Below are 113,541 nucleotides of genomic sequence, written 5' to 3' on the forward strand. Positions count from 1 at the left end.
TGGGGGGGGTGGGGCTCCCCCCCGTCACCCTCGCCGGGTTCATCATCTACGTGGGTTCGCCCGGCCCGGACTTGCGCGCCCTGTCCCCGGACCCGGCGGGCCGCGGCCGGGCCGTCGCTCTTTTTCCGGTGCGGGTTTCCGGCTGGTAGCGTTCGAACCATGCTTGAGATTCGCCCCTTCACCGCCGCCGACGGCTCCGAGGCGCTTGCCGCGCGCACCGAACTGGACGCCGAGGACTTTGATTTCCTGCTTGGCTACTCCTCCCGGCGGGGCTTTGATTCCTACCTGGAGCAATTGCAGGCGCACGAGGACGGACTGGGCCTGCCTCCGGGATGGGTGCGCTCGGCGCTGTGGGGCGCCTTCGTCGACGGGCACCTGGTGGGCCGCACCTCCATCCGGTTCGAACTCAATGAGAACCTGCGGGCCGTCGGCGGGAACATCGGCTACGCGGTGCGTCCCGCGCACCGGCGCCGCGGCTACGCCACACAAATCCTGAGCCTGTCGCTGGCGCAACTGGCCCAGCGCAACATCGAAACGGCGCTGGTGACCTGCCGGGAAGACAACCTCGCTTCGGCCCGCACCATCGAGGCCAACGGGGGAGTGCTGGAGAACATCATCGAGGCCTCCGACGGGCCGACCAAGCGGTACTGGGTTCCCACCTCCGCGACGCCCCGGGGCTGAACCGGGGAGGATGCACCACGGGGTCCGGGACCCGGGGCGGGGACCCGCATTGGCCGTTCGAAGCGGTGGTGGCCTAGGATGGGAAGGACGCCCCGACCCGGTGCGGCTTGCCCGGAAAACGGCGGCCGTCCAGGGAATTTCGGGCCCCGAGGACGGATGGAGGTGACCGCACGCATGGATGACGGACCTAGTCGATCTATCACGCCGCGCGAGCATCACCTGGGTGCTCGGGAAGCCCTGGCCCTCCAGCACTGATCCTCCCTTCCTCCGCCGGATGCCCATGCACCGGCCCTCCGGGGGAATGGATCCCGCACCCTTGCGCGCACCGCGCCGAGGCTGCAGATCCCGGTGAACGGATCACGGCCGGAGGCCACAGCGGGCCGTCCCGGGGATTCCGGCGCCTGCTGCGCGGTTGTGTTTTTGCGCAACACCCAGCCCACACCACCCATTCCTGGCACACGTCGCCAAGCACGCGCCTGCGCGATGCATGCGTGTGTTTTCACCGGAGGGAACCGGATCATGATCAAGACGCCCACCAGCTCGTTTGATTTCAGCGCGGAACAACTGGCCAAGGCCCTGGCCGCCAACGACATTGCCGCGACTTCAAGGGTGTTCCACCCCCTGGGGACCGCCGAGACGCTGGAACAACTTGAACGCCTGAACACCTTTGACCGGGCGCTGGCCTACCGCACGCTGCCCAAGGACCGGGCCATGGAGGTCTTCGAGCGACTTGACGCCTCCTTGCAGGCGGACCTGGTCGCGGGCCTGCAGGAGGCCGACGTTGCCGAGGTCTTTGCGGCGATGAGCCCCGATGACCGGGTGGCGCTGCTCGACGAGCTGCCGGCCGCGGTGGCGAACCGGTTGATCCTGGGACTGACCGAGAAGGAACGCGCGCTGACCAGCACCGTGCTGGGCTACCCGCAGGGCGCGGTCGGGCGCTACATGAGCCCGGAGTTCGTGATCACCCACCCGGAGATGAGTGCGGGGGAGACCCTGGGGCGGGTGCGCGCCCAGCTCGACGACGCCGAGTCCGTCTACACCATCCTCGTCACGGACACGGGCCGGCACCTGGTGGGCGTGGTGTCGTTGCGCGATGTGCTGCGCGCCGAACCGGCCGAGCGCGTGCAGGACATCATGAAGAAGCCGATCAGCGTGGGTGCGACGCTCGACGCGGAGGAAGCCGCCCGCTATTGCGCCGACGCCAAGATCCTGGTGCTGCCGATCGTTGACGCCGAGGAACGCCTCGTGGGGATCCTGACGGTCGATGACGCGCTGCGGATCCTGGAGGATGCCGAGTCCGAGGACGCGGCGCGGTCCGGTGGCACCGAGCCGCTGCGCCGCCCCTACCTGGCAACCCCGGTGCGCTCCATCGTGCGGGCCCGGGTGGTGTGGCTGCTGGTGCTGGCGCTCGGCGCCACCCTGACGGTCCAGGTCATCGGCGCGTTCGAGGCGACCCTCGAGGCGCAGGTGGTGCTCTCGCTGTTCATCCCGCTGCTCATCGGCACCGGCGGAAACACCGGCAACCAGGCGGCCACCACCATCACCCGCGCCCTGGCGCTGGGGGACGTGCGCCCGCGCGACGTGTTCAAGGTGCTTGTGCGCGAGGTGCGGGTCGGCGCGCTGCTGGGCCTGCTGCTCGGGTCCCTGGGCTTCGCCATCGCTGCGCTGGCCTTCGAGGTGCCCATCGGGCTGGTCATCGGGCTCACGCTGCTGGGGGTGTGCACCATGGCCGCGAGCATCGGCGGGCTGATGCCGTTGCTGGGCAAGGCGGTGCGCGCGGACCCGGCGGTGTTCTCCAACCCGTTCATCTCCACCTTCGTGGATGCGGCCGGGCTGATCATCTACTTCCTGATCGCCACCAGCGTGCTGGGGCTCTAGGAAAAGCCCGGCAAAGGGGCCCCGACGTGCCGTTTCATTCGTGCCCACGGTCCAGGGCCGCGGGGCACGGATGACATCATGGTACCGGCTGGGAGCCCTTCTGGGCAGACCCTTTCGGCGGGACCTCCAGCGGTGCTACGGTGAGCAGACGGTTCGAATCGGCACGCGGGCTTCCCCGCGTGGGAAGGAGCTCCCCCATGGCATCACGCGCAGGTTCCACAGGAATCGACGCCTCGCTCTACCGTCGAGAGGGCCAATGGTGTACCGCCCTCGTAGACGTTTCGCTTGGAACAACCGCCGCGCAGGAAGCGGTTGACGCACTGCCCGAGGTCGTGGGCAAGCTGCTCGCCTCGCAGCAGGCCTCGGAGGCCGACATTGCCGCCATGGCCGAAGCGCTGCTGCCGGCGCAGGGCCATGCATCCCCGGTGGCCCGCTTCGTCGCGGTGAACAACGGAGAGGTGGTTCTCGACGAGCTCATTGACGGACTGAAGGTCGAGGCCGCGGACGTCGACTGCGGCCCGTTCCCCAACCTGGTCGCCCTGGCCCGCGCCCGCGGCGGGCAATTCCCCTACCTGGTGGCCGAGGCCAGCAAGGACGGCGGCGAGGTGCGGCTCTACCATTCCTCGGTCCAAGGCGTCGGCGAGTCCCGCGGCGTCACCGGGGACCCCGAGGAGGCACACCACGCCCGGAAGGTTCCGGGCCGCTACGACGAACCCAAGAACCGCTCCAACACCGAGGAGATCTGGCGGCGCAACGCGGACGAGCTGGCCAAGCAGATCGACGAGCTGGCACGCGAGAACTACGTGAAGCTGATCGTGCTGGCCGGGGACATCAAGGCCCGCGAGCTGGTGGCCGGCAAGCTCGGTTCGGCGCACAAGCCGATCACCAGCATCCTCGAGCAGCACACGCGCACCGGTGGCGCGGACCAGGCGGCCTTCGCCGCCGCCGTGCAGGGACAGGTCGACGAGGTCCTGGGCCGGGACGTGGAGGAACTGTCCAAGCGCGTGGCCAATCGCACCGGAAACGACCGACCGGATTTGGCCCTGGGCTTCGACGAGGTCGTGGCCGCGCTGCAGCAGGCCCAGGCCGACACGGTGCTGGTGGGGCAGTACCAGGACGATGAGACGCTCATGGCCCTGGATGCCGACCCGTGGCTGTGCGGCGAGGACTCCGAGGAACATTCCGAATCGGTCATCGGGTCCTGGCCGGCCCCCGAGGTGCTCCTGCGTGCCACGGCGTTGACCGATGCCACCATCCGCTATGTGCCCGAGGGCGTGCTGCCCGAGGGCGTGGGCATTGCCGCGCTGCTGCGCTGGCCCAACACCGCCGAGCCGGCGAGCTGACGGCAGGAGGGAAACGGCAAGGTCCGTGGGGCGCGAACCATCGGTTCGCGCCCCACGGACCTTTTTCCTGCCCGGCGGGAGGCAATGCTACTTGGCCAGTGCCTCCAGGGCCCGGATGTTCGCGTCCATCCAGGAGACATAGTCGGTGCTCGGCGGCAGCGTCTCGGTGAAGTCGATGACCTCGACGTTGGCGGCGTCGGCCAGGGCGCGGATGCGTTCGGTCTGCGGGCTTTGGGTCTGGGTGTTGTAGGCCAGCACGTCGATGGCGCCGTTGTCGAACAACCTGCCCATCTCGTTGAAGGCCTGCGGTGAGACCTCGCTGCCGCCCTCGATGGATTCGCTCAGGCCCTCGGGGGTGGCGTCCTCCATCCCCAGGTCCTCAAGCAGGTGGAAGGGCACCGGTTCGGTCATGGCGAAGTGCTTGGCTTCCAGCGAGCCGCGCAGGGTTGCGACCTTGGCTTCCAGTCCCTGGAGCTCGGTGGCCAGTTCCGCCGCGTTCGCGGTGAAGGTCGAGGCCTTCGCCGGGTCGAGGGCGGACAGCCGTGCGGCGATCTCGTCGGAGAGCAGGCGCATGGATTCGAGGTCGTACCAGACGTGCTCGTTGAAGGCGGCGTGGTCGTGGCCGGCATGGTCCTCGGCGGTTTCGCCCGCGTGGTCAGCGTGTTCCTCGTCGGTTTCGCCCTCATCGGCCACCGGGGAGGTGTCCACCGCGCGGATGACGGTGGTGGCGGGAAGGTCCAGGTCCTTGGCCAGCACATCCATGAAGGCGTCGTATCCGCCGCCGTTGGCGACCACCAGCCGGGCCTTGGACATCGCGAGCTTGTCACGCGAGGTCGCCTCGTAGGAGTGCGGGTCCTGGGACACCGAGTCGATGAGGGCGGTGGCCTGCACCGCGTCGCCGCCGACCTTTTCCACGAGGTTGGCGTATACCGTGGTGCTGGTGACCACCTGGAGCTGCTCGCTGCCGGGGGCCGGCTCGTCGCCGGCGGCGTTGCCGCCACAGGCGGCAAGTGCGAGGGTTCCGGCAAGGGCCAGGGGAAGCAGGGTGCGGGCGCGGCGATTCATGGGGCGGGAAGGTCCTTGTGTCGGGTGAAGGGATATTGCGTTCGGTTTCCCACCCTACCTTAAACAAGAACGATTCGCATTAGGCGTCGAGGTGCCGGCCCGCATCCACCGGGACCCCGTCCGGCAGGGGCGAAACCGATGCCGACGGAACCAGGGCCCGCCGTCCGGTTGGCCGGGAGGCGGCTTCGGCGGGAGCTGCGCCCGAGCCGACCGCCTTGACGACAGCCACCGCTATTGCGGTGGTCACCGGGATGGCCAGGACCAGGCCGATCGAACCCACCAGGATGCGGATGACCTCCTCGGCCATCTGCCCCGTGGTGAGGGTGTCGACCAGGGGCCGGTCGTACAGGCTGACCAGCACCAGGATGGGCAGGGCCGCACCCGCGTAGGCGAAGGCGATGGTGTAGACCGTCGAGGCGATGTGGTCCCGGCCGATGCGCATGCCCGAGGCGAAAAGCTGCCGGGCGGTGGAGTGCGGTGCGATCTCCGCCAGCTCCCACACCGCGGAGGACTGGGTGATGGTCACGTCGTTGAGCACGCCCATGCCGGCAATGAGCAGTCCGCACAGCAACAGCCCGGAGAGGCTCAGCTGCGGCACCACGGTGCTCAGCGTCAGCGCCGCGTCGTCAGTGGCCCCGGTGAGCGCCGCCGCATCGGTGGCCCAGACGGCAATCGCCGCGGTGACTCCCAGCCCGAAAAGTGTCCCGAGCAGGGCCGTGGAGGTCCTGGCCGAGAAGCCGTGGGCAAAATACAGGGCGGCAAACATGACGACGGTGGAGGTGGTCAGCCCGACCAGCATCGGGGACTCGCCCTCCAGCAGCGCCGGAATCATGAAGCCGACGATAAAGGCCAGCCCGCCAACGAGCCCGGCCAGCGCACGCAGCCCGCGCCAACGCGCGACCAGGCAGACGACCACCGCGTAGATGATCCCCAGCAGGACCAGCGGGGTCGAGCGCACGAAGTCAACAAAGACGTAGGGTGCCGAGGAATCGGTGGTGTGCGACAAATCGAGGTACTTGATCTTGTCCCCTGCCACCAGGGGCCGGGACTGGGTGGTTTCCGGGGGCACCTCCAAGGCGAAGGATGCGCCGCCGGCTTCGGGTGCGACGTAGGAAACATCGCACGGCAGTTCCTTGCCGCCGACCTCGTCCAGGCCCTGGGTGGAGGGACAGGTCTCGCTCACGGTCCGCGTGACGGTGCCGGTGGAGAGCTCCACGCCGTTCGCGGTGTCAAAGACATCACCCAGGGGAGCCTGGGTGATGCCGCCGCTGGGCCAGAGGACCAGGGTGGCCACGAAGGCCAGCACCCCGACCGGGGCCAGCAGGATCCACAGGATGAGGTTGGCGCGGCGGCGCCTGGCCGGGTCGACGAGTACATCGCCGTGGTGGTGTCCACCCATGAAAGTTCAGCTCCAGATCGGTTGGAAGGCCTTGCGTCCCCAAGGATTGCCCAAGGGAACAGTGTAGCGATTCGAGAAGAACAACCGGCGTGTGTGCCAGCCGGCGGTCTCCGGGAAGCCGGTCCCGGAACGGGAAATTGGACCGCGCAGCACCAGGATGTGCCCGGCTGGAATCGATCCCATGTCGAAAATTCGCGTGCGCGATGCGTACTGCCGGCGTGCCGAAGAATACATCCAGGCCGTGGGCTCCATGGACCATGTCCATCGGGACGACCGCGAACTGGTGCTCAAGAAGGCGAAGCTTGCCGACGGGCTGGTCCTTGATGCCGGATGCGGTCCCGGCCACTGGACCAATTTCCTGCAGGAACATGGCGCCGAGGTCACGGGGGTGGATCTCGCCCCGGCATTCGTCGAGCGTGCGCGGCAACGGTTCCCGCGGGTGCCCTTCCGGGACGGCAGCCTCGAGGACCTCCAGGTGCCTGACGGATCGGTCGCCGGGATCCTGTCCTGGTACTCGATCATCCACACCGATCCCGGGGACGTGGGCAAGATCCTGGACGAATTCGCCCGCTGCCTCAAACCCGGCGGCTACCTCGTGGCCGGGTTCTTCGAGGGTCCGCGACTTGAGGCCTTCGACCACCAGATCGTGGGGGCCTACCGGTGGCCGGTGCATGAACTGTCCGGCGCACTCGAGGATGCCGGCTTCAGCGTGCGTGGGGTCCGCACGAGGACCGACCCGGGCAGACGGCCCCACGGTGCGATTCTTGCCCGGAAGGACCTTGGCGACAACCAGCTTGGGGACCAGGGTTTGGGGACCCGGTTTTCCGCCGCATCACCAGGCGTCGTGACCCGGTGCCCGGAATCAGCCCCGGTGCCCGGCGGTGTCCCCGGGAACGGCGACGACCTGGACGTCGTCCTCATGCGTGAGCGTCCCCGGGCCGGTTGAACGCAACTCGACCCACCCGACGCCGTACCGGTCCAGCAGCCGAAGGTATCCCTCGGTCATCTCCAGCAAGTGGGAGGCCGTGCCTTTGAACCAGGAACGGGCCCCGGGCGGCGAATAGCATTCCGGGGACGCAATGACGGGATCTGGATACAAGCCGTTGGCCGCATCGTTGGCGGCACGGTGCCAGGCCGCATCGACCGGGGTAAGCATTCCGGAGGCCGCCAGCCCGTTGCCCAGCGCAAACACACCCGGGAAGCGGCCATGCCGGTTGGGGGTGTTGCTCTGGTACCGGATGAATTCCATGCCTCGAGACTACGGCAACGGGCGGTGCCGGACCCCCCAATGGATCCCGCAATCGTCCGCAGGATTTCCGGGGACCTAGCGCTGCTTGAAGACGGTGTCCTGCCAGGCCTTGTGCACATCGGTGTCGTGGGAGATCAGCACGTGCTTGACGTTGGTGTATTCCTCAAAGGAGTAGGAGCTCATGTCCTTGCCGAAGCCCGAGGCCTTATACCCGCCATGCGGCATTTCCGAGACGATCGGGATGTGCTCGTTGATCCACACGCAGCCGGCCTGGATCTGGGCGGCGGCACGCATTGCCAGGTTCACGTTGCCGGTCCAGGCCGAGGCGGCCAGCCCGTAGGGGGTGTCGTTGGCCAGGGCGATGCCCTGTTCATCGGCCTCGAAGGGCAGCGCGACCAGCACGGGACCGAAGACCTCGTCCTGGACGATCTCGGAATCCTGTGCGGCGCCGGTGATGAGCGTGGGGCGGTAGAACGCCCCGGGCAGCTCCGGGGCCAGCCCGCCGGCCAGCACGCTGGCGCCGGAGTCCCGGGCGCGCTGGACCATGGAGGCGACCTTGTCGCGGTGGGCGAAGGAGATCAGCGAGCCCATGTCGGTGTCCGGGTCGGCGGGATCTCCCACGACCATGGCGTCCATGAGTTCGGCCACCCGTGCGGTGAACTTCCCGAACAGCGAGGAATGCACGTAGGCACGGGTCGCGGCGGTGCAGTCCTGGCCGGCATTGATGGTGGAACCGGCCACGGCGCCGTGGGCCGCGGCCTCCACGTCGGCGTCGGCAAAGACGACCAGCGGCGCCTTGCCGCCGAGTTCCAGGTGCACGCGCTTGCCGGTCTCGGCGGCCATTTCCATGATGCGCCGGCCCACGGCCGTGGAACCGGTGAAGGAGCTCATGGCCACCTGCGGGTGGCGGACCAGGGCCTCGCCGACCTCGCGGCCGGAACCCGTGACGATGTTGATGACCCCGTCGGGGATGCCTGCGGCGGTGGCCGCCTCGGCGAAGACGAGCGAGGTTGCCGGGGTCAGTTCGCTGGGCTTGAGCACGATGGTGTTGCCGGCCGCGATCGCCGGAAGGATCTTCCAGGCCGCCATCTGCAGCGGGTAGTTCCACGGGGCGATCGAGCCGATCACTCCGATCGCCTCGCGGCGGATCATCGAGGTGGAGTTTCCGGCGTAGTCCCCGGCGGCCTGGCCCTGCAGGTGGCGTGCGGCGCCGGCGAAGAAGTTCACGTTGTCGATGGTGCCGGGTACGTCGAACTCGGTGGACATGCGCGTGGACTTGCCGGTCTGGGCGGTTTCCAGCGCGGCGAGCTGCCCGGCGCGGGAGGCCAGCTCGGTGGCGAAGGCCAGCAGGAAGTCGGAGCGGGCACCGGGGGTCAGCCGCGACCAGGTGGTGAAGGCCGTAGCGGCGGCGGCCACCGCGTCCTCGACATCCCGGGGGCCTGCATAGTCGATGACCGAGTCGACCGCCCCGGTGGCGGGGTTGATGCGTTCGGCGGTCGGGCCCGAACCCACGCGGTAGGAGCCGTTGATGTACTGGTTGCCCTGGCCGGCGGTGCTCATGAATTGCTCCCGGTGGTATCCGTGGGGGTGAAGTAGATCTTGCGAAGCGGCTCGGTGACGGTCCAGGTGGTCTGCATGCCAGCGCTCAGGCGCATGATGGTTCCGGGCACCAGGTCGGCGGTGCGGGCGGGGTGGCCCTCGAAGGCGGCGATGACCACCGTGCCGTGCCCGGCGGTGACGACGAAGATTTCCTCGGCCTCCACGTCGTACAGGGAGCCGGCGGCCATCTCCCAGATCCCGAATTCGGTCCCGGCCAGGGTGCCGAGTTCCACCAGCGCGGTGGTGGTGGTTTCGTCGGCCGCCTGAGAGGGGGCCACCGGTTTGTGGTCCAGGGGCACGCGGTTCACGCGCAATGCCTGGCCGCCCAACAGGTGCGGGAAGTCGGGGGTGCTCACGAGTCGAACCCCATTCCGAGCCGGTCCATGGCCTTGAGGAACGGGCCGCGCCTGCCCTCGTTCCGGTCGGCCTTGACCAGGCCGTTGGTCATCAATTTGACGCCCAGCCAGGCCACCGGTTCCGGGGGGAAGGGCAACGGCTTCTTCCTGACCATTTCCAGTTCGGTCAGCTCGGTCGTGGCGCCCGAGAGCAGATCGAGCATGACCCGTGCCCCGAAGCGCGTGGCACCCACGCCCAGTCCGGTGTACCCGGCGCAGTAGGCGACGCGTCCGCCGTGGGAGGTGTCGAAGAAGGCGAAGAAGCGGCTGCAGGTGTCGATGGCCCCGCCCCAGGCATGGGAGAACCTGATGCCCTCCAGCTGCGGGAAGGTGCCCACGAAGTGCGCGGCGAGCTTCCGGAAGGTCTCGTGGTGGGTGTCGTATTGGTGCTTGACGCCCCGCCCGTAGTGGTAGACGGCGTCGTAGCCGCCAAAGAGGATGCGCCAGCCGCCGTTCGCATCCACGGTGGGGCGGGAGTAGTGGAAGCGGTTGTTCATGTCGGCCAGGCCCATGCCTTCCTCCCAGCCGATGGCCGCACGCTGCTGATCGGTCAGCGGCTCAGTCATCAGGGCGTAGTCGTACACCGGGATGGTGTGCATCCGGTGGCGCTTGAGCAGCGATGGGAACACATTGGTGGCCAGGGCGACCCGCGCGGCGGTGATGTGCCCCGCCCCGGTGCGCACCCCGATCGATTCGGGGGTGGAAGTCAGTTCCTCGCCCTTGGTGTGCTCGAAGATCTTCACGCCCAGCTCCAGGGCGACCCGGCGCAGGCCCCAGGCGAGCTTGGCCGGGTGCACCAGCACGGTGGTGTGCTTTTCCCAGTTTCCGCCCTCGAAGATCGGCGAGTTGATGTGGCTCCTGACCTCCTGTGCGTCCATGAAGGGCACTTCGGGGTTGGCCGCCGCCTCCTCCTTGAGCCAGGACACCTGGTGTTGTTCGGTGGCGACGTTCAGCACGCCGCTCGGTGCCAGGTCGCAGTCGATGTTGTACCTCTGGATGGTTTCGACGATGCCGGCGAGGTTTTCGGCGCCAAGCTCGGTGAGCCGCTTGTTTTCCCTGGGCAGGTGCTTTTCGCCGTTGGATGCCCCGTGCACCAGCGATGCCTCGCAGAAACCGCCGTTGCGCCCGGAGGCGGCCCAGCCGATGGTCTCAGATTCGATCAGGGTGACATCCCGGGCAGGGTCCGCTTCCTTGGCCAGCAACGCGGTCCACAACCCGGAGTAGCCGCCGCCGACGACCAGCAGGTCGGTGGACACGCTGCCTTCCAACGCCGGAAGCGGGGCCGGGCGGTCGGGGTGCTGCAGCCAGTAGGGGGAGTAGTCGGTGCCGGACAGCGCCGCGTCGATGGTGGACCCGGAAACGGCCGCCTCGATGCGGTCAAAGGAGACGTGGGTGCCGTTGGAGGTGGCAGGAATGCTGCTCATGGAGGTTCCTTGCATGGATAAAGTGAACGGGGGTTCGAGTAAAAGATGCCTGCGGGAGAACTGGAGCCGAAGCGGTGCCCCTAGACACCCGCGGTGGCCCGGGTGAAGACCGCGTGCCCGGAGGCGAGGGTGAGTTCCACCCCCACCCGGTGCAGGTCGCGGGAGGGGATGGAGAATGGATCGGCATCCAGCAGCGCCAGGTCGGCCCGTGCCCCGGGGCGGAGGTGTCCCCCTTCATGGTCGCGGTTCACCCAGGCGCTGCCGGCCGTGTATCCGCGCATGGCCTCCAGCACCGTGATGGCCTGCTCCGGGACCAGTGGCGTTCCCTGGGGGTGGCCGGGCTCGGTGCGGTTGACCGCGACGTGGATGGCCGCAAACGGGTCGGGCGTGGAAACCGGCCAGTCCGATCCCATCACCAGGTGCGCCCCGGCATCGATCAGGGAGCGGAAGGGGTACTGCCAGCCGGCGCGTTCCCCGCCCAGGATCGGGTTGGTCAGCTCCAGCATTTGCTCGTCGTTGCAGGCCCAGAGCGCCTGGGCGTTGATGCCCAAGCCCAGGGCCCCGAACCTTGCCACGTCGTCGGGGTGGATGACCTGTACGTGGGCGAGGTGGTGGCGCCCGCCGGTGGCGCCGTTGGCCGCGCGGGCGGCCTCGAGTGCATCCAGGCCCATGCGCGCGGCGCCGTCGCCGATGACGTGCAGGTGCAGGTCGAATCCCGCGGCGTCCAGCGCCACGGCGACCGCGGTGAGCACCTCGGCGGAGAGGTAGCGCAGCCCGGTCTCGTCCGGGGAGTCGGGGGCGCAATCGCAGGAGCGCGGGTAGGGATCGAGCATGGCGGCGGTCCGGTTCTCCGCGACCCCGTCGACCATGATCTTCGCGGTGGTGGTGCGGAATCCGGCGACGGCGTTTTCCTTCCGGCGGGCCAGGAAATTGTCGACCAGGGCGGGCACGGACTCGAGGGTGGTCTCGCGGGGAACCCAGAGTGCGCCTGCCGCCTTGCCGGTGAGCAGGCCCTCGGCCAGCAACCCGCGGTAGATGGGCGAGCCGTCAGCGTAGCCGGCGTAGTTGCCCAGGAGCGCTTCCTGCCATCCGGTGATCCCGAAGGAGTGCAGGTACCGCTGTCCGGCCAGCAGCCCCGCGCGCAGGGCGGCCGGATCGGGTGCGGGGATCAGGGCGTTGACCAGGTCCATGGCGCCCTCGTGCAGGGTTCCGGTGGGTTTCCGGTGTGCATCGCGTTCGATGCGGCCGTCGACCGGGTCCGGCGTCTGCGCGGTGATCCCGGCAAGCCGCAGGGCCGCGGAATTGACCCAGGCACCGTGGTAGTCGCGGTTGACCAGGTAGGTGGGGGTCTCGCCGGTGAGGGGGTCCAGCATTGCGGCGGTGGGCGTGCCGCCGGGGAAATCGCTCATGGACCAGCCGCCGCCGGTGATCCAGTCGCCGGTGTGGGTGGCGGCGAAGGAAGCGATGGCGGCCAGGGTGTCGTCGGGGCCGTCGGCGCCGGTGAGATCGCAGGCCAGGGATTCCACCCCGCCCATCAGGACATGGACATGCGCGTCGATGAAGCCGGGGGACAGTGCGCGGTCGGCCAGGGACACGTCGTTGCGCGGGTCCGGGAGCGCGCGGCGGACCTGTGCCTCGGGCCCCACTGCGAGGATGCGGCCGTTGCGCACGGCGAGCGCGCTGCCTGCGGGCAGGACGTTGCGGCCGTTGAAGATGGTGCCCGAATGAAATAGCCAGCTCGTGCTCACGGATGCCCTTTCGGCGTCGGTGCGGATGGTCCCGGAAGGGTCGTGTCCGCGCCATTGGGGACGTGACCCACTTCATAAAATCGCACCCATAACCTAAAGTCAACAGTGTTGACTTCAAGGCGAGGGCAAGGGAGCGCCACCACCGATGGACAACGACAAGCCAGTGGGCAAGGCACCTGCGAGGCGCCGCAGGGCCCAGGGGCTCGGTCGCGAGGTCATCCTCGAGGCCTGCCTGCGGCTCGCTGCCGGGACCGAATCCGATGCGCTGTCCTTCCGCAAGATCGGCAAGGAGCTTGGGGCGGACCCCACGGCGCTCTACCGCCACTTCGCCGGCAAGGACGAGTTGCTGCTGGCGCTCGCCGACCGCGTCATCGCGATGGGCATGGACGGCTATGTCCCGGGCCCCGGCTGGGAGGCCTCGGTACGGGACCTGATGCTGCGGTTCCGGGCCATCTTCCTGCATTACCCCCAGGTCGCCACGCTTGCCGCACTGCGCGTGACCCGCCAGGAGGGCGAGCGTGAATTCATCGAGGCGATGCTCGCGGCCCTGCGGCAGGCGGGCTTCGGCCGGCACGAGTCCGCGCTGGTGTACCGGGCGTGCGGCGACTTCGTGCTGGCGTGGACCGGTTTCAGTGCCGGGTTGGTGCTGCTGGGCGAGAAGTCCGCGCAGGACGACGAGGCCTGGGTGTCCAGCTACGCGGAGGTGGACACCGAGCGGTATCCGCTGGCGGCCGACTCGGTGGAAACAATGGCCGCGGTCCGAGACGAGGAGAACTACCGGTTCGCCCTGGAGCTGCTGCTGGGCGGGATCGCCGCGCGGCTGGTGCGCTGAGCGCCGTGCGGCCGCGGCAGGGAACCGGGAAGTATCCCGAAACTCCGCCGCGGCGGCGAAACGGCGACTTCAGGTCAGCGGCCGGTGCCCGCCGCGGAACGGTTGGCGGCCAGCCGCACGCCGATCCCGCAGAGCATGACCAGTACCAACTCGACGGCGGCGATGCCCAGCATTGCGCCGGAGCCGGCGGTCGCAACCGGTCCCTCGCCGCCGTGCCGGTGCCCGTGGACGCCCAAGGCCATGAAGGTGTGCGCCAGGGCCATGAGGGCGGACATGGCCAGCAATTCGAGAAGGGCCGCCGGGTTTCCCCAGGCTCGGTGTGCACACTTGAGGCACAGCAACACCATGGCACCCAGAACGGCGCCCACCCACGGCCCGTGGGGGAACTCCACCATGACCCACACATGGACCAGGGCCAGGCCCGCCGCCAGGACGGCAACGATCCGCGCGTAGACCACTGGCCCCGGCACCCGGGTCAGCACCGTCGCACCGATCCGCGGCACGGGCCACGTGGCTGGGGTGTCGGCAAGATTCGTGGTCATGGCATGCTGCCTAGGAGTGGCAGGACTTGCCGGTGGCAGGGGCCGGGACATCCAGGACCGGCGAGCGGTCGAAGAAGCCCTCGGGACGCAGCTTGAAGCCCACGGTGTCCACCGGCATGATGGGCCAGTCCTCCGGGCGCGGGAAGTGCGTGAGCCCGAAGGTGTGCCACAGGACGATCTCCTCGCCGTCAATGCTGCGGTCGGCCTTGACCCACTCGGGCAGACCGGCGCCACCGGCATGCTGGTTCACGAAGTCGCCGGTCGGGTAACGCTGGTCCTCGGTGGCCGGGGTGACCCACAAGGCCTTGGACGCGAAAGTGGCGCGACGGTGGATCGAGGATCCCTCGTCGGCCAGCAGCGTCGGGTTGCCCTGCGGGTGCAGCTTGTAGCCCACAGGATGGCCCAGGCGGTTTTTCGATTCAGGGTTGGAGACCACCCAGGTGCGCCCCCTGGAGTTGTCCGCTTCGCGGATCGCTTCGGACTCGCGGGCCAGTACCGTGCGCCGGCGCGAGAAGGCGTTGCCGCGCAGGTTCTCCGGACCGGTCGGCACGCGAACCACGTCCTCTTCCTCGACACGGCCCGGGCCTCCGTCCAGGGCAAAGTCCAGCCGGGCACCGAAGAGGTGCTGGTGGTAGGGGGCACCGAGGCCCGGGGCCAGTTCCGAGGCGTATGGTGTTTCCCCGTCCGGAAGTGCGCTGGTGAACACGATGCCGGTGGCCTTGGCCTCGAACTCAATGGTGCCGTCGAGGTAGAGGTACCAGTAGAAACCGTAGTCGTAGTTGCCCACGGTGGTGAAGAAGGAGATCACCAGGCGGCGGTTGCGTCGGGTGTAGTTGATGCCGCTCCACAGATCCGAGTGCTTGGCCAGGATCGACCAGTCCTCCTCGTGCATGCAGATGCCGTTGCGGATGGTGCGGGCCTCGCCGCGGGCATTGGAGACCACCGGGGAGATGTAGTGGATCTCGCCCAGGCAGTCGCAGCCCAGCTCCAGGGAGTTGGCAAACTGTCCCACCAGGTATTCGCCGGTGTCGAAATAGTTCTGCCAGCTGCGCACCGGTGAGGGATCGCCGTAGGGGACCACCATCTCGGCAATCGAGGCGCGGTTGAGGATGCGCCGGGGTGCACCCTTGTCCTCGAAGGAAATGTTGTGCAGGACCAGGCCCTCGCGCACGTCGAAGCCCACGTCCAGGCTCCATTTTTCCCACTCGACGTGGTTGCCGCCGGTGACGGAGAAGCTGGGGCCCTCGGGTTGGGTGATGGAGATCGGCTTCTGCGTGGTGCGCAGCGGGCCGGTCAATTCGGGGTCGGTGTAGTTGCCGTGCTCGGCGGGGATCGGGACGACGCCCAGGTCGATGACTTGGTCCACGCTGAGGTTTCCCACGTCCACGTAGCCGACGAGTCCGTCGACCGGGTGGGCCCAGGCCGAGTCCTCCGGGTGATCCTGCACGAAGGCCAGTCCGCGCAGGATGCGGCGGCCCGATTCCTCCGGGTACTCGAACACACCGGCAGAGAGCGGGGCGACGCGCACCTTGTCCACGTCGAGGTTCCGCTTGGCCAGGGCCTCGAGCCAGCGCGGGTCCTGTGCCAGCAATTGCTCGACGACTTCGAATTCCTCCTCCAGCACCGGCAGCTCGCCGCCGGAGGCGGTGTCCAGCTCGATGACGCTTTCCACCTCGCCGTGGGTCACGGAAACCACGACGTCCTTGGGGCGGTTGCCGCCGACATCGAGGAGGAAGACCCGGAAGCGGCGATCGGCCTCCGTCGCGTCCCGGCGTGGATCCTCGAGTCCCAGGTAGGCCACGCGGGCCGATTCCGGGAAGTGGCCGTTTTCGGCCAGGATGGTGCGCACCTGTGCGATTTCCGCTTCGGTGGCAAGCGCATAGGCGCCGAGGCGGGTGTCTTTGTCGATGGCGTTGCTGAGGTTCATGGCGTTGCCCTTTCGGGGATGGGGACGAACGAGACGTGCATTACCGGTGCCAGTGACCTGCACCACGTTTTTATTCTATGCTTGTAGAGAATAACCGTGTTTGTCGGGCATGGCAAGGGTGTGGTTCCCGGGCGGTGCGCCGTGCGGCAGGGGGTGGAGGAATCCGTAGGATGGGTGGCATGCCAAAGATTGTTGATCATGATGCCCGCCGCCTTGAGCTTGTCGAGGTCACGTGGAGGGTCATTGCCCACCGCGGCTTTGACGGGGTGACCCTGCGCGACGTGGCGGCCGAAGCCGGCTTTGCCAACGGGGCCCTGAAGCCGTACTTTCCCACCAGGGCCAGCTTGGTCCGTGCAACGTTTACCCACGTCTTCGGCCGCACCAATGCCCGGGTCGAATCTTCCATCCGGGGCCTGGCCGGGCTGGATGCACTGCATGCCTTTGCCCTGGAGGTCCTGCCCTTGGATGAGGACCGGCTCGACGAGGCCCGGGTTGTGATCCCGTTTTGGCAGGCTGCCATCCACGACCCCGATTTTTCCGCACTCAATGACGAGGCCATGCTCCAGTGGCGCCAATGGATTAAGGGGTGGCTCGCGCAGGCGCAGAACGAGGGCTCGCTGCGCGGGGGAGTCGTTGGCGAGGTCGCGACGGAAGCGCTGCTCACCTTCCTGTTGGGCGCCCAGGTGGCGGCCGTGCTGGATGCAGGTTACAACGATCCTGCTCACCTGCGTGCCCAGTTGGATCAATATCTGGAGCTGTTGAAGGCGGGCTGACCCGGCACCCGGATTTAAAACCTACAGTCAGAGAAAAAACGTGACTTTGGGGGCTGTTGCGCGTACATTGACTGGAATGTGATGTCGTTCACTTCCCTTGGGGCCGTTCATGCCGAGGGACGTCACCGCAATTGGGGAAAGGTCTCTCGCTCATGTATCAGATGCAACACGTTGATTCCTTCGAAGCATGGAAGTCGCTCGTGTCCAGTGCCTTCGTTCCGCTGCATTCGGAACCGGTGCGTGCGGGATCCTTTGCCGGCAGCATCGCCGGCAGCCAATTCGGCTCCGTGGGCGTCATGCAGGTCGAGGCCACTGCCCACGCGGTGCGCCGCACGGAAAACCTGCTGGCCGCAGGCGACCCGCCGCACTTCAAGCTCAACCTGCAGCTCAGCGGGCATGGAATGCTGCTGCAGGACGGCCGGGAAACCCTGCTGCGACCCGGCGAACTGGCGATCTACGACACGCAGCGCCCCTACACGTTGATGTTCGAGGAGGACTTCAAGACCCTCGTCCTCATGTTTCCCCAGCACCAGCTGGGACTGCCCGTGGCCCAAGTTCGTGAGATGACGGCCACCGCCATCGGAACTGAGCATCCCCTGGGCCGTGCCGTCACGCCATTCCTGAGGCAATTGGCGGGCCTGCTTCCGCAGCTTCGGGATCCCGTGGGCCATCGGCTGGCCGCCAATGCCATTGACCTGTTGGGCACCTTGCTCGCGGCCGAACTCCACGACCACGACGACTTGGCAACCGACGGTCAGCACCGACAGCTCCTGGCGATACAGGCCTACATCAACGAGCATCTCGCCGATCCCGAATTGTGCCCGGGATCCATAGCAGTGTCCCATTTCGTCTCCTTGCGCAGCCTGCACAAGGTTTTCGCCGAGTCGGGACACACCGTCGCCGAATGGATTCGCACCCGAAGGCTCGAACAATGCCGACGAGACCTGGGGGATCCCCTCCAACGCCACATCCCCGTGGGAGCAGTTGGCTCCCGCTGGGGTTTTCCCGATGCAGCGCATTTCAGCAGGGTCTTTCGCGCGGCGTACGGCATCTCTCCCTCGGCGTTCAGGGCCCAGGTCTAGTTTCGACACGACGGCCGGGTGGGGCCCAAAGGCAAGATTGCACTGTTTGCCAAGGACCGCTCACGCAAAGACAAGCCCCGACACCTGCCTGGAAAGCAAGCTGGTAGGAACGACTCTTCAAGGAGGAACTTCCCATGGCAACATCGATCGAATCAACGGGCACCCGGGCACCGGGCCTGGGCAAACGCACGCTCGGCGTGCCCGCGCTGGTGTTCATGATCATCGCGGCCTCCGCGCCGCTGACGGTGGTCGCCGGGGGAGTCACCAGCAACTACGCGGTCACCGGTGTGCTGGGCATCCCGCTGTCCTTCGTCGTGCTCGGCGTGGTCCTGCTGGTCTTCGCCGTGGGATACACGGCCATGAGCCAGCACGTGAGCAACGCCGGCGCGTTCTACGCGTATGTGGCCCGCGGCTTGGGCAAGCCCGCCGGTATCGGTGCCGCGTGGGTGGCGCTGGTCAGCTACAACGCCATGCAGATCGGCATCTACGGGATGTTCGGGTTCGCGCTCGCCGATTTCCTCGCCACCACGCTCGGGTTTGCAATCCCGTGGTGGGTGTGCGCCCTGGGCGGCTGGGCCGTGGTGGCGATCCTGGGCATGAACAAGGTCGATCTCTCCGCCAAGGTGCTGGGCATCGTGGTGGCCTGCGAATTCCTCGTCGTCATCGTCTACGACGTGCTGGCCTTCAAGGTCGCTCCCGAGGGCATCTCCACCGAGTCGCTGCAACCGGCCAACCTGTTCACCGCCGGCGCGGGCGCCGCACTGGCCTTCAGCATCGCCGCGTTCATGGGGTTTGAATCCGGCGCCATCTACGGTGAGGAAGTCAAGGACCCCAAGAACACCCCGCGGCGGGCCACCTTGATCGCGATCGGCATCATCGCCGTCTTCTACGCGCTCTCGGCGTGGGCCATGGCCGTGGGCGAGGGGCACGGCGCCGTCATCGAAAACTCCGCCGCGGGTCCTGGCCTGGTCTTCGGGTTCCTGGCCGCCCACACCCCCGGGTGGTTCGTCACCCTCGGAAACCTGCTGTTCATCACCAGCCTGCTCGCCGCACTGATCGCCTTCCACAACGTGGTGGCACGCTACGTGTTCTCGCTGGGCCGCGAGGGCGTGCTTCCCGCGGCCATGGCCAGGACCAACCCGCGCAGCCACGCCCCGGTGGCAGGCTCACTGGCCCAGTCGGCATTGGCGCTGCTGGTCCTGCTGGTCTTCGCGATCGCCGGGGCGGGCGCGGATGTCATGTTCCCCGTGTTCACGCTGTTCACCTGGCTCACCAACACCGGTGCGTTCGGGCTGGTCATGCTCATGGCGCTGACCAGCTTCGCGGTCATCGGCTACTTCCGCAGCGAACCGCACGGGCTGGGACGGTGGACCACCGTGGTGGCGCCGATGATCGCCGGGGTCACGCTGGTTGTCCTCTTCGGCGCGATCGTGGCGAACTTCGACGTGCTGATCGGACTTCAGGGCGCCAGCGTCCTGGGATGGCTGCTTCCGGCAATCGTGGTGGTCCCCGGCGTCCTCGGATTGCTCTGGGCCTTCAGGCTGCGTTCCACCCAACCGGCGATCTACGCGGGCGTTGGGCACGGCGGAGACCTTGAGGAAGCCGACGAGACCACGCTGCGCTGACCCCGCAGCCCTTCAACGACCCATTCAACAAACACGACATCCGGCAAACCCAGAGACAAGAAAAGGGAACGAACCATGAGCACCGAAACCAACACCGTCGCCACCTTCGCCACCGCGGACGAACTGCTCGCCGCCATCCAGCCCGCCACCGGCGGACGCGAAATCCTCGACCCGGCCACCGGCGAGCCGGTGGGTCGCGCCCCGGAACACGAGGTCGCGGACCTCGAAGCCGCCATCGCCGCGGCCCGTGCGGCACAACCGCAATGGGACGGGCTGGGCCACGCGGCACGCCGCGCCCTGATGAACCGGGCCGCCGACGCCATCGAGGCAAACGCCGAGGCGCTGGCCCACCTGCTCTCGCGCGAGCAGGGCAAGCCGCTGAACGGGCCCAACGCCCGCTTCGAGGTCGGTGCCTGCGCCGCCTGGTTGCGCGCCGCCGCATCCTTCGACCTCGAGGCCGAGGTGCTCGTCGACGACGGAACCACCTACGCGGAGATGCACTACCGCCCCTTCGGCGTCGTCGGTGCCATCGGCCCGTGGAACTGGCCGATGATGATCTCGGTCTGGCAGCTGGCCCCGGCGCTGCGCATGGGCAACACCGTGGTGATGAAGCCCAGCGAATACACCCCGCTGAGCGTGCTGGCCCTGGGCCACGTCATCAACCAGGTGCTCCCGGCCGGCGTGCTGCACGTGGTCGCCGGCGGCCGCGACGTCGGCCAGCTGCTGAGCACCCACGAGGACATCGACAAGGTCATGTTCACCGGCTCCACCGCCACCGGCAAGGCCATCATCCGGTCCTCCGCGGACACCGTGAAGCGACTGACCCTGGAATTGGGCGGCAACGATGCGGGCATCGTGCTGCCCGACGTGGACCCCAAGGCCATCGCCGAGAACCTGTTCTGGGGTGCGTTCATCAACACCGGCCAGACCTGTGCGGCCCTCAAGCGCCTCTACGTGCACAAGGACATCTATGAAGAGGTCTGTGCGGCATTGGTCGAGGTCGCGAGGAACATGCCGATGGGCGTGGGCCTGGACGAGGCCAACGTGCTGGGCCCGCTGCAGAACAAGGCCCAGTACGACATCGTCGCCGCACTGGTGGACAAGGCCACCGAATCCGGTGCGCGCGTGCTGCTCGGCGCCAACCCGCAGGCGGATCAGCCGGGCTACTTCTACCCGAGCACGCTGATCGCGGACATCGCCACCGACAACCCGCTGGTCGTCGAGGAGCAGTTCGGCCCGGTCCTGCCGATCGTCAAGGTCGACTCGATCGAGCAGGCCCTGGAACTCGCCAATGGACTTGATGTCGGCCTGGGTGCCTCCGTGTGGTCCGCCGACCGCGAGGCGGCTCGTGCCGTGGCAGCGCGCATGCAAGCCGGTACCGTGTGGATCAACAGCCACGGCGGCGTGGACCCGCGGATCCCGTTCGGCGGTGCCAAGTCCTCCGGCTACGGCGTGGAATTCGGCGTGGACGGGCTCAAGGCCCTGGGCCAGCCGCAGGTGATCAACGGCTAGGTCGGACCAGCACAGGGGTCGGGGCAGGGAGGTGCGTCAGCAGGCGGGAGCTCCACACCCCGGCCCCTTGTGCGCGCGCATCGCCACGACCGATGCGGCGTTGGCCGGTGGCTAGTCGACCTTGGCGCGCTGCGCCTTGGCCTGCTCGGCGATCACGTTTTCGGCGATGCCCTTGAGTTCCGGCGTGTAGGCGGTGAGGTGGCCGGCTTCCTGGGACACCCACCACTTCCCGCACAGGTGCGTGGTCTTTCCCTCTTGGCCGGTGGGCCACCAGTCCGCAGTCAGCAGGGGCGTTTGGTACTGGGATTCCACGCGTCCGGCGATCTCCTGGGCGGCTGCCGGATCCTCGGCGTCCAGCCCCGCCGACAGCTCGGCTTCACTGGGCTTGCCCGTCTCCGCGATCGCCGTGCAGCTTGGCGGCAGCGCGCCGCCGAACTCCATGCGCAGGATGCGCTCGTTGCCCGTGGTGCGCACAACCTCCTTGAGGTTCGTCGCCTCGTCGGGAACCCAGGATGGAACGATCTTCCTTTCCTTGCCCTCGGCCCCGGTGGCAAAATCATGGCTGGCGCTCTTGTCGTACGTGGACTCGATTCCCAGGGCGCTGCACCCGGTGAGCGCCAGGGCGGCCAGGACCGTGGCGGAGGCCAGGAAGATGGCCTTGGGGCTTAGGTATGTGGTGGGACGGGATGGCGTCGTCTGTGTCATGGCTTCGATCCTATGAAGCCGCAGGGCTTGCGCGCATCGGAGGACGGGCGCAGGTTTCGGGCATCCGACCAGGACCTGGGGTGGAGAGCCCCGGCCCCTGAAGGGACCAAGGCACCGATTCGCTCAGCCCTGGCGCAGCTCCAGGGCGTGTTCGACGGCATGCTTCGGGTCCAGCCCGAATGCCGCATCGCGCAGGACCGGTGAGCCCACGGCGTCGAAGGACACCTCGATCCCCGTGGCCGCAACGCCGTTCGCGTCCACCAAGTCGACCAAGGCAGTCGAGCCGTTCCAGCTGGTCATCACCACATCGGACACGACGTAGCGGGTTTCGACGTTGGCCTCGAGGTTCTTTTCGGATTGCTTCCACCCGACTCCGAACATCCCGGTGAACACCACGGCGGCGATGATTCCGAGGGCGGCGACGCCCGATTCGATGCCAATATCCCTGCGCCGCGCGTAGGTCTGCTGCTGGGCAGGGTCCTTGCGGAACTTGCGCCAGCGAACCAGTGCGTGGATGCCCATGGGTATGGCAAACACGACGATGATCCCGGCCACGGCGAGGTGGATCTGCGGGCTGGCGAAATCCACTGGCTGGTACATGGCCCCAGACTAACAAGGCATTTGCGCGTGCCGCATCGACCTTTAGGCGTATTACCCAGCCGTGTTGTGACTGGTCAGTCGACCTAAAACAGGGGAGCTAGACACCGGGCTCGGTGCTTGGGCGGAACCGTACCTGCCACATGGTGTTTGGATCGCCGCTCACGGCAGTGGCGGAGATTGAACCGGCCGGCAAATCCATGGTTGTTGTTGTGAACCCCGATTCGCCGCACGGGATGGTTCCTTCACCCAAGGTTGAATCTTCCTGGGAGATGGTGAAAGTTGCTTCCTTCTTGCCATTGCAGGCAAGGTCCACCGAATACCAGCCGCCGGGGATCTCGTTGGCTGTGTAGGCAGTTCCCAGGATTCCTCCGCCACGTGGGAACTGGTTGATATCGGTCTTGCCATCGTCAAAGACCGCATCAAACCATTGTTGGTCCAGTCCGTGAACCGGTGGATCTTGTGCGGCGGAACATCCGGCCAGGGCCAAGCCGGTCATGCAGAAGGCAACTGCCATCGCATGCCTTGAAATTATTTGCATGGCCCAATCTAAGCAGGTGAGCGTTGCTTTGCGGGGGTCTTGAGGCCGATTCGTCACTACGGCAAAGGCCAGATGCGAAGAAAATGAGTTTCTTGCGCATCCGGCCTTTGCAGATTCTGCTGTCTGGTTTTGCCCAGTGCCCAGTGCTCAGGCGTCGACGAATCCGTCGGCGACCGTCAGTGCCTCGTCCAGGACGGCAAGACCCGCACGCAGGTCCTCGTCGCTGATGTTCAGCGGCGGAACCACGTGGACGCGGTTGAAGTTCACGAACGGCAGCACGCCGCCGGACTTCAACGCCGCGGTCACCGCGGCCATGGCCGGGGAGGAACCGCCGTAGGGAGCCATGGGTTCGCGGGTTTCGCGGTTGGTGACCAGTTCGACGGCCCAGAAGCAGCCGGTGCCGCGCACGTCGCCCACCGACGGGTGCCTGGCCTTGAGTTCTTCCAGCACCGGGCCGATGATGTCCTCGCCCAGGCGTGCGGCGTTTTCCACCATCCCCTCGTCCTTCATGGCGTTGATGGTTGCCACGACGGCCGCGGAGGCCAGCGGGTGGCCCGAGTAGGTCAGGCCGCCCGGGTAGGCGCGTTCGCGGAAGGTCTCGAAGATCGCGTCGCTGATGGCCACCCCGCCCAGCGGAACGTAGCCGGAGTTCACGCCCTTGGCGAAGGTGAGCAGGTCCGGGATGACGTCCCAGTGGTTCACCGCGAACCACTTTCCGGCGCGGCCGAAGCCGGCCATGACCTCATCGGCAATGAAGACGATGCCGTACCTTTGGGTCAGTTCGCGCACCCCTTCCATGTAGCCGGCCGGCGGCACGTAGATGCCGCAGCTGCCCGGGATCGATTCGAGGATCAAGGCGGCAATGTTGCCCGGGCCCTCGAGCACAATGGTGTCTTCCAGGTGGCGCAGCGCGCGCTGCGTCTCCTCGGCCTCGGTGGTGGAGTTGAAGTAGGAGCGGTACGGGTAGGCCGGGAAGAAGTGCACGACGCCGTCGGTGGCGTTGTCCGAGGCCACGCGGCGCGGGTCGCCGGTGACGTTCACCGCCAGGTGCGTGCCGCCGTGGTAGCTGCGGTACGCCGAGAGGACCTTGTGCCTGCCGGTGTGCACGCGGGCCATGCGGATGGCGTGCTCGTTGGCATCGGCGCCGCCGTTGGTGAAGAAGATCTTGTTCAGGTCCCCGGGGGTCAGCTCCGCGATCAGCCGGGCCGCCTCGGAACGGGCGTCGTTGACGTATTGCGGGGCGATGGTGCAGATGTCTGCCGCCTGCGCCTGGATGGCCGCGACGACCTTGGGGTGCTGGTGGCCGATGTTGGTGTTGACCAGTTGCGAGGAAAGGTCAAGAAGCTTGTTGCCCTCCCCGTCCCAGATCCAGGAGCCCTCGGTCTTGATGATGGTCATCGGATCGAAGGGGCCCTGGGCCTGCCAGGAATGGAAGACATGCTCGCGGTCCAGGTCGTGGGCCACCTTGCCGGCGGCAATCTGCTCCGCGGTGATCTCGGTGTTCACGGAAGTGCTCATGGGAGTGGTCCCTTTCTGGATTCTGTGCTTATCGCTTAGGCGTTCTGCGGGAAGCCGAGGTTCAGGCCGCCGTGGCTCGGATCGAGCCAGCGGGAGGTGACGACCTTGCCGCGGGTGAAGAAGTTGATGCCCTCGGCGCCGTAGGCGTGGGTGTCGCCGAAGAGCGAGTTCTTCCAGCCGCCGAAGGAGTAGTAGGCCATCGGCACCGGGATGGGCACGTTGATGCCGACCATGCCGACCTGGATCTCGTTCTCGAAGCGGCGGGCGGCGCCTCCGTCGTTGGTGAAGATCGCGGTGCCGTTGCCGAACTCGTTGGCGTTGATGGTCTCGATGCCCTCGTCGAAGGAGTCTACGCGCACCACCGAGAGCACCGGCCCGAAGATCTCGTCGGTGTAGATGGACATGTCGGTGGTGACGTTGTCGAAGAGCGTCGGGTTCAGGAAGAAGCCCTCCCCGTCGGCATCCGGGGTGACCTTGCGCCCGTCCAGCACCATGGTGGCGCCGGCCGCCTCGCCGGCGTCGATGTAGCCGGCGACCTTGTCGCGGTGTGCGGCGGTGACCAGCGGGCCCATGTCGCAGCCGCGGGTGCCGTCGCCCACGCGCAGGGTGGCGGTGCGCTCGGCGATCTTGGCGACCAGCGCATCTGCGATCGAGTCGATGGCGACGATCGCGGAGATGGCCATGCAGCGCTCGCCGGCGGCGCCGAATCCGGCGTTGACGGCGGCGTCGGCCGCCAGGTCCAGGTCGGCATCCGGGAGCACCAGCATGTGGTTCTTGGCCCCGCCCAGGGCCTGGACGCGCTTGCCGTGCGCGGTGCCGGTGGCGTAGACGTACTGGGCGATCGGGGTGGATCCCACGAAGGAGACCGAGGAGACGCGCGGGTCGGTCAGCAGGACATCGACCGCTTCCTTGTCGCCGTTGACCACGTTGAACACGCCGTCCGGAAGTCCTGCTTCCTTCCAGAGCTCGGCCATCCAGATGGCGGCGGTCGGGTCCTTCTCGCTGGGCTTGAGCACCACGGTGTTGCCCGCGGCGATGGCGATGGGGAAGAACCACATCGGGACCATGGCCGGGAAGTTGAAGGGGGAGATGATGGCCGAGACGCCCAATGGCTGGCGGATCGAGTGGACATCGATCTTGGTGGAGGCGTTCTCCGTGTAGCCGCCCTTGACCAGGTGCGGGATGCCGCAGGCGTACTCGACGACTTCCTGGCCGCGGGCGATTTCCCCCATGGCATCGTCCAGCACCTTGCCGTGCTCGGCGGTGATGATCGCCGCGAGCTCGCCCTTGCGCTTGTTGAGCAGCTCGCGGTAGTTGAACAGGATGTTGGCGCGGCGGGTCAGCGAGGTGTCGCGCCAGGCCGGGAAGGCGGCGTGCGCCGCGGCGATGACCTCGGCGGTGGTGCCGGCACTGGCCAGCGCCACGCGGGAGGAGACCTCTCCGGTGGCGGGGTTCATGACGTCGGCGTAGCGGGAGTCTGCAGGTGCTTCGAGGGTGGTGCCGTTGGACCAGTGTGCGAGGGTTTCCACGGAGGTGGTGTCCTTTCAAGACGGGGAAGCTGTTGCCTCCATTGTGTCGTCCGGGACATACCCACAACACCGGCAACATGTAACCTCTTTGCGTAAAAGCAATACACTCTGTTCATGAGTCCCCTGAACACCCACCCGCAACCGGCCGTGGCCGGGACGCTGAGCATCGCCCGGATCCTTGAATTGCCCGCCGTCGCCGCGGGGGAGCCGGAGGTCCTGGGAGGATCCTCATTGCTTCAGAGCCCGGTGCGCTGGGTGCACGTGGCCGAGACCCCGCAGCTGGCGGACCTGCTGTCCGGCGGGGAACTGGTGTTGACCACCGGCATGACCTTCGGGGATACCGGCAGCGGGGTCGCCGAGTTCCTGGACCAGGTGCGCCGGGCCGGGGCCGCGGGGATCATCGTCGAACTGGTCGCCTCGCCGGCCGCCCAACGCTCCCCGGCCATCGAGGCCCTGCGCCAGGTGGCCGCGCAAAATGAATTCCCGGTGGTGCTGCTGCACCGGAGGGTCAGGTTCGTCGAGATCACCGAGGTGGTGCACCGGATGCTGGTTTCGGACCAGCTCGCCGCCCTGGAGCGCTCGCGGATGATCCACGAGGTCTTCACGGCACTGAGCCTGCAAAACGCCACCGAGGAAGGGATCGTGGCGCGCGCCGCGGAACTCATCGGAGCCCCCGTCGTCCTCGAGGATGTGGCCCACCTGGTCCTGGGCTTCGACCCCGGGCCGCGGCCGGATGCCGGGTTGCTGGCGCACTGGCCCGAGCGCTCGCGCCGGGTCGGCTACCTGGAATCCACCGGACGCGGCATGGGGGAGGAAAGCTGGCTGCAGACCCCGGTGGGGATCCAGGGCCAACGCTGGGGCCGGCTGGTGGTTCCCGGGGAACCGGGCAACGACCCGGACGCGGCCATGGTGCTCGAACGAGCCGGGCAGACCCTGTCGATTGCCCGGCTGGCCGGGCGGGACCAGAAGGAATTGCTGCACCAGGCCCGGGCCGGGCTGCTGCACGAACTGCGCCAGCCCCACGCCCTGGGTGTCGAGGAGGTGCTGATCCGGGCGCAGGCGCTCGGGCTGGCCGAATCCCCCCATTACGTCCCGGTGGTGTTCCGGCTCGACAAGCACCGCGGGCAGACGCCCACCGGCGTGCAGCTGCGCGAGCGGGCCCTGCTCGATGCGATCAACGCCGTGGTGGATTCCACCAGGTCCACCGCGCTGGCCGCCAGTCTGCAAAGCGGGCAGGTCGGCATGGTGCTGGGCGTCGGGGCCAAGCAGCTCGAGGAACCGCTGCTGGAGCGGCTCTGCCGGCAACTGGCCCAGGGCCAGCCCGCCATCGACTGGTCGGTGGGGGTGGGCCGGGGACGGCGCAGCGTGAAGGAGGCCGCGCACGGGCTGGAGGAAGCAATCCAAGTCGCCGAGACCGTGGCGACCTTCGACACCCGCGCGCGGCCCTTCTACCGCTTTGCCGACGTGCGCCTGCGTGGATTGCTGGCCTTGATGCGCGAGGATGCACGGCTGAAATCCTTCGCCGAGGCCGAGCTGGCCGGGATCCTGGACCCGCCCGACGAGCCCGCGCTCGAGCTGCTCGGCCTGTACCTGAAGCACGGCGGAAACAAGTCGGCACTGGCCCGCACCGGGTTCCTGAGCCGCCCGGCGCTCTATGCGCGGCTGGAGAAGCTTGAGGACAAGCTCGGGGTCAGCCTGGAGGATGCCGAGTCGCGCACCTCCCTGCACGTGGCATTGCTCTGGCTCGGGGTGGGCGTGAAGTAGCCGGCCCGCCACGGGGCCACCGGTTGGCGTGGTCCCTTCCCTGCGGAACGGGCAAGGCCGCCCGGGCCGCGATTTGCGCGGTGGTCCGGACGGCCTTCTTCGCATCACCTTCAGCGGGGATGCACGTGGCCGGCGTCGTCGGACGACGCCGGCCCGGTAGGTCTTAGTTGTTCGGCAGGGCGTGTTCTTCGAGCTTGCCGCCCTCGGCGGCCTCGACGTCTTCGTCCGCCGGGTCCTGTGCCTGCGTGCCCAGGTGGCCGCGGGTGAGCTTGTTCATGATCAGGGCGATGGCGCCATCGCCGGTCACGTTGGTTGCGGTGCCGAAGCTGTCCAGCGCGATGTACGCGGCGAACATGAGGCCGACCTCGACCTCGCCGAAGTCGAGCATCTGTGCCAGCAGGCCCGCGGCCGCGGCGATCGCTCCGCCGGGAACGCCCGGGGCGGCGATCATCATGACGCCGAGCATCAGGATGAAGGGCAGGTACGCGCCGAAGGAGACATCCCCGCCGGACAGCAGCAGCACCGCGATGGAGAAGCAGGTGATCTTGACCATCGAGCCGGAGAGGTGGATGGTCGCGCACAGCGGAACCACAAAGCCGGCAACCGAGCTGGAGACGCCGTTCTTCTTGGTCGATTCGAGGGTTACCGGAATCGTCGCGGCCGAGGAGGAGGTGCCCAGGGCCGTGAAGTAGGCATCGCGCATGTTCCACAACGCCTTCAGCGGGTTCTGGCCCGACATGGCACCCGCCACCGAGTATTGGATGAGCAGCACGATCAGGCACAACGCGAACGACACCACGGCAACGAGCAGGAACTTGGTGACGATGGTGACCGCCGAGCCGCTGGCCGAAAGATCCATGAAGATGCCGAAGATGAACAGCGGCAGTGCCGGAACAATGATCCGGCGGATCACGGACTCTACGATGGTGCGGAACTCGACGGCTCCGCGGAAGAGCACCTTGGAGTGGAAGGCGGTCAATCCGACACCGATCACGAAGGCGAGGACCAGTGCGCTCATCACGTCGATGACCGGCGGCAGCACAATCTCCGTGGCCGAATCACCCGCGCTGGAAACCACCGTGAGGAACGGTTCGAAACCGGACCCCGACTCGTCGCCCAGCTCCTCCAGCCCGCCACCGGCCAGCGACGGGGTGAACAGCCAACGGCTCACGAAGTACGCGAGCAGACCTGCGATGATGGTGGAACCGTATGCGATTGCGGCGGTGGCGCCGAGCCACTTGCCGGCGCCCTTGCCGAGCTCGGCGATCGCCGGCATGACCAGGCCCAGGATGATCAGCGGCACGATGAAGCCGAGGAACCCGGAGAAGATCGAGTTGTAGGTCAGGAACGCCCCGCCCAGCCACTCGGGCATGATCGGGCCGGTCAGGATGCCCAGGACGATGGCTACGATGATCCAGCCGAGCAGGGGGATCGATTTCAGGAAATTCATGGGGTCCTCAAGGTGACGGAAACGAGTGCCGCGGGTATGCGAAACATGGAGGTGGCGCGGGTCACGCCTCAGCAATAGTAGGCTGTGCGGGCCATTACTCGAAATCCACGGGCCGTGTCCCTCCCACGCGGCGGAGGCGGGCCCCGCGGCGTTCGGGGCGGATCGGCGACGGCACGGGGAACCCGGGGAAGCAACCACCGGGGGAAACCGCGCCGTGCCGCCGGGGCACGGCCTCCACGTTTAGGCCCCGTAGGGGCGCCGGTGATCGGGCAATGTCTCGGTCGACCAGGGGGCGATCCATTCCCCGGTTCCCTCGGAGGGATCAACGATCCCGGATTCCAGCCAGGTAAAGTCCCCGGCCAGGACCTTCTTGGAAAGCTTCCGGTCGGTCTTGTCGCTGTTGGCCCACAGGTCGCGGAACAGGGTTTCGCAGCGGTGCTCGGATTGTTCGCAGAAGGCCAGGGCCAGCAGCTCGGCCGAGGTGGCGTTTGCCGGGTCCTGGGTGCGCATGAGCTCTACCCGGGAGATGCAGGCGGCCATGGCGAAGAGCTCGGCGCCCAGGTCCACGACCCGGCCCAGGAAGGCCTGGTGGCTTTCCATGCCGGCCTGCCAGGTGGCCATGCCGGCGAACGTGTGCCGCGCCAGGCGCCGCGAGGCCCGCTCGATGTAGCGCAGGTACTTGGCCAGCCTGCCGATCTCCGAATAGGAATGGGGCAGTAGCCCGGAACCGACCGCCAGGGTCGGCAGCCACCTGGCATAGAAGCCGGAGGCGCCCATGGCGGCCTTGGCTTTCGCCTGTAGGTCCGCGTCCTTGTTGGCCAGGTCCCCGGCGGCCTTCAGATGGGCATCGACAGCCTCGCGCGCAATGAGCAGGTGCATGATCTCGGTGGAGCCCTCAAAGATCCGGTTGATCCGCAAATCCCGCAGCAGTTGCTCAACGGGCACCGAGCGTTCTCCGCGGGCATGCTGCGAGGCCGCGGTTTCGTAGCCCCGTCCGCCGCGGATCTGCAGCAGCTCGTCGGCGATCTTGTAGGAGACCTCGGAGGAGAAGAGCTTGGCCAGGGCGGCCTCGATGCGCACGTCCTTCATTCCGGCATCGGCCAGGGCGGCCGAGAGCTCGAAGACCGCTTCGAGGGCAAAGGTGTTGGCGGCGATGTAGGCGATCTTCTTGCCGACCGCCTCGTGCTCCCCGACCGGCTTGCCCCACTGGATGCGGGCGTTGGACCATTCGCGGGCGATCTTCAGGGACCATTTCCCGGCCCCGGCGCACATGGCCGGGATGGACAGGCGTCCGGTGTTCAGGGTGCTCAGGGCGATCTTGAGACCCGCGCCTTCCTTGCCCAGGCGGTTTTCGACGGGGACCACCACGTCGTGGAAGCGGGTCACGCCGTTTTCGATGCCGCGCAGCCCCATGAAGGCATTGCGGTTCTCCACGATGATGCCGGGGGAGTCGGCCTCCACGACGAAGGCGCTGATTCCGCCCCGGGACTTGCTGCCGTCGGGCAGCTGGTGGGGCGGGACCGCTGCCATGACCACGAGCAGCTCGGCCACCACCCCGTTGGTGGTCCAGAGCTTGGCCCCGTTGAGGGTGTAGCTCGTGCCATCCTCCGCAAGGGTTGCCGTGGTGCCCAGGCGTGCGGGGTCGGAGCCGACATCGTTTTCGGTAAGCAGGAATGCCGAGATGGACCCGGCTGCGCAGCGGGGGAGGAAGGCCCGTTTTTGCTCCTCGGTGCCGAACATCTTCACAGGCTCGGGAACGCCGATGGATTGGTGGGCCGAGAGCAGCGCACCAAGGCTGGGGTTGAGCGTGCCCACCAGCATCAGGGCCCGGCCGTAGTCGGCCAAATCAAGGCCGAGCCCGCCGTATTCCACCGGAATCTTCATGCCGAACGCGCCGACCTCGCGCAGTGCCCGGATGATCTCGTCGGGGATCCGGGACTCGCGTTCGATGGCACCGGTGTCGAGGCCCTTGATGGCCTCGCGCAGCCGTGCCATGAACGCCGTTCCGCGCGCTGCGGCCTCCGGGTCTGGTTGCGGATGCGGGTGGACCAGTCCCCAGTCGAAGTCGCCCATGTACAGGCCCTTGGCGAAGCTGGGCCGTTCCCACTGTTGCTCGCGGGCGGCTTCGGCCACCTGGCGTGCAACCTTCTCATCGACGCGTTCACCGGAATGCTGTTCATCAATGCTCATGGCGCTTCCTCTGTCCAAAACAAAGGGCCCGACACGGGGACTTACAGGCCCTGGCGTATTGATGCCAGCCTAGCCGCGACGCCCGGTTGCCGATAGGGGCATTGGCAAGGTGCGACGCGGGCTGCCAAGGGGGCACGGGAGCAACGGAAAGAAGCGGCACACGGGCCCGCTGCGCGGCTAGCCCTCGTGCGGGTCGAGCCGCACGCAGCAGTGGTGCTCGTTCGTGGGCGGGTCGAAGCATGCGCGGTACGGCGCGTTGGCGCCATCGACCGCGGCCGTAAGCAACTCGAGGTTCATGGTGCAGACGGTGGTGCGGTGGCTGGCGGAGAGCTGGTGGAACGGGCAGTCCAGCAGGCCGATGGAGCCGTCCTCGCGTACTTCGGGTCGGTAGCCGTGGTCTGCCAGTGCCTGCGTCAGCGAGCTGGCATGTGCACCAATTGACTGACCGGCTTCGCGTGCAACCTCGGCCAACACAGGTGCAACGGGCCGGTTCTCGGTGCCGGCCCGATCGATGGCACTGGCCATGATGTTCGCGGCCAACGCATATTCCCGGTGCGGAATGCTTGCGGATACGTCGATCCGGGTGGCCGAATACAGCTTGGCCGGCCGCCCCGACCCCGGCCCGCCCTTTCCGTTGAGCCGCCGAAACTCCACGGAAAGGAGTCCTTGGTCTGCGAGCTTGTCCAGTTGGAAGGCCACCGTGTTGCGTGGAAGTTCGAGGCCCGAGGCGCATTCGTCGCGACCCACGGCAGTCTCACTGGTGCGCACGAATTCATAGACGGCCTTGCGTACCGGGTCGGCCAAGGCCGCCACGGCATTGAGCCCTTGATCCCCTGCTTGAAACCTCATGGCTCCAGTCTAAATCTAAAGTTAGCAACTGTTGACTTAGAGCGGACGATGTTTCTAAAGTTAGATATCATCACTTTAGAAGAAAGGGTCGAGATCATGGCCACCCACACCGTGAACACCGCGGCCGAGAAAAGCGCCCAGCTTCATCACCAGGCCTTCTTTGTTTTGCGCACGATCTTCACCGTCGCGCCCATCGTCTTTGGACTCGACAAGTTCACCAACCTGCTCACCGACTGGACGCACTACCTGGCTCCCTTGGCCACCGACATCATCCCGGTCAGCCCGCAGGTTTTCATGTATGCGGTCGGCGTCGTTGAAATCATCGCCGGCATCCTCGTGGCACTTCGCCCCAAGATCGGCTCCTTGGTCGTTTGCCTCTGGCTGCTGGGAATCATCGTGAACCTGATCATCCTGCCGGGGTTCTTCGATGTGGCCCTTCGTGACTTCGGCCTGCTGGTGGCCGCATTTGCCCTGAACCGCCTGGCATTGGCGCGGGACGTTTAGTCAGGTTTGGCTCCCGGCGGCACTACGACACCTGCAATTGTGGCTGCCCGGTGGACGAAGAAGACTCGTTCACCGGACCGCCACTTTTTCCTTGCCCGGGATCGATGGGGCGGTTCACTGAACCAAACTGCCCGGTAGCCTGTGGCGGCCTTGTTGCCCGATGCCGGAGCGAAATGCGACGATGGGCCAGAACCCATCAGCAGGAATCCTCCGGGACCCCAGGCAATGCCAATCGGGCTTGCGCCGTCAACGAAAAGGGCAAGATCCTTCATGAAGCGAACCGCGGCCACCGCCACCGTGCAAATCGACTACGATCGTGTCCGCGTGACCGAGTGGCGATTCCCGCCCGGCACCGAAACCGGATGGCACATCCACCCGACCGACTACGTCGTCGTACCCATGGACACCGGCGAACTGCTGCTTGAGACCCGTGACGGCACAGTCCGGAACAAACTCACTGCCGGGGTGTCCTACACCCGTGCAGCCGGAAGCGAGCACAACGTCATCAACGATGCGGATACCGAATTCGTGTTCGTGGAAATCGAGCTTAAATAGTGTCTTCCTGTATGCCTGCTGTGTAGCGGTCGACGGCCATTGTTTCCACGAAGCCGGACTGCCACCATGGAAGAATGCCCCGCACGCCCATTGGATGCATGAACAGCGCAATGAACCGAAAGACGCGGTCGGAGACACCGCGGCACTTTCCGTAGTCCCGTCCCGTGCAAGAAAACCAACCACAACAACACCGGTGCAACGCGGGTCCGCGATGCGAACCCTTGGGGCACGCGGTTCTTGCAACGAACGGAATGCCTTCCCATGACGATTCCAACGGCGCGCGCGGAACGCACCGAAGAGCAAAAACAACACCGCAACATCCTGCTGGTCTTTGCCGGACTGGTCATGACCATGCTGTTGGCCTCCCTGGACCAAACGATCTTCTCCACCGCACTGCCAACGATCGTCGGTGAACTCAACGGCGTCAACGAAATGCTGTGGGTCATCACCATATACATCCTGGCGTCCACCATCACGCTGCCGATTTACGGGAAGATGGGCGATCTGGTGGGCCGCAAGGGCATCTTCATGGGCGCCATCAGCCTTTTCATCGCCGGGTCGATCGTGGGTGGCTTTGCCCCGGACATGGCGTGGTTGATTGCCGGGCGCGGCATCCAGGGGCTGGGCGGCGGCGGGCTGATGGTGCTCTCCCAGGCGATCATCGCCGACGTGGTTCCGGCCCGCGAGCGCGGCAAGTACATGGGCATCATGGGCGGGGTCTTCGCGCTGTCCTCGGTGGCGGGTCCGTTGCTGGGCGGCTGGTTCACCGAGGAAGTGACGTGGCGGTGGTGCCTGTGGATGAATATCCCGCTGGGCATCATGGCCTTGGTTGCGGCGCTGTTCTTCCTCCACCTTCCCGAGACTGCCGCCGGGCAGCGGCCGCGGGTGGATGTGGGCGGCATGCTGCTGCTGGCGGTGGCCTCCACGGCGTTGGTGCTGACCACCACCTGGGGCGGGACCACCTACGCGTGGGATTCGGCCATGGTGCTCTTCCTCATGGGACTCACGCTGACCGCCGCGGTGCTGTTCGTGCTGGTGGAACGGCGGGCCCAGGCCCCCATCATGTCCATGAAGTTGTTCAGGGAGCCCAACTTCATCCGGACCACCCTGGCCGGCCTGGTCATCGGGGTGGCCATGTTCGGGGCGCTGGCCTACCTGCCCACGTTCCTGCAGATGGTCACCGGGGCCAACGCCACCCAGGCTGGTTTGCTGATGATCCCTATGATGGGCGGGCTGCTGGTGACCTCCGTTGGCTCCGGCGCCTTCGTGAGCAAGACCGGGCGCTACAAGTGGTTTCCCGTGGTGGGCACTCTTGTGGTCGCCGGGGCGCTGGCCCTGCTCTCGACCATGGATGCAGACCTCCAGGTGTGGATCATCTGTTGCTATCTCGCGCTGATGGGCGTCGGGCTAGGGCTGGGAATGCAGATCCTGGTGTTGATCGTGCAAAACACCTTTCCCAACTCGCAGGTGGGCATGGCCACGGCGGCCAACAACTACTTCCGGCAGATTGGTGCCTCGATCGGCACGGCCGTGGTCGGCAGCGTCTTCGTGACGAACCTGGGCGCTCTGCTGGCCGAACGGATGCCGGCCGCCGGTGCCGGTCCCCAGGGTGATTCGAACTCGTTCACCCCGGAGTTGGTGCGGTCCCTGCCCGAGGGGATTCGCCACATCATTGTCGGGGCCTACAGCGATGCGCTGACTCCGGTGTTCCTCTACATGGTCCCGTTGGTGATTGCCGCCGCGATCGTGCTGGTGTTCCTGGGGGAAAAGCCCTTGGCCACCTCCATCGAGCGCGACGGGCACAAGAAGCCGGTTCCGGTTGCGGATTCCGGGCCCGACCCGGCAAACCCGGAGCAGGGAACCGCGCCCGGGCCGGCCTCCGGCACCCCGGGGCCGCGCCACCGGGCGACGTCCCCCGGCGACGGGTAGAGGGGCAGCCCGGGGATGGAGTCGGCCCCCGCCATCGACGGACAACGCCGGAGAGGCCGGGGCGGTGAATACCCCACCGACCCGGCCTCTCTGGGTTGCGTTCCCGCGGTCTTCCTAGAGGTGGTTCTCCGCCTCGGAAAGCACCGAACGCAGGATCGACTCCATCGCATCGAATTCCGGCGGACCCACGGTCAGCGGCGGGGCCAGCTGGATCACCGGGTCCCCGCGGTCATCGGCGCGGCAATACAGGCCGGCGTCATAGAGCGCAGTGGACAGGAAGCCGCGCAGCAGTCGCTCGGATTCGTCGTCGTTGAACGTTTCCTTGGTCTTCTTGTCCTTGACCAGCTCGATGCCGTAGAAGTACCCGGCACCGCGCACGTCCCCGACGATCGGCAGGTCCTTGAGCCTCTCCAGGGTGGACTTGAAGATCGGGGCGTTGTCCTTGACCCGCTGGTTCAGCCCCTCGCGCTCGAAGATGTCCAGGTTTGCCATGGCCACCGCAGTGGACACCGGGTGCCCGCCAAAGGTGTAGCCGTGGTAGAACGTGGTGTCCCCGTGCTTGAAGGGCTCGAAGAGCCTTTCGGAGGCGATCATCGCGCCCAGCGGCGAGTAGCCGCTGGTGATGCCCTTGGCACAGGTGATGATGTCCGGGACGTAGCCGAAGTCGTCGCAGGCGAACATCGAGCCGATGCGGCCGAAGGCGCAGATGACCTCGTCCGAGACCAGCAGCACGTCGTACTCGTCGCAGATCTCCCGGACCCGCTGGAAATATCCCGGGGGAGGGGGGAAGCAGCCGCCGGAGTTCTGTACCGGTTCGAGGAAGACCGCGGCGACCGAATCGGCGCCCTCGAACTCGATGGCCTCGCGGATGCGCTCGGCGGCCCAGAAACCGAAGTCCTTCTCGTTGTCCGCGAACTGCTCCGGCGCACGGTAGAAGTTGGTGTTCGGGACCCGGAAGGTGCCCGGCACCAACGGCTCGAAGGGTGTCTTCATGCCCGGCAATGAGGTGATCGCCAGGGCTCCCTGCGGGGTGCCGTGATAGGCGAGCGCCCGGGAAATCACCTTGTACTTCCCGGGCTTGCCCTGCAGCTTGAAGTACTGCTTGGCGAGCTTGAAGGCCGACTCGACCGCTTCTCCGCCGCCGGTGGTGAAGAAGACGCGGTTCAGGTCGCCCGGTGCGTAGTTGGCCAGGCGCTCGGCGAGGTCGATGGCCGGTTCGTGCGCGTAGGACCACAGCGGCATGAAGGCAAGCTTTTCGGCCTGCTTGGCGGCGGCCTCGGCCAGTTCGGCCCTGCCGTGTCCGGCGTTGACGACAAAGAGGCCGGCAAGCCCGTCAATGTAGCTGTTGCCCTTGTCGTCCCAGAGTGTGTGGCCCTTGCCCCGGATGATGATCGGAACGCGGCCGCCCTCCTGCAGGACGGAGTGGCGTGCCATGTGCATCCACAGGTGGTCCCTGGCGGCGGCCTGGCGGTCGGTGCCCAGGGGCGTGGTGCTGGCGGCGGTGTTGGTTGTGGTGCTGGAAATGCTCATCGGGTACCCCAGTTGTATTCCTGTTTGCGCAGCGAGAGATACATGAACGTTTCGGTTTCACGTACCCCCTCCACGGATCGAATTTCTGTGATGATACGAAGCAGGTCCTCATCATTGGCGCAGATGACCTCCGCAATGATGTCCGACGGCCCGGCCACCACAACGCAGTAGTCGACTTCGGGCAGGGCTGCGATCCTGTCGGCGGTGGCAATGATGTCGCCGGTGGACCGGATGCCCAGGAGGGCCTGGCGCTTGAAGCCAAGCTGCAGCGGGTCGGTGACCGCCACTACCTGCATGACTTTGCTGTCGACGAGTTTTTGGACCCGCTGCCGCACGGCTGCCTCGCTGAGGCCCACTGCCTTGCCGATGGCAGCGTATGAACGCCGCCCGTCTTGCTGCAATTGCTCAATGATCGCCTTGGACGTTTCATCCATGACGAAGCCATGGGATGTGCCGTTGGGTGCGGATTGGGTCACTTCCTATCGACCTCCTGATCGAACGAATTGGGTGGCCAAGCTCGCGGATGCGGCTTGGGCCCCACCACTTGGGAATGAGCATAGCCCGAAGGAATCAGTTGTGGAAGGGGTGTTTTACGGCAGATTTCAGTGGTGTCCGAAAAGCAACTCAACGAAAACTATTGTCAGCTAGGAAGATTCCTGACATGATCCATGTCAATAGTTGAGCGTGACGAGCGTCACGATCGCCCAGTGTTCATCAAGGGAAGATGCAACGCCAGTTGAAGGGGAACCAGATGATGTCCAACCAGAACCAGCGCGAAATGCCTCGGGATCCGGCCGTACGGGCCCTGATCGGACAGGCGCAGCGCATGCAGCTGTCGCGCCGCAAGTTGCTGGCAGGTGCCGGCGGCCTGGGGTTGGCAGCCTTCCTGGCTGCCTGCGGCACCGGAGGCGGAGGAGGCAGCGCCACCAGCGCCGCCGCGGCCGTGACGGACATGTCCGAAAGCGACAAGAACGTCTTCTGGGCCAACTGGACCCTGTACCTGGACTACGACGACAAGGCCAAGAAGTATCCAACGCTCGAGGAATTCACCAAGCTCACCGGGATCAAGACGCATTACGCCGAGGACATCGACGGCAACGACTCCTACTACGGCAAGGTCCAGGCGCAGCTGGCCGCGGGCCAGGACATCGGCCAGGACATCATGACGCTGACCGACTGGATGACCGGCCGGGTCATCCGCCAGGGCTTCACCCAGGAACTGGACCACGCCAACATCCCGAACATGAAGAACCTGCTGCCGACCTTGAAGGACGTTGACTTCGATCCGGGCCGGAAGAACTCGCTGACCTGGCAGAGCGGCTACGCGGGCATCGCGTACAACAAGGCCAAGTACCCCAAGGGCCTGCGCAACGTCTCGGACCTGTGGAACCCGGACCTCAAGGGCCGGATCACCGTACTCGATGAAATGCGCGACACCATGGGCCTGTTGCTGCTCGACAACGGCGTGGAAATCTCCGGCGAGTGGGGAGACCCCGAATTCGCCGCGGCCACCGATGTGCTTTCCAAGCAAATCGCCAACGGGCAGATCCGCCAGGTGAAGGGCAATTCCTACAAGGAGGACTTCATCTCGGGGGACGCCATCGCCGGGATCGTCTGGAGCGGCGACATCACCCAGATGAACTTCGAGAACGACAACCAGTGGGAGTTTGTGCTTCCCGATGCGGGCGGAACCCTGTGGAGCGACAACCTCATGGTCCCGGTCGCCTCCCCGCGCAAGGCCAACGCCGAGAAGCTCATGGACTACTACTACGAACCGGAAGTCGCCGCCCAGGTGGCCGCGTACGTGAACTTCATTTCCCCGGTCCAGGGTGCCAAGGAAGCCATGGAAAAGATCGACCCGGAACTGATGAACAATCCACTGATCTTCCCGTCCGAATCCGACCTGGCCAAGGCGCACGTCTTCAGGTCGCTGAGCGCCGAGGAAGAAACCAACTTCAACAGCCAGTTCCAAACCGCGATCGGAGCCTAATGTCCCGCCACGACCATCAGTTCTCTTCCCGTCGACGCATCGCGCGCGGGATCGCGGAAGCCCAGGCTTCACGCAGGGGCGTGTTGGCCGGTGCCGGCGGGCTGGCATTGGCCGGCCTGCTGGCGGCCTGCGGGACCGCCGGTCCCAAGTCCTCCGCCGGCCCCAGCGCCGCAGCCGACCTGTCCGGCGAGCAGAAGCTGGTCAGCTGGGCCAACTGGACGCTGTACTTGGACTACGACGACAAGACCAAGAAGTACCCGACCCTCGAACGGTTCATGAAGCAAAGCGGCATCACCGCCAAGTACGCGGAGGACATCGACTCCAACGACACCTACTACGGCAAGATCCAGGCCCAGCTGGCCGCCGGCAAGGACATCGGCCAGGACATCATCACCCCCAGCGACTGGATGTCCGAGCGGCTGATCCGGCAGGGCTACGTCCAGGAACTCAACCACGACAACATCTCCAACATCAAGAACCTGCTGCCCGAACTCCGGGATGTCCGCTTCGATCCAGGACGCAAGAAGTCCCTGACCTGGCAGTCCGGGTTCACCGGGCTGGCCTGGAACAAGGAAGAATTCCCGAAGGGCCTGAAAAACGTCTCGGACCTGTGGGACCCGGCGCTCAAGGGCCGGGTTACGGTGTTGGACGAAATGCGCGACACCATGCCGATGTTGCTGCTCGATGACGGCGTGGACATCCAGGGCGACTGGGGAGAGAACGAATACGGGAACTCGCTGGACGTCCTGGAAAAGAACATCGCCAACGGGCAGATCCGCCAGGTGAAGGGCAACTCCTACAAGCAGGACTTCATCTCCGGGGATGCGATCGCCGGGCTGGTCTACTCCGGGGACATCACCCAGTTGAACTTCGAAGAGGGCGACAAATGGGAATTCGTGATGCCCGAGGCCAAGGGCCTGATCTGGAGCGACAACTTCATGGTCCCGATCGGTGCCACGCACAAGACCAACGCCGAGAAGCTCATGGACTTCTACTACGACCCGGACGTCGCCGCCGAGGTGGCGGCCTACGTGAACTACGTCTGCCCCGTGGTAGGGGCGCGTGAGGCCATGGAAAAGATCGACCCGGAACTCGTGGACAACCCGCTGATCTTCCCGACCGAGGAATTCCTGTCCCTTTCCTCCACCGAGCGCGCGATGAGCGTGGAGGAAGAAACCCAGTTCCAGAACATGTTCCAGCAAGTGATTGGTGCCTGATGATGACAACCACGACTTCCCTGAAGGGCAAGGCCCAGCCCATGGCGGCTTCCGGGGCGGACCTTCACCTGGGCAATGTCACCAAGCGGTTTGCGGACTTCACCGCGGTTGACGACCTGACCCTGACCGTGCCCAGCGGCACCTTCTTCGCGCTCTTGGGCCCCTCGGGCTGCGGCAAGACCACCACGTTGCGGATGATCGCGGGTCTTGAACAACCCACCAGCGGCACCATCAGCATCGGAGGGCAGGACGTCACCAAGCTCGCCTCATACCAACGCCAGGTCAACACCGTTTTCCAGTCCTACGCGCTGTTCCCGCACATGAGCGTGCTGGACAACGTGGCCTTCGGGCTCAAGCGCAAGGGCGTCAAGGACTCGGTGCCACGGGCCAAGGCCGCACTGGAAATGGTGGAGCTTGAACACCTCGCGTCGCGCAAGCCGGTCCAGCTCTCCGGCGGGCAGCAGCAGCGCGTGGCCCTGGCCCGGGCCCTGGTCAACCGCCCCGCGGTCCTGCTGCTTGACGAACCCCTCGGTGCCCTGGACATGAAGCTGCGCCGGCAGATGCAGGTGGAGCTCAAATCCATCCAGACCGAGGTCGGCCTGACCTTCATCCACGTGACCCACGACCAGGAAGAAGCCATGACCATGGCCGACACCGTCGCGGTCATGAACAAGGGCAAGATCGAGCAGATGGGTGCCCCGCGCGACCTGTACGAACTGCCCAAGACCGCCTTCGTGGCCAACTTCCTGGGCAAGTCCAACCTCATGCACGGAACGGTGACCGAGGACCTCGGGGACGCCGTCGCAGTGAACGCGGCCGGTCACCGCCTGGTCATGCCCAAGGACCGGTCGGTGGCCCACAGCGGCGCCGCCGTGGTGGGGGTGCGCCCGGAGAAGATGCGGGTGCTGAACCTGCCCGACGAATACTCGCCCAGCGCCAACATGCTCACCGGCACGGTGCTGGACGCCTCGTTCACCGGGGTCAGCACCGAGTATCTGGTGGAGGTCCAGGGCATCGGAACCATCGGGACGTTCTCGCAGAACATGGGCCAGCCACCGGCACAACGCGGGGACACCGTGCGCATGACCTGGGAACCGGAATTCTCCTTCGGACTTGACGGGGCCGAAGAGGCATCCGCAGGGAGGGACGCGGTATGACCGCCACCGGATCCCGTCCCCGGAACAAGAAAAAGCCGGCATCCGTGCACCTGCGCAGCGAGGAGGAACTTGCCGCCGAGCGGCGCAAGCGACGGGTCGGGCTGTACCTGATCATTCCGGGAATGGCTGTCCTGGCGCTGTTTTTCGCGGCGCCGGTGCTGGTCCTTTTGAGCATGTCGCTCTACGCCAGGCCCCCGGGCGCCGAAATCGGCGAGTTCGTCCCGGCCCTGGAATTCGGCAACTATGTCACGGTCATCGGCGCGTACTGGGACGTGTTCCTGCGCTCGTTCTTCTTCGCCCTGATCGCCACGGTCGCGGCCTTGCTCATCGGCTATCCCATGGCCTACCTGGTGGCGGTGCGGCTGCGCGGGCGCCAGCTGATGCAGGGGATCTTGCTGGTGCTGCTGATTGCACCGTTCTTCTCCAGCTTCATCCTGCGCACCCAGGCCTGGAAGCAGATCCTCTCCGACGAGGGCCCGGTGGTCACGGTGCTGCGGGCCATCGCGATCCTGCCGGCGGACGGACACCTCACCGCCACGGCCTTCGCCGTGGTGTGCGGGCTGACCTACAACTTCCTGCCGTTCATGATGCTGCCGATCTACGCCAACCTCGACCGGCTGGACACCAACCTGCTGGAGGCCTCGGGGGACCTGTATGCCAGCCCGCTGACGACCTTCTTCAAGGTGACGCTGCCGCTGTCGATGCCCGGTGTCTTTGCCGGCACGCTGCTCACGTTCATTCCCGCGGCCGGCGACTACGTCAACGCGGCGCTGCTGGGCAACAACCGGGACACCGCCATGATCGGGCAGATCATTGATTCGCGCTTCTTCAAGGTTGTCGACTACCCCGGCGCCTCGGCGCTGAGCTTCATCCTGATGATCCTGATCCTTGCCTTGGTCATGATCTACATCAAACGCTTTGGCACCAAGGAACTGTTCTAGGAAGGCTTGGAATGCGACAAAAATTTGGGCGCTGGTTCATCCCGGTCGCCGGAGGCCTGGCCTTCATCTATCTCCTGGTACCCATTACGTACATCTTCGTGTTTTCGTTCAATGACGCCGGACGCACCAACCTCGAATGGCGGGGCTTCACGCTCGAGAACTGGAAGAACCCCTGCGGCGCACCGAACGTGTGCGAGTCGCTGGTCAACTCGCTGCAGATCGGGTTGGTCGCCACGATCTTCGCCACGGTGCTTGGCACCTGCGTGGCCCTGGGCCTGGTGCGCTACAAGTTCAAGTTCCGCAACACCGCGGACCTGTTGATCATCCTGCCGCTTGCCACCCCGGAGGTCGTGCTCGGCGCCTCGCTGCTGGCCCAGTTCCTGAACCTGGGATGGGAGCTTGGCTTCAGCACCATCGTGATTTCCCACGTGATCTTCTGCATGTCGTTCGTGGTTGTCACCGTCAGGGCGCGGGTGTCCTCGCTTGACCCCAGGTTGGAAGAGGCGGCATCGGACCTGTATGCCAGCCCGTTCCTCACGTTCTGGAAGGTCACCTTCCCGTTGTTGCTTCCCGGGATCGTGGCCGCGGCGCTGCTGTCCTTCGCGATGAGTTTCGACGACTTCATCATCACGAACTTCAACTCCGGAAACTTCTCGACCTTCCCGAAGTTCATCTACGTCTCGGCCACCCGCGGCATTCCCGCCCAGGCCAACGTGATCGGGTCGGCCATGTTCATCCTGGCGTTGGTGGTCGTTGTCACCTCGCAGGTCATTGCCTACCGCCGCCGCAAGGCCCTGGCCGCCCGCTAGAAGCGGCGGAGCCGCGCGGCCCGGTGTGCCCTTGCCCATCGGGGGAGGGCACACCAGGGCGCGAAATCCTGAAGCGCGCATGAGCTATGCAAGGATAGTGCCCATGAGCGAACCTAAGTGGCTAAGCCCCGTTGAAAGAGACGCTTGGCTGGCCCTGGTGTCGGTCACGACGCTGCTGCCGGCCGCACTCGACAGCGAATTGCAGGTCCAGGCCAAGATCACCCTCTTCGACTACAACGTGCTTGCCATGCTGTCGGAAGCCACCGAACGGATCCTGCCGATGAGCGAACTGGCCTCACGAACCAGTGCCTCGCTCTCGCGGCTTTCGCACGTGGTCAAGAAGCTCGAAGGCCGGGGATGGGTTGAACGGTCCAGGTCGCCGGAGGATGCCCGCGTGACCATCGCCAGGCTCACGGACGCTGGGTGGGACAAGGTTGAGTCCCTTGCCCCCGAACATGTTGGTTCGGTGCGGAGGCTGATTTTCCAGGGTTTGGACGACCACGACGTGGCGGAACTGGCACGTATCGGCCAGAAGCTCGTGGGTCGGCTGGACCCCGCGCATTGGATTCTGCGCTAGGAACGCCTCGGGTCCGGTGGACCCGCCTCGGCACCTTTGATTCGGACGTGAGGCAGATCGCATGCCGGGGACCCGAAAAGCCTTGTTGTCGATTTGGCTGCCGATGTGTTAATCGCCTAGAATGGTTAGGCGTTAAGTCGTGCATGCCCAAACGGGTTTGCACGGTTGCCCGTAAAACCGAATATCATGGCCAGCCGAGTAGGGAAAAGTACTCATTGGCCATGAGGTTCACCGTCTTTCACGCTAAAAAAGGCTCTTCGGTTGGTTCTCACCCAGCCTGGTTACCTTCTGCAGTAATAACGGTGTCACAACTGGTGGCGGGACTCTTATACGCAGATTCAGAGGCAGCAGTTTTCCGCTGTATCTGTCAACGAGTACCGCCAATATTTACTACAACTGAGGAGTGATCATGGCAGCTGTATGCCAGGTGACTGGTGCGGTTCCGAACTTCGGACACAGCATCTCCCACTCGCACCGCCGCAACAAGCGTCGGTTCGACCCGAATATCCAAAAGAAGCGCTACTGGGTTCCGTCCCTGCGTCGCAACGTGACCCTGACCCTTTCGGTCAAGGGCATCAAGCGCATTGACGTCCGCGGCATTGATGCCGTTGTAGCCGACCTGCTTGCGAAGGGTGTGAAGCTCTAGTGGCTAAGGATAAGGACGTACGTCCGATCATTAAGCTCAAGTCGACCGCCGGCACCGGGTTCACCTACGTGACCCGCAAGAACCGTCGTAACAACCCAGACCGCATGGTTCTGAAGAAGTACGACCCGGTAGTCCGCAAGCACGTCGAATTCCGAGAGGAGCGCTAAACATGGCCAAGAAGTCTATGATTGCTAAGAACGAGCAGCGCAAGGTCATTGTTGAGCGTTACGCCGAAAAGCGTGCAGCCCTCAAGAAGACCCTGGTTGATCCGAACGCAACCGATGAGGCACGCGAAGAGGCCCGCTTGGGCCTGCAGAAGCTGCCCCGCAATGCTTCGCCGGTACGCGTTCGTAACCGCGATTCCATTGACGGCCGCCCGCGCGGCACCCTCCAGAAGTTCGGTATCTCCCGTGTTCGCTTCCGCGACATGGCGCACCGTGGCGAGCTTCCGGGCATCACCAAGTCTTCCTGGTAAATTCCAGAAGCAGTCGAAGGCCCCAACCGAATCGGTTGGGGCCTTCGGCCACTTAACCGGCGCTTTGACGTTCCGGTCCCTTAATATACCGAACGGGGATAGGCTCCGAGCATGGACATGCCATCGATCTTGATCGTCGCGGGGATTCTCGTGCTGTGTCTGTTGTCCGTCGGAATCGGAATGCGCAGGACCCTGGACAGGCGAGCACGTGACATCCAGCGGACTGATCCCGAGACCGCTCGCGCCCTGCGCGAAGCCCGACGCAACATCGATCAGGGCAGGGGCCTCTACCGCCGCTAAACGCGTCCGTCACCCCGCACCGGGCAGGGCGGGCGGTGCCGCCGACGGCCTGAATGGCCCACTGGCGGTTACCGCTTTTGTGCCGAGCCGAACAAGCGCCCGAACCACCTTGGACGCTGCTCCTGCCGTGCCTGCTCTGCGGGTGCCGCGGCCACCGCACGGGTGGTGCGGCGTTCTCGCCACGAGGCGACTTCGTCCTCGACGTCACGCAGCGCGGTGATTACCGGTGGACCGCCCAGCAGCTGGCGGCGGGCCTCGATGATCCGGGCGTTGAAATCCTCCAGCAAGTCCCGCACCGCGGCGGGATCCGCCATCCGGTCCAGGGTCCCTTCCAGCTCCTCGTCCTCCTTGCGCAGCAGCAGCGCCGGGGGACCGACACCGCTGATGTGTTCACGCTTCATCAGCCCCTTGATCCACCAATCCGGATCCGCGGTGGACCCAAGGCCGGGTATTGGCTTGCCCGCATAGGCGAGGTTGTCGAAGTCGCCCCGGGCGAAGGCGGCGTCCAAGGCGCTGTTGGCGACTTCCCAGACCTCGTCGTCGGCATGGAAACCGCGGACCTCGGTTGCCGGTTCCGACCCATCGCCCAGCCTCCGCCCGGTCCTTTCGGCGTACTCATCGACGGGGACCTGCTCCTCCGCAACATCGCGAGCCAAGCGGTAGCGGGCCGAGCGCAGCGCGGCCTCACGGTTCTCATCGAGGTTGCGTCGGGACATGTACCGGGACCACCCTTCCGGGATGTTTCCTTAACCTTAACAACGCGCCGGGCCGGCGGCAACAGGCGGGCAATGGCGGTTCCCCGGGGCCGGGATGCCATCGTTTCGCCCCACCCGAAGCCCTGTTTTCATTCGTCAGGTTGGATGTCTTCCATGAAGGCACTTTTTGGCACCCCAGGGGTGCTGTTCCTGATTACTGCCGCCATTGCCCTCCGCGTGGACCCGCTGTGGGGGTTGCTGGCGGCCGCTGCCGCGCGGTCGTCGGCCATCGGCTATCTTCTCTGCCGCAACCAGGCCAAGGAGAGCGCCCGGAAGCGCCGAGGCAACCACTGGCCGGGACACGTGCCGCAGAAAGCCCGGGGAGCAGCCGCGGTCCGACCCCCACGCATCGGGCACCGCCGCCGGGAAAACTGTAGCTTTGGACATCATGGACCAGTTCAAGACCACAGACACCAACAAGACCCCAAGCACCGCGCAGGAAGACGAGGTGGTGGCACGTCGCCGAAACGGCGACGCCAGTGGCCTGCGCATCGTGGTCACCGGAGCGAATGCAGGGATCGGGTTCTGGACCAGTCTCCACTTGGCCCGGCGCGGGGCCGAAGTCATCATGGCGTGCCGCGACAACCGCAAGGCGGAAGCCGCCGCCCAGGCAATTCGTGCATGTGTACCCGGGGCACGGCTTCGTCTGACGACCCTTGATGTTTCCAGTCTCGGATCCGTCGCCGCAGCCGTTGCCGAACTTGGCCGCCTCGAGCACCTGGACGTGCTGATCGCCAACGCCGGCATGGTGCATGCCCCGCGCACGCGCCAGCAGAGCGTGGACGGGCTGGAACTGGTGGCTGCGACCAACTTCTTCGGGCACTTCGCGCTGGTCGCCGGGCTGGTTCCGGTCCTGGAACGGGCCCCGTCCGCCCGCGTGCTGACCCTGGGCTCGCTTTCCACCCTGCTGGTTCGCCCGCACCTGGATGATCCGCAATTGCAGGGCAACTATTCCTCCTGGCAGGCCTACGCCCAATCCAAGATCATGCTCCAATCCTTCGCTTTCGAACTCGACCGACGGCTGCAGAGAACCCCCGGCACGACCAGGGCGCTGAGCGCCCATCCCGGCTATTCGCTCTCCGGGCGCACACCCGGGATTGCCGGCGTCAACGAGCCCGGCACGTTCAAACGAGTCGTTGATACGCTCCAGGCCCCCTTTACCCAGGGCAAGGACCGGGGTGCCTGGCCGATAGTTCGGGCCTCCGTGGACCCCGACGCCTTCAGCACTCCGGGAGCGGTCTTTTACGGACCGCGGTGGCTGGTCAGGGGTGCCCCGCGCAAGACCACGCCCCCGTCAATCACCACCGATTCCGAGGCTGCCGCAACCATATGGAAGGCAGCCGAATCCGCCACCGGAATTTCCCTTTTCGGTTAGCCCATTGACCGCTTGCCGGCGGACCGACGTCGATGTTTGAAGTCCCTGGAAGCGATGGCCAGGGAGCCCGAAATGACCGCGTGAACCGGTCTGCCGGATTGTGGGGGCTTCGATCCGCAAGAGTGCTGTTCGTCTCTCTTTCGGAGTAAAACGGGCCGCTGAAGGCGAAAAAACCGCCAAACTTCAAAAAATTCCCGGGAATTCGGCCCGTATCGGGCGTTTCGCGCAGGAACATTTGGTAAGTTCTCACACAGAAGTCCCCGCGAACGCGAGGCGACCCGGGCCAATTGCGTCCGGGAAGAGAAGTCCAGGAGGACATACTTTGGCTATGAACCGTAGTGAACTTGTTGCAGCTGTCGCCGAGAAGACCGGCAACTCCCAGGTAGCCGTCAACGGTGTTTTGGATGCAGTGTTCGACGTATTCGTTTCCCAGATTTCCAAGGGCGAGAAGGTCTCGATCCCGGGCTGGCTCGCAGTCGAGCGCACCGACCGTGCAGCACGCACCGGCCGCAACCCGCAGACCGGCGAAGCCATCCAGATTCCGGCTGGCCACTCGGTCAAGCTGACCGCTGGCTCCAAGCTGAAGGCTGCCGTTACCGGCAAGTAGTCTGCGCCGCGCGCAACAGCTTTCAAGCCGCCCCACGCATTGGTCCCACGGACCGGATGCGAGGGGCGGCTTTGGCGTTAATGGGTGTCGTGGGCGAATTTAGAATTCTACGACCCGTAGAATCGCGTAGAATGGCTTGCTGGAACCATGAGGCATTACCCATCAATCCCTTGGCGGAGGAAAACGGCATGAAGGATCACGGCCTGCGCATCTTGCGTGGCTGGATTGGTGCATTGATTTGCACCTGCCTTGCCGCCGCCTCCCATACCGCCGTGGACGGGGTCATGCCGCCGCCTGCCATCATCGGACTCCTGCTATGCATCAGCGCCGTCATCTGCACGGCATTGGCTTCCGGCAAGACCTCACTGATGCGCACCGGCCTCGCGGTGTTGCTGAGCCAGGGCGCCTACCATGGCGCCTTCGGCCTGTTCGGCCACCAGCACCAAGGCGCCGCCGGGCTCATCCGGGAAGGCGGCGCCCACGCAGGACACGGTCTTGAACTGGGCGCGGGCCCAACCGTGGCCGCCGCAACCGCCGCCGACTCGCCCGCGGGCTGGCTGATGACCGTCGCCCACGTGGCTGCCGCAATCGTGACCATCACGGCCATGCGCCGGGGTGAGATCGCCGCCCGCACATTTGCCCAGGCCATCTCCCTGTACGTACCGCGCCTGATCTTGTTTGTACGCGGGCTGCAGGCAACTCGGGGCAAACAGCCCCTGCTCGGCGTTGCCTACCGCATGCTTGTCCTGCGTGACGTGCTGCGCCCGGCCCTGCACCGCCGCGGTCCTCCGCGGGGACCTGCTTTCGCACACCCGTAAAGCAACCCCCAACTTCCTGCGAGCCAACATCGCCGCGGAGAAAAAGGACCACGTACCCCATGACTGACACAATCCAAGCCCCACGCACCGCCACCCGAATCGGCGTACTCGTCGCCGCCGTGCTGCTGTGCCTGATGACCGTCTGCGGCGTATCCAGCGCCCAGGCACACGACGAACTGATTTCCTCCACACCGGCCAGCGGAGAAGTGCTCAAGGCGGCACCCAAATCACTGGTGCTGACCTTCAGCGGAGACATCAAGAAGATCGGGACGATCCTTGAACTCTCGGACGGCAAGGGAACCAACGTCGATACCACCTTTGCGATCGACCGCCGGGAAGTAACCGTCACCCCGTCCACCACCTTGGCCAACGGAGATTACACCCTCATCGCCCGGGTGGTGTCCTCGGACGGGCACCCGATTGACAAGAAGATCGCCTTTGAGGTCAACGACCCGGCGGCAGTGGCCGGCAGTGCACCGGCAACCACCAGTGCTCCGGCGGCGTCCGCTGCGCCGAGTGCCACGCCGTCGGCGCAGCCGAGCGCCGAGGCCGACGACACCACCACACCGGTTGCCGGCATGCCCGCCGGCCTGGTCTGGGCCATCATCGGCATTGCCGGGATCGGCATCATCGCCCTGGTGTTGCTGAAGGTCCGCCGCCAGACCAAGTAGCCGCCAGGCCACACCCGGCCGAGACCGCCAGAACGGCCCGGTTCGCCGGCACCAGCACGTGCCGGGAAACCGGGCGGCGCCTCGCGGCACGGCGGCGACACGATCTTCCCCCTGAACCGGCATCGCCTTCCTCCATCGGAAGCGATGCCTTGCGGGCAATGCCCACGGTCAGCCTTGGCGTGCCCGCAGCCCAGAATTTTGGAGAGTTTCCCATGAACTTCAACATCCTCACCCATCGCTTCACCGCACCCCTCGCTGCCGCATCCATGGCCGGCCTGCTGCTGAGTGGATGCGCAGTTGCCGGCGCATCCGATGCGGCCACCCAAAATGGAAACACCACCGAAGCCGAATCGCTGCAGATTTCCGAATCCTGGATCAAGGCAGCCAGCGACGGGATGACCAGCGGCTTTGCCGTGCTGGAAAACCCCACGGACCATCCGGCCGCGCTCGTCAAGGTCGACTCGACCCTGGCCGGCAGCACCGAGCTGCACGACATGGAAGGCTCAGGCACCGCCATGACCATGAAGGAGCTTGACGGTCCGCTGGAGATCCCCGCGCATTCAACCATCGAGCTTGCCCCGGGTGGCAAGCATGTGATGCTGATGGAGCTGAAGCAGGAACTCAAGGTCGGTCAAAGCCCTGCCCTGAGACTCACCTTCGGCGACGGCAGCACCCGCGAGGTCCCCTTCGAGATCAAAAGCTTCACCGGGGCCAAGGAGTCCTACGCACCGGAAGCCGAGGAATCGGGCCACACAGGTCCCGCGGAAGGGGACGTGCATGCCGGACACTGACACCGCCCATGCGAAGGAAACCCGCCTACCCTCGCGCCGCGGCCTGCTGCTCGGCTCGGCGGCAGCCGCTGTGGGTGCCGCGGCGGGATTCACCGCCGCCGGCCTGCCACTCGGCGCGGCAGCCGCCGAACCGGACCAGGCGCTGCACGGCCCGGACACCATTGCGTTTCACGGGCAGCGCCAACCGGGAATCACCACCCCTGCCCCGGCATTTGCCACATTCCTGGCCATGGACCTGATCCCGGAACCCGGTGCCAATGAGGCAACGACACGTGACGCGCTGGCCCGGACCTTGAAGATCATCAGCGACGACGCATCCCGCCTCATGGCCGGCCTCGGCGTCCTTGCCGACACCGAACCGGAAATGGCGGCAAACCCGGCGCGACTCACCCTCACGGTGGGGCTGGGGCAGCACGCCGCGGCCATCCTGAATCCGGACCTGGTACCCGGGTGGCTGAGGGACCTTCCCCGCTTCTCCGTTGACCGGCTGGACAAGGCCTGGGGCCAAAGCGACGTGCTGGTGCAATTTTGCGGGGACGACCAAATCTCGCTGGTGCACGCCCGCCGGGCCATCCAAAAGGACCTGCGCACCCTGGCCAAGACCAGGTGGGTGCAGGACGGATTCCGCCACTCGCGCGGTTCCATGCCCGAGGGTGCGACCATGCGCAACCTGTTCGGGCAGAAGGACGGCACCGGGAACCCCGTCGATGCCATGCTTGATCGGGCAGTGTTCGGCGGCGAGGGACTTGAACCCTGGGTGGCGGGTGGAACCTCGCTGGTGCTGCGGCGCATCGAGATGGACCTGGAGGCCTGGGACGAGGTGGATCGCCCGGCCCGGGACTTCTCCCTGGGGCGCCGCCAGTCCGACGGCTCACCGCTGACCGGGGAACGCGAGTTCGACACCCCCGACCTGCGGGTGCGCGACGCCGCCGGGTTCCCGGTGATATCCGACGATTCGCACGTGGCCCGCTCGCAGGCCCGCGAGGCGGACGAGAAAATCCTGCGCCGCGGCTACAACTACCTCGACGGCACCGAGGCGGGATTGCTCTTTGCCTCCTACCAATGCGACGTCGATCGCCAATTCGTCCCCATCCAGCAACGCCTGGATGCGGCCGACCTGCTCAACGAGTGGACCACGCCGATCGGGTCAGCGGTCTATGCGATCCTTCCGGGGTGCCGCGAAGGTTCATTCCTGGGCAAGGAACTGCTCGCCACCTGATCTCCGGATGCCGGTCCCGGGGTGCCGGCAGGTGGTGTGAGCCACCTTGGCACCTTGGGGCCGGGCAATCGGTGGGAGAATGGATCGGCGAGGAAGCTGAAAGGACATTGTGAACAAGTCACGGAACACGCAGGCCACGGTCACCAAGGTCGAGGCGGCGATGCCAGGCAAGAGGCTCTGGCTCCTGCTGACCCTTCCCGCACTCGTGGTCGGGGTGCTGGTGATCATTGCGGCCAGCTATTTTGCCGGCACCGCCCAGGCCAGTGAGCTGGGGGACCCCGGGCCCTTCGTGCGGTGGGCGCTGCCTGCCGCCAAGGCACTTCACCACTCCTCGATGGCCATCACGATCGCCGCCCTGGTCTTCGCAGCAACGATCCTGCCCCGTTCCACCAAGCCCAAGCGCCCGGAACCGGGCAAGCACGACACCGACGGCGGCCAAACCCACCCCGCCTTTGCCCGCACCATGAACCTGGCCGCTGCCTCCGGCATGGTCTGGACGGTGTCCGCGGCCGCGGTGCTGGTCTTCAACTTCTGGGACCTGGTCGGCAAGCCCATGAGCACCGACCCCAGCTACACCTCCGCCATGCTCGACTACGTCCTGAACATCTCGGTGGGCCGGGCCTGGGCGTGGATGATCGTGATTGCCGCGATCACCTCCTCCCTGGCCTTCGGCGTGCGTTCCCCGGCCTGGGTCGGGGCCACGACCGCCTTCTCCTTCGCCGGGATCCTGCCGATGTCGCTGATCGGCCACGCCGCCGGGGGAGACGACCACTGGGGTGCTGTCAACTCGATCATGCTGCACTTGGCCGGGGTGTGCCTGTGGTTCGGCGGCATCGTCGTGCTGGCCGCGCTGGCACCGTTGCTGGCCGCCAAGGCCCCGGGACGCTACCCCGGCACCCGCCCGATCCTGGCCGGCACCGTGCTGCACCGCTTCTCCGCGCTGGCCACCATCTCCATCATCCTGGTCGCCGGCTCCGGCGTCGTGAATGCGACCATCCGCATCACCGACTGGGACCAGTGGATGACGCCCTACGGGTGGCTGGTGATCGCCAAGGCCCTGGCCACCGTCGCCCTGGGCGCGCTCGGCCTGGCCCACCGCCGCCGGGTCATCCCCGCCCTGGAAACCGGAAAGCTTGCGGCAACCCGCGCGGCCTGGCTGGTCGTGGGAGCCGAAACCATCATCATGGCCACGGTCATGGCCCTGGCCACGGTGCTGGCCCGCACCGCGCCGCCCACCCCGGACACCCCACCGGAATTGCCCACCCCTGCCCGGCTGCTCACCGGGTACGAGCTGCCCCCGGAACTGACCAGCTCCAGCTGGACGGAAGTCTGGCGCTTTGACTGGCTGTGGATCGCCATCGTGCTCTTCCTGGCCATCGCCTACCTGTGGGCCGTGGTGACGGTGCGCCGTCGCGGCGACAAGTGGTCGATCCTGCTGACCATCTCCTGGCTCCTCGGACTGACTGCCCTGTTCTACTTCACCTCCGGTGCGCTGGCGGTCTACGGCAAGATCCTGTTCTCCGTGCACATGGTGGACCACATGGCCTTGACCATGGTGGCCCCGCTGCTCCTGGTCATCGGCTCGCCGGTCACCCTGGCGTTGAAGGCCCTGGGCTCGCGCACCGACGGGACCCGTGGGCCCCGTGAATGGATCATGGTGCTGGTGCACTCGAAGTTCTCCGGCCTCGTCACCAACCCGCTCTTTGCGGCGGCCAACTTCGCCGGTTCCATCATCATCTTCTACGAATCCTCGGCCTTCGGCTTCGCGCTGCGCAACCACATGGGCCACGAGCTGATGAACCTGCACTTCCTCATCACCGGGTACCTCTTCGCGCTGTCAATGATCGGCACGGACCCCGTTCCGAAGCGGGCACCGCACGCGATGCGCCTGGTGATCCTGCTGGCCACCATGGCCTTCCACGCCTTCTACGGCGTCTCCATCATGAGCTCCACCTCGCTGTACCAGGCCGACTGGTTCGGCAACATGGGCAGGAGCTGGGGCGAGGGCGCACTGGCCGACCAGCGGCTGGGTGCCGGGGCCATGTGGGGGATCGGGGAGATCCCGACGCTGCTTCTGGCCCTGGGCGTGATGGTGTCCTGGAACCGGGACGACACCAGGGAATCCAAGCGCAAGGATCGGCAGGCGGACCGCGACAACGACGCGGAACTGCACGCCTACAACGAGATGTTTGCCCAATTGAAAAAGCAGGACGAGGAGGTTGCGCGCCGTGGCCGCTAGGACCAAGACGGGTGCGTTGCGCACCCTTGCCCTGACCCTTTCCCTGGGGCTGGCACTTGCCGGCTGCGCCGGGGCCCCGCAAGCCGTGGAACTGCCCGAGGAACACGCGCCGCTGCCCACGGACGCCTCCGCCGCCGCAACGCCCAGCGGCGGGGCCGCGGAACTGAACGTCTCCGAACTCTCCGTGGCCTCGGGCATCTCCATGGCCGCACGGCTGGGCTTCGACAAGGCCCGGGTGATCTCCGGGACCGAACTCGCCGACCTGAAGAAGGCCCCCGAAGACACCCCGGGCGGGGTCGCGGTGCTGCCCACCCAGTGCGCGGACGTCATCGAGTCGCTGAACTGGTCCCCGGTGCAAATGGGCGGCGAGGGAGCGCGGACCGACTTCCTGACCGAGAAGATCCCAGCCACCGGATCGGTCGAGGTCGCGAAGATCACCGACAAGTCGGCGCTGGAGGCCCACTACGCCACGGTGCTGGCGATGCTCACCGAATGCCGGAAGGTGACCATGCACCAGGAAACCGAGACTGTTCCCTTCTCCACCGAGAAGCCCGTGCTGAAGGCCGGGGACGCGGATTCGGCCATCCTGTGGACCCGCGGCAGACAGGGCCAGGGAATGCGGCAGCAGGCCCTGGTGTTGATCAAGGCCAAGGGGGATTACGTGGGAATGGTTTCGTTCATTGCCGCCGACGGCCTGAAGGCGCCGGAGTTCAGCCAAATGGCGGCCCAGGTGCTCAACGCCGCCCTGACCCAGGCCCGCTAGCCCGGGGGCGGATCGTCGCATCATGTCATGATCTCTGCTTCGCCGGGCAAAAACGGGATAATTGAATACAGCACAACGTCAGCCGACAAGCCCAGGAGCAGATCCATGACAGCAACCCCCAGCACCGGAACCGAATCCGTACGCACCTCCTACAAGGTCCGTGCTTCCGAACTGGTCGGCCGCAACTGGCTGAACACCGGCGGGAAGCAACTGACGCTGGAGGACTTCCGCGGCAAGATCACGATCCTCGATTTTTGGACCTTCTGCTGCATTAATTGCCTGCACGTGCTCGACGAGCTGCGTCCGCTGGAGGCCAAGTACTCCGATGTCCTGGTGACCGTGGGCGTGCACTCCCCGAAGTTCGAGTACGAGGCCGATCCGGTCGCGCTGGCCGCCGCCGTGGAACGCTACGAGATCGAGCACCCGGTGCTGGACGACCCGGAGCTGGTCACCTGGCAGGCCTACGCCGCCCGCGCCTGGCCCACCCTGGTGGTCGTGGACCCCGAGGGCTACATCGTCGCCCACCTCTCCGGCGAGGGCCATGCTGCCGGGCTGGAATCCCTGGTCGAGGAACTCATCGCCGAGCACGATGCCAAGGGCACGCTGCACCGCGGCACCGGCCCCTACGTGGCGCCGCCCGCCCGCGAGGGCGACCTGCGCTTCCCGGGCAAGGCCGTGGCGCTGGAAAACGGGAACTTCCTGGTCGGCGACTCGGGCCACCACCGCATCGTGGAACTTGGCAACGACCTGTCCACCGTGGTGCGCACCTTCGGCTCCGGCGTGAAGGGCTTCGCCGACGGGGACGCGGAAACCGCGCAATTCAACGAGCCCCAGGGCCTGGCCCTGCTCCCGGCCGAGCTCGCCGCCACCCTGGGCTACCACGCGGTCATCGCCGACACCGTCAACCACCGCCTGCGCGGGCTGGACCTGGACACCGGGAACGTCACCACGCTGGCCGGGAACGGCATCCAGCGCCTGCTCGACGCCGACCAGGCACGCGCCGCGGTCGACGAGAACAACGAGGAAGCCTGGATCAGCGATCTGGGCAGCGACCCGCTGGACACCTCGCTGTCCTCCCCGTGGGACGTGCTGTGGAGCCCCAAGACGCAGGCCGTGGCCATCGCGATGGCCGGCACCCACCAGATCTTCGCCTTCAACCCGGTGACCGGCGCCCTGTCGGTCTTCGCCGGCACCGGCCTGGAAGGCCTGGCCGACGGCGGCCCGGATGCCAGCTGGTTCGCCCAGCCCTCCGGCCTGGCCCTGGACAAGGACGAGAACATCTGGGTCGCCGACTCGGAGACCTCCGCACTGCGCCGCCTGGTGCTGGCCGAGGACGGATCGGTGGCGGCCGTGGAATCGGCCATCGGTGCAGGGCTCTTCGACTTCGGCTTCCGCGACGGCGCCGCCGCCGAGGCGCGCCTGCAGCACCCGCTGGGCGTTGCCTCGCTGCCCGACGGCTCGATCGCCATTGCCGACACCTACAACGGCGCGGTGCGCCGCTACGACCCGGCCACCGCGACCGTCAGCACGCTGGCCCGCGGCCTGAACGAGCCGGCCGACGTGCAGCTGGATTCCTCGGTGGACGGCGAGCCGGTGCTGCTGGTCGTGGAGACCAACAACCACCAGCTTGTGCGCCTGCCGCTCCCGGCCGAGGCCCTTCTCGTCGACGAGGGCGCGTCCCAGACCCAGCGCCCCAAGACCAAGGTCGCAGCGGGGGAGCACGCGCTGACCGTGCGCTTCTCCGCACCGACCGGGCAGAAGCTCGATGACCGCTGGGGGGATCCGACACAGCTGAAGATCTCCTCCTCGCCGGAGGAACTGCTGCTTTCCGGTGCCGGGACCTCGACCGGGCTGGCCCGCACCCTGGAACTGAACCCGGAGATCGCCGAGGGCGTCCTGCACATCACCGCCCGTGCGGCCGCCTGCGACGGCGAGCCCGGCGGGGAGATCCCCATGCACGCCGCCTGCCACCTGTACCAGCAGGACTGGGGCATCCCGGTGCTGGTGGATGCGCAGGGCGAGACCGAGCTGGTCCTGGACCTGCGCGGCATGGACAACTAGGCGGCAACACCACGCCCGAAGCGAGGCCCGCCCCCCCCGAAACGAGGGGGGCGGGCCTCGCTCGTGGTTAACGCCGGGGCCGGTCGTTAGGCATCTCACCCGTCAAGCGGGTGCCCGGGTGATGGCCATCATGGCGGGAATATTTCGACCCACGTATTGTTAGCAATGCTAAGGAACTAAAGAGGTCGAAACCCAAGACGCCGGCGCCCCGGCGCATTGAAGGAGAAGCCCGGGCCCGCCCGGATCACATGAACGCAACCGATGATGCCCCGAAACCCGTACGCATAGCCCCCACTCGCGTCAGCAACGCAACCAACACCGGCGACCTGGCCGCCGAACTTCGGGTGGCCGTGATGAAGACATCCCGCCGCCTGCGCCTGGAATCAACCTCCGAAACCCTCACCCCCGCCCAGTACTCGGTGCTGGCGGGCCTGCGGGACCAGCAACACACCATCGGCGAACTGGCTGCCCGCGAACAGGTCGCCGCCCCGTCCATGACCCGCATCGTGAAGTCCCTGCTGGAAGCCGGGCTGGTCACCCGCACCGTCAGCGTGGCCGACGCCCGCCAGGTGATGATCGCACCCACCCCCGAGGGAATGGCCGCTTACCACGGCGCCCGAAGCCAACGCACCGCCTGGCTGGCCGTGCGGCTGGAAACACTCGATGCCAAGGACCGGGCAACCCTGGCGCGGGCTGCGGCCCTGCTGCAGGAAATGAGCGCCAAATGAGCAGGATGTTCAGCGCCCTGAAGATCCCGAACTACCGCCTGTGGACCGCCGGCGCCCTGGTTTCCAACATCGGCACCTGGATGCAGCGCGTCGCCCAGGACTGGCTCGTGCTCACCATCCTGACCAACCACGACGGAACCGCCACCGGCATCACCACCGGCCTGCAGTTCCTGCCCATCCTGTTCCTGGGACCGTTCGCCGGAGTGCTCGCCGACCGCATGAACAAGCGCAAGCTGCTGCTGATCACCCAGTCGGCCATGGGCGTCTTCGCCACCGTCCTGGGTGTGCTGGTGGCCACCGGCACCGCCGAACTCTGGCACGTGTACCTGCTGGCCTTCGGACTGGGTGTGGCCAGCGCCTTCGACGCCCCGGCACGCCAGGCCTTCGTCTCCGAACTCGTCCCGGCCGGCGACCTGCCCAATGCGGTCGCGCTGAACAGCGCCTCGTTCAACCTGGCCCGGCTGGCCGGCCCCGGCGTCGCCGGGATGCTGATTGCCGTCTTCGGCACCGGACCGGCATTCCTGGTCAATGCCGCCAGCTTCGGGGCCGTGATCTTCTCGCTGGCCAAGATGCGCACCGAACAGTTTCAGCCCACCGTGCTGGTGGCCCGCCAAAAGGGGCAGATCCGCGAGGGCGTCGCCTACGTGCGCAACCGCCCCGATTTGTTGCTGATCTTCGCGCTGGCCTTCGTCGTGGCCACGTTCGGGCTGAACTTCCAGCTCACCAACGCGATGATGTCCACCGATGTCTTCCATGTCGGGGCGGGGGAGTTCGGCCTGCTGGGAACCATCATGGCCATCGGCACGCTCGCCGGGGCCCTGCTGGCCGCCCGGCGCGGCAAGCCGCGGATGCGCTACCTGCTGGGTGGTGCCGTCGGCTTCGGCCTTGCGGCATTGGTCGCCAGCTTCATGCCCACGTTCTTCTGGTACGCGGTGATGATGGTGCCGGTGGGGCTGGCCTCGCTGACCTTCCTGAACAGCTCCAACACCATGATCCAGCTCTCGGTCGACCCCGCCTACCGCGGGCGCGTGCTGGGGCTCTACGTGATGGTCGTCCAGGGCGGCACCCCGCTGGGCGCCCCGCTGGTGGGTTGGCTCGGCACCGAGTTCGGTGCCCGCTGGTCGGTTGGCAGCGGCGCGTTGATCTCGCTTGTCGCCGGGCTCATCGCGGTGGCCGTGGTGCTGCGCCGGGCCCGTCGCACCCCGAAACAGGGCTCCGGGACCCCGGCCAGGCACAAGGCCCGCACCAGGTCCCTGGTCCCGGCGCTGGGCCGCTAGGACCCGGCAACCGGGCGGCTACTCGCTGGAAACGGGGGTGACCCTGACCTTAGTGGTGCTGGCCTTGAGCACGGCGGTGAACCCGAAGCTGTCATCCACGGTCCGCTCGGTGTACCGCCCGGTGCGCAGGTCCTGTTCGGTGACGTCCAAGCGTGCCTTGACCGTCAGCGGGCGCAGGGCCCACGAGCCGTCGTAGGCCACGATCTCGGCCGAGGGATAGTCGACGATGCTCCAGTGGATGGAATCCGAGCGCACCCGCGCAGTGGTGGAGTAACTCATCGGGCAGCCCGCCGGCATGAGGACCTGCTGCTTTGCGCAGTCATCCAGGTACGCGGTGATCTGCTTGTTGACCTCGTCGAGCAGCTTCTTGGTGGGCTGCGTGCGAAGCTTGACCTCGGTGGCCTTCTTCGAGAACCCGGTGACCGCCAGGCCGCGCGAGTCGGCCCGGAAGTTCGGGGTGGCGAAGCTGGTGTCGATGACGGCCGGAACAAACACCGGAACCGTGGTCTTGCCCTTGACCAGCGGGGCGGGCCGCGAATTCACGACCACCTCGTTGGTGGTGTTCGCGGAGATCGCCACGGTGGGAAGCGTCGTGGGGACAAACGACCAGTTCTCGAAGAACAGCCAGCTGCGGCCCGTGCGTTCCAGTTGGTAGGTCGTCTGTTGCTGCACCCCGTGGATGGAGTAGGTTGCCGTGACGGTGGCCAGGTCATCGGCGCCGGCGACCTTTTCGGGCTTGCCGACCGTGAAGTCCTTGATGTCGGCGCTGGCGGCCTTCAGGCCCTCGCCGTCAAGCAGCAGGGCATTGCCCTTGGGGACAGTGGCCTGGAGCAGCCCCAGTGCCGCGGCGCCTTCGCCGCGGGTGAGATGCACATGCAGTTCCTTGACCTTTTGGGCGGGCCCGAAGGAATTGTGGTTGACCAGGGCAATGGCAGCAAAGGCCAGGACGGCCAGCACCACAAGGGCCGCCGCCCATGTGGCGGCGACCCGTGTGGGAGATAAACGTTCGCTCATTGTGTCCAAGGCTACCGGGAATTCGGCATGGTTCGCGCCGACCCTCCCTAGCGTCGGCGGCGCCGCTTGGTGCCGAACATGCCGCGAAACAGCTCTCTGCCGATCATGTTTGCGGCCTGCAAGGCCATGTCAAGCACGGGATTGTCGGGTTTCGGCGCGGGGGCGGGGGCACTTGTCTTGCGACCGGGGGCTTTCTTCGCGGTCGCCGGGGGTTCGGGCATGGCGTAATCGTTGGCGCCGGGTCCCGGTGCGGAATGAGGGATCGACGAGGGCCGGCCCAGGATCGATTCCTCGATTTCGCGGGCCGCGGCATCGATGTCGGCCTGGGACTGGCCCGGACCGGGCACGCGTGCGGCCACCGATCCGCCGGTGGGGACCTGGGCAACAGCCGGTGTCCCGGCGCCCGCGGCGAGTTTCTCGAACGCGGACTCCCGGTCCACGGCCGTGCCGTAGACCTGCATCAGGGCCGAGGTGCCAATGATCCCGGAAACCGTTTCCGGCGCCGAGGGGCCCATGGTCGATTCCGGGCTCCACATCCGGGTCCAGGCCACCGGGGTCGGGGCGCCCTTCTCGTTCATCACGGTGACCACCGCTTCACCGGTACCGGCCTGCGTCAACGCCGCATCCAGGTCGTAGTCGCTGGTGGGGAACGTGGAGATGGTCGCCTTCAGGGCCTTGGCGTCGTCCGGGGTGAAGGCGCGCAGCGCGTGCTGGACGCGGTTGGCCAGCTGCCCGAGCACGTCCGCGGGGACGTCCTTGGGCGTCTGGGTCACGAAGAACACCCCGACGCCCTTGGAGCGGATCAGCCGCACCGTGGCGGTGATCGAGGCCAGGAACGCCTTGGAGGCCCCGTTGAAGAGCAGGTGGGCCTCGTCGAGGAAGAACACCAGCTTCGGCTTCTCCGGGTTTCCGACCTCGGGCAGCTCGGAGAAGAGGTCGGCCAGCAGCCAGATCATGAAGGTGGAAAAGAGCACCGGCTTTTCCATGAGCGTGGGAAGTTCCAGACAGCTGATGATTCCCCGCCCGTCGGGCGCCTGGCGCAGCAACTCGGCGGTGTCGAATTCCGGTTCGCCGAAGAAGGACTCCATGCCCTGGGCCTGCAGGGTGACCAGCTCGCGCAGGATCACCCCGGCGGTGGCCTTGGAGACCCCGCCCAGGCCCTCGAGCTCGGTCTTGCCCTCGTCGCTGGTCAAATGCGTGATGACCGCGCGGAGGTCCTTGAGGTCGTGCAGCTCCAGGTCCTTGGTGTCCGCGTAGTGGAAGATCAGCTGCAGGCAGGATTCCTGGGTCTCGTTCAACTCCATGATCCGCGAGAGCAGCAACGGGCCGAAGGAGGAGATGGTGGCCCGGATCGGGATCCCCTGCCCGTCCCCGCCCAGCGAGTAGTACTCCACGGGGAAGGACTTCGCTTCCCAGGCCATGCCGACCGAGGCGGTGCGCGCAGCCAGTTTTTCCGTCGGCGTTCCCGGGGTGGAAAGTCCGGTGAGGTCCCCCTTGATGTCGGCAAGGAACACCGGGACCCCATGGGCGGAGAGCTGCTCGGCCATCAACTGCAGGGTGATGGTCTTGCCGGTGCCGGTGGCGCCGGCCACCAGTCCGTGCCGGTTCATCATGCGCAGCGGCAAGCGGACCTGCGCCTCGGGGAAGAGCTGGTCATCAACCAACGCCGCTCCGAGTGTCACGGCCGGGCCTTCGAAGGCGTAACCGGCGGTTATGGTTTCCACATGCTGGGATGTCGTCATCTTGGCCATGTCCATAGCCTACGGTCTGGAACACGTCAGTGGTGGTGGGCGCACCAATTCTTTTTCGCCCGTCACGGCGGCGGTCCCTAGAACGGGTTGAGCAGGCGGTGCACAAACTGCTTGGTGCGCTCGTTCTGCGGGGTGCGCAGCACCACCTCGGGATGCCCGCGCTCGACGACCACGCCCTGGTCCATGAACACGATCTCGTCGGCGACCTCCCGGGCGAAGGCCAGCTCGTGGGTCACCAGCACCATGGTCCAGCCCTCGTCGGCGAGTTCCTTGATCACCCTGAGCACGTCTCCCACCAGTTCCGGGTCCAGGGCCGAGGTCGGCTCGTCGAAGAGCAGCAGCGACGGCTTCAGCGCCAGCGCCCGGACAATGCCCACGCGCTGCTGCTGGCCTCCGGAGAGCTGGTGCGGGTACTGGTCGCGCTTCTCGGCCAGCCCGACCCGGGCCAGCAGCGACTCGGCCTCGGCGATCACCTCGGCGCGTTTGCGGCGCTGGACCTGGAGGGGGCCCTCGATGACATTTTCCAGCACCGTCATGTGCGGGAAGAGGTTGTAGTTCTGGAACACCATGGCGCTGCGGGTGCGCAGCACCTGCGCCTGCTTCTGCGTGGTGCCCGGGGCGAAGGCCACCGCCGGTCCGCCGTCGAAGGCCACCTCGCCGCCGTCGGGGATCTCCAACCCGTTGAGGCAGCGCAGCACCGTGGTCTTGCCGGAACCGGACGGTCCGATCAATGCCAGGACCTGTCCCTTGCCGATCAACAGGTCAATGGACTTGAGCACCTGGTGTTCGCCGAAGCTCTTTTGCAGGTCGGTGGCCCTCAGCAGGGGCCGGGCGTTGCCGGGGTCAGTGTGCGACATAGCGGTCAAACCTTCTTTCCAGTCGGGTCTGGCCCGAGGAAAGCACCAGGCAGAACACCCAGTACACCAGGGCCGCCTCGATGTAGACGAGCATGAATTCCTGGCTGAAAGCGGCGATTTCCTGGGCGCGGCGGAACAGCTCGGTGAATGTGATCAGCGAGGCCAGGGATGTGTCCTTGACCAGGGAAATGAATGTGTTTGACAGCGGCGGGACGGAGACCCTGGCCGCCTGCGGCAAGATCAGCCGGCGCAGCGTGGTGGTGCGCGACATGCCAATGGTGTATCCGGCCTCCCACTGCCCCTTGGGGACCGAAAGGATGGCCGCCCGGATCACCTCCGCCGCGTAGCCGCCGACGTTCATCGAGAAGGCAATGATGGCGCTTGGCCACGGGCTCAGGGTCACGCCGATGGAGGGCAGCCCGTAGAAGATGACGAAGAGCTGCACCAGCAACGGCGTGCCGCGGATCACCGAGATGTAGACCCGGGCGATGAAGGACACCACCGGGTTTCGGCTCAGCCGCATCAGCGCCATGACCAGCGCAATCGCCAGGCCGATGGCAAAGCTTGCCAACGACAGCGGAATGGTGCCGCTCAGCCCGCCCAGCACAATGGGCCAGAGGGAATCGCCGATCAGTTCCCAATCGATGTCCATGGGCAGGGCTCCTTCGCACGGTGGAGTCGCGGGCCGCCGGGATGCAGCCCGCGATGCTGCAGGAAACTACTTGGTGACGTCGGCACCGAAGTACTTCTCGGAGATCGTGGACAGGGTCCCGTCACTCGAGAGCTCATCGAGTGCCTTGTCCACGGCCTTGACCAGGTCCTCGCTGCCCTGCCGGAAGGCCATGGCGCTGAGGGACTTCTCGGCGGTCTCTGCGGCGATCTTGATGCCGTCGTCCTGCTTGGTTTTCTGCGCATCCAGGTAGGTGAGCTTGTCATTGATGGTGGCATCGACGCGGCCCTGCTTCAGCAACGTGATGGCCTGGGCCCAGCCCTCGACGGCCTCGATATTTGCCCCGGAGTCCTTGGCCAGCTGCTGCCAATTGCTGGTCAGGGACTGGGCGGTGGTCTTGCCCTTCAAATCCGCGAAGGAGGAAATGTCGGTATTGTCGGACTTGGTCACGATCACCCCGGTGCTCACGGTATAGGGCTTGGAAAACTCATACTTGGCCTCGCGCTCCGGGGTGATGGAGACCTGGTTGGCGATCACGTCGGAGCGCCCGGCTTCCAGCCCGGCAAAGATCGCATCCCACTGGGTTTCCTCGAACTGCGGCTTCACGCCCAGCTTCCGGGCCACGGCGGTGACAACCTCGACGTCGAAGCCGGTCAGCGCGCCGGTGCCTCCCTCGTGGAAGGAGAACGGCTTGTAGGTTCCCTCGGTGCCGATCTTCAGCACCCCGGAATCCTGGACCTGCTTGAGTGTCACGCCGGTCGCGGTGCCGCTGGCGGCGGGAGACCCGGAAGGTTCGGTGGAGCCGCTGCAACCGGTGACCGACACGGCGAGCAATGCGGCGGTGGCCAGGGCGATGATGTGGCGCTTCATGGGAAACGGTCCTTTCGGTCACGGTCGTCCACCCGCCGACCGGCAGCTGCCGCCTTCGCGAATCGAGGCGGGCACCGGATGCCGAACAAGTGAACCTTGCTCAGACGCTAACACGGAGGTGCTAGTCGCATAAGCCTTTTGTTCCGAAGTACGTCGCCACGTCGCGTTCTAGCCTGCAGCCCGGTGCCAATCCGGGAAGAAGCTCAGGTCAGCAACAGGGGAACGAGCATCATGGCCGGGACCGCGACGATGGTGGTGAGCAGGACGGTGTCCTTCGCCAGGACGATGCCGCGCTCGTAGCGCGAGGCGGTGACGAAGATGTTCTGGGCCGTGGGAAGTGCGGCCATGATGACCGCGGCAAACACGGCGTGGGGGTCCAGGCGGAACACCCACACGGCCAGCGCCCAGGCGACCACGGGCTGGAACACCAGCTTCATGCCGGTGGCCACCAAGGTGTCGGCCCTCCGGCCGCCGGAGGCCTCCAGGGGCCTGGAGCCCACCAGCGAAATGCCGAAGGCGATGAGCATGGCCGGGATCGAGGCCCCGGCGATCAGCTCGATGGGGTCGCCCAGCGGCTGGGGGAGCCTGAAGTCGAACAACGCACACGCCAGGCCGGCCAGCGAGCCGACGATCATCGGGTTTTTCAGGGTCTGGACCAGCATGGAGAACACCGTGGTGCGGTGCCTCGAGGTGCTGGCATCCAGGATGGCCAGGCACACGGGGGAGTACAGGGCCAGCTGCCACAGGATCACCGGCGCCGCGTGGGCCATGTCGCCCAGGACGTACAGGGCAATGGGCAACCCCAGGTTGGCCGAGTTCACCGTGGAAGCACTCATGGCGCCGATGGTCGACTCGGTCAAATCCCGGCGCAGCCACCAGCGGGTCACCAGCACGAAGGCAATGGCGGTGGCCAGGGAGGAAAGCGCGGCAACACCCAGGAACGGGCCAAGCACCGAGGCGGGGTTGGAGTCGGCCAGGGTGGTGAACAGCAGGGCCGGGCTGGCGACGAAGAAGGTCAGCCGGTTGAGCACGTAGCGGGCGTTCTCGCCCAGCACGCCGGTCCGCCCGACGAAATACCCCACGGCAATGACGGTCCAGACCACGGCAAAACCAGAGAGTACTCCGCTCATGAGGTTTAAGGGCCCGCTTCCCGCTGTTGGTGGACCCGCGCCGCGCGAAGGCCTTAACGACGTGGGACCCGGCCGCCGGCCGGGTCCCACATGCTTGCGAGCGGGCGACGGGAATCGAACCCGCGTGTCCAGCTTGGGAAGCTGGCGCTCTACCATTGAGCTACGCCCGCAGTGCTCCGGGAAGCCTAATGACCGCCCGGGCAAAAAACAGCATATCCCAAGGTGGGGTGCGAAAACCTAATCGGCGATCCCGGGCGCGTCAAAAAGCCGTGTCCGGCTCCGGTGCGGCCTTGGACAGGAACGGACGGGACAGAGGCTCGGCCAGGCGGGCCGCCACGGGGCCGAGGACCGCCAGCAGCAGCACGTATGCGGTTGCGAGCGCTGCCAGCTCGCCGGTGACCGCCCCGGAAGCGACGGCCAAGCCGGCAATGACAATGGAGAATTCGCCGCGCGCAATCAACGCGACACCGGCGCGGATGCGCCCGGGGACCCCGATGCCGGCGCGTCTGGCGGCCCAGACACCGGTGGCGACCTTCGTCAGCGAGGTGACAACGGCCAGCAGGACCGCCATCGGCAGCACCGCGGGAATGGTGGTCGGATCGGTGTTCAGCCCGAAGACCACGAAGAACATCGCGGCAAACAGGTCACGCAGCGGCTCGAGGACCTTGGTCGCCGAGTGCGCGGTGGACCCGGAAATCGCAATGCCGAGCATGAATGCGCCGACCGCGGCGGACACCTGCAGCGCCGAGGCGAGCCCCGCGACCAGCAGTGCGGCGCCGATCAGCTTGAGCAGGAAGTTTTCGCGGTCCGAGGAGTGGATCAGCCGGGAGATCTGCGGGCCGAAGCGCAACGCCGCCAACAAGACCAGGGTGATGGTGCCCAGCGCGATGCCGACCGCACGCAACCCGCCCAGGAAGCTGAGCCCGGCCAGCGTGGCGGTGAGCACCGGCAGGTAGATGGCCATGGCCAGGTCCTCGAGCACCAGGATGGAGAGCACCACCGGTGTTTCCCTGTTGCCCAGCCTGCCCAGGTCCGAAAGGACCTTGGCGATGATGCCGGAGGAGGAGACATAGGTGACTCCGCCCAGGACCAGTGCCCCGGGAAAGCCCCAGCCCATGAGCAGGGCCAGTCCGGCGCCCGGGGTGAAATTCAGCACCAGGTCCACGATCCCGGCGAGCCAGGCCCCCTTTAATCCGGTGACAAGTTCGCGGGCGGTGTATTCCAGGCCCAGCATCAGCAGGAGCAGGATCACCCCGATTTCGCTGGCGATCTCCCCGAACTCGGAAATGCCCGCCAGGTTGACCATGCCGCCGCTGCCAAAGAGCAGCCCGCCCAGCAGGTACAACGGAACGGGGGACATGCCGACCCTGGCAGCCAGCCTCCCCAACAACCCAAGCCCCAAGAAAACGGCGCCAAGCTCGACCAAGATCAGCGCGGTGCCGTCCATGTCCCGTGCACCTCTCCCTTAGCCGTCGTTGATCAGGTGCGCTGCGTTTTCCAACCCTGCAGAGGTTCCGACGATGACCAGCACGTCCCCGGCATTGAGCTCGAAGCCGGGGCTGGGGGAGGGGAAGACGCTGCCGCTGCGTGAGATCGCGACGACCGAGACGCCCGTGCGGGTGCGCAGGTGCGTGTCACCGAGAGTCTGGTTCACGTACGGGCTTTCGTGGCTGAGCACGAATTGCTGCGTGTTGACCCCGGGCAAATCCCGGTGCTGGTCCGACAGCTGGGTGACCAGTTGCGGTGCACCGAGCATGGCGCCGATGGCCCCGGCCTCTTCGGTGCTCAGCGGTATGGCCGCGGCACAGGCGTCGGGGTCCTCGCGCTGGGAAATGATCAGCTGCATGGTTCCGTCACGCAGGATCACCACGCCCACCCGGCGCCCGGACGCGAGGGTTATTTCGCGACGGACGCCCAGGCCGGGCAGCGACGTATCTTCAAAATTCATGATCCCACTCTAGACCTCGCGGCGGGCCGTGGCCCGTGATTCCGGCCACCCATGCAGGCGGGATGAACCCTGGGCCTACTTCGAGGGCTTTTTCAGGCTTCCGTCGAGGTTGAATTCCTGGCGGATGGTCTTCACCCCGGCGGCGTCGATCTCCAGGCAGATCTCGTGGCCCGGGTTGATGACCAGCCCGGTGTCTTGCAGCGAGCGGATGATGGTGCCGCCCAGCAGCTGCACCCCGTAGGGTGCGACGTCGATGTAGGCGCCCGGGATCCGGGCCAGGTGGGTGAACAGGGCGATGACGGGTTCGCCGGCGGCGTTCTGCAGCAGCATCGGCTGCGCGTTGGTGGTTTCGCCGGAGACCTCCTCACGGCTGAGGAAATACACTTCTGAGTTCATGAAGCTGGCGATGACCTGTCCGTTTAGCGCCGGATCATTCTGGGCGGCGCGGATCATCATCTCCAGGTGGGTGGCCGGCTCGTTGCCGACGGTCTTCGGTTCAACGCCCAAGGCCGCCTGGATGTCCTCGGCGTTGGTGCTGGTCTTGGCTTGCTCGTTCTCTTCGCTCATGCCCCCAAGCATGTCGACTAAGCGACCGGCGGCGCAACCCGATGTCTGGTTGAAGGGCCAACCGTTCTAGAGTGGAGGGACAAAATTGTTTCTGTTGCAAGGAAGCCTGATGCCCGAATTCCAGTACGAAGACCTCCTGCCCATCGGGGCGGACGAGACCACCTACCGCCAGATTTCCACCGAAGGCGTACGCACCATCGAGGGTCCGGGCGGCCGGACATACCTCGAGGTCGACCCCGAGGCGCTTGAACTGCTGGCCTCCACCGCACTGCACGACATCTCGCACTACCTGCGCCCGGCGCACCTTCAGCAGCTGCGCAACATCCTCGATGACGAGGAAGCCAGCCCGAACGACAAGTTCGTCGCCCTGGACCTGTTGAAGAACGCCAACATCGCCGCCGGCGGCATCCTTCCGATGTGCCAGGACACCGGAACGGCCATCGTCATGGGCAAGCGCGGTTCGCAGGTGCTGACCCAGGGCCCGGACGAGAAGGACCTGTCCAAGGGCATCTACAACGCCTACACCACGCTGAACCTGCGCTACTCGCAGCTGGCCCCGCTGACCACCTGGGAAGAAAAGTCCACGGGCAACAACCTGCCGGCGCAGATCGAGCTGTACGCGGACACCACCCCGGGGCACGAGAACCAGTACAAGTTCCTCTTCATGGCCAAGGGCGGCGGCTCGGCGAACAAGTCCTTCCTGTACCAGGAGACCAAGGCCATCCTGAACCCGAACGCGATGCTGCGCTTCCTTGATGAGAAGCTGCGCTCGCTGGGCACCGCCGCGTGCCCGCCGTACCACTTGTCCATTGTCATCGGCGGCACCTCCGCCGAATTCGCGCTGAAGACCGCCAAATACGGTTCGGCCAAGTACCTGGACAACCTGCCGACCACCGGCGCGATGACCGGCCGCGGCTTCCGCGACACCGAGCTGGAGGAGCAGGTGCTGGAGCTGACCCGCAACTTCGGCATCGGCGCCCAGTTCGGCGGCAAGTACTTCTGCCACGATGTGCGCGTGGTGCGCCTGCCGCGCCACGGTGCCTCGCTGCCGGTCGCCATTGCCGTCTCGTGCTCGGCCGACCGCCAGATGCTGGCCAAGATCACCCCCGAGGGCGTGTTCGTGGAGCAGCTGGAAACCGATCCGGCGCGCTTCATGCCGGAGTCCGACCACCCGGCGATCGCCGCCCACGACTCGGAGACCGACGGGGTCACCGGCACCGGCGGCTCCTCGGTGGTGAAGATCGACCTGAACCAGCCGATGGAGCAGATCCTGGCCGAGCTGACCAAGCACCCGGTCAAGACCCGCCTGTCGCTGTCCGGGCCGCTGGTGGTAGCCCGAGACATCGCGCACGCCAAGATCAAGGAACGCCTGGACGCCGGCGAGGACATGCCGGCGTACCTCAAGGACCACCCGGTCTACTATGCGGGACCGGCCAAGACCCCCGAAGGCATGGCCTCGGGTTCCTTCGGCCCGACCACCGCCGGTCGCATGGACTCCTACGTCGAGCAGTTCCAGGCCGCCGGCGGCTCGATGGTGATGCTGGCCAAGGGCAACCGCTCCAAGGCGGTCACCGACGCGTGCAACACCCACGGCGGCTTCTACCTGGGCTCCATCGGCGGCCCGGCCGCCCGCCTGGCCCTGGATTGCATCAAGAAGGTCGAGGTTCTCGAGTACGAGGAGCTCGGCATGGAAGCGATCTGGAAGATCGAGGTCGAGGACTTCCCGGCGTTCATCGTCGTCGACGACAAGGGCAACGACTTCTTCTCCGAGTCCTCCAAGCCGACCTTCACGGGCCTGCCGATCCGCACCAAGTAGGCATCACGCAGCGGAGCCTCCAAGGTTTCCACGGCACCCAAGTGGGGGTGCGGGCAGTCCTGCCCGCACCCCCACCGGTGTCTTGCATCCGGTGGCGGCCCCGGGCCCGCGCAGCTTTTGGGGCATCAGCCCCGGACGGTGAGCACGATCAGCAGCACGTTCAGCGACACCAGCAGCACGGAAACCAGGATCCCGGCCCCGGTCGTGAACCAGCGGTTGGCGTGTGCGCCCATGACGGCCTTGCGGGCCGTGAGGTTCACCAGCGGGATCAGCGCGAAGGGGATGCCGAAGGACAGGGCGACCTGGCTGATGATCAGCGCGAAGGTCGGCTCCACTCCGGAGGCCAGCAGGGCCAGGGCCGGGGCGAGGGTGATCAGGCGGCGGGCCAACAGGGAAATGCGCCGGTGCAGCAGCCCCGCCATGATCTCGGCCCCGGCGTAGGCGCCCACCGCGGTGGAGGCCAGGCCGGAGGCCAGCAGACCCACGGCGAAGAGCGTGGCGACCACGGGGCCCAGGGCAACCTCGAGGGCAGCGTGGGCCCCCTCAAGGGATTCGGTGCCGTCGACCCCGGCCAGGTTCACCGCGGCCAGCAGCAGCATCGCGACGTTGACCGAACCTGCGATGAGCATGGCGATCGAGACGTCCCAGCGCGTGGCCTTCAGCAGCCGGGGGATGGAGCGGAGCAGCGGCTTGGAGCCGAAGCGGTCCCGTGCCAGCGAGGAGTGGGCATAGATCGCGTGCGGCATGATCGTGGCACCGAGGATGGACACGGCCAGCAGCACCGAGTTGGTGTCGGCGAAGCGGGGAACCAGCCCGCTGGCCAACCCGGCCGCCTCGGGCGGTGCGATGAACACCCCGGCGCAGAATCCCACGGCAATGACCAGCAGCAGGCCGATCACGATGCGTTCAAAGACCCAGGGTCCGCGGCGGGACTGGACCAGCAGAAGCCCCATGGAGATGACCCCGGTGATCAGGCCCCCGGCCAGCAACGGCAGGTCGAAGAGCAGGTAGAGGGCCACGGCCCCGCCGATGACCTCGGCGACATCGGTGGCCATGGCGACGGCCTCGGCCTGGAGCCAGTAGGCGATCCGGCCCGCCCGGCTGCCGAAGCGTTCGCGCAACACCTCGGGCAGCGACTTTCCGGTCACCACTCCGAGCTTCGCCGAGAGGTACTGCACCAGCCAGGCCATGAGGTTGCCGCTGAGCACCACCCACACCAGCAGGTACCCGTATTGCGCCCCGGCGCTCATGTTGGCCGCGACGTTGCCCGGGTCCAGGTAGGCGACCCCGGCGACCAGGGCCGGGCCCAGCAGCCAGAGCAGGCGGCGGGTCGCCGGCAGGTTCGTGCCGGGGGTCGTGGATTGCCCTGTTGCTACCGGGGCCTCGGGGGTGTCTTTCGCCATGGCTAAAGAATAGCCCGGTTTAGGCATGGCTAAAACACCTGGGTGGTTGGCGTGGGCACCACGTTGGCGGACGGTTCACCCCGGCGAAGCGTCGCCGGGAGGGAACGGGAAAGCCCCGCGGAAGCCGGGCGGCTTGCTAGCGGGCGAAGTCGTAGCCGATCGACCAGTCGCGGTAGGGCGGCAGGAACCGCAGCACCAGCAGGGACTCGCGCTGCTGCTTGATCTCTGCGGCCGTCAGCGGCTTGACCTTGGACGCCTTGACCAGGGACGCGTGGAATGCCTCGAAGGTGCCGGCCTTGGATTTTGCCATGGCCTTGGCCTGGTCCACGCCGATGTAGCGCAGGTGCCACGGCTCGTACTTGTATCCGGTCACCTTTTCGCCGTCGGACGGGTAGCGGACGATGAAGCCGAAGTCCGCGGCATTGGCGGCCAGCCACTTCCCGCCGGCGGTGTCGCCGAAGCAGGCCTTGAGGTTGCAGTATCCGCTGGACAGGCCGATGTCCGCGGCCAGCCCGATCTGGTGTTCGCTGGTTCCGGCCGGTGCCGACAACCGTGTGGCGTATTCGGTCCCGTACCGGGCCTTGTACCCGTTGAACAAGGACAACTGGCGGTCATAGGAGCGGTATGCGCTGAGCACGGCCAGCGACTGGGAATCCTTGCGCGCCGCCTTGAGCAGGGACTCCAAGGCGGTGGCGGCGTCCTTGCGCAGTTCGTGCCCGCTGCCGGCGACGTCGCGCAGGTCCTTGGGCTTGTAGTTCGCCGGATCCAGGGGGTGGTCCCGGCTCACCAGCGCCAGGTAGGACCCCTGGTCCTTGGTCAGTTCCTCGGTTGTCGGCGGTTTCGGCTGCTTTTCCGCATGCACCTGCGCCGCAGCTGGTGCCGCGGGCGCGGCCTGTGCGGCGAGGGGGGCTGCCAGCACCAGGCTGGCGCCCAGCAACAGGGCGGGAATGCCGGCACGAAACAAAGACACGATGTCCCTTCGGGGAATGAAGCAAGATGGATCCCCTTCAGGATAACCGCTGGGCCCGTGGTTAGCCCATGCCGGAGGGCTCGCAGCACACGGTCCGGGACCCGAAGCGGCACGGTCCGGGCGGCTCGACGAGGTCACCAATGCCCGGTCCACGTGCCCAATGGGATATTTTGGGTAGCGTGCTGATTTCTGATGGTGATATTCGACGCGAGCTGGCCTCCGAACGTATTAAGTTGGACCCCTACGACCCGGAGATGATCCAGCCGGCGAGCGTGGATGTGAGGCTCGATCGGTTCTTCCGGCTTTTCGACAACCACAAGTACGCCCACATCGACCCGGCCGCGGACCAGCCGGAGCTGACGCGCCTGGTGGAAGTCGCTCCCGACGAGGCATTCATCCTGCACCCCGGAGAATTCGTGCTGGGCTCGACGTACGAAACCGTCACCCTGCCCACCGACATCGCCGCCCGGCTGGAGGGCAAGAGCTCGCTGGGGCGCCTGGGCCTGTTGACCCACTCCACCGCCGGATTCATCGACCCGGGGTTCTCCGGGCACGTGACCCTGGAACTGTCGAACATGGCGACCCTGCCCATCAAGCTGTGGCCGGGATCGAAGATCGGGCAGCTGTGCTTCTTCAAGCTCTCTTCCCCGGCCGAGCACCCCTACGGGTCCGGTGCCTACGGAAACCGCTACCAGGGCCAGCGCGGACCCACCGCATCGCGCAGCCACCTGAACTTCCACCGCACGACGCTGGAAAGCTAGCCACAACCACCTGGCGTTCGTGTGCGTGCGCAGGTCCGGGGAACCAGGCCTGCGCACCTGCTTAAGCGCCCGGCGGGGCCGCACATCCCTACAGCTGCAACTTCATGCCATCGTGGCTCGCCGTGAATCCGAGGCCCGCATAGAAGCGGTGCGCGTCGGCGCGGCTCTTGTCCGTCGTCAGCTGCACCAACGAGCAACACTGGGACCGCGCGTACCCGATGCACCACTGAAGGAATTTCTTCCCCACCCCGCGCCCGCGGTAGTCCGCCTGGGTGCGCACCGCCTCGATCTGCGCGCGCCAGGCCCCGCGGCGGGACAAGCCCGGGATGAGCGAGAGCTGCAGCATGGCGATGACCTGCCCCGCATGCTCGCACACCAGCAATCGGTGCGCCGGGTCCCGCTCGATGGCCTCGAAGGCCGCCAGGTACGACCCCGAATCCTCCCCGGGCGCATCCCGTGTTGCGCCCAGTTGGTCATCGGCCAGCATCGACAGGAGCGCGGGCAGGTCGGCCCGCGCCGCATCGCGAACCGCGACCTCCAGCCCGGGCACCTCCAAGCGGGCCAGGGGCTTCACCGTCCGTTCCTTCCCTGGTCGCGTCCGATCAGCCCCATGGAGGCGACCATCCCGCGTTCCTCCTCGAGCTCCCTGACCGAGGCCGCGATCCGCGCACGGACCTCGGCTCCCGGCTCCAGACCCTGCTCGATCTGCCAGGCGCCGTCGCGCGAGTGCACGGGAAAGGAACTGACCAGGCCCCGGGGCACCCCGTAGGATCCGTCCGAGACCACCCCCGCCGACGTCCACGAATCGGCGGTTCCCGAGACCCAGTCCCGGACGTGCTCGACGGCTGCGGCCGCGGCCGAAGCGGCCGAGGAGGAACCTCGCACGGCAATGATCTCCGCCCCGCGCTTGGCCACCCTGGGAATGAATCTCTCCGCCAACCAGGACTCGAGGCTGCAGCTGCCGCCCAGCGCCTCGGTCAACGCCTCGGGCAGCGGGCGGCGCGTTCCGTCGGGGCCCTGGACCCAGCCGTGGGAGATGTCCGGGACCTGGGAGGCCGAGTGGTTCCCCCAGATGGCCACGTTGCCGATGCCCGCCACGGGGACATCCAGGGTGCGGGCCAGCTGCGCCAGCGCCCGGTTGTGGTCCAGGCGGGTCATGGCGGTGAAGCGTTCGGGGGGCACATCCGGCGCATGGGCCGCGGCGATCAACGCATTGGTGTTGGCGGGGTTCCCCACCACCAGGACGCGCACATCCGCAGCCGCATGGGCGTTGATGGCTGCACCCTGCGGACCGAAGATCGCACCGTTGGCGGCCAGCAGGTCCCCGCGTTCCATCCCGGCCCCGCGCGGCCGGGAACCGACCAGCAGGGCCACGTTGGCACCGTCGAAGCCGCGGGAGGGATCGCTTGTCACTTCCACCGATGCCAGCGAGCCGAACGCACAGTCCTGCAATTCCAGGGCGCTGCCCTCGGCCGACTTCATGCCGGCAGGGATCTCCAGCAACTGCAACCTCACCGGGGTGTCGGGTCCGAACATGGCCCCGGAGGCGATGCGGAACAGCAGCGCATAGCCGATCTGCCCTCCGGCTCCGGTCACGGCAACGGTCACAGGTGTTGGTGTGCTCATGGCTAAATGCAACCACCAATGACGGGCAAAAGCCACGGCCCGCCAGGGAGGCTAGGCGGACGTGCGCGGGCCGCGAACCGGGATCAGCAGCAGCAGCCCCAGGAGCAGCACCACCAGGATGCCCAGGATGCCGTAGCGCTGGGCCTCGGCCACATGCGGGGCGGCCAGGGCGATGGAGGCCGCGAAGAGGGCCGGGGCCAGGAAGCTGACGGCACGGCCCGTGGTGGCGTAGAGCCCGAACAGCTCGCCCTCCTGCCCGGTCGGGGCCAGCCGGGCCAGGAAGGCTCGGCTGGAGGCCTGAGCGGGACCGACGAACAGGCACAGCAGCAACCCGAAGATCCAGAAGCCCGAGGCGTCGGGGGAGAAGAACACGCCCAGGCCCGCAACGAGCAACCCGATCAGGGAGATGACGATAACCCGCTTGGGACCGATCCTGTCATCGAGCATGCCGCCGACCATGGCCCCTGCAGCGGCCACCACGTTGCCGACGATGGCGAAGATGATCACCTGCTGCAGCGGGAAGCCGAAGGTGCCCGCGGCGATGATCCCGCCGAAGGTGAACACCGCCGCCAGCCCGTCGCGGAAGACCGCACTGGCGAACAGGAAATAGACCGTGTGGCGATCCGCGCGGGCCAGCGCCACGACGCGGCGCCACAATTCCTGGTAGGACTGCACGATGGTGAAGCGCGGGCCGCCGGGATCCCCGGGGATCTCGGGCACCGCAAAGAGCACCGGCAGGCCGAAGCCCATGAACCACACGGCGGAGAACACCGCGACCAGGCGCAGGTTCAGCGAGTTGGTGTCCGAGGCCCCGGCCCAGTCGAAGAGCGGGGTCACCAGGGTGAACAGCACGATCGCCAGGGCCAGGATGCCACCGAGGTAGCCCATGCCCCAGCCGAATCCGGAGACCTTGCCGATGGTGGACGGGGTGGAAATCTGCGGCAGCATCGCGTTGTAGTTCACCGCGGCGAACTCCGCGAAGACCGAGGCCGCGGCAATCAGGGTCACCCCGAGGACCAGGAAACGCGGCTCGGGGAAAACGAAGAAGCAGGCGGCCGTGAGAAGGGCCACGATCACGGTGTTCACGCCCAGCCAGAAACGCCTCCGGCCCCCGGCATCCGAACGCAGCCCGGTGACCGGGGCCAGCAGCGCGATGGCCACCCCGGCGATGGCCAGGCCGTTGCCCAGGACCACCGAATTGGCGTCCTTGTTGCCGAAAAGGTCGCTGGTCAGATACACGGTGAAGACGAAAGTTGTCATCACCGCGTTGATCGCGGCGGAACCCCAATCCCAGGATGCCCATGCCAAGACGGGTTTGGTGATTATTTTCCGCCGGTCGGTCGATGCCGAGGGTGCCACAGGGAACTCGCTCATGGGTGCATCGTAACTCGCCGAAACAAACAACGGGGGAAGACCGGCAAATTTCGTGCTCGCGCCGCAGAAATTTTCTTTGCAATTCGGATCTTAAACAATCCGGAAACGCGTATTATTCCTCAAAACTTCATCGGCTGAATCCCGTGCCAAAGAGCTGTTCGACACCATCCGGCTGATATCCTAAAAGCTGCCTTTTGACCGTTTTTGTTGCCAGGGCACTGGCCTGCCGACCATGGGAGATAAGTGTGCTCCTAGTCCTGATTGCGCTTTTTGTTGTTGCGGCAATTGCACCATTGATTTTTCGGCTGCTGGGCCGTTCAACCTTCTATGTCTTGGCGGCGGTTCCCGCCGTGGCCTTCGCCTGGCTTGTGGCCAGCTTCCCCTCGTTCCTGGATGCCGAGCAGGCCGCCGCGAGCGGTGAGCCCAACGCACCGCCCTCCGAGCTCTACAGCTGGATCGGCCCGCTGAACGCCCATCTCGATTTCCGGATGGATGCCCTGGCCGCGGTGCTGTGCCTGCTGGTGCTCGGGGTCGGTTCCCTGGTGCTGTTTTACTGTGCGCGCTATTTCAAGAACGAGGACCCGCACACTGGAGCTTTCGGCGCCCAGCTGCTGGCCTTTGCCGCCTCGATGTTCGGCCTGGTCACCGCCGACGACATGATCATGCTCTTCATCTTCTGGGAGCTGACCACGATCCTGTCCTTCCTGCTGATCGGGTTCAACCGCACCAGGATGAGCGCACGGCGTTCGGCACTGACCGCCCTGATGGTCACCACCTTTGGCGGCCTGACGATGCTGGCCGGACTGGTCATGCTCGGCAATGCGGCCGGCACCTACCGCATCTCCGAGATCCTGGCCATGGCCCCGGAACTCACCGCCCTGGGCACCTACATCGACGTGGCCATCGCCCTGGTGTTGATCGGCGCGATCTCCAAGTCCGCTCTCGTTCCCTTCCACTTCTGGCTCCCCGGCGCCATGGCGGCCCCCACCCCGGTCTCCGCGTACCTGCACGCAGCGGCCATGGTCAAGGCCGGCATCTACCTGGTGGCACGACTGGCCCCGGGCTTCAACGAAACCGCCTTCTGGCAACCCATGCTGCTCTGGCTCGGACTGGCGACCCTGCTGATCGGCGGCTGGCGAGCGCTGAAGCAACACGACCTCAAACTGCTGCTGGCCTACGGCACGGTCTCCCAGCTGGGCTTCCTGATCCTGGTCATGGGCATCGGAAGCCCCAACGCGGCGCTCGCTGGCCTGGCCATGATGCTGGCCCACGGGTTCTTCAAGGCAACGCTCTTCCTGGTCGTGGGAATCATCGACCACAAGTCCGGAACCCGCGACCTGCACCAGCTGTCCGGGCTCTACCGCTCCTCCCCGGTCCTCTTTGCCGTTGCCGCCATCGCCGCGGCCTCGATGGCAGGCTTCCCGCCGCTCTACGGCTTCGTCGCCAAGGAAGCGGTCTACGAGGCGCTGCTGGAGCATGCCCAGGGCAACGGCGCCACCGGTGTGGTGCTGCTGGTGGGCGTCCTGCTCGGGGCCATGATGACCTTCGCCTACTCCGCACGCTTCTTGTGGGGCGGCTTCGCCTCCAAGCGGGGCCTTGAACCCAGCGTGTTCCCGCGCGTCCCGGCACTGTTCCTGGCCCCGCTGCTGGTCCTCACCGGCGCCACGGTCGTGTTCGCCTGGATCCCGCACGTGCTCGAGGGCGCCATCGCCCCCTACCTGGGCCTGTTCGGATCCGCCGAGAACCCCATCCACCTGGGCCTCTGGCACGGGTTCAGCCCCGCGCTGGGTCTGAGCATCCTGACCATGATCGCGGGCACCGCGCTCTTCCTGGCCCGGGAGAGGACCTTCCACCTCCAGTCCCGGGTCCCGGCGTTGCTGGATGCCGAACGAGACTACAAGCACATGGTCACCGGCGTGGACAACCTGGCCATCTGGCTCACCGGACGCACCCAGCGCGGTTCCTTGTCCTTCTACCTCGTGGTGATCCTCATCGTGGCGCTGCTGCTGCCGGCCGGCACCGCGATCCTGCTCAGCACCCCGGCACCGGGAAACTTCATCGCCTTCGACCACCCCGCCCAGCTGGTCATCGGGCTCATCATGATCCTCGGCGCCCTCGGTGCGCTGCAGGCCAACCGCCGCTTCCTGGCGGTGCTGATGGTCTCGGTCAGCGGCTACGGCATGGCCGCGATCTTCGCGCTGCAGGGAGCACCGGACCTGGCCGTGACCCAGCTCTTGGTCGAAACCATCGTGCTGGTCGCCTTCGTGCTGGCGCTGCGCGCCCTGCCGGTGGAACTGTGGGCCAAGAACCCCACCGGGCACCGGCTGGGCCGGGCGCTGATCGGCATCGGGTTCGGCGCCTCCATGATCTACATCGCCGCCACCTCGATGGCCTCGCGGGTCGCGGATCCGATCTCGCTGGCCTACCCGGAACTTGCCTACACCGGCGGAGCGGGCAAGAACATCGTCAACGTCACCCTGGTGGACATGCGCGCCTGGGACACCTTCGGGGAAATCACGGTGCTGGCCGCGGCCGCCACCGGCGTGGCCTCGCTGATCTTCGTGCGCGGGCGCGGGGACAAGCGGGTGCGCGCCTCGAACGTGCCGCGCGGATCGGTCGACCACGGTTCCGAGGCCATCGGCGGGGCCAGTCCCAGCCGCGCCGGACTGGCAGTGGCCAGGACCTTTGCGATCTCCAAGAAGGATTCCTGGCTGGTCGCCGGGCACACCCTGGCCCCGGAGCGCCGCTCGATCACCTTCGAGGTGGTCACCCGGCTGCTCTTCCACACCATCCTGCTGGCCTCCGTGTACTTGCTGCTGGCCGGCCACAACACCCCCGGCGGAGGCTTTGCCGGCGGGCTGCTGGCCGGCCTGGCCCTGACCATCCGCTACCTGGCCGGCGGCCGGGTGGAACTGGCCGAGGCCACCCCGGTCAGCCCGGGCACGCTGATGGGCACCGGGCTGGGCCTGGCGGCACTGACCGCCGCGGCGCCGCTGCTCCTGGGCGCCCAGATGTTCACCTCCGCGGCCATCGAATTCACCTGGCCGCTCTTCGGGGAGCAGAAGTTCGTGACTTCCACGCTCTTCGACATCGGGGTGTACCTGGTGGTGGTCGGGCTGGTCATCGACGTGCTGCGCTCCCTGGGCTCGGAGATCGACGACCGTTCCGAGGGCCGCAGCCCCACCGACACACATGACATGGTTTCCGACGCGGATACGGGAGTTGGACGATGAGCACCAATATCACCTTGCTCATAGTGATGGGCGTGCTCTTCGCCGTGGGCATCTACCTTTTGCTCGAGCGTTCGCTGACCCGCGTGCTGCTGGGCATCGTGGTGCTGGGCAACGGGGTGAACCTGTTGATCCTCTCCGCCGGAGGGCGCCGCGGCGAGGCGCCGCTGTACCGGTCGGCGCTGGATGCACAGGAATACAGCGACCCGCTGCCGCAGGCGCTGATCCTCACGGCCATCGTGATCACCTTCGCGGTGACAGCGTTCATGCTGGGCATCATCTACCGCTCCTGGGTCATCTCCCGGGCCGACGTGGTCGCCGACGACGACGAGGACCTGCGCGTCTCGCAGCAGTCGACCTTCGACTTCGAGGAAGACTCCCCGGTCCCCGAGGACACCACCGAATTCGAGGGCGAGGACGCCGAGCCCGCAGGGAACCACCCGGAGAAGGGGCCGCACGCATGATCGATGCACCACTGACCGCCGTTTCATTTGCCCCGCTGGTCGTGGCCCTGCCGATCTTCGGTGCCGCCCTGGCCTTCATCCTGCGCCGCAAGCGCCGCACCCAGCGCCTGGTGACCATCGCGGTCCTGGTGATCACGCTCTGCCTGGAAGCCTGGATGCTGGCCACGGTCTGGGGCGGGGGGACCTACTCGGTGACCCTCGGCGGCTGGGCCCCGCCGTTTGGCATCTCCATGGTCGTGGACGGGTTCTCGGCATTCATGCTGGTGGTCTCCTCCATCGTCTCCCTGGCGGTGCTGCTCTACGCCACCAGCCAGGGCATGGCCGACGGGGACGAGGACGGGCCCGTCTCGATCTTCCACCCCGCCTACCTGATCCTGGTCGCCGGGGTCTCCAACGCCTTTTTGGCCGGGGACCTCTTCAACCTCTACGTGGGCTTCGAGATCCTGCTGACGGCCTCCTACGTGCTGCTGACCCTGGGCGGGACCACCGCGCGGATCCGAGCGGGCACCACCTACGTGGTGGTCTCGGTCGCCTCCTCGCTGCTCTTCCTGATCGCCATCGGCATGATCTATGCGGCCGCCGGCACCGTGAACATGGCGGACCTGGCCGTGAAGCTGCCGGAGATCTCCCCGGGCACGCAGACCGTGCTGCACGTGATGCTGCTGGTCGCCTTCGGGATCAAGGCCGCGGTCTTCCCGCTGTCCTTCTGGCTCCCGGACTCCTACCCGACCGCCCCGGCCCCGGTCACCGCGGTGTTCGCCGGGCTGCTGACCAAGGTCGGGGTCTATGCGATCATCCGCACCGAGACGCTGCTCTTCCCCGCGAACCAGCTCTCCGAACCCTTGATGGTCGTGGCCGGGCTGACCATGCTGGTGGGCATCCTAGGTGCCGTGGCGCAGACCGACATCAAGCGCATGCTCTCCTTCACCCTCACCAGCCACATCGGATTCCTGATCTTCGGGGTGGCCGTGGGGAACCAGCTGGGGCTGGGGGCCACCATCTACTACGTGGCCCACCACATCGTGGTGCAGACCTCGCTCTTCCTGGTCGCCGGGCTCATCGAACGCCGGGCCGGGACCTCGAACATCGAGCGGCTCGGCTCGCTGGCCAAGCTTTCGCCGTTGCTGGCGCTGCTCTTCTTCGTCCCGGCCATGAACCTGGGCGGCATCCCGCCCTTCTCCGGCTTCCTGGGGAAGCTCGGGCTGGTGCAGGGCGGCGCCGAACTGGGCACGCCCGTGGCCTGGGCGCTGGTGGGGGTGTCCCTGTTGACCTCGCTGTTGACGTTGCTGGCGATAGCGCGTGTGTGGAACAGGGCGTTCTGGCGCAAGGCCGAGGACGCCACGGACCCGGACCCGCTGCTGCTGGTGGGCGTGGAAGCCGCGCGCGGGGCGACCTACGACATCGTGGCCAACGAGCCGGCCAGCCGCTATTCCGACCGCGGGAACACCGCACTGCTGCCCAACGGCATGCTGGCCATGACCGCGGCCCTGGTGCTGGTGGGCGTGGCGCTGACGGTGTTTGCCGGGCCGCTGTTTGAATTCAGCGACCAGGTCGCCGGCCAGCTGCTGGACCCGAACAACTACATCGAGGCGGTCCTCGGAACCGGGCAGGGGGTACGGTAAATGACCAAGGAACAACGGCTGAAAGACGCCACCGACGAATCCGGGGCACGCCAACGCGCCACCCTGCGCCAGGAACTGCCTCTGCTGGCAGGCATGATGCTGGTCTGGGGTGCGCTCTGGCAGGACTTCGCCATCGGCAACCTCGTCTTCGGGCTGCTGATCTCGCTGGTGCTGGTGCGGGTCTTCCGGCTGCCGCCGGTGATCCTATCGGGGCGCTTCAATGTTTGGCGTGCCGCGGTGTTCGCCGGGGCGTTCCTGCGGGACGTGACCCTGGCCAGCTTCGAGGTCCTGTACCTGGCGGTGTTCCGCGGCCCGCGCACCACAAGCGCGATCATCACCGTCACGCTGCGCACCGGATCGGACTTGCTGGTCACCTTCGTGGGCCACGTGCTGACGCTGGTCCCCGGCTCCTACGTCGTGGAGGTGGACCGGCGGACCTCGACCCTGTACCTGCACGTGCTCAACGTCAACGACGAGGCCGGGGTGGAAAAGGCGCGGGCCTCGGTGATGATGATCGAGGAACGGCTGATCCGCATGATGGGCACCAAGGAAGAACTGGCCGAGTTGAATGCCGAGAAATCGGCCCCGGGCAAGGAACACGGAGAAACACCATGAACATCGTCCTGTGGATCTGCGGGATCACGCTCTCGATCGCCGGCGCCCTGGCCATGATCAGGCTGGCCAAGGGGCCCTCGATCCTGGAACGCGTCATCGCCACCGACGTGCTGCTGCTGATCGTCTCCGCGGCGCTGTGCGTGGACATGACCATCAACAAGCACACCGACAACCTCATCTTCGTGCTGCTGGCATGCCTGGTCGGGTTCGTCGGCTCGGTGACGGTTTCGCGCTTCGTCACGGACCGGAGGAACGCCTGATGCTGGACACCGTCATCGACATCGTGGCCGGGACGTTCATGATCGTCGGCTGCCTGATGTCACTGGCCGCGGGCATCGGCATGCTGCGCTTCCCGGACCTGCTCTCGCGCCTGCATGCGGCGACCAAGCCGCAGGTGCTGGGGCTGTTCCTGCTGCTGGCCGCGCTCGGGCTGGAACTGCGGTCCTGGGCGGTGCTTCCGGTGCTGCTCCTGGCCTGGCTGCTGCAGTTGCTCACCGCCCCGGTCTCGGCGCACATGGTGGGACGGGCCGGCTACCGGACCCGGCACCTGAAGCGCGAGACCCTCATCGCGGACGAATTGGCGGCGGTGGTCGAGGCCGCGGAGCAGCGCGAAGAGGCCGAGCACGGCCGGGACGGCAACAGGGACCGCGCCGACTTCATCGACTAGTCCACCGGACCCTGGGCCGGCGCCGCCAACCGGCACGGGCCACGCCAAAGCAGGGCCCGGCCGAACGCATCCGGCCGGACCCCCCGTGTGCGGAAGTGCGGAAGCTCAGGCCTTCTTGGTGAACCTCGCGATGGCCCGCTGGGTGCCGCGGTCGGTGAGCACCTGGATCAACGCGGCGGTGACGGCCGACAGCACGGCGAACCCGATGGCCTGGCGCATCGAGGCCTCGGCCTGGGCCTCCTTGTTGCCGTGCTTGGGCGGCTGCTGGCCGGTGAAACCGATCCAGGCCTTGTCGACGATCTTCCCTCCCAGGAAACCCGCGGCGATGGAAATTGCTGGACCGATCAGTTTCATCAAGCTGTTCATGGGGACTCCCGAATATTGCGGCAAAGGTACTAGGCCCAGCCTAGCTGAGGTAGCATCATAGAACTGAAACAATCACGACAGGGGAGCGTCGTGCGGGGCAACCCGCACCCAGGCGCTGAGAGTGCGGATAGCCGCAGACCCTCGAACCTGCCCCGGCTAGTACCGGCGAAGGAAGTCGAGTTCTCAGGGGTGCGCGCGGAAGTGTGCGGGCATTCCCTCCCCTCCTTGAATCCAAGGAGGATCAACACCATGGGCATCACCCACCAGCCCGCCGGGCACAAAACGGCAACCACATCCTGGCGCGTCGTCGACATCGTTATCGCGGCAGTCATCGCCGTGTCCTCGGGCGTCATCTTCTGGGCCTGGAACAGCAGCCACCACCTGCTCGACGTGCTGTTCCTGGCCTTCCCGCCTTCGGCCGCACTGGTCTCGGGCATGTGGCTCTTCCCCGCGGTGCTCGGCGCACTAATCATCCGCAAGCCCGGCGCGGCACTGTTCTGCGAAGTGGTCGCCGCGATGGTCTCCGCGCTCATGGGCTCGGAATTCGGGCTGACGGTCCTGGCCTCGGGCCTGATCCAGGGCCTGGGCGCCGAAGTGGTCTTCGCCGCGTTCCGCTACCGCACCTTCAACCTGCCCGTGGCACTGCTGGCCGGCGCCGGAGCAGGACTCTTTGGAAGCGTCAACGACACCTTCATCTTCCGCTGGTTCCCCGAATACACCACCGGCATGCTCATGGCCTACATCGGGTTCATGACCATCTCGGGCATCGTCATTGCCGGGATGCTCTCCTTCCTGGGAACCCGCGCGCTGGCCAAGACCGGTGCACTGGGCGCGCTTGCCAGCCGCAAGGCAGCCACCGAACCCATCCTCGGCTGATGGGCACGGGCATCACCATGTCTTCAGCCTCGATGCTGCACCGCGAAAACGACACCGCGGCCACGGTGCAACACCGCTGCGACGCGGTGTCCGTCAGCGCCCGGAACTGGGGGTGGCGGCACGCCGACCGCAAGCAAGCGGCGCTGTCGGGCCTGGACCTGGAGATCCGGGCCGGGGAACGCGTGCTGTTGGCCGGGCCCTCGGGTGCCGGGAAATCCACGCTGCTCTACGCGCTGGCCGGGGTCCTGGACGAAGACGACGAAACCTATTCCTCCGGCGAGCTGCTGCTGGACGGGGCACCGGCGGCCCAGGGCCGCGGACTGGTCGGGCTCATGCAGCAGGATCCCGAGACCCAGGTCGTCCAGGCCCGGGTCGGGGACGATGTGGCCTTTGGCGCGGAGAACCTTTCGGTGCCGCCCGCGCAGATCCGGCGACGGATCATCGAGGCGCTCGACGCCGTAGGACTGGAGGTCCCGCTGGACCACCCGACCTCCGCGCTCTCGGGCGGGCAAAAGCAGCGCCTGGCCCTGGCCGGGATCCTGGCCATGGGGCCGGGGCTGGTGCTGCTGGACGAGCCCACGGCAAACCTGGACCCGGACGGGGTGCTGGAGGTCCGCGACGCGGTGCTGGCCGCACTGGATTCCACCGGCGCGACCCTGCTGATCGTCGAACACCGGCTCGAGGCCTGGGCGGCGCACATGGACCGGGTTATCGTGCTGGAACCCGGCGGCGGCATCGCCCACGACGGAACCCCCGGCGAGCTCTTTGCCCCCGGCCCGGTCCGCGAGAAATTGATTGCCGCCGGGGTGTGGGTGCCCGGGTACACCCCGGCATTCGACCCGCTGCCGGCCCCCGGGGAATCCGCTGCGTTGCTGCTGGAGGCCACGGACCTTGCCGTCACGCGCAAGCGCGGCGCCAGGCCGGCCGCCTCCGGCCTGGACCTGCGCCTGGGGGCGGGCGAGGCCTGGTGCGTGCGCGGGGCCAACGGCTCGGGCAAGTCGACCTTCGCGCTGACCCTCGGCGGACTGCTTCCGGTCGGATCCGGCACGGTGCTGGCCACCGGCGAATTGGCGGCCGGCACCGAGGCCCGGCCGTACCACTGGCGCGCCAGCGAATTGGTGGGACGGATCGGCTCGGTCTTCCAGGAGCCCGAGCACCAATTCGTCACCAACACCGTGGCCGAGGAACTGGCCTACGGTCCGCGGCACGCGGTCAAGCCGGGAACCCGGGAACCGCTGTTCACCGAGCGGGAGATCTCCTCGCGCGTCGAAGCGCTGCTGTCCCGGCTGCGGCTGGGACACCTGGCGGAGGCGAACCCCTTCACCCTCTCGGGCGGGGAAAAGCGCCGGCTCTCGGTCGCCACGGTGCTGGCCGCGGGCCCGCAGGTCCTCATCCTTGACGAGCCGACCTTCGGCCAGGACGCCAACACCTGGCGCGAACTGGCCCTGCTGCTGCGCGAGGAACTGGCCCGCGGAACCGCGATCATTGCGGTGACGCACGACGCCGACTTTGCCCGCGCCCTGGGCGCGCACGAATTCGTCCTGGCGTCCCCGGCCACCGCTGACGGCACCGCCCCCGCCGCTGCACGGCCCGGGTTGCTCGAGGCCGACGTGCGCGGGGGGACAAGCTTCCTGGGCCGGGCGAACCCGCTGGCAAAGCTGGCCGCCGTCGCGCTGGCCACCATCCCGCTGATCGCCTCCATGGACTGGGTCAGCAGCGGGATCGTGGTGGCCGCGACGATGCTGGCGCTGCCGCTGGCCAGCCTGTCGGTACCGCGCTTCCTGGCGCGCGGCTGGCCGCTGCTGCTCGCCGCGATCTTCGGTGCCTGGGGCACCGCGCTGGTGGGCAACGACTCCGGGGCGGTGCTGCTGGACCTGGGCCTCTTCGACATCACCGAGGGCTCGCTGGCCGCCGGTGCGGCCACCGGGATGCGCGCCTTCGCGGTGGCGATCCCGGCGGTGCTGGTGCTGTTCACCACCGACCCGACCGACCTGGCCAATGCGCTGGCGCAAAAGGCGCGGCTGCCGCACCGTTTTGTGCTCGGCGCGCTGGCGGGCATGCGGCTGCTGGGCCTGTTGATCGAGGAATGGACCACGCTGGGCATGGCCCGGCGGGCCCGGGGCGTGGGCAGCCGCGGCTCGGCCGCCGCCCGGTTGCGGGCGAACCTGGGGCAGGTCTTCGGGCTGCTGGTCCAGGCCATCCGGCGGGCCTCGCGGCTGGCGGTGACCATGGAAGCCAAGGGCTTCGGGACCGCCGAACGGACCTGGCTGAATGCCTCGAGCTATGGCCGGCGGGATGCGGGGATCGTTGCCGCCGGGCTGCTGCTGGGCACCGGCGCAACATGGGCCGCGCTGGCCCTGGGCACCTGGAACCTGGTCTGGTCGTAGGGCCCGGCGGGGGTGCCGTACGGCTTTTAGGATGCCGTGAGGTGCTCCCCGTTGCCCGGCAGGCCGTCGCGCGGGACCGGGTCGTGGCCGATGGACACGTTGGCGAAGGCCATCGGCAGCCCCTGCGCGGTCCAGGTGGAGGGCCCGTCCATCAATTGGGCGTGCACATGCGGTTCGGAGCTGTTGCCGGTGTTCCCGCACGCGGCCACCACCTGCCCGGCCTCCACCGTGTCCCCTCGGCGAACCAGCGCGGAGCCCTGCTTCAGGTGGGCGAGCAGGGCGTAGCGCCCCTGCGCAGTTTGGATGGTGATGTGGTTTCCGGTCACGAAGCGCGGACCTCCGAGTTCGCGCAACGCTCCCTCGGCCATCAGGTACGCCACTGCCCATTTGTTGGACCGTGCCCGGTGGTCGCGCTGGGAGTCGGAGGACCGCACCACGGTTCCGGCCACCATCGAGCGCACCGGCTGCCCGAAGGCCGGGTAGTCCGCGCTGCGGCGCATCGCCGGGCCGTCGCCGAAGGCCGGCCGCGGGGCATCGAGCGGTTCGTGGACCAGGTCGATGGCGTGCGCCTGGCCGTAGACGCGCACCCCGTGGCTGGGCACCTTGTCCACCGGGCTGTTCATGCCCAGCCAACGCCCGGCCACCGGAGCGGTGACCACGACGGGTTCCGGCGGCGGGCCCAGCAGCCGGGCCCCGAAAAACGCCAGCAGGTATCCGGCGACCATGCCCGCCAACCCGGCGGGCGGAAGACGGTCCGCGGCCCAGGCCAGCCGGCCCCCGGGCAACAGCAGGCCCAGCAGCGTGCCGCCAAAGATCGCGACGATGGAGATGGCAAAGAGGGGCACGCGCACCCGGTGCAGTGCCAGGATCGCGGTATTCATGATCCGGCCGCCACCAGGCAGGCCAGCAGTGGGACGGTGCGCGCGGCGGGGACCTCGTAGCTGCCCCCTGCGCCCTGCATCAGCCAGCCGGCGAACGGCGGCCGGCGCAGGTGGTGGTGCATCCGGCCCTTGGTGCCCGGGGATCCGGGGACGGCGAAGGCGGCTGCCCGGTCCGACCAGCCGGCCTCGAGCTTCGCCGCGTAGCCCGCAAGCTGTTGCCGTTCGGCGGGGGATCCGGAGGGCGGGACCATCGATCCGGCCAGCCTGGACGCGCCGTCCGATGCGGCAGAGCGGTTCGCCGGCGCTGCCGCCGGTGCGCCGGATCCCGGGGAGGAGCGATCGTTGGGGGCGGTGGGCCGTCCTGGCAGCTGCCCGCGCGGTTGTTGTGTTTCGTGCGTGTGGCCGGCGTAGTTCACCTCTCAACGGTAGGCAGGAACGTTTTTGCGATCAAGGGTTGTTCCCGGGCCGGAATCACTTGCCGCTTGGCCCCCATGCGGCCGGCTAGGCGCCGAAGCCCAGCGACGCGATGGCCGGCAGGGACCCGGCGGCAAGGTTCTGCAGCACGTAGCGTTCGTGCTCCGGCATGGGCTCGGGCAAGTCTTCAAGGTCGAACCATTCCATGGCGGCGCACTTTTCCGGCTCCATGATGCGGGCCTCACCCCGCCACACATCGGCGGCGAAGAAGAAATCCACGCGCTGTGCCCGCGGCGAGCCCCCGCCGTTGGTGCGGTGCAGGGTCGACAGCGGGACCAGGTCCGCCGGGTCCAGCAGCACCCCGGTTTCCTCGGCGGCCTCGCGCACCGCCGCGGCGAGCACCGATTCGCCCGCTTCCACGTGCCCGGCCGCGGCGCAGGCCCAATGCCCGTCCATGAACCCGGTGTGCTGCCGCAATTGCAGCAGCACCCGCGAGTCGCGGCGGAACACCACGTAGGCGGCCGGCACCAATTGGAACAGTTCTTGCACGATGGAACCTCGAATCCGTTGCTTCGCCCCGACGCCGGGGGATTGACGTGGAGCCGCTTATTGGATGGCGTCGACCATGGCGGTGAGTTCGGCATGCAGTTGCCCGTCGCGGGCGATCACGGTGCCGTCGATGGAGTTCACCGGGGTGAGCAGCCGGACGCTGGAGACCAGCCACACGCCCTCGGAATCCAGCAGGTTTTCCGGGGTCAGCGGCCCGTAGCCCAGCTCCCACCCGGCCTCGCGGGCGGCGGCAAAGATGGCTCCCTGGGTGGTTCCCGGCAGGATGCCGGTTTCCAGGGTCGGGGTGATCAGCCGCTTGGTGTCCCCGTCGCGGTGCGCGATCAGCACGGTGGAGGTGGGGCCCTCCAAGACGATCCCGTCGCTTGAGGTGAAGATGACGTCGTCGGCGCCCAGCTTGTTGGCGTGGCGCAGCGCCGCCATGTTCACCGCGTAGGACAGGGTCTTGGCGCCCATCAACAGCCAGGGTGCGCGCTCGGCCACCCTGGAGTCGTAGCCGCGGTCCAGGAAGATCACCGAGATCCCGCTCTGGCGCTGCACCCGTCCCAGCTCGGGGGCCGGGGAGACCATGACCCAGGAGGTGCCGTGGCCGTTGCCCTCGGTGCCGCGGGTGGCCACGAGCTTCACCACCGCTTCCTCGGCCGGGGTGGCGGCATCGAATGCCGCCACGGCGGTCTCGATCGCCGCACGCCAGGCCTCCTCGTGCGGAACGAGCAGGTCGCAGGTCGAGGCCGAGACGCGCAGCCGGGCCAGGTGGGCGTCGAGCTTGCGCACGATCCCGTCGGTGTACAGCGCGGATTCGAAGATCCCGTCGCCGCGGGTCACGCCCTGGTCCAGGACCGAGAGCTGGGCGGTGGCGGCATCGGCGACGCGGCCGGCGGGAAAGTCGGGATCGAGGAACACAAGAGCAGTCATGGTTACCAGATTACCGCCGGGCCGTGGTTCCCAAGTGTTCCCCGCACTGCCGGTAGTCTGGGACAAAGGCCGGGAACCACACTCTGGCAAGGAGGGATCCATGAACGAGGGCAACGACGCGCTGACGGTTGGTGCCGCTTTGTGGTCCGTGGCGGTGGGGATCGAGCTGACCATCCGCATCACGATGGTGGGCATCGTGCCCGGCAACCGCCGCCCCACCACCGCCATGGCCTGGCTGCTGGCGATTTTCTTCATCCCCGTGGTGGGCCTGCTGCTCTACCTGCTCTTTGCCAACATCAAGCTCTCGAGGCGCCGGATCCAGCGGCAGAGAAACGTCAACGAATCGATCCTTGAAGCCACCCAGCACATGATCGGCGGAAACCGCTCGCCCGAGGCCCCGGACTGGGTGCTCTCGGCGGTCGAGCTGAACCGGACCCTGGGGGCGCTGCCGCTGCAGGCCGGGAACGCGGTCGAATTCATCACCGGATACAAGGAATCCCTGGATGAGATGCGCCTGGAGATCGACAAGGCCCGACGCTACGTGCACGTGCAGTTCTACATCATCGGCGAGGACGATGAGTACGTCGGCCCGATCCTCGAGGCCCTGGAACGCGCGGTCGCCCGCGGGGTCAAGGTCAGGGTGCTTTTCGACCACCTGGGTTCGCTGCGCGTGAAGGGCTACTTCGGGTTGGTGCGGCGGATGAGTGCGGCCGGGATCAACTGGCGGCGGATGCTTCCGCTGGCACCCTTCCAGCGACGGTGGCGGCGCCCGGATCTGCGCAACCACCGCAAGATCGTGGTGGTGGACGGGCAGGTCGCCTTCACCGGTTCGCAGAACCTGATCGAGCCCGGATACAAGCGGTCCTCCGCGCACAAGATCGGCCGCGAATGGGTCGAGCTGATGGCCAAGGTCCGCGGTCCGCTGGTGACCAGCCTGGACGTGGTCTTTGCCACCGACTGGTCGCAGGAATCCGACGGGGACCTGCTCCACGACCTGGCCATGGTGGAGGAGCCGATGAACGCGGCACCCGACGCGGGCGAGGACATCGGGCAGGTGGTGCCCAGCGGGCCGGGCTTCGAGGCGGAGAACAACCTGCGGCTGTTCAACACGCTGATCTACTCGGCCACCGAGCGGCTTTCGATCACCAGCCCCTACTTCGTCCCGGACGATTCACTGCTCTATGCGATCACCACCGCCGCCCAGCGTGGGGTGGCGGTGGAACTGTTCGTCTGTGAGAAGGGCGACCAGGCCCTGGTGCAGCACGCCCAGCAGTCCTACTACGAGGCGCTGCTGCGCGCCGGGGTGCGGATCTACCGGTACAAGGCACCCACGGTGCTGCATTCAAAGTGCATGGCCGTGGACGACGAGGTGGTGGTCATGGGCTCCTCCAACATGGACATGCGCTCCTTCTCCCTGAACCTCGAGATCACCCTGATGCTGCTGGGCTCCGACCTGGTCAACGAGTTGATGAAGGTGCAGGACGTCTACCGGGCGAACTCCACCGAGCTGACCCTGGAGCAGTGGTCCAAGCGCACCCCGGTGAGCCGCTGGATCGACAACGTCGCCAGGCTCTCGGCCACCTTGCAATAGGCGGCGGCACGCGGGACGGCGAACCGGTAGGCCCTTAGCGCGGTGGCGCCGCGGGCCAAGGCACCGCCGCGCGCAGGACCAGCTCGAGCACCGGCTGCGGGTCCGGCCCATGTCCGCGGGCCAGGTGGTAGAGCAGCATCCCCTCGTAGGCGGACATTAAGGCCATGGCGGCGACCTCCGGCTCCGCGGCCCCGAGCCGGCCCAGCAGCGGAACGATCATCCGCTCGAACCCGGCCCGTCCGCGGGAGACGGCGTCGCGGACCTCCGGGTGCCCGATGCCCTCGACGAACAGGGCGAAGCGGGCCGCGGTCAGTCCTTGTCCTGCCGTGGTGGCGGCGCGGAATTGCGCACAGAGGACCTCCAGCAGGCCCGGGGCGCTGTCGGGTGGCAGGGCTGCTGCCACCTCGGCGGCCTCGCGGGCTCCGAGTTCCTTCACGGCCCCGACCAGCAGGGCCGAGCGGGTGCGGAAATGGTTGGAGGTCGAACCCCTGGGCAGCCCGGCCCGGGCATCGACGCGCGCGTGGGTCAGCGCCCGGATCCCGCCGGTGCCCAGCAGCTCGAGGGCGGCCTGCAGCGCGCGGGCCTTGGTTGGTGGCATGGGACCAGAATAGGTGCCCGAACCTTGTACTACAACCATAGTGACTGGATACTACAGACGTAGTATTTTCGCGCCATGGACATCAATTCGGGGTCCGCACCGGCCACTCCCGGGATCGGACACAGATTCATTGACCTGCCGGGCGTGCGCCTGCACGTTGCCGAGGCCGGAACGGGAACGCCGTTGCTCCTGCTGCACGGGGTTCCCCAGGACGCCACCGTCTTCACCGGCATGATCCCGGCGCTCGCCCAAAACCACCGGGTGATCGCCGTGGACCTGCGCGGCTGCGGGCAAAGCTCGGCTCCGGCCGGCGGGTATTCGCTCGATTCCCAGCTGGCGGACCTGCTGGGCCTGCTCGACGCACTGGACATCAAGCAAACCCGGATCATCGCCCACGACCTCGGCGCCCTCTACGCGTTCATGCTGAGCCTGGCTCACCCCGAGCGGGTGCGCTCGCTGGTGTCGCTGTCGATCCCTCATCCATTCCTGCGCTTCAACCTCAGGTTCCTGCCTGTGTTCAAGGACGCCTGGTTCGAGCCGCTGCTCGCGACCCCTGGCATGGCCACCTTGCTCATGGGCCGCGGCAGGCAGCCGATGGCCCGCCTGATGTTCAGGAACTATGTGCTGGACCCCGGCATCTGGGACCCGGTAGTGCTGGAGTACTATCTGGCGAAGCTGCGCGAACCCGGGCGGGCTGCGGCGATCGGCGCGATCTACCGCCAGTGCGTGTTCCCGACCTTCCTCAAGCTGATGCGCGGAGGCTACCTGGGCCAACGACTCACCACGCCCACGCTGCTGGCCGTGGGGGAACAGGACAACGCGGTCCCGGCCAACCTGCTTCAGGGATACGAGTCGCACGCCGATGCGATGGAACTGCTCCGCATCCCGGGGGCGGCGCACTTCCTCCTGGACGAGCAACCAGAGCGGGTCGTGTCCGCGGCGCTGGAGTTCTTCGCCCGGGAAGGCCACTGACCAGGCCGCGGCGGTTCACGGGGTCGGATGGCCCTTGCCCACCACGGAAGCGCCAAAGACGCGCCTGGCGATCACGGCGTTCACCGGGGCCAGGTTCATCAGGTGCAGCGACCACCGGCGCAGCAACAGCGCCCGGCGGTCGGCGGGCACAAAGAACCGGGCATTGCGCCGTCCGGCCTCCTGCTGTTGCTCCACCAGGGGACGCCAGCTCGACTCATAGCCGGCCAGGGCCGCGGGGATGTCATTGCCGGAGCCCAACGCATCGGCGAGCACCTTCGCCCCGGCAATGGCCAACGAGGCGCCCTGCCCGGCAAGCAGCGAGACAGCGAAGGCAGCGTCACCCAGCAGCACGCATCGCCCGGCGCTCCAGGCCGGGACCACCGCCTGGGCGACGACATCCTCGAAGATCTCCGCCGGACGTTGGTCCAGCGCCCGGTCGACATTGCTCCCCAGGCCGCGGAACTTCGTGAACAGCTCCTCCCGGGTGTCGGGGTCCGGGTCCGGGTCGTCGCACTCGATCACCCCAAAGAAGGTCACGCGCCCGTCGGAGAGGGCGTACAGCGTCGCCTGGCGGACCAGCGAATCGGTCAGCACCACGTCGCGCCCCAGGCTTGCGGCAAGCTCGGGATCGTAAAAGACGTACCCGAAGACATGCAATCCCAAATGCCGCAGCACGCCGGTGGCAGGCAGGGCGGGCATGGCGCCGCGCACGGTGGAGTGGATGCCGTCGGCGCCGATCAGCAGGTCGGCCTCGAAGTCGCGCCCGTCGGCCACCACGGCACGTGCGGGATCCCCCGGCCCCTCGGCGCCCGGGCACCGGCCCGGGTCCACGGACACGACCCTCGCACCCTGGACGATGCCCACCGAATCGCCGACCCATTCGCGCAATCCCATTTCGATGTCGGGGCGAAGGATGGAGAAGAACTTCCCGTGGGCGGCGTTCAGGAATGATTCCATGGCGAACTTCGCCCGGGTTCGCCCGGCCTGGTCAACGTAGCAGGCCCGTGAATACAGCTCTCCGCGGCGTTGCAGGTGCGCGATGGCGCCCAGGGACTCGGCCGCGGCAAAACCGGGACCGAAGAAATCGATCATGTAGCCGGCTGTGCGCGGTGCCGTTGCCTGCTCCAGCACCGTGGTCTCCCAGCCGTTTTTTGCCAGCGCCCCGGCGGCGGCCAGCCCGCCGATTCCCGCGCCGACGACCAATGCCCGCATGGTTCTTCACCCCGTTCGATCCGCCAGGGCAATCGCTACCCCTTTGCGGCCACGATACCGCCGTTCCACATCATCGGTGCCCTTCGTTTTCACCGGAAATGTACCCGTGGGAATTTGAAGGCTTTCGCCTGGGGTGTTCTTCTGACGCCAAGAGCCTGGAGGACACCGAAGCCCTCGCCGATGCTCCAGCCGGTTTCATCCCGTTGCCCGGGATGAAACGCGTTGGACACTTCGCACAGCTGTCGATGCGGTTGCCCGGCTTCGCGAATTCGGCATGGCTATCGCCCTTGAGTGTCGCCGGGCGGGCGACCACGGATGCTGGCATACTCGGTGACATACGACACGAAGCCCCGAATGGAGCCTGCCAAACCGTGAACAGCATCAAGGAAGCAGCGCTCGTCCTGCGCCACCGGCAGTTTCGAAGCTTTTGGACCGGACGGGTGGTTTCCTCCCTTGGATCGGCTGCCGCCCCAATCGCTGTCGCATTTGCCGCCCTGGAGGCGGGCGGCGGAGTCGAATGGCTGGGGCTCATCCTTGCCCTCAACATCGCCCCGCAGGTCCTCCTGTTGCTCGTCGGCGGCGTGCTGGGCGACAGGGTCCGGCGTGACCGTGTCATGGTCGTCGCCAACGCCGGCTCCGGGATCGTGCAGGTGGCCATGGCCATCCTGATCCTGACGGGTACGGCCGAACTGTGGATGCTGGCCGCTTCAGTCCTTCTCCTGGGCGTTGCCTCGGCCTTCTTCCAGCCGGCCTCCCAGGGCTCCATCGTCCAACTGGTTCCCGCGGGGCTTCGGGTGGCGGCGAACGCGGTGCTCCGCCTGCCACTGAACGTCGCCAAGGTGCTGGGCCCGGCGCTTGGCGGACTGGTGGTGGCCATGGTGGGGCCGGGCTGGGCGCTGGCTTTCAATGCCTCGACATTCCTTGTGTCGGTGTTCTTTCTCGCGTCCATCCGCCTGCCTCGACCGATCAAGGGCAAGGCTTCGGCGATCTCGGCCTTCCCGACCGGGTGGAAGGAATTTCGTGCCAGGCGTTGGTACGTCGTCATGGTGGCACAGTCCGCCGTCACGGTGCTCATGTGGCTTGTGGGATTCCAGCTCTTCGGACCCGTCATTTCCCACTCTTCCCTGGGCGGTGCCCTCGCCTGGGGACTGATCAGTGGGGGATTCGCCTTCGGGCTGGTCGGAGGCTCGCTGGTCGCCGTAGCGGTCCGGCCCCAACGGGTGGGCGTCACCGTTTCCCTCTGCCTGGCGGCCCAGGCCTTGCCGCTGGTTGCGCTGGGCTTCGTGGCACCGATCTGGGTGATCGTCGGTGCCGCCGTCCTGGCCGGCATTGCCCTGGATATCTCGATCGTGTCCTGGTCCGCGTTCTTCCAGGAACAAATACCGGAAGGGTTGCAGTCCCGCTTGTCCTCGATCAGCACTTTCGGCCAGCTGCTGCCCGTACCGATCGGATACATCCTGTTCGGTGCGCTGAGTCGGAACCATGGCACCCCGGGCTTCATGGGCCTGATGTCGGCGGTCCTCGTTGTAGCGGCGTTGCTCCCGCTCGCGCTTCCCTCCATTCGCCAGCTGAAGCTCGGACAAGTCATCGACGGGGACAGGGCCACGAATCCGGGCGGAGGTTCCAAGGTGGGCACGGTCGGCAGTCGCCTCTGACCGGCAGCCTTCATGGAACCGCCCCGCAGAACGACCGTAAGATGCCCGTGAGCCGTTCCGAATGAGGCCCGTCTGTCTCGACAGCACTTACTAAAGATTTTTCCTGCGGTTGCGCGAACAAAGCACAGTCCTACCGGGACAGCCAAGGAATGCGTCAGAACGTGGCGACTTCCCGTGCAGGCTTCTGATTTCAACGACGACCCACCCGACATCGGAGCAATAAATGCACCCTGCTATCCTTGGGAACATGCGTAGCGCACAGCGATTTACCTGCCCCCGACCGGTTACCGGTCGCGAGGGCTTCTTGGCGCGCGCCTAGGTCCTGGTGGCGGAGCGGATCGGGGGAATGCCCACCGATCCAACCCCTTCCAAGGACCCCTGATGACTACCTATCTATCCCCGGCCGAACTTCATGACGCGCTGGCATTGCGCGACCTCTCCGATCCCGACCACGGCCCCCACGCCATGCAAGAGCTGCTGGCGCACATGGAAAACGTCCTCACCCGGTCGTGGGGCGTGGCCGCCCGAACGGTGCGAAACAGCCCGCTGGTCTCGGTGGCCGACAACTACGACAAGCTCGGCTTCTCCCCGTCAGCGGTGACCCGCGATCGACGCTATTCCCGCTACGCGAGTCCCACTGTGATGCTTCGAAGCCACACCTCGGCCTCCGTCCCTGCCCTGCTCCGGAACCTGCCGCCAATGCAACACATGGATGAGTTGGTCGTGATGCCGGGGCTGGTCTATCGCCGGGACGCCATTGACCGCACCCACGTCGGTGCACCCCACCAGGTCGACCTCTGGCGGATCGCATCCACCCCCACGCTGGCGCCGCGCGACCTGGAATCCATGGTGGCCGAGCTCGTTGAAGCTGTCCTGCCCTGTGCCCCATGGCGCACGGTTCCGGCCGTGCATCCGTACACGAGACACGGGATGCAGGTGGATGTGCTGGTGGGGAACGACTGGCTGGAACTGGCCGAATGCGGCTTGATGGCGCCCGGGCTCTTCGCCGATGCGGGACTCGACCCGGAGCAGTGGTCGGGCCTGGCCCTGGGCATGGGCCTGGACCGCGCCCTGATGCTGCGCAAGGGAATCCCCGACATCCGCCTCCTGCGCGCCGGCAACGAACACATCGCATCCCAGATGCTCGACCTGGAACCGTGGAAACAAGTCTCCCTGCTTCCTCCCATGCGCAGGGACATCTCGATCGTCGTGCCCGAATCATTCGACGACGAGATCCTGGGCGACGCAGTCCGCCAGGCCCTGGGAACGCGCATGGACGACCTCGAATCCGTCGAGCTCCTGGACCTGGCACCCTTCACGGACCTGCCCGCCGCGGCACGGGACCGGCTGCGGATCGAGTCAGGACAGGCCAACGCCCTGATCCGCCTGGTGCTGCGGCCCATCGGGCGAACACTGACGGCGCCGGAAGCCAACCTCATTCGCGACGACATCTACCGGGCGCTGCACCAGGGCCCGGTCATGGAACTCATCGCCGGTTGACCCCGCGCGGGCGCGGGCGGCCGCAGCACCAAGCCGGCCGCGCCCCCCCCGGCAAGGTTCGGCCTGCCGGATGGCCGCGGGTGTTGCCGGAACGACCGCGACCCGAGAGATGGACGCCCGACCGCGACCCGAGAGATGGACGCCCGACCGCGACCCGAGAGATGGACGCCCGACCGCACAGGCTGCATGATGGAAGGACTTCGAGAACTGGAGAGGCGCATGAACGTCATCCGAATAACGATCGACCTCACCGTGGAAGACATCGAGGCGGCGAAGGCATTCTATTCCGACTACCTGGGGCTGGACGGGCAGGACATGGGACTGGACTGGGTCACCCGTTTCGTGGTGCCCAGATCCGGGGAACACCTCCAGCTGGTTTCGCGGGATGCGACGGCACCCGAGAACCCCAAACTCACCGTCAAGGTGGACGACGTCGACGGAGCCTACGCCGGGGCCGTCCGACGTGGCTACGAACTCGTCCATCCGCTGACGACGGAGCCGTGGGGCATCCGCCGGTTTTTCGTCCGGGCGCCCGACGGGACGGTGCTCAACATCGCCCAACACAGCGACACCTAGCCACCTCCCCGGGACGCAGGCCCGGGCATCCACAAGGCACACCGCTTCGCCGATCCCACGCCGAGACCGGATTCGGTGCATCGATCCACATGCTGTCGCCAGAAGGGGCAGGGGGCGCAGCACAGCTGGTGCACCAATTTCTGCCTGTCGGGGTTGCCGCCCGTCTGCCCCGGCAGCAACGAACGGCCACCACCGGTTGGCATGGCTATTCGAGGCAGGCAGTCCGGGCCCTAGGCCACTCGGTGGACTCCCCGGTCGCATCCAACGCGGGACATCCAAGCCAGCAGGATTCAAGAAGCGCTTCCCGGTGGCTCCGCCTAGAGTCAATGGCGTAACGCAGACGATCGAGAGGAACAAGCCATGAGCACGACCTTCAGCAAAGAGGAAAAGGCGGCGATGCGGGCTGCCGCCGCCGAGGCCAAGGCCTCAAAAGCCGCGGCCGACCTGGAAGCGGCATGCCTTGCAGCCATCGGGGAGATGACCGGCACGGACAAGGAACTGGCCCAGACCCTGCACGAGCTGGTCCAGGAGCACACGTGTCCCTGGGGGCGAAGACGTGGTACGGCATGCCGGCCTATACCAATGCGGAAGGCAAGGTGGTGGTCTTCTTCCAGAGCGCCGCCAAGTTCAAGGTGCGCTATGCCACGATCGGTTTCCAGCCGGATGCGAACCTCGACGACGGCAATTTCTGGCCAAGCTCCTACGCCGTGACCAAGCTGACCGCCGAGGACAAGAAGCAATTGGTTCAGTTGCTGAAGAAGGCCGTCAACCAGGCATAGTCCGCGGGGGATGCCGCCGGCCCGCCGCGGCACAACGCCGCGGGCCGGCGTGCCTGCTAGCTGCCCGGGAAGGTGGTGCCCAGGGCCGAGAGGACCCCGAAGGCCTTGGTGCGGACCTCGTCCCATTCCTCCTCGGGGGAGGAATCCGCGGTGATTGCCCCGCCCACGCCCAGGGACAGGTCCCAGCACCCGGCGTCGGCCTCCGGCGTCCGGCTCATCACCAGGGTGCGGATCACCACCGACAGGTCCGCGGACCCGGTGGCTGAGAAGTACCCGACGGCGCCGGAATACAGGCCGCGGGCAGCCCCGTCCTCCAGGGAATCGAGGATCGCCATGGTGGAGACCTTTGGCGCCCCGGTCATGGAGCCGGCGGGGAACGCCGCGGCGATGGCCTCGGCGCGCGGGGCTCCCGGGCGCAGCTTCGCATCGATGGTGGAGACCATCTGGTGCACCGTCGCATAGCTTTCAATGGCACAGAGCCGCGGCACCGACAGGGTGCCGGGCACCGCGAAGTGCGAGAGGTCGTTGCGCAGCAAATCCACGATCATGATGTTTTCGGCACGGTCCTTGGGGGAGGAGGCCAGATCCCGGTGAAGCCGTTGGTCGGCATCGGGCGTTTGGCCGCGCGGCCGGGTGCCCTTGATGGGCTCGGCCCGCATCCAGCCGTTGGCGCCGATGGACATGAACCGCTCCGGGGAGGTGCTGGCCGCTGCCATGTTCCCGAAGCGCAGGTAGTGGGCGAAGGGCGCGGGATTTGCCGCGCGCAGGCGCAGATAGTTTCCCCAGGGGTCGCACGGCACGCCCGGGGCGCCCAACGCGGTGGTCAGGCAGACCTCGTAGCTGTTGCCCTGGCGGATCTGCTCCTGGGCCGCACGGACCTTGTCCAGATAGCCGTCGCGCTCGTCGCGCACCGTGAACCCGGGTGCCGGCTCCAGGGCCGCGGGAACCGCCGGCGCCTCCACGGCTCCGGGCAGCACCTCCCTGACCCGGGCATGGAGTCCGGCCGGATCGCTGGTGGCCAGCAGGTGCACGGTGGAGGTGTGGTGGTCAACGACCACGACCTGGGAGGGCCTGAGCAGGGCCGCGTCGGCCGGCCCGTCGGGAACCCGTGCCGCGGAACGGTTGTCGCTGCCTCCGGTTTCCCGCTTGAGCTCGTAGCCCAGGTAACCCAGCCAGCCCGGAAGGAAGGGCAGGCCGTTCCGGTCCGGCTGGAAGCTTCCGGCTTCCCAGGCGCGGGAGAGCCAATCGAAGAAGCCGCCGGCGAGCCGTGCGGTGGCGGTGCCCTCGGTGAGGATCCCGACCCCGCCGCGTTGTTCGTAGATGGCGCACTCGTCGGTGGTGGCTGCGGCCATGATGGAATAGCGGTTGCGTTGGTGCGGGTCCGTGAAGCCGAGGTTGCTTGATTCGAGCAGCACGGCATGTTCGGCCCCGGAATACAGCGCGGCGAAGAGCGCGGCGGCATCCGGGGCGGCATCCAGCGCCAGGTGGACCGGTTCCAGCGCCGCGGACTCGGCGCGCTCGGGCGTGAGCACGCGGTGGCAGGCCGGCAACGACCGCAGTGCCCGCAGTACGTGCCCCGGGGCGCTGCCGTCGGCGCGGTTCTCCACGGTGACATCGGCGTGGTCCTCCACCGCGTCCGCGGCCAGGTAGGCATCCTCCTGGGCGGCCCAGTCGTCCCAATGGGCGGCAAAGACCTCCCCGTCGCGTTCCAGGGCGCGGGTCTTGCGGGTGTCGTCGGGGACCTGGACCCAGAGGAGGGCATCGAGCAGGGGGCGGGCGGCTGCGCAGCCGGCCCCGACGCCCTCGATGATGATGACCGGGGCGGGATCCAGCGCCGCCCGGGTTCCGGGGGTGCTCGAGCTCCAGTCCCAGGTGTCCCAGCCGGCGGACCGGCCCTGGGCCAGCGGGGTCAGGACCTGTTCGACGTAGGCTGCGGTGCCGGCGGCCAGGCCGTCCCATCCGGGGTAGATGTCCTCGAGGTGGAAGACGGAGACCTCGCGGTGGCGGCGCAGGACGGTGGCCAGCTCCGCGGCCAGGGTGCTCTTCCCGGCGCCGGAGCGGCCGTCGATGCCAAGGACCAGGACGGGGCTAGTTGCCACGTTGGGGCATGATGTGGGCGCGCACGTAGTCGAGCACTCCCGGGATGGCGGCGTTGACCATTTGCCAGCACAGGCGGAAATCCGCCGAGTCGCCGAACCACGGATCGTAGATGCCCTGGTCCTCGAGGGGGGTCGCGGACAAAGCGGTGTCGAAGGAACGCATCATGCGCAGCTCGGGTCGCGGGGCCGAGGCATCGGTGGGCAGCAACTTCGCCAGCGCCGCGTGGTGGTCCTGGTCCATGGCCAGCAGCAGGTCCACCCCGGGCAGCGAATCGGGGTCGAGGGCGCGGGCGACGTGTTCCTCGGCATCGATGCCGTGGGATTGCAGGACGGCCGCGGCCCTCGGGTCGATGCCCTGGCCTGCCTCGCCGTCGCTGGTGCCGGCGGACTCCACCGAGACGTCCGTGATACCGGCATCGTCAAGTGCCGTGCGAAGCATGTACTCGGCCATGGGGGAGCGGCAGATGTTGCCCGTGCACACTGTCATTATCCGAAACATGGTTTTAGTCTAGGGCCCTTACGCACCTAGTGACAGGCCTAAACACGCTTCCATCCGATGGTTATCGGATTGTGCCCTTCCCCCTCGCCTGCCAACCGTGGTGCCATGTAAGGCGTCAGTGGATGAAGACCAGCAGGGCGGCGACGAAAATGAACAGGGTGCCAAAGGTCAGGTTCAGGATCCTTTGCCCGCGCTCGGTGGCGGTGAACCGGCTGAAGCTCTTGGCCGAGGCGGCAAAGAACAGCCACATCACCACGATGTCCACGGCCACGATGGTGCCGATGAAGACCAGATACTGGGGCGCCGCCGGGGCATCGAGCCGGATGAACTGCGGGGTGAAGGCCAGGAAGAACACGATGGCCTTGGGGTTGAGCAGGTTGACCCAGAGCCCGCGGCGGAACATCGAGAGGGCCGATTCGCGTCCGCGCAGGTCGATTTCCTCGCTTCCCTGCGGCTTGGCCAGGATCAGCCGCACGCCCAGGTACACCAGGTAGGCGGCGCCGGCGTAGCGGATGGCGGTGAAGAACAGCGGGGAGCGGGACACCAGCAGCCCCACGCCGGCGGCCACCACGATCACATGGATGAGCAGGGCGGCCTGTTGGCCCAGGATGCCCCACATGGAGCGGCGGAAGCCGGAGTTCAGCGAGTTGGTCATGGTGTTGATGGCCCCGGCGCCGGGGGTGAAGCTGATCAACGTGGAGGCGCCTAGCAGCGAGAGCCAAAGGGAAAGAGTCACCGGACAAGTTTAGGGGAGCGCGGGCCCCCACCCGTACCTGCCCTTCCCGGCATCCCGGCAGGTGGACGGCCGGCGAACGCTACCCCCGGCCCGGCACCCGGTGAGAGGCGGCCACCTGCGCATACCAGCGGGCCGAGGCCTTCGGGATGCGGGCCTGGGTGTCGTAGTCGACCCGCACGATCCCGAAGCGCTTGTCGTAGCCGAAGGCCCACTCGAAATTGTCCAGCAGCGACCACACCAGGTACCCGCGCACCTCGGCCCCGCGTTCCATGGCCCGGTGCACGGCCCGCAGGTGCGCATCGATGAACGCCAGCCGGTCGGCGGAGTCGTCGACAAAACCGGAGGCATCCGGTGCATCGTCGTAGGCGGCGCCGTTTTCCGTGACGACCATGGGGATCCCGGCCGGCCCGGTGTATTGCTCCTGCAGGCGCAGCAGCAATCGTTCGAGCCCCTCGGGTTGGACTTCCCAGCCCATGGCGGTGCGCGGCAGGGGCCGGTCGATGTTCCGCACCCGTTCGCTGCCCACCGCGGGGCTCCGGCGCGGGAGCCCGCGCTCGGACGCGAACACCAGTGATTGCTCGGAGGCCGGCGGGTCCTGGGGAGCGGCTACCAGCACCCCGTTGTAGTAGTTCACGCCCAGCACGTCGATGGGTGCGGCAATGGTTTCCAGGTCGTTGTCCCGGATGTGCCCGGCCAGACCGGCCCCGGCCATGTCCTCAAGGACGTCTTCGGGGTATTTGCCGCGGAAGATCGGGTCCAGGAAGACCCTGTTGAAGGAGCCGTCGATTCGCCGTGCGGCATCGACGTCCCCGGGGTGTGCCGGGTCGGCGGGATCGGCGACGGTGAAATTCAGCGTGATGCCCAATCGGTGCTCCTTGCCCGCGACCTCCCGCATCGCCTCGGTGGCCAGTCCGTGGCCCAGCAGCAGATGGTGCGCCGCGGCCACCGCCTCTTCCGGATCCGTGTGCCCCGGGGCATGCTCGCCGCCGGCATGGGAGAGGAAGGACGAACACCAGGGCTCGTTCAGCGTGGTCCAGTCCGTGACCCGGTCCTTAAGGTGCTCGAACACCGCCAGGGCGTAGTCGGCAAAGCGGTAGGCGGTGTCCCGGTTCGCCCAGCCGCCGCGCTCGCCCAGGGCCTGCGGCAAATCCCAGTGGTAGAGCGTCAGCCACGGGGAGATCCCGTGACCCAGCAGCTCGTCGACCAGCCGCGAGTAGAAGTCCAGGCCCTTGGGGTTCAGTGCCCTGTCCCCGGGCTTGATGCGCGCCCAGGAGGTGGAGAACCTGTAGGTGTCCAGGCCCAGCTCGGCCATCAGCGCCACGTCCTGCGGCATCCGGTGGTAGTGGTCGGCGGCAACCGCACCGTCATGCCCCTCGAAGACGGCGCCGGGCAGCCGGCAAAACGCATCCCAGATGGAGTCCTCCCGGCCGTCCTCGTGGCTTGCGCCCTCGATCTGGAAGGCGGCGGTTGCCGATCCGAAGCGGAATCCGGGGGGAAATTCCAGGGTGCGCGTGGAATCGAATCCGGCGGCAAGGGGATGGGGCGTGCCCGTGGTGGGGAGTTCGGTCATGGCGGGGACTGGTCCTCAACGATCATGAACGCACCAGCGTTCGGCCGACGGTTGCCACGAGCCTAGTGCGAATCCCCGCTGCGGGCCAGCGCCGGCAGGGCAGGCCGGGGCGGGCACCCCTCCCGGGCCCGGTCCGCGGCGCGCTCACCGGGACGCGGCCGGGCCAGGGGTGGCGGCTACGTGTGTTCCGCGTCGTGCCTGGCCTTGTCCACGCCGGCCGTCGCGTCGGCCATGAAGCGGGATACCAGTTCTACTTCCTGATCGGTGTAGGTGGAGATGACCTCCATCATGCTCGCCGCCAGGGGTGCGAACATGGCCCGCCCGTCGGCCTGCGCCTTCGGTGTCATCTTGACGCGGACGACGCGGCGGTCCTTGTCGATGCGCAGGCGCTCGATGTGGCCGACGCGCTCGAGCCGGTCGAGCATGGCGCTGGTGGCCGGCGAACTGAGTTGCAGGGTCCGCGAGAGGTCGCCCGGGGTGGGCGGGGTCCCGGCGCGTTCGAAGCGCATGATGACGGCCAGAGCATTCATGTCCGTGCGGTGGGTCTTGTGCCTGGACCCGGTGGTTTCGACGTAGCGGTCCGAGGCCTGGCCGAACTGCTGAAGCAGCAGGACGAGTTCGAAGGCGGCGGCGGGATCCATGGTGACCATTCTATGCCTCCACTTGTAATAGCTCCATCATGGAAATACTATTTGATGAAGACATAACGGGATGCGGATGGAAAGCCATCGGCACAACGAGGGGTTGGAACGTGGACCATCAAGTCATGGAGGTCGGGGCGGGCCCCGGCAAACCGGGAAAGAAGCCCGGTCCGGGAACGGGCAAAGCCGTTTTCCGCGCGGTGCTGGCCGTCGTGCTGGTCGCGATCTGGCTGGGTGTCGCCGGAGTGGGCGGGCCGACCTTCGGCAAGCTGGGGGATGTGCAAACCAACGACCAGGCGGCTTTCCTGCCGGCCACGGCCGAGGCGACGCGGGCCCTGGAATGGCAAGCGAAGTTCCGCACCTCCGACGCCATCCCCGCGGTGGTGGTGATTGCCGGCGAATCGGCGATCGACCAGGACCGGATCAAGGAGGTCGCCGCCTCGCTGAAGGACCTCGGGGGCCTGGACGGCGAGATCGTCGGCCCCTTCGCTTCCGAGGACGGGCTTGCGGCACAGCTGCTGGTTCCGTTGGATGGCAATGCGGAGGTCGACGCTGCGGTCGACGACCTGCGCGCGGAGCTTGCCGAGCGGGTTCCCGAGGGGACCCGCGCCTACGTCACCGGCCCGGCCGGATTCAGCGCCGACCTCGTGGAGGCCTTCGGGGGCATCGACGGGGTGCTGCTCGGGGTGGCGCTCGGCGCGGTCTTCCTGATCCTGCTGCTGGTCTACCGCTCCGTCCTGCTACCGGTCACGGTGCTGTTCACGGCCGTCGCCGCGCTGTGCGCCGCCATCCTCGCGGTGTACTTCATGGCACAGGAGGGCTGGATCAGACTCGATGGGCAAAGCCAAGGCATTCTCTCCATCCTTGTCATCGGCGCCGCAACCGACTACTCGTTGCTGCTGGTGGCCAGGCACAAGGAGGCGCTGTCCAAGGGGCAGGACCGCTGGGAGGCCGTGGTGACGGCCTGGAAGCGATCCGTGGAACCCATCCTGGCTTCCGGCGGCACCGTGACGGTGGGCCTGCTGTGCCTGCTCTTCTCGGACCTGAACTCCAACAAGGCGCTGGGCCCGATTGGCGCGAGCGGCATCGTCTTTTCCATCATCGCCGCCCTGACGTTCCTGCCCGCCGCGCTGGCGCTGCTGGGCAGGAAAGCCTACTGGCCCTTCATGCCGAAGCCCGAGGTTCGGTTGGACGCCGAGGAGCTGCCCGCGGGTCTGTGGGGACGTGTTGCCGGTTTCGTCGGTCGCCACCCCCGGCCGATCTGGGTGCTTACGGCGTTGGTGCTGGCCGCCGGTGCGCTGGGCATGACCCAGCTCAAGGCCTCCGGCGTGCCGCAAAGCGAACTGGTCTTGGGCCAGACCGATTCGCGCGACGGCCAACTCGTACTCGGGGAGCACTTCCCCGGAGGCACGGGAAGCCCGCTCTTCGCCATCGTCGATGAATCGCGCGCCGCGGACCTGTTGCCCCGGATCGAGGACACCGGCGGGGTGGCCTCGGCCTACCTCCAGGCCGCCGACGGCGGACCCGCCCTCGTGCAGGCCGGACGCGAGCCCCAAGTGGTCGGGGGACGGAGCCTGATCTCCATCACCCTGGACGACGCCGCGGACTCGGACGCCGCCAAGGCAACTCTGCTCGACCTGCGGGAGATGCTCCACGGGCAGGACCCGGAATCGCTGGTGGGCGGAACCACGGCGACGCTGGGCGACACCGCGACCACGGCGCAGGCCGACCTGGTCAAGATCATCCCGCTGATCCTCGGCGCCATCCTGCTCATCCTGATGCTGCTGCTGCGCTCGATCCTGGCCCCGGTGCTCCTGGTGGCGACCACCCTGCTGTCCTACGGAACCGCCATGGGAGTTTCCGCCTGGGTCTTCAACGGCATCTTCAACTTCGTCGGGGCCGACCCGTCCGTTCCGCTGTTCGGATTCGTGTTCCTGGTGGCGTTGGGCGTGGACTACAACATCTTCCTGATGACCCGGGTCCGGGAGGAATCCCTGGAGCACGGCACGCGTGCGGGCGTCCTGCGAGGCCTGGCCGTCACCGGTGGCGTCATCACCTCCGCGGGCGTGGTGCTGGCGGCCACGTTCGCCGCGCTGGGCATCATCCCCATCATGTTCCTTCTGCAGCTCGGATTCATCGTCGCCTTCGGCGTGCTGCTTGACACCCTGGTGGTCAGGTCGCTGCTGGTGCCGGCACTGGTCCATGATCTCGGCGGGAAAGTGTGGTGGCCAAGCAAGCTCGGGCGCACAAGGTAACGGATCTCTCGTTCGGCGAGGCCCCGGGTGCTGATAAGCTGGGTACTTGTAGATCGGTAAGGTGCGAGCACTCTGCTTGCAGCCCGAGGGTCTATGCGTCGACAGATTAGATTTCCCGATCCGCCGCATGCCTTGCTTCCTTTCGGGGGAGCGAACGCGGCCGGTCAATGTGCGCTTAGCGCCATCTTGGCTCTCTCTTTCTTCGGCGACCACGCGCGCCGAAACCGTCGTGCGAAGCTTTGAGAGAAAGTACCACGTGAGTCCTTCATTCACTTCCCTTGGCGTGCCCGCAATCTTCGCCGACGTCCTCGCGTCGCAGGGGATCGAGAGCGCATTCCCCATCCAGGAAGCCACCCTTCCCACCACCCTTAACGGTGGCGACGTGCTCGGCCGCGGCCAGACCGGCTCGGGCAAGACCCTGGCATTCTCCCTTCCGGTGGTCGCCCGCCTGGCAGCCAACCCCAAGCCGCGCAAGGCCCGCTTCCCGCGTGCCCTGATCATGGCACCGACCCGCGAGCTGGCCACCCAGATCGCCAAGGTCGTTGAGCCGCTGGCCAAGGCCGTGGACCTGCGCGTTGCCGTCGTCTTCGGCGGCGTCTCGCAGGTGCGACAGGAAAAGGACCTCAACGCCGGGGTCGACATCCTCATCGCCTGCCCGGGCCGCCTCGAGGACCTGCTCAAGCAGCGCGTCGCCGACCTCTCCCGCGTGGAGATCTCCGTGCTGGACGAGGCCGACCACATGGCCGACCTCGGCTTCCTGCCGGTCGTCAAGCGCATCCTGGACCAGGCCCCCCGCGGCATCCAGCACATGCTCTTCTCCGCCACGCTGGACAACGGCGTGGACAAGCTCGTCCAGCGCTACCTCGAGAACCCGACCGTGCACTCGGTGGATTCCTCCTCGGCCTCGGTGAACACCATGGAGCACCACGTGTTCCTGGTGTCCAACGACGACAAGAAGGAACTGGTCCGCACCCTCGCCTCCGGTTCCGGGCGCCGCATCATGTTCATGCGCACCAAGCACCACGCCAAGAAGATGGCCGTCTGGCTGTCCAAATGCGGCATCCCGACCGTTGACCTGCACGGCAACCTGAGCCAGAACGCCCGCGACCGCAACCTAGCCGCCTTCTCTGCCGGGGATGCCCGCGTGCTGGTGGCCACCGACGTCGCCGCCCGCGGCGTGCACGTTGACGGCGTCGAACTGGTCGTCCACATCGACCCGCCGGCAGAGCACAAGGCCTACCTGCACCGCTCGGGCCGCACCGCCCGCGCCGGTTCGGACGGCACCGTTGTCACCGTCGTCACCCCGGACCAGCAGAGCGACGTCAAGTCGCTGCTGAAGGCCGCAGGCATCAAGGTGCCGATGGTCAAGGTCACCCCGAACGCCCAGGTTGTTTCCGAGGTTGTCGGAGAACGTGCCGAGCCCGTTGCTTACGTTGCCCCGCAGCTGCGCAGCACCGCCAGTGTCCGCAAGGACACCCTGAACGACTCCGACGCAGCAGGCGGCCGGGGCCGTCGCCGCGGCGGCCGCGGCACCGCCAAGAGCGCCGGCGGGGAAGCACCGCGCAACCGCGACGAAAGCCGCGGCGAGCGTCGCACCGAGAGCCGCGGCGGGAACGGCGCGGCAGGACGTGGCGGCGAACGCCGCACCGAGAACCGTGGCGAAGGCCGCGGCTACGCCGCTGCAGGCGGCCGTGGCGGGGAACGCCGCAACGACGGCCGCGGCGCCTCGGCTTCGCGTGGCGGCGAGCGTCGCACCGACAACCGCGCCGATCGTCGTGTCGACGTGCGCCAGGACGACCGCGACGTAGCCCGTCGCAGCCCCGTTCCGAACCGCGGTTCGGCAGCGGCACGCAACAACTCGGGCCAGCGCCAGGGTTCGGGTGCCGGCTCCCGCCCGCGCGGCGGCAACACCATCGCCGATGCACTGGGCGCCTCCAAGGTGGAGGCCGCAACCGGTGCAGGCCGTGGACGCGGTCCGCGTCGCGCCTCGGCTCCGGCCTCGAACGGCCGCAACTTCTAGGACCGTTTCGGCCACCGCTGGTGGCCAGCCTGATCCAACACGTGGGCCCGGGAATGCAACATTCGTTGCAATCCCGGGCCCACTTGGCGTTTAAGGAACGCTCGGCGGGATTCGCGGAATCATCCCTTTGGTTGAACCCGCTGCGTTCCCGCCCCGGGGAGATCATCCTTTGGATGACCGGGCCGGGCGGGGAGAGCCAATAATCTGGTGACATGACGCCGCGGCAAGCGCCCGAATCATTTGATCGGCAGGGAGGCCGCGCAGATGACCGCGACCTGACGACTTTGGAGATCCACCTTGATTGAATCGCTGCAGCAGTTCACCGCCGAATTCCCGCCCGCGCTGCAGTGGCTCGCCGTGATGCTGGCAGCGGCCGTCCCCTTCATCGAGTCCTACTTCGGCTCGGCGCTCGGAGTGGTCATCGGGATCAACCCGGTGATTGCCGTGGCGGCCGCTGTCATTGGAAACGTCGCCTCGATGCTCCTGCTGGTCAACGGGGCCCACCTGGTGCGCCGAAAGGTTGCCAAGGAAAATTCCTCCCCGTCGGTGAAGTACGCCAAGCTGCGCTCGGCATTCGACAGGTACGGGATTGCCGGCGTAAGCCTGTTGGGGCAGACCATCCTGCCAAGCCAAATCACCTCGGCCGCGCTGGTGTCCTTCGGGGCCGCCAAGGAAAAGGTGGTCTTCTGGCAGGTCATTTCGATCATCTTGTGGGGTACGGCCTTCGGCCTGCTTGCCTACCTCGGCGTGGACCTGGTCCTGGGTCGCTGAGCCGGTTGGCCTCGCGCGACTGCCACACGCCACCTCGCAGGCCAAGCATCTCCGGGGTGTCGATCCGCGGATGCAGGCCGGCCCACCGGCACCGGCCACGGGCGTTTCCCGCATGATCTCTGCCGGCGAACAACGTTCACAGCCAACTCCAAGTTCCCCGGAATTCCGGGGAACTTGGAGTTGGTCTTGGGGGCAAATCCACGCCTCATCGGCAAAGTTGAGCCATCCTCGCTCAACTTTGAATTGACATCGATTTGACGGCGAGTAAACTTGAGTCCAGAACGCTCAACCGATGTGAATCGTGCTGGCGTTGGAACATTTTCCCAAGGTAATGAAGGAGCATCCCCATGTCACGTGCCGTAGGTATTGACCTCGGAACCACCAACTCCGTTGTATCCGTCCTCGAAGGTGGCGAGCCCACCGTCATCGCCAACGCCGAAGGCAACCGCACCACCCCGTCGGTCGTGGCCTTCGCCAAGAGCGGCGAGGTCCTGGTTGGCGACATCGCCAAGCGCCAGGCCGTGAACAACATCGATCGCACCATCGCCTCGGTCAAGCGCCACATGGGCACCGACTGGTCGGTCGCCATCGACGACAAGAAGTACACCGCGCAGGAAATCTCCGCACGTACGCTGATGAAGCTCAAGACCGACGCCGAGTCGTACCTGGGCGAGAAGGTCACCGACGCGGTCATCACCGTCCCGGCCTACTTCAACGACGCCGAGCGACAGGCCACCAAGGAAGCCGGCGAGATCGCGGGCCTGAACGTCCTGCGCATCGTCAACGAGCCGACCGCAGCAGCCTTGGCCTACGGCCTGGACAAGGGCAAGGAAGACGAGCTCATCCTGGTCTTCGACCTCGGCGGCGGAACCTTCGACGTCTCCCTGCTGGAAGTCGGCAAGGACGAAGACGACTTCTCCACCATCCAGGTGCGCGCCACCTCGGGCGACAACCGCCTCGGCGGCGACGACTGGGACCAGCGGGTCGTTGACTGGCTGCTGGCCCAGGCCAAGCAGAAGGGCGCAGACCTGTCCAAGGACAAGATCGCCCTGCAGCGCCTGAAGGAAGCCGCGGAGCAGGCCAAGAAGGAACTCTCCAGCGCCACCTCCACCAACATCTCCCTGCAGTACCTCTCGGTCACCGCCGACGGCCCGGTCCACCTGGACGAGCACCTCTCGCGCGCCAAGTTCCAGGAACTGACCGCCGACCTGCTCGAGCGAACCCGCAAGCCGTTCAAGGACGTCATCGCCGAGGCCGGCGTGAAGGTCTCCGAGATCGCCCACGTGATCCTCGTCGGCGGCTCGACCCGCATGCCCGCCGTTGTCGACCTGGTCAAGGAATTGGCCGGCAAGGACGCCAACAAGGGCGTGAACCCGGACGAGGTCGTTGCCGTGGGCGCCGCATTGCAGGCCGGCGTGCTGAAGGGCGAGCGCAAGGACGTGCTGCTCATCGACGTCACCCCGCTGTCCCTGGGCATCGAAACCAAGGGTGGTGTGATGACCAAGCTGATCGAGCGCAACACCGCGATCCCGACCAAGCGTTCGGAGACCTTCACCACCGCCGAGGACAACCAGCCCTCGGTTTCCATCCAGGTCTTCCAGGGCGAGCGCGAGTTCACCCGCGACAACAAGGCCCTGGGCACCTTCGAACTGACCGGCATTGCGCCGGCCCCGCGCGGGATCCCGCAGGTCGAGGTCACCTTCGACATCGACGCCAACGGCATCGTCCACGTTTCGGCCAAGGACAAGGGCACGGGAGTCGAGCAGTCGATGACCATCACCGGCGGCACCGCGCTGTCCAAGGACGACATCGACCGCATGGTCCGCGAGGCCGAGGAGCACGCCTCCGAGGACAAGGCCCGCCGCGAGGCGGCCGAGACCCGCAACGCCGCCGAGCAGGCAGCGTACTCGGTCGACAAGCTGATCAAGGACAACGAGGACAAGCTGCCCGAAGAGGTCAAGACCGAGGTCCAGGCCGACGTCGACGCGCTCAAGGCCGCCCTGGAGAAGCAGGACAACGACGACGAGGTCAAGACCGCGTTCGAGAAGCTGCAGGCTTCGCAGACCAAGCTCGGCGAGGCCATCTACTCGCAGGCACAGTCCGAGGGCGCTGCCGCCGCCGATGCCGAGGCCCCGAACGCCGAAGAGGACATCGTCGACGCCGAGGTCATCGACGAAGACGAAAAGAAGTAAGGGGCGCATCAACCATGTCAGAGGAAAACCACGACGAGGGCATCTCCAAGGACGAGGTGACCCCCGTTGACGAGGCCCACGATTCGGGAGACGCGTTGAGCCAGGCCGAGGCCATCCTCAACGAGGCAGCAGCCGACACCGAGGCGCCGGAGGCAAACGACAAGGAAGCCGAATTGCGCGACGACCTGTTGCGCCTGCAGGCCGAGTACGTCAACTACCGCAAGCGCGTCGAGCGCGACCGCGACGTGGCACGCGATGTAGCAGTGCAGTCGGTGTTCGTGAACCTGCTGCCGGTGCTTGACGACATCGACGCGGCCCGTGCCCACGGCGACCTGACCGAGGGCCCGTTCGCCTCGATCGCCAACAAGCTCGACGCAGTGCTCGAGGGCCTCGGCCTGGAGCGTATCGCCGAGGCCGGGGTGCTCTTCGACCCGAACATCCACGAGGCGCTGATCCAGCAGCCGCACGCGGAGATCCCGGCGGACCACGTGGCCCAGGTGCTGCGCACCGGGTTCAAGAAGGGCGAGCGCGTCCTGCGCGCAGCCCAGGTGATTGTTTCCCTCGGGGAATAGCCACCACCGGCAACGACTGCAGCAATGCACGAATTGCACCACCGTATGCGGCGGATCGCTTCGCTTCCCCTTGGGGGGAACCAGCGATCCGCCGCACACTTGGTGAAGCACCACCCACAGATTTCTGGTCCGCCGCGAATTTCCGGCGGGCCATCCACAGCGAATTTCACCACCAAAGGAGGCGCCTGATGGCAAGTCAGGACTGGGTCGAAAAGGATTTCTACGCCATTCTTGGCGTCTCCAAGGACGCCAGCGACGCGGACATCAAGAAGGCGTACCGGAAGCTTGCCCGCAAGCACCACCCGGACACCAACGCCGGGGACCCCGCGTCCGAGCGGAAGTTCAAGGACATCACCGAGGCGCACTCGGTGCTCTCGGATCCCGAGGACCGCCAGCAATACGACGCCATCCGTGCCATGGGCTCCGGGGCGCGCTTCAGCGCCGGCGGCCAAGGCGGGGCACCGGGCAACGGCGGATTCGAGGATGTCTTCTCCAACCTCTTCGGTGGCGGCGGAGGCGGAGGAAGCCGCCGCGGCGGCCAGGTGCCGCCGGAATTCGCCGACCTCTTTGGCGGCGGGGGCGGCTTCGGGGGCTTCGGTCAGCAGGCGCCGCGCAAGGGCGCGGACCGCACCGCAAGCACCACCATTTCCTTCGCCGGTTCCATAAAGGGAACCACCATCGGCCTGCGCGAGGCCAACGGCGAGGTCATCGACGTGCGGATCCCCGCGGGGATCAAGGACGGGCAGTCGGTGCGCGTGCGCGGCAAGGGATCGCCCGGTTCCGCCGGCGCCGGTGACCTGATCGTCAAGGTCACCGTCAGCCCGCACCCGGTCTTCATCCGTGAAGACAACAACATCCGCATCCACGTCCCGGTCACCTTCGACGAGGCCGCACTGGGCGGACAGATCGAGGTGCCGACACTGACCGGGGAAAGCGTCAAGGTGAAGGTCCCCGCGGGATCGGCAACCGGGCGCACGCTGCGGCTCAAGGGCCGCGGCGTCAAGACCTCCAAGGCCACCGGCGACCTGCTGGTCACCCTGGACGTGGTGGTCCCGCAGAACCTCTCCAAGGAAGCCAAGGCGGCCGTCGAGGCCTTCGCCGAGGCAACCAAGGGCGAGAACCCGCGCGAGTCCCTGGTCTCCCGCGCAAAACTCTAGACACCTCCGGGCCCCGCGCCGCCTGACCGGCGACGCGGGGCCCTTCGCTCCACCGGGATATTGGCTACGGTGGATGAAACCGGATGAAAGGCAAGGATCATGGGCACTGACCGACTAAGGCCGATCTTCGTCATTTCAGTTGCAGCCGAATTGGCCGACATGCACCCCCAGACGCTGCGCCAATACGACCGCCTCGGCCTGGTTTCCCCCTCCCGCCAGGGCGGCAAGCAACGCCGGTACTCCGAGCACGACGTGGAACTGCTCCGCGAGATCCAGCGCCTGTCCAAGGACGGGGTCTCGCTGGAAGGCATCAGGCGCATCATGGCCCTGGAAAACCAGGTCGCCGCCCTGCGCATGCGGGTTGGCGAACTGAGCAACGAGGTCTTCGCCCTGCGCAGCGCCCACCAGGCCGCGGGCCTGGGACGCGTCTTTGCCGCCGGGAGCACCGGGGACGTGGTCTCCCTGGCCCGCGGGCAGCGCCCGCGCGGCCGCAGCCAGGCCGTGGTCGTGTGGAAGCCGCGCGGCAAGTAGCCGCCGCACCGGGACACCCCCTATGCCACCGACCGAGGACTACGCCCGTCTCTCCGCCACGGCCCGGCGCCGCTTCGAGGCGTTGTGCAAGATCCGCGGACGGCTGCGCACCACCCACCGCCAGGCCCTCGACGGGACAGCCCATGCGCTGAGCCCCGGGGCCATGGACCCGGACATTCCCGCACGCCACCTGCTGTACCTGGATTTGTCCGGCCGCGAGCCGCTGGCCGCGGTTGCCGTGGGGGAGCTGGACACCGCCACGCACGTGACCTTCCAGCTTTCCGGAACCGGGATCAGGGCGCGCAACGCGATGTGGGGCAGCGTACGGGAAGCCGGGCAGCTCTACCTGGAACAACGCAAGGTCGGGATCGCCGAACCCGCGGTGGTCGCGTGGCTGGGATACCCCGCCCCGAACCTGGCCAGCGCCCTGCTGGACAATGCCGCCCGGCGGGGCCTGCATCGGCTCGGGAAGGACCTGGGCACCTTTGCCCGATTGAGGCCCGACGCCCCGCACCTGGCACTCGAAGCCCACTCCTACGCCGCCATGCTTGCCGCCCAGGTTCTTGATCCGGCATCCGGGTACGCGGTCCACGCCCAGGCGCTTGCCACCATCGGTTCGGCCGGGATTCCCCGGCACCTGTCCCGCAGCCCGGGGCGCCTGAACGTGCCGCCACACAACATCTACGAGGCCATCGCCGCGGGCGACCGACTGGCGTGGTTCGGCCGCGCGCTCTCGGGCCGCAAGCTGCTTTCCGGCCACGAGTTCAACGTCGGTGCCATCCCGGAGCTGGGACTGCATGCCGCCACCGGGCACAACACCTCCCAGCACCTGCCGGGGAATCCGGGCTCGCCCCGCGGCTACCGGGACCCCGACACGCTGTCCCTGCGCAACCTGGCGTTGATCACCACCGGGCAGCAACCGCTGGCTTAAGCACGGCGGGCGGTGCCGGAGAGAAGCCCGACACCGCCCGCAGCAACACCGACCGGCTACGGCGCCTTGCGGTAGGCGAGGTCGAAGATCATCCGGCCGGCCTTGAGCGCCTTGCCCTCGAAGCTGGTCAACGTGCGGCCCTCGAAGCGGGGAGCCCAGCCCCCACGCTCGTCGATAAATGCGGGATCCTTCTCGTCCTTCTCCAGGCCCAGGCGGCGCACCTTGGTGAGGTTGCTGTCCTCGCCGGCCAGCTCGCCGGGGTGCAGGCTGGTGAACGCGTCGGCCGCGTCAAAGACCTCGCGCATTTGCTCGGCGTAGTTGGACCAGTCGGTGGCAAGGCGGACCACGCCGCCGGGGACCAGCACGCGCTCAAGCTTCTTCACGAACGAATCCTTGATCAGGCGGCGCTTGTGGTGGCGGATCTTGTGCCACGGGTCGGAGAAGAAGATCCAGACCTCGTCGGCCGAGGCCGCCGGAAGCATCGAGTCCAGCACCTCCGGCGCGTTGGCCTGGACCGCGCGCACGTTGGTCAGCTCGTTGTTTTCCACCCGCACCATGAGCGCTGCCAATCCGGGGCGGTACACCTCGACGGCCAGGAAGTCCTTGTCGCGGTGCTCGCTGGCGGCAAAGGCCATGGCTTCGCCCAGGCCCGAGCCGATCTCCACGATCAGCGGGGCCTTGCGGCCGAAGATGGCCTCCCGATCGAACTGGTAGCCCTCGGCCACCGAGGTGTCTGCCTGCTCGCGCGGCGGCTCGATGATGTACTTTCGGG

At 67.0% G+C, this 113,541-nt stretch carries 105 protein-coding genes, 1 tRNA gene and 1 riboswitch (1 of these 107 only partly in view); of the genes, 58 read left to right on the forward strand and 48 right to left on the reverse strand.

The genetic code is table 11. The features are described 5' to 3' along the window. Positions 1-159: 159 nt before the first annotated feature. From J2T21_RS15020 to J2T21_RS15030, 3 genes are all read left to right on the forward strand, one after another. Positions 160-681: a GNAT family N-acetyltransferase gene (locus tag J2T21_RS15020; RefSeq protein WP_307582334.1), complete on the forward strand. Its 522-nt coding sequence runs from the start codon at positions 160-162 to the stop codon at positions 679-681. Between the two features lie 519 nt (positions 682-1,200). After that, positions 1,201-2,559, forward strand: coding sequence for a magnesium transporter (gene mgtE / locus J2T21_RS15025; RefSeq protein WP_307582336.1), 1,359 nt, complete (start codon positions 1,201-1,203; stop codon positions 2,557-2,559). 197 nt (positions 2,560-2,756) lie between these two features. Continuing rightward, positions 2,757-3,902, forward strand: coding sequence for a baeRF2 domain-containing protein (locus tag J2T21_RS15030; protein WP_307582337.1), 1,146 nt, complete (start codon positions 2,757-2,759; stop codon positions 3,900-3,902). Between the two features lie 87 nt (positions 3,903-3,989). On the opposite strand, the gene J2T21_RS15035 is transcribed toward J2T21_RS15030, so the two are convergent. Together J2T21_RS15035 and J2T21_RS15040 are read right to left on the reverse strand one after the other, a co-directional pair. Then, positions 3,990-4,967 carry a metal ABC transporter solute-binding protein, Zn/Mn family gene (locus J2T21_RS15035; RefSeq protein WP_307582339.1) on the reverse strand — a complete coding sequence of 326 codons (978 nt, stop codon included), beginning with the start codon at positions 4,965-4,967 and terminating at the stop codon, positions 3,990-3,992. 79 nt (positions 4,968-5,046) lie between these two features. Further along, positions 5,047-6,366 (reverse strand): YibE/F family protein, encoded by a 1,320-nt coding sequence (locus J2T21_RS15040; RefSeq protein WP_307582341.1) that lies wholly within the window; start codon positions 6,364-6,366, stop codon positions 5,047-5,049. A 181-nt stretch (positions 6,367-6,547) separates the two neighbouring features. On the opposite strand from J2T21_RS15040, the gene J2T21_RS15045 reads away from it, so the two are divergent. Next, positions 6,548-7,312: a class I SAM-dependent methyltransferase gene (locus tag J2T21_RS15045; RefSeq protein ID WP_307582343.1), complete on the forward strand. Its 765-nt coding sequence runs from the start codon at positions 6,548-6,550 to the stop codon at positions 7,310-7,312. On the opposite strand, the gene J2T21_RS15050 is transcribed toward J2T21_RS15045, so the two are convergent. The 5 genes from J2T21_RS15050 to J2T21_RS15070 all read right to left on the reverse strand — a co-directional run bounded on the left by J2T21_RS15050 (position 7,229) and on the right by J2T21_RS15070 (position 12,781). After that, on the reverse strand, positions 7,229-7,615 hold the full coding sequence (locus J2T21_RS15050) for a hypothetical protein (RefSeq protein ID WP_307582345.1): 387 nt from the start codon (positions 7,613-7,615) through the stop codon (positions 7,229-7,231). The genes J2T21_RS15045 and J2T21_RS15050 overlap by 84 nt on opposite strands. A gap of 75 nt (positions 7,616-7,690) precedes the next feature. Then, positions 7,691-9,175 (reverse strand): gamma-aminobutyraldehyde dehydrogenase, encoded by a 1,485-nt coding sequence (locus J2T21_RS15055; RefSeq protein WP_307582346.1) that lies wholly within the window; start codon positions 9,173-9,175, stop codon positions 7,691-7,693. Beyond that, positions 9,172-9,570: a cupin domain-containing protein gene (locus J2T21_RS15060; RefSeq protein WP_307582348.1), complete on the reverse strand. Its 399-nt coding sequence runs from the start codon at positions 9,568-9,570 to the stop codon at positions 9,172-9,174. The genes J2T21_RS15055 and J2T21_RS15060 overlap by 4 nt, the downstream gene beginning before the upstream one ends. After that, positions 9,567-11,033, reverse strand: a complete 1,467-nt coding sequence (locus J2T21_RS15065; RefSeq protein ID WP_307582350.1) for an NAD(P)/FAD-dependent oxidoreductase — start codon at positions 11,031-11,033, stop codon at positions 9,567-9,569. Before J2T21_RS15065 ends, J2T21_RS15060 begins: the two co-directional genes overlap by 4 nt. A gap of 80 nt (positions 11,034-11,113) precedes the next feature. Then, positions 11,114-12,781 (reverse strand): amidohydrolase, encoded by a 1,668-nt coding sequence (locus J2T21_RS15070; protein ID WP_307582352.1) that lies wholly within the window; start codon positions 12,779-12,781, stop codon positions 11,114-11,116. A gap of 145 nt (positions 12,782-12,926) precedes the next feature. Between J2T21_RS15070 and J2T21_RS15075 the strand changes: the two genes are divergently transcribed. Next, positions 12,927-13,613, forward strand: a complete 687-nt coding sequence (locus J2T21_RS15075) for a TetR/AcrR family transcriptional regulator C-terminal domain-containing protein (protein WP_307582354.1) — start codon at positions 12,927-12,929, stop codon at positions 13,611-13,613. A gap of 74 nt (positions 13,614-13,687) precedes the next feature. Here the strand turns inward: J2T21_RS15075 and J2T21_RS15080 are convergent, their stop codons facing one another. Further along, positions 13,688-14,155, reverse strand: a complete 468-nt coding sequence (locus tag J2T21_RS15080; RefSeq protein ID WP_307582356.1) for a hypothetical protein — start codon at positions 14,153-14,155, stop codon at positions 13,688-13,690. Between the two features lie 10 nt (positions 14,156-14,165). Then, complete coding sequence (locus J2T21_RS15085; protein ID WP_307582358.1) at positions 14,166-16,082, reverse strand: primary-amine oxidase; 1,917 nt, start codon at positions 16,080-16,082, stop codon at positions 14,166-14,168. A 179-nt stretch (positions 16,083-16,261) separates the two neighbouring features. On the opposite strand from J2T21_RS15085, the gene J2T21_RS15090 reads away from it, so the two are divergent. From J2T21_RS15090 to J2T21_RS15105, 4 genes are all read left to right on the forward strand, one after another. Next, a complete protein-coding gene (locus tag J2T21_RS15090; RefSeq protein WP_307582360.1) occupies positions 16,262-16,855 on the forward strand; it encodes a TetR/AcrR family transcriptional regulator in 594 nt (197 codons plus the stop codon). A 152-nt stretch (positions 16,856-17,007) separates the two neighbouring features. Then, positions 17,008-17,937 carry an AraC-like ligand-binding domain-containing protein gene (locus tag J2T21_RS15095; RefSeq protein WP_307582362.1) on the forward strand — a complete coding sequence of 310 codons (930 nt, stop codon included), beginning with the start codon at positions 17,008-17,010 and terminating at the stop codon, positions 17,935-17,937. Positions 17,938-18,071: 134 nt separating this feature from the next. Beyond that, positions 18,072-19,562 (forward strand): APC family permease, encoded by a 1,491-nt coding sequence (locus J2T21_RS15100; RefSeq protein WP_307582364.1) that lies wholly within the window; start codon positions 18,072-18,074, stop codon positions 19,560-19,562. Between the two features lie 75 nt (positions 19,563-19,637). Beyond that, positions 19,638-21,074: an aldehyde dehydrogenase family protein gene (locus J2T21_RS15105; protein WP_307582366.1), complete on the forward strand. Its 1,437-nt coding sequence runs from the start codon at positions 19,638-19,640 to the stop codon at positions 21,072-21,074. A gap of 111 nt (positions 21,075-21,185) precedes the next feature. Here the strand turns inward: J2T21_RS15105 and J2T21_RS15110 are convergent, their stop codons facing one another. The 5 genes from J2T21_RS15110 to J2T21_RS15130 all read right to left on the reverse strand — a co-directional run bounded on the left by J2T21_RS15110 (position 21,186) and on the right by J2T21_RS15130 (position 25,964). After that, entirely contained in the window at positions 21,186-21,779 is a 594-nt protein-coding gene (locus tag J2T21_RS15110) for a hypothetical protein (RefSeq protein ID WP_307582368.1), read from the reverse strand. Between the two features lie 123 nt (positions 21,780-21,902). Further along, complete coding sequence (locus tag J2T21_RS15115; RefSeq protein ID WP_307582370.1) at positions 21,903-22,379, reverse strand: hypothetical protein; 477 nt, start codon at positions 22,377-22,379, stop codon at positions 21,903-21,905. Between the two features lie 97 nt (positions 22,380-22,476). Beyond that, entirely contained in the window at positions 22,477-22,893 is a 417-nt protein-coding gene (locus J2T21_RS15120) for a hypothetical protein (protein WP_307582372.1), read from the reverse strand. 171 nt (positions 22,894-23,064) lie between these two features. Then, positions 23,065-24,435, reverse strand: a complete 1,371-nt coding sequence (locus J2T21_RS15125; protein WP_307582374.1) for an aspartate aminotransferase family protein — start codon at positions 24,433-24,435, stop codon at positions 23,065-23,067. A 35-nt stretch (positions 24,436-24,470) separates the two neighbouring features. Beyond that, the gene (locus J2T21_RS15130; protein ID WP_307582376.1) at positions 24,471-25,964 is read right to left on the reverse strand and encodes a CoA-acylating methylmalonate-semialdehyde dehydrogenase; all 1,494 of its coding nucleotides are present in this window, start codon (positions 25,962-25,964) and stop codon (positions 24,471-24,473) included. 114 nt (positions 25,965-26,078) lie between these two features. On the opposite strand from J2T21_RS15130, the gene J2T21_RS15135 reads away from it, so the two are divergent. Continuing rightward, positions 26,079-27,728, forward strand: coding sequence for a PucR family transcriptional regulator (locus J2T21_RS15135; protein ID WP_307582377.1), 1,650 nt, complete (start codon positions 26,079-26,081; stop codon positions 27,726-27,728). 163 nt (positions 27,729-27,891) lie between these two features. Here J2T21_RS15135 and J2T21_RS15140 read toward each other — a convergent pair whose 3' ends face one another. The 3 genes from J2T21_RS15140 to J2T21_RS15150 form a co-directional block, all read right to left on the reverse strand. Continuing rightward, the gene (locus J2T21_RS15140) at positions 27,892-29,178 is read right to left on the reverse strand and encodes a dicarboxylate/amino acid:cation symporter (protein ID WP_307582379.1); all 1,287 of its coding nucleotides are present in this window, start codon (positions 29,176-29,178) and stop codon (positions 27,892-27,894) included. A gap of 240 nt (positions 29,179-29,418) precedes the next feature. Further along, entirely contained in the window at positions 29,419-31,368 is a 1,950-nt protein-coding gene (locus tag J2T21_RS15145; RefSeq protein WP_307582381.1) for an acyl-CoA dehydrogenase family protein, read from the reverse strand. 177 nt (positions 31,369-31,545) lie between these two features. After that, complete coding sequence (locus J2T21_RS15150; RefSeq protein ID WP_307582382.1) at positions 31,546-32,217, reverse strand: helix-turn-helix transcriptional regulator; 672 nt, start codon at positions 32,215-32,217, stop codon at positions 31,546-31,548. Between the two features lie 96 nt (positions 32,218-32,313). Between J2T21_RS15150 and J2T21_RS15155 the strand changes: the two genes are divergently transcribed. From J2T21_RS15155 to J2T21_RS15165, 3 genes are all read left to right on the forward strand, one after another. After that, positions 32,314-32,721 (forward strand): DoxX family membrane protein, encoded by a 408-nt coding sequence (locus J2T21_RS15155; RefSeq protein WP_209906814.1) that lies wholly within the window; start codon positions 32,314-32,316, stop codon positions 32,719-32,721. 270 nt (positions 32,722-32,991) lie between these two features. Further along, a complete protein-coding gene (locus J2T21_RS15160; protein WP_307582385.1) occupies positions 32,992-33,276 on the forward strand; it encodes a cupin domain-containing protein in 285 nt (94 codons plus the stop codon). 261 nt (positions 33,277-33,537) lie between these two features. Continuing rightward, positions 33,538-35,205 carry an MDR family MFS transporter gene (locus J2T21_RS15165; protein ID WP_307582387.1) on the forward strand — a complete coding sequence of 556 codons (1,668 nt, stop codon included), beginning with the start codon at positions 33,538-33,540 and terminating at the stop codon, positions 35,203-35,205. A 114-nt stretch (positions 35,206-35,319) separates the two neighbouring features. Here the strand turns inward: J2T21_RS15165 and J2T21_RS15170 are convergent, their stop codons facing one another. Both J2T21_RS15170 and J2T21_RS15175 read right to left on the reverse strand, forming a co-directional pair. Beyond that, entirely contained in the window at positions 35,320-36,735 is a 1,416-nt protein-coding gene (locus J2T21_RS15170; protein ID WP_307582389.1) for an aspartate aminotransferase family protein, read from the reverse strand. Then, the gene (locus tag J2T21_RS15175; RefSeq protein WP_071213195.1) at positions 36,732-37,169 is read right to left on the reverse strand and encodes an Lrp/AsnC family transcriptional regulator; all 438 of its coding nucleotides are present in this window, start codon (positions 37,167-37,169) and stop codon (positions 36,732-36,734) included. Before J2T21_RS15175 ends, J2T21_RS15170 begins: the two co-directional genes overlap by 4 nt. A gap of 317 nt (positions 37,170-37,486) precedes the next feature. Between J2T21_RS15175 and J2T21_RS15180 the strand changes: the two genes are divergently transcribed. The 10 genes from J2T21_RS15180 to J2T21_RS15225 all read left to right on the forward strand — a co-directional run bounded on the left by J2T21_RS15180 (position 37,487) and on the right by J2T21_RS15225 (position 44,847). Next, positions 37,487-38,725: a polyamine ABC transporter substrate-binding protein gene (locus J2T21_RS15180; RefSeq protein WP_307582391.1), complete on the forward strand. Its 1,239-nt coding sequence runs from the start codon at positions 37,487-37,489 to the stop codon at positions 38,723-38,725. Further along, on the forward strand, positions 38,725-39,942 hold the full coding sequence (locus tag J2T21_RS15185) for an ABC transporter substrate-binding protein (protein WP_307582393.1): 1,218 nt from the start codon (positions 38,725-38,727) through the stop codon (positions 39,940-39,942). The genes J2T21_RS15180 and J2T21_RS15185 overlap by 1 nt, the downstream gene beginning before the upstream one ends. A 2-nt stretch (positions 39,943-39,944) precedes the next feature. Next, entirely contained in the window at positions 39,945-41,099 is a 1,155-nt protein-coding gene (locus J2T21_RS15190) for an ABC transporter ATP-binding protein (protein ID WP_307582395.1), read from the forward strand. Next, entirely contained in the window at positions 41,096-42,040 is a 945-nt protein-coding gene (locus J2T21_RS15195) for an ABC transporter permease (protein ID WP_307582397.1), read from the forward strand. The genes J2T21_RS15190 and J2T21_RS15195 overlap by 4 nt, the downstream gene beginning before the upstream one ends. Positions 42,041-42,051: 11 nt before the next feature. Then, positions 42,052-42,849, forward strand: coding sequence for an ABC transporter permease (locus tag J2T21_RS15200; RefSeq protein ID WP_307582399.1), 798 nt, complete (start codon positions 42,052-42,054; stop codon positions 42,847-42,849). Positions 42,850-42,952: 103 nt separating this feature from the next. Further along, positions 42,953-43,426 carry a MarR family winged helix-turn-helix transcriptional regulator gene (locus J2T21_RS15205; protein ID WP_307582400.1) on the forward strand — a complete coding sequence of 158 codons (474 nt, stop codon included), beginning with the start codon at positions 42,953-42,955 and terminating at the stop codon, positions 43,424-43,426. Between the two features lie 409 nt (positions 43,427-43,835). Then, a complete protein-coding gene (gene rpmB / locus J2T21_RS15210) occupies positions 43,836-44,072 on the forward strand; it encodes a 50S ribosomal protein L28 (protein WP_071212671.1) in 237 nt (78 codons plus the stop codon). Further along, positions 44,072-44,239: a 50S ribosomal protein L33 gene (gene rpmG / locus J2T21_RS15215; RefSeq protein WP_007270730.1), complete on the forward strand. Its 168-nt coding sequence runs from the start codon at positions 44,072-44,074 to the stop codon at positions 44,237-44,239. Before rpmB ends, rpmG begins: the two co-directional genes overlap by 1 nt. 2 nt (positions 44,240-44,241) lie before the next feature. Further along, positions 44,242-44,547: a 30S ribosomal protein S14 gene (rpsN, locus tag J2T21_RS15220; RefSeq protein ID WP_071212672.1), complete on the forward strand. Its 306-nt coding sequence runs from the start codon at positions 44,242-44,244 to the stop codon at positions 44,545-44,547. A gap of 111 nt (positions 44,548-44,658) precedes the next feature. Beyond that, a complete protein-coding gene (locus tag J2T21_RS15225; RefSeq protein WP_307582402.1) occupies positions 44,659-44,847 on the forward strand; it encodes a hypothetical protein in 189 nt (62 codons plus the stop codon). Positions 44,848-44,915: 68 nt separating this feature from the next. Here the strand turns inward: J2T21_RS15225 and J2T21_RS15230 are convergent, their stop codons facing one another. Then, complete coding sequence (locus J2T21_RS15230) at positions 44,916-45,563, reverse strand: DnaJ family domain-containing protein (protein ID WP_307582404.1); 648 nt, start codon at positions 45,561-45,563, stop codon at positions 44,916-44,918. A gap of 427 nt (positions 45,564-45,990) precedes the next feature. Here J2T21_RS15230 and J2T21_RS15235 point away from each other — a divergent pair, with 427 nt between their 5' ends. The 11 genes from J2T21_RS15235 to J2T21_RS15285 all read left to right on the forward strand — a co-directional run bounded on the left by J2T21_RS15235 (position 45,991) and on the right by J2T21_RS15285 (position 58,151). After that, on the forward strand, positions 45,991-46,977 hold the full coding sequence (locus tag J2T21_RS15235; protein ID WP_307582405.1) for an SDR family NAD(P)-dependent oxidoreductase: 987 nt from the start codon (positions 45,991-45,993) through the stop codon (positions 46,975-46,977). 322 nt (positions 46,978-47,299) lie between these two features. After that, entirely contained in the window at positions 47,300-47,584 is a 285-nt protein-coding gene (locus tag J2T21_RS15240; protein WP_071212675.1) for an HU family DNA-binding protein, read from the forward strand. Between the two features lie 188 nt (positions 47,585-47,772). Further along, on the forward strand, positions 47,773-48,402 hold the full coding sequence (locus J2T21_RS15245) for a hypothetical protein (RefSeq protein WP_307582407.1): 630 nt from the start codon (positions 47,773-47,775) through the stop codon (positions 48,400-48,402). Positions 48,403-48,461: 59 nt separating this feature from the next. Then, on the forward strand, positions 48,462-49,073 hold the full coding sequence (locus J2T21_RS15250; RefSeq protein WP_307582408.1) for a copper resistance CopC family protein: 612 nt from the start codon (positions 48,462-48,464) through the stop codon (positions 49,071-49,073). A 212-nt stretch (positions 49,074-49,285) separates the two neighbouring features. Further along, positions 49,286-49,864 (forward strand): copper chaperone PCu(A)C, encoded by a 579-nt coding sequence (locus J2T21_RS15255; RefSeq protein WP_307582409.1) that lies wholly within the window; start codon positions 49,286-49,288, stop codon positions 49,862-49,864. Continuing rightward, entirely contained in the window at positions 49,851-51,083 is a 1,233-nt protein-coding gene (locus J2T21_RS15260; protein ID WP_307582410.1) for a Dyp-type peroxidase, read from the forward strand. The genes J2T21_RS15255 and J2T21_RS15260 overlap by 14 nt, the downstream gene beginning before the upstream one ends. 109 nt (positions 51,084-51,192) lie before the next feature. Then, positions 51,193-53,322 carry a cytochrome c oxidase assembly protein gene (locus tag J2T21_RS15265; protein WP_307582412.1) on the forward strand — a complete coding sequence of 710 codons (2,130 nt, stop codon included), beginning with the start codon at positions 51,193-51,195 and terminating at the stop codon, positions 53,320-53,322. Then, a complete protein-coding gene (locus J2T21_RS15270; RefSeq protein WP_307582413.1) occupies positions 53,312-54,085 on the forward strand; it encodes a hypothetical protein in 774 nt (257 codons plus the stop codon). The genes J2T21_RS15265 and J2T21_RS15270 overlap by 11 nt, the downstream gene beginning before the upstream one ends. Before the next feature lie 105 nt (positions 54,086-54,190). Further along, positions 54,191-56,146 (forward strand): NHL domain-containing thioredoxin family protein, encoded by a 1,956-nt coding sequence (locus J2T21_RS15275; RefSeq protein ID WP_307582415.1) that lies wholly within the window; start codon positions 54,191-54,193, stop codon positions 56,144-56,146. A gap of 248 nt (positions 56,147-56,394) precedes the next feature. Then, the gene (locus tag J2T21_RS15280; protein WP_307582418.1) at positions 56,395-56,874 is read left to right on the forward strand and encodes a MarR family winged helix-turn-helix transcriptional regulator; all 480 of its coding nucleotides are present in this window, start codon (positions 56,395-56,397) and stop codon (positions 56,872-56,874) included. Then, positions 56,871-58,151 (forward strand): MFS transporter, encoded by a 1,281-nt coding sequence (locus J2T21_RS15285; RefSeq protein WP_307582420.1) that lies wholly within the window; start codon positions 56,871-56,873, stop codon positions 58,149-58,151. Before J2T21_RS15280 ends, J2T21_RS15285 begins: the two co-directional genes overlap by 4 nt. Positions 58,152-58,169: 18 nt before the next feature. On the opposite strand, the gene J2T21_RS15290 is transcribed toward J2T21_RS15285, so the two are convergent. The 10 genes from J2T21_RS15290 to J2T21_RS15335 all read right to left on the reverse strand — a co-directional run bounded on the left by J2T21_RS15290 (position 58,170) and on the right by J2T21_RS15335 (position 66,958). Next, positions 58,170-59,165 carry a hypothetical protein gene (locus tag J2T21_RS15290; RefSeq protein ID WP_307582422.1) on the reverse strand — a complete coding sequence of 332 codons (996 nt, stop codon included), beginning with the start codon at positions 59,163-59,165 and terminating at the stop codon, positions 58,170-58,172. Positions 59,166-59,212: 47 nt separating this feature from the next. Further along, positions 59,213-60,922: a helicase HerA-like domain-containing protein gene (locus tag J2T21_RS15295; RefSeq protein WP_373458008.1), complete on the reverse strand. Its 1,710-nt coding sequence runs from the start codon at positions 60,920-60,922 to the stop codon at positions 59,213-59,215. Between the two features lie 71 nt (positions 60,923-60,993). Then, the gene (locus tag J2T21_RS15300) at positions 60,994-61,773 is read right to left on the reverse strand and encodes an amino acid ABC transporter ATP-binding protein (protein ID WP_307582425.1); all 780 of its coding nucleotides are present in this window, start codon (positions 61,771-61,773) and stop codon (positions 60,994-60,996) included. Continuing rightward, positions 61,760-62,425, reverse strand: coding sequence for an amino acid ABC transporter permease (locus J2T21_RS15305; RefSeq protein ID WP_307582427.1), 666 nt, complete (start codon positions 62,423-62,425; stop codon positions 61,760-61,762). The genes J2T21_RS15300 and J2T21_RS15305 overlap by 14 nt, the downstream gene beginning before the upstream one ends. Before the next feature lie 66 nt (positions 62,426-62,491). Further along, on the reverse strand, positions 62,492-63,313 hold the full coding sequence (locus J2T21_RS15310) for an amino acid ABC transporter substrate-binding protein (RefSeq protein WP_307582428.1): 822 nt from the start codon (positions 63,311-63,313) through the stop codon (positions 62,492-62,494). A 203-nt stretch (positions 63,314-63,516) separates the two neighbouring features. Beyond that, positions 63,517-64,443: an AEC family transporter gene (locus J2T21_RS15315; RefSeq protein WP_307582430.1), complete on the reverse strand. Its 927-nt coding sequence runs from the start codon at positions 64,441-64,443 to the stop codon at positions 63,517-63,519. Positions 64,444-64,542: 99 nt separating this feature from the next. Beyond that, positions 64,543-64,613: transfer RNA gene (locus J2T21_RS15320), tRNA-Gly, on the reverse strand. A gap of 89 nt (positions 64,614-64,702) precedes the next feature. Continuing rightward, complete coding sequence (locus J2T21_RS15325; RefSeq protein WP_307582432.1) at positions 64,703-65,890, reverse strand: cation:proton antiporter; 1,188 nt, start codon at positions 65,888-65,890, stop codon at positions 64,703-64,705. Between the two features lie 18 nt (positions 65,891-65,908). After that, entirely contained in the window at positions 65,909-66,391 is a 483-nt protein-coding gene (locus J2T21_RS15330; protein ID WP_071212689.1) for a cation:proton antiporter regulatory subunit, read from the reverse strand. A 75-nt stretch (positions 66,392-66,466) separates the two neighbouring features. Next, the gene (locus tag J2T21_RS15335; RefSeq protein WP_307582433.1) at positions 66,467-66,958 is read right to left on the reverse strand and encodes an SseB family protein; all 492 of its coding nucleotides are present in this window, start codon (positions 66,956-66,958) and stop codon (positions 66,467-66,469) included. Between the two features lie 109 nt (positions 66,959-67,067). Between J2T21_RS15335 and J2T21_RS15340 the strand changes: the two genes are divergently transcribed. Continuing rightward, entirely contained in the window at positions 67,068-68,774 is a 1,707-nt protein-coding gene (locus J2T21_RS15340; RefSeq protein WP_071212691.1) for a fumarate hydratase, read from the forward strand. Between the two features lie 125 nt (positions 68,775-68,899). Here J2T21_RS15340 and J2T21_RS15345 read toward each other — a convergent pair whose 3' ends face one another. After that, on the reverse strand, positions 68,900-70,177 hold the full coding sequence (locus J2T21_RS15345; protein WP_307582436.1) for an Nramp family divalent metal transporter: 1,278 nt from the start codon (positions 70,175-70,177) through the stop codon (positions 68,900-68,902). Between the two features lie 136 nt (positions 70,178-70,313). Continuing rightward, positions 70,314-71,147 carry a M15 family metallopeptidase gene (locus J2T21_RS15350; RefSeq protein WP_307582438.1) on the reverse strand — a complete coding sequence of 278 codons (834 nt, stop codon included), beginning with the start codon at positions 71,145-71,147 and terminating at the stop codon, positions 70,314-70,316. Between the two features lie 179 nt (positions 71,148-71,326). Here J2T21_RS15350 and dcd point away from each other — a divergent pair, with 179 nt between their 5' ends. Then, positions 71,327-71,908: a dCTP deaminase gene (gene dcd / locus J2T21_RS15355; RefSeq protein ID WP_307582440.1), complete on the forward strand. Its 582-nt coding sequence runs from the start codon at positions 71,327-71,329 to the stop codon at positions 71,906-71,908. Positions 71,909-71,996: 88 nt separating this feature from the next. Here dcd and J2T21_RS15360 read toward each other — a convergent pair whose 3' ends face one another. From J2T21_RS15360 to J2T21_RS15370, 3 genes are read right to left on the reverse strand one after another with little or no spacing between them, the layout of a single operon-like run. Beyond that, the gene (locus J2T21_RS15360) at positions 71,997-72,482 is read right to left on the reverse strand and encodes a GNAT family N-acetyltransferase (RefSeq protein ID WP_307582441.1); all 486 of its coding nucleotides are present in this window, start codon (positions 72,480-72,482) and stop codon (positions 71,997-71,999) included. After that, on the reverse strand, positions 72,479-73,534 hold the full coding sequence (locus J2T21_RS15365) for a malate dehydrogenase (protein WP_307582443.1): 1,056 nt from the start codon (positions 73,532-73,534) through the stop codon (positions 72,479-72,481). The genes J2T21_RS15360 and J2T21_RS15365 overlap by 4 nt, the downstream gene beginning before the upstream one ends. Before the next feature lie 51 nt (positions 73,535-73,585). Beyond that, positions 73,586-74,908, reverse strand: a complete 1,323-nt coding sequence (locus tag J2T21_RS15370; RefSeq protein WP_307582444.1) for an MFS transporter — start codon at positions 74,906-74,908, stop codon at positions 73,586-73,588. Positions 74,909-75,153: 245 nt separating this feature from the next. Here J2T21_RS15370 and J2T21_RS15375 point away from each other — a divergent pair, with 245 nt between their 5' ends. The 6 genes from J2T21_RS15375 to mnhG are packed head-to-tail and all read left to right on the forward strand — an operon-like array spanning position 75,154 to position 81,506. Continuing rightward, positions 75,154-78,141, forward strand: coding sequence for a Na+/H+ antiporter subunit A (locus J2T21_RS15375; RefSeq protein WP_071212697.1), 2,988 nt, complete (start codon positions 75,154-75,156; stop codon positions 78,139-78,141). Beyond that, positions 78,138-78,602, forward strand: coding sequence for a Na(+)/H(+) antiporter subunit C (locus tag J2T21_RS15380; protein ID WP_071212698.1), 465 nt, complete (start codon positions 78,138-78,140; stop codon positions 78,600-78,602). Before J2T21_RS15375 ends, J2T21_RS15380 begins: the two co-directional genes overlap by 4 nt. Next, positions 78,599-80,224 (forward strand): Na+/H+ antiporter subunit D, encoded by a 1,626-nt coding sequence (locus tag J2T21_RS15385; RefSeq protein ID WP_307582446.1) that lies wholly within the window; start codon positions 78,599-78,601, stop codon positions 80,222-80,224. Before J2T21_RS15380 ends, J2T21_RS15385 begins: the two co-directional genes overlap by 4 nt. Next, positions 80,225-80,839 (forward strand): Na+/H+ antiporter subunit E, encoded by a 615-nt coding sequence (locus J2T21_RS15390; protein ID WP_307582448.1) that lies wholly within the window; start codon positions 80,225-80,227, stop codon positions 80,837-80,839. Then, the gene (locus J2T21_RS15395; protein ID WP_071212701.1) at positions 80,836-81,099 is read left to right on the forward strand and encodes a monovalent cation/H+ antiporter complex subunit F; all 264 of its coding nucleotides are present in this window, start codon (positions 80,836-80,838) and stop codon (positions 81,097-81,099) included. Before J2T21_RS15390 ends, J2T21_RS15395 begins: the two co-directional genes overlap by 4 nt. Further along, the gene (gene mnhG, locus J2T21_RS15400; RefSeq protein ID WP_071212702.1) at positions 81,099-81,506 is read left to right on the forward strand and encodes a monovalent cation/H(+) antiporter subunit G; all 408 of its coding nucleotides are present in this window, start codon (positions 81,099-81,101) and stop codon (positions 81,504-81,506) included. The genes J2T21_RS15395 and mnhG overlap by 1 nt, the downstream gene beginning before the upstream one ends. A gap of 105 nt (positions 81,507-81,611) precedes the next feature. Here mnhG and J2T21_RS15405 read toward each other — a convergent pair whose 3' ends face one another. Continuing rightward, the gene (locus J2T21_RS15405) at positions 81,612-81,872 is read right to left on the reverse strand and encodes a DUF4235 domain-containing protein (RefSeq protein ID WP_071212703.1); all 261 of its coding nucleotides are present in this window, start codon (positions 81,870-81,872) and stop codon (positions 81,612-81,614) included. Positions 81,873-81,941: 69 nt separating this feature from the next. Further along, a riboswitch (TPP riboswitch) is annotated at positions 81,942-82,063 on the forward strand. Positions 82,064-82,121: 58 nt separating this feature from the next. Between J2T21_RS15405 and J2T21_RS15410 the strand changes: the two genes are divergently transcribed. Together J2T21_RS15410 and J2T21_RS15415 are read left to right on the forward strand one after the other, a co-directional pair. Further along, a complete protein-coding gene (locus J2T21_RS15410; protein ID WP_307582451.1) occupies positions 82,122-82,748 on the forward strand; it encodes an ECF transporter S component in 627 nt (208 codons plus the stop codon). Between the two features lie 32 nt (positions 82,749-82,780). Next, complete coding sequence (locus J2T21_RS15415; protein WP_307582535.1) at positions 82,781-85,135, forward strand: ATP-binding cassette domain-containing protein; 2,355 nt, start codon at positions 82,781-82,783, stop codon at positions 85,133-85,135. A 26-nt stretch (positions 85,136-85,161) separates the two neighbouring features. Here the strand turns inward: J2T21_RS15415 and J2T21_RS15420 are convergent, their stop codons facing one another. The 4 genes from J2T21_RS15420 to J2T21_RS15435 form a co-directional block, all read right to left on the reverse strand. Beyond that, positions 85,162-86,016 (reverse strand): M23 family metallopeptidase, encoded by an 855-nt coding sequence (locus J2T21_RS15420; RefSeq protein WP_307582453.1) that lies wholly within the window; start codon positions 86,014-86,016, stop codon positions 85,162-85,164. Continuing rightward, entirely contained in the window at positions 86,013-86,432 is a 420-nt protein-coding gene (locus tag J2T21_RS15425; RefSeq protein WP_307582455.1) for a hypothetical protein, read from the reverse strand. The genes J2T21_RS15420 and J2T21_RS15425 overlap by 4 nt, the downstream gene beginning before the upstream one ends. An 85-nt stretch (positions 86,433-86,517) precedes the next feature. Then, entirely contained in the window at positions 86,518-86,979 is a 462-nt protein-coding gene (locus tag J2T21_RS15430; RefSeq protein WP_307582456.1) for an NUDIX domain-containing protein, read from the reverse strand. Positions 86,980-87,036: 57 nt separating this feature from the next. Next, on the reverse strand, positions 87,037-87,912 hold the full coding sequence (locus J2T21_RS15435; protein ID WP_307582458.1) for an aminodeoxychorismate lyase: 876 nt from the start codon (positions 87,910-87,912) through the stop codon (positions 87,037-87,039). 100 nt (positions 87,913-88,012) lie between these two features. Between J2T21_RS15435 and cls the strand changes: the two genes are divergently transcribed. Next, positions 88,013-89,503, forward strand: a complete 1,491-nt coding sequence (gene cls / locus J2T21_RS15440; protein ID WP_307582459.1) for a cardiolipin synthase — start codon at positions 88,013-88,015, stop codon at positions 89,501-89,503. A gap of 34 nt (positions 89,504-89,537) precedes the next feature. Here the strand turns inward: cls and J2T21_RS15445 are convergent, their stop codons facing one another. Beyond that, positions 89,538-90,101, reverse strand: a complete 564-nt coding sequence (locus J2T21_RS15445; protein ID WP_307582461.1) for a TetR/AcrR family transcriptional regulator — start codon at positions 90,099-90,101, stop codon at positions 89,538-89,540. A 75-nt stretch (positions 90,102-90,176) separates the two neighbouring features. Between J2T21_RS15445 and J2T21_RS15450 the strand changes: the two genes are divergently transcribed. After that, entirely contained in the window at positions 90,177-91,073 is an 897-nt protein-coding gene (locus tag J2T21_RS15450; protein ID WP_307582463.1) for an alpha/beta fold hydrolase, read from the forward strand. 15 nt (positions 91,074-91,088) lie between these two features. On the opposite strand, the gene J2T21_RS15455 is transcribed toward J2T21_RS15450, so the two are convergent. Then, a complete protein-coding gene (locus J2T21_RS15455) occupies positions 91,089-92,285 on the reverse strand; it encodes an FAD-dependent monooxygenase (protein WP_307582465.1) in 1,197 nt (398 codons plus the stop codon). Between the two features lie 371 nt (positions 92,286-92,656). On the opposite strand from J2T21_RS15455, the gene J2T21_RS15460 reads away from it, so the two are divergent. The 4 genes from J2T21_RS15460 to J2T21_RS15475 all read left to right on the forward strand — a co-directional run bounded on the left by J2T21_RS15460 (position 92,657) and on the right by J2T21_RS15475 (position 96,795). After that, the gene (locus tag J2T21_RS15460; RefSeq protein WP_307582467.1) at positions 92,657-93,940 is read left to right on the forward strand and encodes an MFS transporter; all 1,284 of its coding nucleotides are present in this window, start codon (positions 92,657-92,659) and stop codon (positions 93,938-93,940) included. A 381-nt stretch (positions 93,941-94,321) separates the two neighbouring features. Further along, positions 94,322-95,440 (forward strand): PheS-related mystery ligase SrmL, encoded by a 1,119-nt coding sequence (gene srmL, locus J2T21_RS15465; RefSeq protein ID WP_307582469.1) that lies wholly within the window; start codon positions 94,322-94,324, stop codon positions 95,438-95,440. 219 nt (positions 95,441-95,659) lie between these two features. Continuing rightward, entirely contained in the window at positions 95,660-96,016 is a 357-nt protein-coding gene (locus tag J2T21_RS15470; protein WP_307582471.1) for a VOC family protein, read from the forward strand. A 536-nt stretch (positions 96,017-96,552) separates the two neighbouring features. Then, entirely contained in the window at positions 96,553-96,795 is a 243-nt protein-coding gene (locus J2T21_RS15475; RefSeq protein ID WP_307582473.1) for a hypothetical protein, read from the forward strand. Positions 96,796-96,851: 56 nt separating this feature from the next. Here the strand turns inward: J2T21_RS15475 and J2T21_RS15480 are convergent, their stop codons facing one another. The 5 genes from J2T21_RS15480 to J2T21_RS15500 form a co-directional block, all read right to left on the reverse strand. Further along, the gene (locus J2T21_RS15480; protein ID WP_307582475.1) at positions 96,852-98,894 is read right to left on the reverse strand and encodes a chorismate-binding protein; all 2,043 of its coding nucleotides are present in this window, start codon (positions 98,892-98,894) and stop codon (positions 96,852-96,854) included. Next, positions 98,884-99,393 carry a low molecular weight protein-tyrosine-phosphatase gene (locus J2T21_RS15485; protein WP_307582477.1) on the reverse strand — a complete coding sequence of 170 codons (510 nt, stop codon included), beginning with the start codon at positions 99,391-99,393 and terminating at the stop codon, positions 98,884-98,886. The genes J2T21_RS15480 and J2T21_RS15485 overlap by 11 nt, the downstream gene beginning before the upstream one ends. A 115-nt stretch (positions 99,394-99,508) precedes the next feature. Beyond that, the gene (locus J2T21_RS15490; protein ID WP_307582479.1) at positions 99,509-100,129 is read right to left on the reverse strand and encodes a LysE family transporter; all 621 of its coding nucleotides are present in this window, start codon (positions 100,127-100,129) and stop codon (positions 99,509-99,511) included. 79 nt (positions 100,130-100,208) lie between these two features. Next, a complete protein-coding gene (locus J2T21_RS15495) occupies positions 100,209-101,699 on the reverse strand; it encodes a glycoside hydrolase family 1 protein (RefSeq protein WP_307582481.1) in 1,491 nt (496 codons plus the stop codon). Between the two features lie 176 nt (positions 101,700-101,875). After that, positions 101,876-102,340: a MarR family winged helix-turn-helix transcriptional regulator gene (locus tag J2T21_RS15500; RefSeq protein ID WP_307582483.1), complete on the reverse strand. Its 465-nt coding sequence runs from the start codon at positions 102,338-102,340 to the stop codon at positions 101,876-101,878. A 125-nt stretch (positions 102,341-102,465) separates the two neighbouring features. On the opposite strand from J2T21_RS15500, the gene J2T21_RS15505 reads away from it, so the two are divergent. From J2T21_RS15505 to J2T21_RS15540, 8 genes are all read left to right on the forward strand, one after another. After that, a complete protein-coding gene (locus J2T21_RS15505; RefSeq protein WP_307582536.1) occupies positions 102,466-104,595 on the forward strand; it encodes an MMPL family transporter in 2,130 nt (709 codons plus the stop codon). Between the two features lie 256 nt (positions 104,596-104,851). Continuing rightward, the gene (locus J2T21_RS15510; RefSeq protein WP_307582485.1) at positions 104,852-106,615 is read left to right on the forward strand and encodes a DEAD/DEAH box helicase; all 1,764 of its coding nucleotides are present in this window, start codon (positions 104,852-104,854) and stop codon (positions 106,613-106,615) included. Between the two features lie 297 nt (positions 106,616-106,912). Beyond that, on the forward strand, positions 106,913-107,386 hold the full coding sequence (locus J2T21_RS15515; protein WP_307582486.1) for a hypothetical protein: 474 nt from the start codon (positions 106,913-106,915) through the stop codon (positions 107,384-107,386). Between the two features lie 347 nt (positions 107,387-107,733). Then, entirely contained in the window at positions 107,734-109,578 is a 1,845-nt protein-coding gene (gene dnaK, locus J2T21_RS15520) for a molecular chaperone DnaK (protein ID WP_307582488.1), read from the forward strand. 14 nt (positions 109,579-109,592) lie between these two features. Next, entirely contained in the window at positions 109,593-110,150 is a 558-nt protein-coding gene (locus J2T21_RS15525) for a nucleotide exchange factor GrpE (RefSeq protein WP_307582490.1), read from the forward strand. Positions 110,151-110,338: 188 nt separating this feature from the next. After that, the gene (locus J2T21_RS15530; RefSeq protein WP_307582492.1) at positions 110,339-111,307 is read left to right on the forward strand and encodes a DnaJ C-terminal domain-containing protein; all 969 of its coding nucleotides are present in this window, start codon (positions 110,339-110,341) and stop codon (positions 111,305-111,307) included. A gap of 99 nt (positions 111,308-111,406) precedes the next feature. Continuing rightward, entirely contained in the window at positions 111,407-111,838 is a 432-nt protein-coding gene (locus J2T21_RS15535) for a heat shock protein transcriptional repressor HspR (protein WP_307582494.1), read from the forward strand. Between the two features lie 22 nt (positions 111,839-111,860). Then, positions 111,861-112,769 (forward strand): alpha/beta hydrolase, encoded by a 909-nt coding sequence (locus tag J2T21_RS15540; protein ID WP_307582496.1) that lies wholly within the window; start codon positions 111,861-111,863, stop codon positions 112,767-112,769. A 56-nt stretch (positions 112,770-112,825) separates the two neighbouring features. Here J2T21_RS15540 and trmB read toward each other — a convergent pair whose 3' ends face one another. Further along, on the reverse strand, positions 112,826-113,541 hold the 3' portion of the coding sequence (trmB, locus tag J2T21_RS15545) for a tRNA (guanosine(46)-N7)-methyltransferase TrmB (protein WP_307582497.1). The gene runs 142 nt beyond the window's last position; the window shows 716 of its 858 coding nt (coding positions 143-858); its start codon lies off the right edge, out of view; its stop codon occupies positions 112,826-112,828.

Source organism: Paeniglutamicibacter psychrophenolicus, from assembly GCF_030812255.1.
Taxonomy (GTDB): domain Bacteria; phylum Actinomycetota; class Actinomycetes; order Actinomycetales; family Micrococcaceae; genus Paeniglutamicibacter; species Paeniglutamicibacter psychrophenolicus_A.

Excerpts from the sequence above, each read along its gene's own strand:
- J2T21_RS15020 (WP_307582334.1), top strand. The coding sequence starts at position 160 with ATGCTTGAGATTCGCCCCTTCACCGCCGCCGACGGCTCCGAGGCGCTT.
- mgtE (WP_307582336.1), top strand. The coding sequence starts at position 1,201 with ATGATCAAGACGCCCACCAGCTCGTTTGATTTCAGCGCGGAACAACTG.
- J2T21_RS15030 (WP_307582337.1), top strand. The coding sequence starts at position 2,757 with ATGGCATCACGCGCAGGTTCCACAGGAATCGACGCCTCGCTCTACCGT.
- J2T21_RS15035 (WP_307582339.1), bottom strand. The coding sequence starts at position 4,967 with ATGAATCGCCGCGCCCGCACCCTGCTTCCCCTGGCCCTTGCCGGAACC.
- J2T21_RS15040 (WP_307582341.1), bottom strand. The coding sequence starts at position 6,366 with ATGGGTGGACACCACCACGGCGATGTACTCGTCGACCCGGCCAGGCGC.
- J2T21_RS15045 (WP_307582343.1), top strand. The coding sequence starts at position 6,548 with ATGTCGAAAATTCGCGTGCGCGATGCGTACTGCCGGCGTGCCGAAGAA.
- J2T21_RS15050 (WP_307582345.1), bottom strand. The coding sequence starts at position 7,615 with ATGGAATTCATCCGGTACCAGAGCAACACCCCCAACCGGCATGGCCGC.
- J2T21_RS15055 (WP_307582346.1), bottom strand. The coding sequence starts at position 9,175 with ATGAGCACCGCCGGCCAGGGCAACCAGTACATCAACGGCTCCTACCGC.
- J2T21_RS15065 (WP_307582350.1), bottom strand. The coding sequence starts at position 11,033 with ATGAGCAGCATTCCTGCCACCTCCAACGGCACCCACGTCTCCTTTGAC.
- J2T21_RS15075 (WP_307582354.1), top strand. The coding sequence starts at position 12,927 with ATGGACAACGACAAGCCAGTGGGCAAGGCACCTGCGAGGCGCCGCAGG.
- J2T21_RS15080 (WP_307582356.1), bottom strand. The coding sequence starts at position 14,155 with ATGACCACGAATCTTGCCGACACCCCAGCCACGTGGCCCGTGCCGCGG.
- J2T21_RS15085 (WP_307582358.1), bottom strand. The coding sequence starts at position 16,082 with ATGAACCTCAGCAACGCCATCGACAAAGACACCCGCCTCGGCGCCTAT.
- J2T21_RS15090 (WP_307582360.1), top strand. The coding sequence starts at position 16,262 with ATGCCAAAGATTGTTGATCATGATGCCCGCCGCCTTGAGCTTGTCGAG.
- J2T21_RS15095 (WP_307582362.1), top strand. The coding sequence starts at position 17,008 with ATGTATCAGATGCAACACGTTGATTCCTTCGAAGCATGGAAGTCGCTC.
- J2T21_RS15100 (WP_307582364.1), top strand. The coding sequence starts at position 18,072 with ATGGCAACATCGATCGAATCAACGGGCACCCGGGCACCGGGCCTGGGC.
- J2T21_RS15105 (WP_307582366.1), top strand. The coding sequence starts at position 19,638 with ATGAGCACCGAAACCAACACCGTCGCCACCTTCGCCACCGCGGACGAA.
- J2T21_RS15110 (WP_307582368.1), bottom strand. The coding sequence starts at position 21,779 with ATGACACAGACGACGCCATCCCGTCCCACCACATACCTAAGCCCCAAG.
- J2T21_RS15115 (WP_307582370.1), bottom strand. The coding sequence starts at position 22,379 with ATGTACCAGCCAGTGGATTTCGCCAGCCCGCAGATCCACCTCGCCGTG.
- J2T21_RS15120 (WP_307582372.1), bottom strand. The coding sequence starts at position 22,893 with ATGGCAGTTGCCTTCTGCATGACCGGCTTGGCCCTGGCCGGATGTTCC.
- J2T21_RS15125 (WP_307582374.1), bottom strand. The coding sequence starts at position 24,435 with ATGAGCACTTCCGTGAACACCGAGATCACCGCGGAGCAGATTGCCGCC.
- J2T21_RS15135 (WP_307582377.1), top strand. The coding sequence starts at position 26,079 with ATGAGTCCCCTGAACACCCACCCGCAACCGGCCGTGGCCGGGACGCTG.
- J2T21_RS15140 (WP_307582379.1), bottom strand. The coding sequence starts at position 29,178 with ATGAATTTCCTGAAATCGATCCCCCTGCTCGGCTGGATCATCGTAGCC.
- J2T21_RS15145 (WP_307582381.1), bottom strand. The coding sequence starts at position 31,368 with ATGAGCATTGATGAACAGCATTCCGGTGAACGCGTCGATGAGAAGGTT.
- J2T21_RS15150 (WP_307582382.1), bottom strand. The coding sequence starts at position 32,217 with ATGAGGTTTCAAGCAGGGGATCAAGGGCTCAATGCCGTGGCGGCCTTG.
- J2T21_RS15155 (WP_209906814.1), top strand. The coding sequence starts at position 32,314 with ATGGCCACCCACACCGTGAACACCGCGGCCGAGAAAAGCGCCCAGCTT.
- J2T21_RS15160 (WP_307582385.1), top strand. The coding sequence starts at position 32,992 with ATGAAGCGAACCGCGGCCACCGCCACCGTGCAAATCGACTACGATCGT.
- J2T21_RS15165 (WP_307582387.1), top strand. The coding sequence starts at position 33,538 with ATGACGATTCCAACGGCGCGCGCGGAACGCACCGAAGAGCAAAAACAA.
- J2T21_RS15170 (WP_307582389.1), bottom strand. The coding sequence starts at position 36,735 with ATGAGCATTTCCAGCACCACAACCAACACCGCCGCCAGCACCACGCCC.
- J2T21_RS15175 (WP_071213195.1), bottom strand. The coding sequence starts at position 37,169 with ATGGATGAAACGTCCAAGGCGATCATTGAGCAATTGCAGCAAGACGGG.
- J2T21_RS15180 (WP_307582391.1), top strand. The coding sequence starts at position 37,487 with ATGATGTCCAACCAGAACCAGCGCGAAATGCCTCGGGATCCGGCCGTA.
- J2T21_RS15185 (WP_307582393.1), top strand. The coding sequence starts at position 38,725 with ATGTCCCGCCACGACCATCAGTTCTCTTCCCGTCGACGCATCGCGCGC.
- J2T21_RS15190 (WP_307582395.1), top strand. The coding sequence starts at position 39,945 with ATGACAACCACGACTTCCCTGAAGGGCAAGGCCCAGCCCATGGCGGCT.
- J2T21_RS15195 (WP_307582397.1), top strand. The coding sequence starts at position 41,096 with ATGACCGCCACCGGATCCCGTCCCCGGAACAAGAAAAAGCCGGCATCC.
- J2T21_RS15200 (WP_307582399.1), top strand. The coding sequence starts at position 42,052 with ATGCGACAAAAATTTGGGCGCTGGTTCATCCCGGTCGCCGGAGGCCTG.
- J2T21_RS15205 (WP_307582400.1), top strand. The coding sequence starts at position 42,953 with ATGAGCGAACCTAAGTGGCTAAGCCCCGTTGAAAGAGACGCTTGGCTG.
- rpmB (WP_071212671.1), top strand. The coding sequence starts at position 43,836 with ATGGCAGCTGTATGCCAGGTGACTGGTGCGGTTCCGAACTTCGGACAC.
- rpsN (WP_071212672.1), top strand. The coding sequence starts at position 44,242 with ATGGCCAAGAAGTCTATGATTGCTAAGAACGAGCAGCGCAAGGTCATT.
- J2T21_RS15225 (WP_307582402.1), top strand. The coding sequence starts at position 44,659 with ATGGACATGCCATCGATCTTGATCGTCGCGGGGATTCTCGTGCTGTGT.
- J2T21_RS15230 (WP_307582404.1), bottom strand. The coding sequence starts at position 45,563 with ATGTCCCGACGCAACCTCGATGAGAACCGTGAGGCCGCGCTGCGCTCG.
- J2T21_RS15235 (WP_307582405.1), top strand. The coding sequence starts at position 45,991 with ATGGACCAGTTCAAGACCACAGACACCAACAAGACCCCAAGCACCGCG.
- J2T21_RS15245 (WP_307582407.1), top strand. The coding sequence starts at position 47,773 with ATGAAGGATCACGGCCTGCGCATCTTGCGTGGCTGGATTGGTGCATTG.
- J2T21_RS15250 (WP_307582408.1), top strand. The coding sequence starts at position 48,462 with ATGACTGACACAATCCAAGCCCCACGCACCGCCACCCGAATCGGCGTA.
- J2T21_RS15255 (WP_307582409.1), top strand. The coding sequence starts at position 49,286 with ATGAACTTCAACATCCTCACCCATCGCTTCACCGCACCCCTCGCTGCC.
- J2T21_RS15260 (WP_307582410.1), top strand. The coding sequence starts at position 49,851 with ATGCCGGACACTGACACCGCCCATGCGAAGGAAACCCGCCTACCCTCG.
- J2T21_RS15275 (WP_307582415.1), top strand. The coding sequence starts at position 54,191 with ATGACAGCAACCCCCAGCACCGGAACCGAATCCGTACGCACCTCCTAC.
- J2T21_RS15280 (WP_307582418.1), top strand. The coding sequence starts at position 56,395 with ATGAACGCAACCGATGATGCCCCGAAACCCGTACGCATAGCCCCCACT.
- J2T21_RS15285 (WP_307582420.1), top strand. The coding sequence starts at position 56,871 with ATGAGCAGGATGTTCAGCGCCCTGAAGATCCCGAACTACCGCCTGTGG.
- J2T21_RS15290 (WP_307582422.1), bottom strand. The coding sequence starts at position 59,165 with ATGAGCGAACGTTTATCTCCCACACGGGTCGCCGCCACATGGGCGGCG.
- J2T21_RS15295 (WP_373458008.1), bottom strand. The coding sequence starts at position 60,922 with ATGGACATGGCCAAGATGACGACATCCCAGCATGTGGAAACCATAACC.
- J2T21_RS15300 (WP_307582425.1), bottom strand. The coding sequence starts at position 61,773 with ATGTCGCACACTGACCCCGGCAACGCCCGGCCCCTGCTGAGGGCCACC.
- J2T21_RS15305 (WP_307582427.1), bottom strand. The coding sequence starts at position 62,425 with ATGGACATCGATTGGGAACTGATCGGCGATTCCCTCTGGCCCATTGTG.
- J2T21_RS15310 (WP_307582428.1), bottom strand. The coding sequence starts at position 63,313 with ATGAAGCGCCACATCATCGCCCTGGCCACCGCCGCATTGCTCGCCGTG.
- J2T21_RS15315 (WP_307582430.1), bottom strand. The coding sequence starts at position 64,443 with ATGAGCGGAGTACTCTCTGGTTTTGCCGTGGTCTGGACCGTCATTGCC.
- J2T21_RS15325 (WP_307582432.1), bottom strand. The coding sequence starts at position 65,890 with ATGGACGGCACCGCGCTGATCTTGGTCGAGCTTGGCGCCGTTTTCTTG.
- J2T21_RS15330 (WP_071212689.1), bottom strand. The coding sequence starts at position 66,391 with ATGAATTTTGAAGATACGTCGCTGCCCGGCCTGGGCGTCCGTCGCGAA.
- J2T21_RS15335 (WP_307582433.1), bottom strand. The coding sequence starts at position 66,958 with ATGAGCGAAGAGAACGAGCAAGCCAAGACCAGCACCAACGCCGAGGAC.
- J2T21_RS15340 (WP_071212691.1), top strand. The coding sequence starts at position 67,068 with ATGCCCGAATTCCAGTACGAAGACCTCCTGCCCATCGGGGCGGACGAG.
- J2T21_RS15345 (WP_307582436.1), bottom strand. The coding sequence starts at position 70,177 with ATGGCGAAAGACACCCCCGAGGCCCCGGTAGCAACAGGGCAATCCACG.
- J2T21_RS15365 (WP_307582443.1), bottom strand. The coding sequence starts at position 73,534 with ATGAGCACACCAACACCTGTGACCGTTGCCGTGACCGGAGCCGGAGGG.
- J2T21_RS15370 (WP_307582444.1), bottom strand. The coding sequence starts at position 74,908 with ATGAGCGAGTTCCCTGTGGCACCCTCGGCATCGACCGACCGGCGGAAA.
- J2T21_RS15380 (WP_071212698.1), top strand. The coding sequence starts at position 78,138 with ATGAGCACCAATATCACCTTGCTCATAGTGATGGGCGTGCTCTTCGCC.
- J2T21_RS15385 (WP_307582446.1), top strand. The coding sequence starts at position 78,599 with ATGATCGATGCACCACTGACCGCCGTTTCATTTGCCCCGCTGGTCGTG.
- J2T21_RS15390 (WP_307582448.1), top strand. The coding sequence starts at position 80,225 with ATGACCAAGGAACAACGGCTGAAAGACGCCACCGACGAATCCGGGGCA.
- J2T21_RS15395 (WP_071212701.1), top strand. The coding sequence starts at position 80,836 with ATGAACATCGTCCTGTGGATCTGCGGGATCACGCTCTCGATCGCCGGC.
- mnhG (WP_071212702.1), top strand. The coding sequence starts at position 81,099 with ATGCTGGACACCGTCATCGACATCGTGGCCGGGACGTTCATGATCGTC.
- J2T21_RS15405 (WP_071212703.1), bottom strand. The coding sequence starts at position 81,872 with ATGAACAGCTTGATGAAACTGATCGGTCCAGCAATTTCCATCGCCGCG.
- J2T21_RS15410 (WP_307582451.1), top strand. The coding sequence starts at position 82,122 with ATGGGCATCACCCACCAGCCCGCCGGGCACAAAACGGCAACCACATCC.
- J2T21_RS15415 (WP_307582535.1), top strand. The coding sequence starts at position 82,781 with ATGCTGCACCGCGAAAACGACACCGCGGCCACGGTGCAACACCGCTGC.
- J2T21_RS15420 (WP_307582453.1), bottom strand. The coding sequence starts at position 86,016 with ATGAATACCGCGATCCTGGCACTGCACCGGGTGCGCGTGCCCCTCTTT.
- J2T21_RS15435 (WP_307582458.1), bottom strand. The coding sequence starts at position 87,912 with ATGACTGCTCTTGTGTTCCTCGATCCCGACTTTCCCGCCGGCCGCGTC.
- cls (WP_307582459.1), top strand. The coding sequence starts at position 88,013 with ATGAACGAGGGCAACGACGCGCTGACGGTTGGTGCCGCTTTGTGGTCC.
- J2T21_RS15445 (WP_307582461.1), bottom strand. The coding sequence starts at position 90,101 with ATGCCACCAACCAAGGCCCGCGCGCTGCAGGCCGCCCTCGAGCTGCTG.
- J2T21_RS15450 (WP_307582463.1), top strand. The coding sequence starts at position 90,177 with ATGGACATCAATTCGGGGTCCGCACCGGCCACTCCCGGGATCGGACAC.
- J2T21_RS15455 (WP_307582465.1), bottom strand. The coding sequence starts at position 92,285 with ATGCGGGCATTGGTCGTCGGCGCGGGAATCGGCGGGCTGGCCGCCGCC.
- srmL (WP_307582469.1), top strand. The coding sequence starts at position 94,322 with ATGACTACCTATCTATCCCCGGCCGAACTTCATGACGCGCTGGCATTG.
- J2T21_RS15470 (WP_307582471.1), top strand. The coding sequence starts at position 95,660 with ATGAACGTCATCCGAATAACGATCGACCTCACCGTGGAAGACATCGAG.
- J2T21_RS15485 (WP_307582477.1), bottom strand. The coding sequence starts at position 99,393 with ATGTTTCGGATAATGACAGTGTGCACGGGCAACATCTGCCGCTCCCCC.
- J2T21_RS15495 (WP_307582481.1), bottom strand. The coding sequence starts at position 101,699 with ATGACCGAACTCCCCACCACGGGCACGCCCCATCCCCTTGCCGCCGGA.
- J2T21_RS15500 (WP_307582483.1), bottom strand. The coding sequence starts at position 102,340 with ATGGATCCCGCCGCCGCCTTCGAACTCGTCCTGCTGCTTCAGCAGTTC.
- J2T21_RS15505 (WP_307582536.1), top strand. The coding sequence starts at position 102,466 with ATGGAGGTCGGGGCGGGCCCCGGCAAACCGGGAAAGAAGCCCGGTCCG.
- dnaK (WP_307582488.1), top strand. The coding sequence starts at position 107,734 with ATGTCACGTGCCGTAGGTATTGACCTCGGAACCACCAACTCCGTTGTA.
- J2T21_RS15525 (WP_307582490.1), top strand. The coding sequence starts at position 109,593 with ATGTCAGAGGAAAACCACGACGAGGGCATCTCCAAGGACGAGGTGACC.
- J2T21_RS15530 (WP_307582492.1), top strand. The coding sequence starts at position 110,339 with ATGGCAAGTCAGGACTGGGTCGAAAAGGATTTCTACGCCATTCTTGGC.
- J2T21_RS15535 (WP_307582494.1), top strand. The coding sequence starts at position 111,407 with ATGGGCACTGACCGACTAAGGCCGATCTTCGTCATTTCAGTTGCAGCC.
- J2T21_RS15540 (WP_307582496.1), top strand. The coding sequence starts at position 111,861 with ATGCCACCGACCGAGGACTACGCCCGTCTCTCCGCCACGGCCCGGCGC.